A 113991-nucleotide genomic window follows, 5' to 3' on the forward strand; every position below is an offset into this window, starting at 1 on the left:
ACCCTGACGCGGGGTGGAGCAGCCCGGTAGCTCGTCAGGCTCATAACCTGAAGGTCACAGGTTCAAATCCTGTCCCCGCACCCAAGGTCTGATTGCTGTTGGTCACCCCGTCCGGAAGGCCGGGGTTTTTCTGTATCAACGTCGCAACTTATAGCGGCATTTTGGCAACGCTCGCCGCCTGAAGCGCGAATTTTTCTGGCCTCCAAAGGCATTCCGCCAACTTTCTCCGCTCAAAGCCCATAGCGCGCTCCGAGGTTTTGCGTCATGACTTCCCTTGGAAGGACGCGGGCCGACTATCAGCCCGTCGATTGAGGTGTTTGAGGATAATATGGCGAACGGTGTCGTTAAGTGGTTCAACCCGGCCAAGGGCTTTGGCTTCATTCAGCCCGAGGACGGCGGCCAGGACGTGTTCGTCCACATCGCCGCGGTTGAACGCTCGGGTCTGTCGGGCCTGAACGAGGGTGATCAAGTCGCGTACGAACTGGAAGAAGACCGCCGCTCGGGCAAGACCTCGGCGGGTCAGCTGCGCGTGACGGGCCATGGCGCTGTCCCCGCAGGCGGTGGCGCTGCTCGTGGCCCGCGCCCCCAGCGTAGCTTTGATGCTCCGCGCGGCGGCGGCGGCTTCTCGGCCGGCACCGGCGAGAGCGGCACGGGCGTCGTGAAGTGGTTCAACACGACCAAGGGCTTCGGTTTCATCCAGCCTGACAACGGCGGCGGCGATGTGTTCGTGCACATCTCGGCTGTTGAGCGCGCCGGTCTGCGCGGCCTGAACGAAGGCCAGCAAGTCGGCTACGAGCTCGAGCAAGACCGTCGCTCGGGCAAGACCTCGGCCGGCAACCTGCGCATCCTCTAAGACGCCAGGACCAGAGAAGGCCGCCCCGGAGGGACGGCCTTTTCAGAGAGCTTCGGAAGGCCCCGCTCGATGCTGACGTGTCGAGCGGGGCCTTTTGTCGTTTCGGAAGCTTCAGGCCGGCTCGTGCGTCGCGCGCTCCGAAACCGCCTGGTTCACCGCCAGGGCTGTCAGATTGACGATGCCGCGCGCCGTCACGCTAGGGATCAGCACGTGCAGCGGCTTGGACATTCCCAGCAGCACCGGGCCGACCAGCAGCGACTCCGTCGCCGCGCTGAGCAGGGTCAGGCCGATATTGGCCGCGTCCAGGGTGGGCATGACCAGCAGGTTCGCCGAGCCCTTCAGCGGGCTGTCGGCGACCAGACGATCACGCAGGTGCTGGCTGAGCGCGGCGTCGGCGTGCATCTCGCCGTCGACTTCCAGATCTGGCGCCTGTGCGCGAAGCAGGGCCAGGGCCTCGCGCATCTTGCGAGCCGTCGGCGAGTCACTCGCCCCGAATGAGGAATGCGACAGAAGCGCCGCCTTGGGCGTCAGGCCAAAGCGCCGGACAGCCTCGGCTGCGAGCTGGGTGCATTCAGCAATCTGCTCGGCGGTCGGGTCTACATTGACGTGGGTGTCGCAGAAGAACAGCGTGCCCTTGTCCAGGATCAGCGACGACATCGCATAGACCCGGCTGACATTGTCGCGGCGCGGGATGATCGGCAGGGCGTATTTCATGTGTTGCCACCAGTCGCCGCTGCCGCCCACCAGGGCGGCCTCGACATAGCCGGAGGCCAGCAGCATCGAAGCGGCGACCGTGCGACGGCCCGTGACCCGGCGCTCGGCCGCGATCGGCGGGACGCCTCGGCGGCCGACCAGGCGCTGGTAGTCGGCGATCAGCGGCGCGAACAGATCCTTGTCCGCCTGCGGATCAACGATCTCGACCTTGCCGGCCAGGCGCAGGCCCAGGTCCTCGATCTTGCCGGTGATGATCTCCCGCCGACCGACCAGAACCGGATGGGCGAGACCTTCGTCGACGACGGTCTGAACGGCGCGCAGCACGCGCTCGTCTTCGGCCTCGGCGTAGGCGACCTTCACGGGTTGCTTGCGGGCGCGCTCGAAAACGGGGCGCATTAGCTGGCCCGAGCGATAAACAAACAGCTCCAGCTCGGCCTGGTAGGCGTCGAAGTCGGCGATCGGCCGGGTGGCCACGCCGCTGTCCATCGCCGCCTTCGCCACGGCCGGGGCGATCTGCAGGATCAGGCGCGGGTCGAACGGCTTGGGGATGATGTACTGCGAGCCGAATACGGGCGCGGCGCCGCCATAGGCGCTGGCGACCACTTCGGAGGCCTCGGCGCGCGCCAGTTCGGCGATGGCCTCGACGGCGGCGACTTTCATCGCCTCGTTGATCTCACTGGCGCCGACGTCCAGCGCGCCGCGGAAGATGAAGGGGAAGCACAGGACGTTATTGACCTGGTTGGCGTAGTCGCTGCGGCCGGTGGCCATGATCGCGTCGGGACGGGTCTCATAGACCAGCTCTGGCAGGATCTCCGGCTCGGGATTGGCCATGGCCAGGATCAGCGGGTTGGGCGCCAATAGCGGCAGCCATTCGGGCTTGAAGACGCGCGGCGCCGACAGGCCTAGGAAGATGTCCGCCCCCGGCAGCACTTCGGGCAGGGTGCGGGCGTCGGTCTGGCGAGCGTAGCGGGCCATGTTGTCGGGCATGTCCGGCTCGCGGCCGGCGTGCACGACGCCCTTGATGTCCGTGAGGGTGACGTTCTCGACCGGAAGTCCCATCGACACCAGCAGGTCTACGCAGGCGAGGGCGGCTGCGCCGGCCCCGGAGGTCACCAGCTTGACGTCCTTCAGCTGCTTGCCCTGCACGAGCAGGGCGTTGCGAACAGCGGCGGCGCAGACGATGGCGGTGCCGTGCTGGTCGTCGTGGAAGACCGGGATGTTCATCCGCTCGCGCAGCTTGCGCTCGATGACGAAACACTCAGGGGCCTTGATGTCCTCGAGGTTGATCCCGCCGAAGGTGGGCTCCAGCGCCGCCACCACCTCGATGAAGCGGTCGGGGTCCTTGGCGTCGACCTCGATGTCGAACACGTCGATGCCGGCGAACTTCTTGAAGAGGACGGCCTTGCCTTCCATCACCGGCTTGGACGCCAGCGGGCCGATATCGCCGAGGCCGAGCACGGCGGTGCCGTTCGAGATCACGGCCACGAGGTTGCCGCGCGCGGTGTAGTCGCGCGCAAGCTCAGGGTTCTCGGCGATGGCGACGCACGGCGCCGCGACGCCGGGCGAATAGGCGAGGGCGAGGTCGCGTTGGGTGGCCATCCGCTTGGTGGCCTCGATCGCCAGTTTCCCGGGGCGCGGCAGGCGGTGATAGTCCAGAGCGGCTTTGCGGAAATCCTCGTCCATCGATCGTTCCTCTGGGCGGCCTGCGCGGCGCGGTTATCCTGCCTCGTCTGAGCGCGAAGCGTCACGAGCCTTGCTAGCGGTGTTGGCGCGGCAATTCCAACCCTTCGCCGCCCGATCTGTGTTTTTTCTTGGTAGCGGTACCAATCGCGCTCCGGCCTGGAGGCTGATTTCGGGTCACCTAAGTAATAAATCTATTATATAATGCCTCTGCTTCGGGCGCCCGCCGCCCCCAATCTTGGCGCTCCTCCTTCCAGAGCCGCCAAGCCGGGCAAGGCGCTGGACAGGGCGCCCGGAGCGACCGAGCATCGCTCGATCAGTCATTTTCAGAGGGCGACGCATGAGCGGGCTGACGACACATATCCTCGACCAGGCGTCCGGAAAGCCGGCGGCCGATGTCGCGGTGCGCGTGTCGCGGCGCGAAGGCGGCGAGGCGCATCGAATTGCGGATTTCCGCACCGACGCTGATGGGCGTGCGCGGCTTATCGCCGGCGAAGAGCTGGGGCTCGGCGGGTATCGCCTCGAGTTCGCGATTGGCGACTATTTCAAGGGCGCAGGGCTGCCGGTCAACGACCCGCCGTTCCTGGACATCGTCGTGATCGACTTTTCCGTGTCGAACCTTGAGCAGCACTGGCACGTACCGCTGCTGGTTTCGCCCTACGGCTATTCGACCTATCGAGGCAGCTGATGGGCGAGGTAATCCGTTTCCTGCTCGATGGTGAGGTTCAGGAGGTCCGAGGCGCGAACCCGACCACGACCCTGCTGGAGCACCTGCGTGGGCCGATGCGTCGCACGGGGGCCAAGGAAGGCTGCGCCGAGGGCGACTGCGGCTCTTGCACCGTTCTGGTCGGCGAGCCGGAAGGCGAGGGGACCGCGTGGCGCGCCGTCAACGCCTGCATCCAGTTCCTGCCCATGCTGCACGGCAAGGCGCTGATGACGGTCGAGAGCCTGGCCAGGGATCACGCGCCTCATCCCGTCCAGCAGGCCATGGTCGACCAGCATGGCTCGCAGTGCGGCTTCTGCACGCCGGGCATCGTCATGTCGTTGTACGGCCGAGCCGTGGGCGCCAAGGGCGCGGACGGCCCGGTGGGCGAGGTGCTGGCGGGGAACCTCTGCCGCTGCACCGGGTATGGCCCGATCATCGATGTGGCCAAGGGCGTGCAGGCCGAGACGCCGCCGGCGGTCGATCTGTCGGCGGTGCGTGACGAGGCCATGCTGACCCTGCGCTATGAGGACGAGATCCACGGCGTCATGCGTACTTGGCTGGCGCCGCGCACGGTCGAGCAACTGGCCAAGGCCTATGACGCCCATCCCGACGCGACGATCGTCGCCGGCGCCACCGACGTGGGGCTGTGGGTCACCAAGCAGCGGCGCGCGCTGCCGACCTTGATCAGCGTCGCCGAGGTCGCTGAGCTCAAGACGCTGGAGGAAACGGCCGACGGCCTGCGCATCGGCGCCGCCGTGCGCTATGTCGATGCGATCGAGGCGGTGGCGAAGCTCTATCCCGATCTCGGGGCCATGATGCGGCGCCTGGGCTCCACCCAGGTGCGCAACAGCGGCACGATCGGCGGCAACATCGCCAACGGCTCGCCGATCGGCGACATGCCGCCGGCCCTGATCGCGGCGGGCGCGCGCCTGATCCTGCGTCAGGGCGACGAACGCCGCGAGTTGGCGCTGGAGGACTTCTTCCTCGACTACGGCAAGCAGGACCGGCGGCCTGGCGAGTTCGTCGAGGCCGTCATCGCGCCGCGTCTGGAGGCGGGACGCCTGTTCAAGGTCTTCAAGCTGTCCAAGCGTTTCGACCAGGACATCTCGGCGGTCTGCGGCGCGTTCTCGCTGGCTGTCGAGGACGGCGTGGTGACCGACGCGCGCATCGCGTTCGGCGGCATGGCCGGCACGCCCAAGCGGGCCAAGGCCTGCGAGGCGGCCTTGATTGGCAGGCCGTGGGCGGAAGCGACCATCGAGGCGGCGATGGCCGGGCTCGACACCGACTACAAGCCGATGAGCGACATGCGCGCCTCGGCTGCCTATCGCGCCCTGGCGGCGCGGAACATGCTGCGCAAGGTGTTGCTTGAGACCCAGGGCGTCGAGGCCCGCGTGACGCCGGAGAGCGCCCATGGCTGACTCCGCCGGGACAGCGCCGATGACCAAGCCGCCGCAGGGCGTCCATGCCCCCTTGCCGCATGACAGCGCCGCTCGCCACGTGGCCGGCTCGGCAGTCTATATCGACGACATGCCCGAACCTGCGGGTCTGCTGCACGTGGCCTTCGGACTCAGCACCAAGGCGCACGCGAAGATCACGCGGATGGATCTGTCGGCCGTGCGCGCCGCACCGGGCGTGGTGCTGGTGATCAGCGCTGAGGACATCCCCGGCGAAAACGACGTCAGCCCTGTCATCCATGACGACCGACTGTTTGCTGACGGCGAGGTCTATTGTGTGGGCCAGAGCCTGTTCGCCGTAGCCGCCACCTCGCTGGCCGCCGCGCGCGCTGCGGCCGCCAAGGCCGTGGTCGATTACGAGGACCTGCCCGCCGCCATCGACATCGCCGCCGCCCGCGCCATGGACCTCAAGATCGAGGCCAGCCAGCGCATGGCGCGCGGCGACGCGGAAGGCGCGCTCGCGGCTTCTCCGCATCGGGTGCAAGGCCGGTTCGCGATCGGCGGCCAGGATCACTTCTACCTCGAAGGCCAGATCGCTCTGGCGACCCCGCGCGAGGACGGCGACGTTCACGTCTGGTCCTCCACCCAGCACCCCACCGAGGTGCAGCACCTGATCGCCCGCGTGCTGGGCAAGCCCGACCACTGCGTCACCGTCGAAGTGCGCCGCATGGGCGGAGGCTTTGGCGGCAAGGAGACGCAGGCCTCGCTGTTCGCCGCCGCCGCAGCCCTGGTGGCGGTCAAGACCGGCCGTCCGGCCAAGTGCCGCCCCGACCGCGACGAGGACATGGTCATGACCGGCAAGCGGCATGACTTCGAGGCGCTCTACGACGTCGGCTTTGATGATGAGGGCCGCCTGACCGGTCTGTCGCTGGCGCTGTCGTCGCGCTGCGGGGCAACGACCGATCTTTCGCCGGCGATCAACGACCGCGCGATGTTCCACGCCGACAACGCCTACTACCTGCCGGCGGTCGAGATCGTCTCGCACCGCTTTCGGACCCACACGGTCTCTAACACCGCCTTCCGAGGGTTTGGCGGGCCGCAGGGTATGATCGCGATCGAGCGGGTGATGGACGTCATCGCCGCCGCCACGGGGCTGGACCCGCTGGAGGTGCGTCGGCGCAACCTCTATGGCGGCGAGGGCCGAAACCTCACGCCCTATCACCAGGTGGTCGAGGACAATGTCGCGCCGCAGTTGATCGAGGAGCTGGCGGCCTCGTGCGACTACGCGGCCCGCCGTCGCGAGATCGAGGCGTTCAACAGGGGCAGCCCCGTGTTGAAGAAGGGCATCGCCCTGACGCCGGTGAAGTTCGGGATCTCGTTCACGACGACGCACCTGAACCAGGCCGGCGCCCTGATCCACCTCTATGCCGACGGCTCGATCATGCTGAACCACGGTGGGACCGAGATGGGGCAGGGGCTGAACACAAAGGTCGCCCAGATCGTCGCCCAGGCCTTCCAGGTCGATGTCTCGCGGGTGAAGATCACCTCAACCGTCACCGACAAGGTGCCCAACACCTCGGCCACCGCCGCCTCGTCGGGCGCGGACCTCAACGGCATGGCGGCCCTGAACGCGGCAGAGACGATCAAGGCGCGGCTGGTGGATTTCGCGGCCGCCAAGTGGGGCGTCACGCCGGACGCGGTCGCCTTCACGTCCGACGGCGTGCGGGTGGGCGGCCAGACCCTGGCGTTCGAGGCTTTCGTTCGCCAGGCCTATCTGGCGCGGATCTCGCTGTCGGCCACTGGCTTCTACGCTACGCCCAAGATCCACTATGACCGCGCCACCCATACGGGCCGGCCGTTCTACTACTTCGCCTATGGCGCGGCCTGCAGCGAGGTGTTGATCGACACCCTGACCGGCGAGATGAAGGTCACCCGGGCCGACATCCTGCACGACGTGGGCAAGTCGCTGAACCCGGCCCTGGACCTGGGCCAGATCGAGGGCGGCTTCATCCAGGGCATGGGTTGGCTGACGACCGAAGAGCTGGTGTTCGACGCCCAGGGGCGTCTGCGGACCCACGCGCCCTCGACCTACAAGATCCCGACCTGCGGCGACCGCCCGGCGCATCTGGACGTGCGGCTCTGGAAGGCCGGGCGCAATGTCGAGGCCACGGTCCACCGGTCCAAGGCCGTGGGCGAGCCGCCGCTGATGCTGGCGATCGCGGTGCACTCGGCGATCACCCAGGCGGTGGCCAGCGTCGGCGACGGTCGGGTGTTTCCGCATCTCGACGCGCCGGCGACGCCTGAGGCGATCTTGATGGCGTGCGAGGATGTGCGGAGGCGGGCTCATGTCTGAATCCCTCTTCCATAGGGAGAGGGAGGGGGCCGCCGCGAAGCGGTGGGAGGGTGAGGGGTCACGCCGTCATCCGCTGAAACCCCTCACCCCTACCCCTCTCCCTAAAGGAGAGGGATCATGAGCAACTGGGCCCGCGCCGCTCTGGCGCGCCTCGACGCCCGTGACGAGGCCGCCCTGGTCACGGTCCTCGCCACCGAGGGTTCTGCTCCGCGCGAGGCCGGAACCAAGATGGTCGTCTGGCGCGGCGGTCAGGCGGGCACCATCGGCGGCGGCAATCTGGAGTACCGCGTCGCCGACCAGGCGCGGCGCATGCTGGACGGCGGCCAGGCCCATTTCGCGATCCAGGACTATCCGCTGGGTCCGCTGCTGGCCCAGTGCTGCGGCGGTCGCGTTCGCCTGTTCCTCGAGCGCCTGAACGACAACAGCCGCGACTGGCTGACCGACGCGGCCAAGCGCATGGACGCGGCCCAGCCGTTCGAGGTCCGCACACGGTTCGAGCCGGGTCTCTTGACCAAGACCGTCGCCCCGATCCTGTCCACCGAGGGCGACGGGCCACTGGTGACCCTGGCCGGCGCGCCCGCCACCGCGCGCGGCGTTCGGCCGGAGCTGGGCGATGTGCTGGTCGAGCGCGCCGACGCGCCGCGCCCGCCGCTGCTGCTGTTTGGCGCTGGCCATGTGGGCCAAGCGATCGCCAAGGCGTTCGAGCCGCTGCCGTTCCGCCTTTCCTGGTACGACAGCCGTCCCGAGACCGCCGATATTCCCGGCGTCACCGTGCTGGAGCCCGCCGAACTGGCCGCCAAGGCGATGGGCGCGGGGGCGGACGCCTATGGCCTGGTCCTGACCCATGACCACGCGCTGGACTACGCCCTGGTCTCGGCCGGTCTGGCGGGCGGGGGCTTTGGCTATTTCGGCGTCATCGGTTCGAAGACCAAGCGCGCGCGGTTCATGAAACGGTTGCGCGACGATGGTTTCTCTGAGGCCGTGCTGACCCGCCTGACCTGTCCGATCGGCTTGCCGCACCTGAAGAGCAAGGCGCCCGAGGTGATCGCCGTGTCGGTCGCCGCCGACCTCCTGATGCGCCAGGAAGCGGCGCGCATTCGTAATGACGAGACCATCAGTGCAAGCGTTTAGGGCCTCGATCCTCCACCTGCTGGACGATCCCTCGAAGGAAGCCGAGGGGGCGGTCGCCTTCCACGAGGATGGCCTGCTGCTGGTCGAGGACGGCCGCGTGATCGGCTGCGGCGCCTATGCGGAGCTCGCCCCCTGGCTGGGCGGCGCCGAGCCTGAGGACCTGACCGGCCATCTGATCACGCCGGGGTTTGTCGATACCCATATCCACTTCCCGCAGGTCGACGTCATCGCCGCGCACGGCAAGCAACTGCTGGATTGGCTGGAGCAGCACACCTTCCCGGCCGAGGCGGCGTTCGCCGACCCCAAGCACGCCGCCGACACCGCCGCCTTCTTTCTGGATGAGCTGCTGCGCAACGGCACCACGACGGCCCTGGTGTTCGGCTCGGTGCACAAGGTGTCGGTCGACGCCCTGTTCGCCGAGGCCTATGACCGCAACATGCGGCTGATCGCGGGCAAGTCGCTGATGGACCGCAACGCGCCGGACGGCCTCACCGACACCGTCGAGAGCAGCCGCGCGGACATGCGGGCCCTGATCGCCGACTGGCACGGCAAGGGGCGCCTCGGCTACGCGGTGACGCCGCGCTTTGCGATCAGCTGCAGCGACGCCCAGCTGGCGATGGCCGGCGAGATCCTGGCCGAGCATCCCGACGTCTGGATGCAGACCCACCTCTCGGAGAACCTGCACGAGATCAAGGAGACCGCGCGCCTCTTCCCCAAGGCCAAGGACTATCTGGACGTCTATGACCGGTTTGGCCTGCTGCGGCAGCGCTCGGTCTTCGCCCACTGCGTCCACCTGAAGGGCGAGGCGTTCCGACGCCTGGCGGCCAAGGGCGGGGCGGTGGCCTTCTGTCCGACCTCGAACCTCTTCCTGGGCTCAGGCCTGTTTCCGCTGGAGGAGGCCTGTTCGCACGGCGTGAAGGTCGGCATGGGCACCGATGTCGGCGCCGGCACCACCTTCTCGATCCTCCATACGCTGGGCGAGGCCTACAAGGTCGGGCAGCTGCGCGGCGATGCGCTCGACCCGTTCCAGGCCCTGTACCTGGCCACCCTGGGCGGCGCGCGGGCGCTGGACCTCGACGACAAGATCGGCAACCTGGCGCCGGGCAAGGAAGCCGACTTCGTCGTGCTGGACCTGGCGGCGACGCCGCTGATCGCGCGGCGGTTGGCGGGGGCGAAGAGCCTAGCTGACAAGCTCTTTGCGCTGACCGTGCTGGGCGATGACCGCCTGGTGGCGCGGACGTATCTGGCGGGTGTGGAGCGGTGGCGGCGGGGGTAGAGCAATCCTCCCCCTAGCGGGGGAGGTGGTCGCGAAGCGACCGGAGGGGGAAGTTCTGTTGAACCGGCCTCTTCCCCCTCCGTCGTCTCTTCGAGCCGACAGCTCCCCCGCTGGGGGGAGGATTTTCAGTCACCCGTACTTCGCCCGCATCGTGTCCGCGTAAAGCCCCAGCAGCCGCGCGCCATCCACCGCCACGGTGGCGGCCTGGATCGGCTGGTCATCCCAGGCGCTAGGCCCGAAAAGTTCGCCTTCGGCCTTCTGGCAGGTCTGGCCAAGGGCGATCCCTTCGGTGACCACGCGCACCGAGCCCCGGCGCACGGTGAACAAAGTGGGGTCGATCACATAGGCCACCGCCGCAGCGTCATGGACGCAGCAGCCGACGATGCCGTCACGACCGCCATAGAAGGCCGCATAGGGCTTTGAGATGGCGTTCAGGAAACCGCAGGCGTCCGATCCGCCGGCCGCCAGGGCGTCCATATAGTCGGGCGACATCACGACCTGTGTCGTCACGTCCAGGCTGACGGCGGTCAGGTTCCAGGGGGCGGTGAAGACCTGGTCGGCGGCCTCCGGATCGTTCCAGATATTGGCCTCGGCCACGGGCGTGACATTGCCCGGCTTGCCGGCCACGCCGAACGCGCCGCCCATGATCACCACGGACTTCAGCAGGGTGGCGACCTCGGGATCGGCCTTCAGGGCCAAAGCCAGGTTGGTCAGCGGGCCGACGGCGCACAGCACCACCTCGCCCGGATACTGACGCGCCAGATCGATGATCGCCTGGTGAGCGGGCTTGGCTTCCGGCTGGGCCGGAACCAGGCCCGTCAGCTCCACATCGCCCAGGCCATTCTCGCCGTGGACGAAGGTGGGCGAGGGGTTGCGCGGACGCGTCAGCGGCTTGTCCGCGCCCTTGTAGATCGGCGCCGTCAGGCCAAAGCGATCCTTGAGGTACAGCGCATTGCGCGTGGTGGACTCGATATCGGCGTTGCCGAAGATGGTCGTCACCGCGATCAGGTCGAGGGCGGGGCTCGCCTCGATGAACAGCAGGGCCATCGCGTCGTCGATGCCGGGATCGGTGTCGAAGATGATCTTGGTCGGGGTCGTCATCGGGGGGCTCTAGCGCTTTTCTTGGGGAGAGGCGAGCCGTTGGTCGGCGCTCTCCTGCATCAGGGAGACGTGGGCCGAGGCGACCTTCCAGCCGTCGGCGGTGCGGATCCAGGTCTGGCTTTGGCGGCCGAGGCGGCCGGTGTCGTCGCGGCGGAACAGGACGTTGGCGATCGCGACGTCCGCGCTGAAGGTGGTGATTTCCGTGCGCAGGCGCGTGCGCGGCGGCGAGCCGCCGGTCCGGCCGACGCGGAAGGCGGCGATCTCGGCAAAGCCCCACAGGTTTTCCGCCACGCCCAGACGCACCGTGTGCGGCGAGGCCCAGAAGGCGCCGTCCAGCGCCTCGACGTCATTGGTCATCAAGGCGACTTCATAGGCGTCGACCAGGGCGGTGAGCTCGGCCAGCACGGCGGGATCGTTGATGATCATAGCGCCCCCGTCGGCGGGTGAGCGGCGACCACGCCCGCGCGTTGCAGGCGCAGCGCGGCGGCGAAGGCCAGATCCTCGCGCCAGGCCGGGGCGATGATCTGCACGCCGATCGGCAATCGGCCGGGACGGTTCACGGGCGCGGCCACCACCGGCAAGCCGACATAGCTGATCGGCTGGGTGAAGGCGCCCAGATTCTTGCGCACCGAGACGGGAACCCCGTCCATCTCCATCGTCGCCTGGCCGATCGGCGGGGCCGGGCAGACCGAGGCCGGCGCCAGCAGGATGTCGTAGTGCTGGAACGCCTCGCGAACCTCGTCGCGGAAGATCGTGCGGAACCGCCTGGCCGCCTCGGCCACGCCCTTGGGCAGCAGGGCGCCGGCCAGTAGGCGGTCACGGACGGCGGGGTCATAGTCCATGGCGCGCGTGGCCAGATCGTCGTGGTGCAACTCGCCGCCCTCGAACGCCGTCAGGCAGAAGGCGGCGGCGCGAGCGGCCTGAGCGCTTTGCAAGGTGACCTCGCCTCGCGCCTCCAGCGCCTCGGCGACGTATCCCAGCGCCGCCAGCACCTCGGGGAAGGCGCCTTGCTGGAACCAGCCGCCCAGCACGCCGACGCGGAGCGGCTCTTCAGCCAGGGCGTCTAGGCGGCCGGCCAGCGGCTCAGCCTCGCGGACGCAGATCGGATCGCCGGCCGGATCGGCGCCCTGCAGCACGTCATAGGCCAGGGCCAGATCCTCGACCGAGCGCGCGAAGGGGCCGACATGGTCCAGGCTCTCGACGAACGGAAAGACGCCCTGGCGCGACAGGCGGCCATAGGTGGGCTTGAGGCCAAACACCCCGCACAGGCCGGCGGGAATGCGGATCGAGCCGTTGGTGTCCGAGCCCAGGGTCAGTGGGACGAGGCCCGCCGCGACCGCCGCCGCCGAGCCGCCCGACGAGCCGCCGGCGATCCGCGTCGGATCGTGAGGATTGCGCACCGGGCCGTCGTGGGCGTTCTCGGTGACGAAGCCGTAGGCAAACTCGTCCATGTTCAAGGCACCGACCAGAACGGCGCCGGCGGCCGTCAGGCGCTGGACCAGGGTCGCGTCATGCGCGGGTGGCGGGGCGTCGCGGCGGATCTTCGATCCGGCCAGGGTGGGCAGGCCCTTGAGGTCGAACAGGTTCTTTACCGCGAAGGGCACGCCGGCCAGCGGTCCGACAGGACGTCCCGCCGCGAGATCGGCGTCGACCGCCTCGGCGGCGGCGAGCGCGCGCTCGGCGGTGACGGCGGTGAAGGCGTTGATGCCGCCATCCAGGCGCTGGGTGCGCGAAAGGGTGGCCTCGGTCACCGCGCGGGCGGTGACGCGGCCGGCGCGGACCTCGCCGGCGATCTCGACGACGCTGCAGAAGCTCACGGCTGGAACGTCTCCGGCGCCTCGCCGGCCGTCTCGCCCAGCGCCACGACGAAGAGGGCGGTCTGGCTCCTGAGCAGGACCAGGTTGTCGATCACGCCGGGCAGGGCGGGTGCGGGCGGTTCGACGCCTTGCTCGGCGGCGCGGCGCGGCGCCCAGGCGGCCATCTCGAAATCGTCGAGGGCCAGGAAGGCTGTCGTCTCCGCATCGAGCGCCATGGCGGACTCCATAAGTAAGAAAAAACTTCATACACCGGGGTTCGCCGGACGCGCCAGTCCCGCTTTCCCCGCAACCGCCATCCGCCCAAGGTCGCGTCACTTGCCCGTGGGATCGCTCGCCCAGGAAGCAGGTCACGGTCAAGCGCTGGGACTGGGTCGCTTAGCCTTCGGCCCAGTCGTCGGTTCGGCTCAGATGCTCTTGTAAGAAAGGGCTTACTTGATGGCGCATCACCGACTGGCTTCGACGCCCGACACCGTCCGCTTTGGCATGTTCGACGCGGCGTTCGATCCCGTGCTGGCAGTGAACAGCGGTGACAGCGTCACGGTCGAGTGCGTCTCTGGCGGCCCGGAGGTGATGCCGTCGGCCGGCTCGCCCTACGCCATCCCGCCGGCGCTGCAGGCGATCCACGACAGCGACCCGCCTCGCATCGGACCGCACATCCTCACCGGCCCCATCGCTATCGCCGGCGCCGAGCCTGGCGACCTGCTGGAGGTCCGGATCGAGGCGATCGAGCCGAACAACGACTGGGGCTATTGCGCCGTACGTCCGCTGGCCGGAACAATCCCCGAAGACTTCCCCGACCGCTACGTCAGCCACATCGCCGTCGACGCCCAGCGCGGGGTCTGCAAGCCCGATTGGGGCCCCGAACTGCCTCTGGCGCCGTTCTTCGGGACCATGGGCGTGGCGCCGCCCGCGAAGTACGGGCGCCTCTCCAGCCGCGAGCCGCGCGAGCACGGCGGGAATATGGACAACAAGGAACTGGTCGCCGGTTCGACCCTCTATCTGCCCGTCTGGGTTCCGGGCGCGAACTTCTCGGTCGGCGATGGCCATGGCCGCCAAGGGGACGGCGAGGTCTGCGTCAACGCGCTGGAGATGGGCCTGACGGGAACCTTCACCTTCGTGCTGCACAAGGCTGCTGACATCGCGCCCTTCGCCTGGCCGCGCGCCGAGACGCCCACCCACGACATCGTCATGGGCTTCAACGAGGATCTGGATCTGGCGATGAAACAGGCCCTGCGCAACATGATCGACTTCATCACCGCACGCTCTGCCCTGACCCGGGTGCAGGCCTATCAGTTCTGCTCGCTGGCCGTGGACTTCCGCGTCACCCAGACCGTCAACGGCGAAAAGGGCGTCCATGCGCTGCTCCAGAAGGGTTTGTTGTTTTAGGCGGCGCTCTTCCATGGCGCGTGGTGGTGGCTCGCGCCGATGTTGCAGGCCCGACCAAGGGACATGCTGGGGAAAAGGCGAAGGGCGTGTCGCTGAAAGCCTTATTTTATCGGGCTTTCGTGTCAAAGTGAGACATCTGGCGCGCTGCGACCTTGAGTTTATCGGTCGGGCGTCTTGTTTCTATTGGAGGTTTTGCGGCCCGCGACTTGCACTCGCTAGGTCACGCTGAGGTTGCAGTGTGATTTTGGGAGCGGGTGATGGATTTGCGCGGAACGCAGGGCGCTGACACCTTGGTGGGCGGCGCCGACAGCGACGTCATCTATGGCTTCGGAGGCAACGACACGCTGCGGGGCGGGGCGGGCGATGATGTGATCGCCGGCAACGAAGGCAATGACAGCCTGCAGGGCGGCGACGGCGACGACTATCTGCTGGGCGGTCCCGGCGCCGACACGATCGACGGCGGCGCGGGCGGTGACTGGGCGGCCTACGAGGACGCCACCGCCGGCGTGAAGGTCGATCTGAACCTCACCGGCGCGCAGAACACCGGCGGCGGCGGGACCGACCGCCTGATCAGCATCGAACACGTCTACGGCTCGGCCTTCAACGACACCCTGATCGGCAGCGCCGGCGACAACATGATGGTCGGCGGCGACGGAAATGACAGCCTCACGGGCGGCAAGGGCGACGACACCCTGTGGGGCTCGGCCGGAAACGACACGCTCGATGGCGGCGACGGCGACGACTATATGATCGGCGGCGCGGGCGACGACGTCATCAAGGGCGGCGCGGGCGTCGACTGGGCGTCCTACGAGGACGCGACGGCCGGCGTGTCGGTCGACCTGACCAAGACCACGGGCCAAAACACGGCGGGCGCGGGGACGGATACGCTGAGCGGCGTCGAACGGCTGTGGGGCAGCAAGTTCGCCGACGTCCTGACCGGCGACGCCCAGAGCAACTACCTCTGGGGCGATGCCGGCGACGACAAGCTGTACGGCGGCGCGGGCGATGACCACCTTTCGGGCGGTGCGGGGACGAACGTCATCGACGGCGGGGAGGGGTTCGACACGGTCGACTATGCATTCAGCGATGTGGGCATGTTCATCCAGCTGGATCGGAACACAGCGCGAAGCCGGTCGAGCGCGCAGACGACCGATGTCCTAACGTCGATTGAAGCGGTCATGGGGTCCGCACATGACGACGTCATCTATGGTGACGCCGCCGAAAACTACCTCTTCGGGGATTCTGGCGATGATACCCTGATCGCCAGCGGCGGCAACGACACCTTGGATGGCGGAGCCGGCGACGATCAGATCGTCGGCAGCTACGGAAGCAACAACGAGATCCTGATCGGAGGCGACGGCAACGATGAGATCATACTGCCGGGCGCCGGCATGGCGACCATGTATGGAGGCTCCGGCGACGATATCCTCGTCTTGGGAGGGTCGTTCAGCGAGCTTGTCATGCAAGGTGGCGCGGGCTCGGACACGATCAGGATCGCGAACGGCTACAACACCAACGGCCGCGGCACGGAGATCGACCTGTCGATCACTGGGCGCCAGGCGACGGGCTACGAGAACTATGTGACGCTCGATAGCGTCGAGAACGTCATTGGCACCTGGCTAAACGACAAGATCAAAGGCGACGCCGAGAACAACGTCTTAGACGGTTATACGGGCGATGACCTGATCGACGGGGGCGGGGGCGTCGACATTGCGTCGTATGACTCGGGTCTGTCTCCGGTTCGGGTCGATCTTTCCAAACAGGGCGTCGCTCAGGACACCATTGGCGCCGGTGTGGACACCTTGGTGAACATCGAGGGCGTCAAAGGTTCGGCCTACGGCGACATTCTGACGGGCGGCGTCGCCGATGAGACGTTTGAAGGCGGTCAGGGCGACGACATCATCGATGGCGGACAAGGCTCGGACACGGCGATCTATCGTGGCCTATCTACCAGCTACAACTGGACCAAGAACGCCAACGGAACCTGGAGCCTGCGCGGCGCTGAGGGCGTCGACACGCTGTTGAACATTGAGCGGCTGCAATTTGCCGACAAGACGGTGACGCTCTCGTCCTCAGCGACGACTGAAACCGTTGATGACGTCGCCAAGGCCAAGGTTGTCGCCAGTTCGGCAAGCGGCGACTTCCGAGACGCCGTCATCTCCGCCGACGGTCGGACGGTCTATGTTTCCGACAAGGACGGATACGTCAGCGCGATCAACCTGCAGACGGGCGAGCAGACCGCGCGGATCAAGGTCGGTACGGATCTTGGCGGCATCGACGTTTCGCGCGACGGCCAGTTCCTCGTGGCCGCCGAGCGAACGGTGACCAACGCATCCGGAGACCAGTGGGACTACACGGCCACCGCAACGGTTCATGTGCTGAACCTGAAGACGGGGGTGGTGACGGACTATACGACCACCGCGCGAGGCTATGATCGAGGCTTTGCCGATGCAGCCTTCATGGTGGGCAATACGATCGTCCTGACCCAGGACCTTGGCGGCAGCGGATGGACGCCCATCACCTCTTTCAATCCCTATATCGGCGTCTTCACGCGAGGAACCCAGAGCTACTATCAAAGCGGGACATTGACCACGAGCCACGACGGTTACCTCACCCTCGTGGGACCGGCGGGTCTCTCGGACGCCAGGCTGGCGATGCTGGACGTGACACCCAAGCAGATCGCTGAGCGGCAAGTTTATCCGGATAGTGTGAGCGGCGGTAACAATGGTGTCTTCGCCGTCTCCAACAACGGGCTGGCCGTTGCGCAGATGGTGGCTGGCGGCATCCGGATCTATGACAACAAGCTGGCCTATCAATTCAACCTGTCGGCTTCGCACCCTGAAATCGCCAACGTCTACGGCCTGGATTTCAGTTCGGACGGTAAGCATCTCTTCGTGGTCGATGGCTCGACCGATCGCATCTACCAATTCTCGACAACCACCTGGAGCGTTGAGCAGGTCTACGCGGTGGGCGCTGACGTCGATGTGACTGCGACGGACTACTACAGCAGCGCTTTCGGCAATCGGGTCACGATCAGTGACGACGGTGGTCGGATGGTCATCTTCAGCAACGGCCGCGTCATCTCGGTGAACATGCTGAACCTGAAGCCGGTCAGCGGTGGCGTCATCGACACGAGCGGCGCAGACAACTTGGTGGGCGGCGACCGCCAGGATCTCCTGAACGGCGGCGCAGGCGACGACGTTCTTAATGGCGGGAAGGGCAACGACAACCTCGTGGGCGGCGCGGGCTCTGATACCTTCAAGTTCCTCGCCGGCGACGGGCTTTTTGAATACCGGCTTCTGAGCGCCGACAAGGTCCTCGACTTCGCCATCGGCGACAAACTGGCGTTCTCTGGCGCGCCTGTTGTGGTCAAGGAGACCGATATCCTGCGTCTCGACGCTGTGGTGAGTTCGAACGGGACGATAGATGCGGCCGCTGCATTGACGATTGACGCGCTCAACGTTCAGCGATCCATCGGCTTGCGCCCGGAAAAATACCTCATCATCAGCGCCGGCTTCGACACCTACGTCGTCGCCGACACCGACAATGTCCTCGGCTACGACCAGGTCGTCTTGCTCAAGAACGTCGCTTCGTCCCTCGTGACCGCCGACATGTTCACGGGCGCCTGAACCCCCTTCCTGCAACCTCCAAATCGCCCCTACGTTGACGTCTTGTCGGCGTGGGGGCCGGCGGCCGCGTCGGGATGTCCGGCGCGGAGAGGGCTCTTTGAGGGAACCTGATGAAACCGCTCCTGCCGATCGTCGCGCTGCTGGCGCTGGCTGCCTGCTCGCCGCAACCCGCCGAGAAGACGGCTGAGGCGCCCGCCGCGCCGGCTGCGACCACACCCAAGCCACCCAAGGCCGATATCCCCGCCGGTGACTACACGCTGGACAAGACCCACGCCTCGCTGGTGTTCAAGGTCAGCCACCTGGGCTTTTCGAACTATACGGCCAGCTTCGCCGACTTCGACGTCAAGCTGCGGTTCGACCAAAACAACGCCGCCGCCAGTTCGCTGGAGGCGACGATCGATCCCACGTCGTTGACGCTGCCGGCGCCGCCGGCCGGCTTCCAGAAGGAACTGGTCGGGCCGCAATGGCTGGACGCCGCGCGCTATCCGGCCATCACCTTCAAGTCGACCAGGATCGAGACGACCGGGCCGGACACCGGCAAGGTCACCGGCGATCTGACCCTACATGGCGTAACCAAGCCGGTGACCCTGGATGTGACCTACAACGGCGGCTATGTCGGCCACCCGATGGACCCGAACGCGCGGATCGGCTTCTCGGCCAAGGGCGCCTTCAAGCGGTCGGACTTCGGGATCGCCTACGGGGTTCCGGCGCCGGGCACGACGATGGGCGTCGGCGACGAGGTCCAGGTCGAGATCGAGGCGGAGTTCAGCGGCCCGCCGCTCAAGGCGGCATCCGGCGGCTAGAGCATTTCACGACCTGACTGCGTCAGGCTGTGAGCTCTAATATTTTGTTTTTACGCATTTTTCTTCACGCGAACCGGAACCACTTCGCTCGAAAAATGCTCTAACGCTTGGACGCGCCTCGCGTCAGATAGCCTTCCAGCAGCGCCAGGGCGTGGTCCAGCCGCGCCCGGCGCCATTCGGGCGCGCTCATGTCGGTGTTCAGCGTCGCCGACAGCGAATAGCCGTTGGCCAGGTGGAAGCGGCTCATGGCCGCGATCGTCACATAGATCTGCACCGGGTCGAGATCGGGCCCGAACACGCCCTGGCGCTGGCCGCTCTCGATCAGCCCTTCGATCGTGCGGCGAAGGGGAAAGGCCGTCTCGGTGACCACCCGCGACTGGGCGGCGAACTTGCCATGCTGCAGGTTCTCGTTGCGCAGCAGGCCCTCGAAGCGCGGGTTCTTCTCGAAATAGTCGAAGGTGAAGCGCTGCAGCTCCAGAAAGCCGTCCAGCGGCTTGTCGAAGTCGATCTTCAGTTCGGCCTCGCGGGCCCGCAGGTCCATGTAGGCGCTTTCGAGGACGGCCATGTACAGGCCCTTCTTGTCCCCGAAGTAGTGGTACAGCATGCGGATGTTGCACTTGGCGGCCTTGACGATCCTCTCGATCCGGGCCCCGGCGAAGCCGGCTTGCGCGAACTCCTTGAGGGCGGCGGCGAGGATCGCCTTGCGGGTGCGCTCGGCGTTGCGCTTGCGCGGCGCGTCGTCTGCGGAGCCTGCTGCGGCGTCGGCTTGCGCGTCCAGGACGGCGTCGGTCACGGGATCTTGGCTCCCTGTTTGATCCAGGCGCCCAGCTGGGCGCGCTCCTCATCGGTCATGCCGGTCTCGTTGCCAAGGGGCATGCTGGTCGAGAGGACCGCGCGTTCGTTTATTTTTGGTGCGTAGGTCTGGATGTGCGCCGGCGTATCGAACACCGCGCCCAGGGGCGGAGCGGAGAAGGCGGCGTGGGTCGGCGCGGCGCTGTGGCAGGTCACGCAGTGTTTGTGGACAATGGCCTGGGCGGTGGTGAAGGGGACCTCGCCGCTGATCTCGACCTTGTCCTTAGGCTTTATCGAGGCGATGGCGGTGGCGCCGAAGATCAGCATGGCGCCGTAGAACAGGAATTCGTGCCGAATCTTGCCGAAGTGGCGCTGGATGAAGAAGTAGCGGATCGCGATCGCGCCGGCGCTGATCAGGGCCAGCAGCAGCCAGGCCTTCGGATGCCCCGAGACGGCCGGGTAGTGGTTGCTGATCATGATGAAGATGACCGGCAGGGTCATGTGGGTGTTGTGCACCGACCGCTGCTTGCCCATCGCCCCAAGGCGCGGGTCGACCGGCTGGCCGGCCAGCATGGCCGCGACGATCTTGCGCTGGTTGGGGATGATGACCAGGAACACGTTCCCGACCATGCAGGTGCCGATGATCGCGCCCACATGGATAAAGGCGCCGCGATCGGAGAACAGCTGGGTCAGCGCCCAGGTCGCGGCGGTCAGGATCGAAAACCACACCACGCCGAACAGCTTGCCGTTCTTTCCCAGCGGCGAGCGGCAGAGCGCCTCATAGGTGGCCAGGCCGCCGAAGATGAAGGCCAGGCCTATGCTGATCGCCTGAGCCTGCGTGAAGGCGTGCCTGGCCGGATCGATCAGATAGACCCCCGCCTGCCAGTAGTAGAGCACGATCAGCAGCGCAAAGCCCGACAGCCAGGTGGTATAGGCCTCCCACTTGAACCAGTGCAGGTGCTCGGGCATGTGCGCCGGCGCGTTCAGGTACTTCTGCGAGTGGTAGAAGCCGCCGCCGTGCACGGCCCACAACTCGCCCTTCACGCCGTCTTTCGGCGGATTGGGGTCGCGCAGATTGTTGTCCAGCCAGACGAAGTAGAACGACGCCCCGATCCAGGCCACGCCCGCGATCACGTGCAGCCACCGCAGCGCCATGCCGATCCAACCGGCGAAATCGTAGTCCATCAGTCAGTCACCGCGTCGAGCAGGCGAAGCTTCGAGATCAGGCCGATCTGGGTGATGGCCTCCGCGATCTCGGTCGCCTCGTCGTTGGAAAGGCGCGCGGCCATGGCCTCGAGGATCGAGGCCTTGTCGTTCAGGCGCACGCAGATGATGAAGGGAAAGCCGAACCGCGCGTTGTACGCGGCGTTCAACTCGTGGAAGCGCGCAAACTCGTCGGGCGTAAGCTTGTCCAGCCCCGCGCTGGCCTGTTCGGCGTTGCTCTCGGCGGTCAGCTGCTTGGCGATCGCCGCCTTGCCCGCAAGCTCCGGGTGGGCGCGGATCAGGGCCAGCTTGTCGGCGGTGGTCGCCGCGTCCAGCACGGCCATCATCGCCGCGTGCATCGCTTCGACGGATGCGAACGGGCGAGCGTCCCAGGCACGCTCGACGACCCAGGGCGAGAGCTCGAAGGCGAAGTGCAGGGCGGTGGCGAAGCCGGTCTGGTCCATGCTGTTCAGCCGAGCCAGGGTCAGGGGCGGAGCTGAATTCACGAGTTCACACCCCCAAATCCCGTCATCCCGCGCTTCATGCGCGGGACCCATCGATCCGTCGCAGGTGCGGGCGTGATCACGCTCACACGCGAGATCTGAACCATGGGTCCCGCGAACACGTCGCGGGATGACGGGCTTTGCTGGATGGGGATCATTTGGCGCTCCCCGCATACGGATGCTCGGCGATCCAGTGCCGCGCGATGTCGATGCGCCGAGCCACCCAGACCTTGTCGTGTTTGGTGACGTGTTCCAGGAATCGCCGCAGCGCCCCGATCCGCCCCGGCTTGCCGACGACGCGGCAGTGCAGGCCCACGCTCATCATCTTCGGTGCGATCTCGCCTTCCAGATAGAGGGCGTCGAAGGCGTCGCGCAGATAGGTGAAGAACTGCTCCCCGGTATTGAAGCCCTGGGCCGCCGTGAAGCGCATGTCGTTGGCTTCCAGCGTGTAGGGCACGATCAACTGCGCGCGGCCGTGCTGGTCGTCCCAGTAGGGCAGGTCGTCGGCATAGCTGTCGGCGTCGTAGACGAAGCCGCCCTCCTGAGCCACGAGCCGCGCGGTGTTGGGACTGGTGCGGCCCTGGTACCAGCCCAGCGGGCGCTCGCCGGTCAGGCGCGTCTGGATCTCGATGGCGCGCTGGATGTGCTCCAGCTCCTGCTCGGGCGTGAAGTGCTGGTAGTCGATCCAGCGATAGCCGTGGCTGGCGATCTCCCAGCCGGACTCCATCATCGCCTCGACGGCGTCGGGATGGCGCTCCATGGCCTGGGCGACGCCGAACACGGTCAGGGGCAGGTCAAACTCCTCGAACAGCCGCCGGATGCGCCAGAAGCCGGCGCGCGAGCCGTATTCGTAGAGGCTCTCCATCGACATGTGCCGCATGCCCTGGATGGGCTGGGCGCCGACCATTTCCGACAGGAAGAATTCGGAGACGGGATCGCCGTGCAGGATCGAACGCTCGGCGCCTTCCTCGTAGTTCAGGACGAACTGGACGGCGACCCGCGCGCCGCCCGGCCACCGCGCGTGCGGCGGATGCTCACCGTAACCGATGAGGTCGCGGGGGTAGGTCATCAAATCCTCCCCCCAGTGGGGGAGGTGGCGCGCAGCGCCGGAGGGGGAAGGGGCAGGGTCAGCAGGACTTCCCCCTCCGTCGGCTGCGCCGACACCTCCCCCGCTAGGGGGAGGATTTTGGATCGCGCCCTCATCCGTACACCTTCGCCGCCGCGTCCACCCCCGCGCCGGCCGGGGCGCTGAAGCCTTCCCAGCGCAGCACCGCCTCGAAGGCCGCCAGAGTCTGCAGGACCGCGTGCTTGCGGGCGTTCACGCCCATGGTCCCGATCCGCCAGATCTTGCCGGTCAGGGGTCCGAAGGCCGAGCCGATCTCGATCTCGAAGTCGGTGCGCATCCGCGCCTTCACGCGGTCGTAGTCGACGCCGTCCGGGACCCAGATGCCGGTGACGTTGGTCATCTTGTGGGCCTTGTCGCCATAGATCGACAGGCCCATGGCCTCCAGGCCCGCAGTCATGGCCGCGCCCGCTTGGCGGTGGCGCTCGAAGCGCGCCGGAAGTCCTTCCTCCAGCACCAGCCGCGCGCATTCGCGGGCGGCGAACAGCATCGGCGCGCATTCGGTGTGGTGGTTCAGGCGCTTGTCGGACCAGTAGTCCATGATCATCGCCAGATCGAAATAGTTCGAGGCGATGCGGCGGCCGTTCCCGGCCGCGCCGCCGGTTCCGGCCAGGCCCTTCTCGACATGACGGCGCGAGAAGATGTGCTCGGCGGCCTGGTCGCTGATGGTGATGGGAGCCGAGCCGGAGGGACCGCCCAGGCACTTTTGCAGGCCGGCCGTGACGATGTCGGCGCCCCAGGCGTCGACGGGGACGTCCATGCCCGACAGGGTGGCGGTGGCGTCGACATACATCAGCGCCCCGTGCGCGCGGCAGATCGCGCCGATCTCGTCCAGCGGCTGGGCCATGGTGGTCGAGGTGTCGCCATGGACACAGGCCACCAGCCGCGGCTTCACGCGCTTGACGGCGTCCTCGACCGCCTGCGGATCGACCACGGTTCCCCACGGCGCCTCGACGAAGGTGACCCTGGCGTCGCAGCGCTCGGCGATCTCGGCCAGCAGCAGGCCAAAGCGGCCGGCGTTGACCACCACGACGTCGTCGCCGGGCTGCAGCGTCGAGACCAGCGCCGCCTCGATTCCGGCCCGCGAGGTGCCGTCGATCGTGAAGGTCCAGCGGTTCTTGGTCTGGAAGACGCCCCGATAGAGGGCCATGACCTCGTTCATATAGCCAGTGAACTCGGGATCGAACTGGCCCAAGAGCTGCACCGACATGGCCCGCAGCACGCGCGGGTGCACGTTGATGGGGCCAGGGCCCATCAGCAGGCGGGCGGGGTGGTCGAGGTCCCCAATGGGGTTTGAATAGGTGTCGGTCATGATCTCAAGCGCCTGTCATCCCGGATGTCCCGAAGGGACGATCCGGGACCGCCGGATGCGCCGGCGATTGTTGCGGTCCCGGCTCTTCGCTGCGCTGCGGCCGGGATGACACGGTAGGGGAAAGCTTCTCCACGAACCCCAGCAACACCCGGGCCGCCAGGGCGCAGTCGGCCTCGGTGACGGCCTCGGCCGGGTTGTGGCTGATCCCGCCCTCGCAGCGGATGAACAGCATGGCGGTGGGGCAGAGGTCCGCCATCACCATGGCGTCGTGACCCGCGCCCGAGGGCAGGCGGCGGGCGGGCAGGCCAAGGTCGCTCAGCGCCTCTTCCAGCAGACCGATCAGTGACGGATCGCAGGGGCTCTCGGCCAGGGCCTGCATCAGTGTGACGGTCGCCGAAAGGCCTCGCGCGGCGGCGATGGCGTGGATCTCGGCGGTGATCGCTTCGACGGCGGCGTCGCGCGTGGCCGAGGTCTCGGCGCGGATGTCCATTGAGAACTCGACGGCGCCGGGAATGACGTTGAAGGCGCCGGGCAGGGCGGTCATGCGGCCGACCGTGCCGACCAGGCCGTCGGCTCCGGCGCGGCAGATCCGTTCCAGCGCCAGAATGGCTTCGGCGGCGGCGGGGCCGGGGTCCTTGCGCAGACCCATCGGCGTCGTGCCGGCATGGCCGGCCATGCCCGTGATCCGGACCATCAGGCGCTTCTGGGCGGCGATGGCGGTGACGACGCCCAGGGCTAGGCCCTCGGCCTCCAGCACCGGACCTTGCTCGATATGGGCTTCCAGGAAGGCCAGCACGTCTTCGGGGCGGCGGGCCGCTGAGGCGACGCCTTCCGGATCGCCGCCGAAGGCCGCCAGAGCCTCGGCCACCGACACCCCGTCGGCGTCGCGCATCTCCAGAGCGCTGGCGTCCAGGGTTCCGGCGATGGCGCGGCTGCAGCTCATCGAGGCGGGAAAGCGCGAGCCCTCCTCGTCGCCGAAGGCCACGACCTCGATCGCGAAGGGCAGTCGGCGGCCGGCGCGATCCAGGGCCTCGACCACGTCGATCCCCAGCATGATCCCCAGCGGCCCGTCATAGTGGCCGCCGTTGCGGACGCTGTCGATGTGCGAGCCGATGATCAGGGCTGGCGCTCCGGGCGCGTGACCCTCGTAGCGGCCGATCAGGTTGGCGGCGGCGTCGCGGCGGACGCTCATCCCGGCTTCGGACATCCAGCCGCCGAGCGCGTTCAGGGCGGCGGCATGGGCTAGGGTCAGAAAGCGCCGCGTAAGTTGGCCTGCGACCTCGCTGTACGGCGCCATCCCCAGCGCGTCGCACCGCGCCTTGGCTCTTGCTCCGATGTCGAAACCGTCCGCCACGTTCCCCTGCGCCCCCGCTTCGTCGCCAACCCTAGCAGGCTGCGCCTGCGGGTCCCGTGTCACAAGCCTTTGTCGGGCGAGTTCGCGGACGGCGCCCGTACGGGCGTCACGCCACGATCACGGGCGCCTCTTCATAAGTCATAATTTGCTTACTTAGGAAGGGCGCTCCGTGAAAACCGAGCGAGCGGGATCCGCCGCAAGCGCCAAGCGACTTCTCGGAAACGCCTCGGGGAGCTCGTCGCGAAGGAAGGCCATCATCTTTTCCCGGACTTCGCAACGCAGGTCGAAGGTGGTCGGCGCGTTGCGCGCGCTGACCAGGCAGCGGATCTCCATGACGTCGGGGCGGATATCGGTGACAGCCAGATTGACGACCTTACCGTCCCAGAGCGGGGAGGCGCGGGCGATTTCCTCCAGCTTCGTCCGTAGCCGATCGACAGGCGCGGCGGGGTCGACATACAGCATCGCCGTCCCGATCAACGCGGCGTTCTCCCGGGTCCAGTTCTGGAAGGGCGTCTGGATGAAATAGGTCAGCGGGAGGACGAGGCGTCGCCAATCCCAAAGACGGACGACGACGTATGTGGCGGTGATCTCCTCGATGTTTCCCCACTCCTTCTCGACGATGACGGCGTCGTCGATCCGGATGGGCTGGGTCACTGCGATCTGGATGCCTGCGATAAGGTTGGTCAGCAGCGGTTGGAGGGCCAGGCCGACGATCAGGCTCGCCGCGCCTCCGGCGGCCAGCAGGCTGACGCCCCATTGCTTGACGCCCGGCACGGTCATCAGGGCCAGGGCCAGAGTAAAGAGTCCGACCAGGATCGCCATCGCCCGCCGCAGGATCCGCACCTGGGTCACGTGCTTGCGCGCCAGAAGATTGTCTTCGACGTCCACCTTGAAGCCACGCAGGTAGAGCGCCGCGCCGATGTCCAGCGCGGTCATGGCGATCCAGCCGATCAGGAGAATGAAGAGGACAAGCAGCACGTGCCGTCCCGCGTCGGCCTGGCCGGCCGAGAGCGGCGCTGCTGAAACGGCCGGGCCCAATGCGGCGACGATCAGCGCCATCCGCGTCGGGCGACGGGTGCGCGCGATCAGAGCCTGCCAGAAGGCGTCGCGGCGAGAGAGGGTTCGGCGGACCAGCCTGACCGCAAGGGCATGCGTCGCCAACGCCGCGAAGAGCGCGAGAGCGATCACGCAAAAGCTTACAAGCCAGGGCGGGGCCCAAGCGAACCCGGTGACGAACGAGGAAAGCGCGGTGGAAAAGGCGTCCATGACCAGGGCGAACGCCTCGCCGGGGTCATGGCTCCCTCAACCGCGTCAGCGCGCGCCGAACCAGCGCGCCGCCGCATAGCCGGCGGACGCCGCGACGGTGGTGATGAATGTCCCCCAGGCCATGTCGACCAGGGTGATCGTCGTCGACCAGGTCTTCATGGTCGCCTGGTTGGTCAGGTCGTAGGTGGCGTAAGCGACGAGGCCGAAGACGGCGGCGTGGACCAAAAGGCGCTTCCAGCCGCCCTCGCGCAGCGCCGGCATCACCGCCAGGATGACGATGCCCGCCACATAGAGCAGGTAGAAAACGACGGCCGGCGGCATTGAAGGCTTTTCAGCCAGGAGTTCGCCGATCCGGGGCTGGTACAGCCGATTGACCATCTGGGCCAGCCAGATGATGTCGAGGACCAGCATCGCCAGAGCGGTCCCGACATAGGCGACGGCGAACTGGATCATTGGGCCGTCTCCAAGGGAACCGGGCGCATCCGATAGTGGCTGACGCCCCATTCCTCGCCGCCGCGATGGCCGAACAGGCCAGCAGTCGCCAGGAAGAACAGGCGCCAGCGGCGGCGCCAGACTGTAGCGTGCTTGCCGTAGACCTCGGCGAGGATCGGATCGATCGTGGCGCGGCGGGCGTCGAAGTTCTCGAGCCACTGACGGGCTGTGCGGGCGTAGTGTTCGCCGCTCCAGCGCCAGTCGCGTTCGACGGTGAAGAGATCAGGGAACTGTCGCGGCAGGTCGTGGCTGGGCATCACGCCGCCGCTGAAAAAGTACTGCGCGATCCAGTCGGCGGGATCGTCGATCTCGAAGCGATAGGGCGTGTTCTTGTGCGTGAAGACGTGCAGGAAGAGCAGACCGTCCGGCTTGAGCCAACCGCGCACCCGGGTCAGCAGGGCCCGCCAGTTGGACATGTGCTCGAACATCTCCACCGAGACCACGCGGTCGAAGCGCTGGTCGGTCTGGAAGTCGTTCATGTCCGCGGTGATCACCGTCAGGTTCGTCAGGCCCATCTGGGCCGCGCGGGCCTCGATGAAGGCGCGTTGCGAGGCCGAGTTCGACACTGAAGTGATGCTGGAGTTGGGGCACCGTGAAGCCATCCATAAGGACAGCGAGCCCCAGCCGCAGCCCAGCTCCAGGACCGATTGCCCGTCCAGGAGATCGGCGTGTTCGGCCGTTTCACGCAGCGCCGCAGCCTCGCCCTCGGCCAGGGTGGTCGCGCCCGGCGGATAGAGTCCGCTGGAGTACTTCAGGTTCGGGCCCAGCACCGCCTCGAAAAACGGTGCGGGAAGCTCGTAGTGCTGTTCGTTGGCGTTGGCGGTATGGGTCGCGATCGGTCGCGTCTCCATCTCCCGGGCGAAGGCCGACGTCGCGTCGGACGGCGCGTGTTGCAGGCGGCGGCGGGCGTCGCCCACCAGAAAGTCGATGGCGGCGCGCGACACGACGTCGGGCATCGGCGCGTCCTCGAAGGCGTGGATCGCGGTCTTCACCAGGCTCATGCGTCAATCTCCGGGAGGATCGCTGACAGTTACGCGCCAAGGCGCTGTTCGGATGCGTCCGACCGTCGCAAGCTTGCGTACCTCTCATCAGCGCCGCCTTGGCGCGCTGGGAGATTGTCTTGGTCAACCTCGTTCCCCGTCAGTCTGTGGCCGTCGTCGGCTCCGGCGTGTCCGGCCTCTCCGCCGCGTGGCTTCTGTCCCACCGGCATGACGTGACGCTGTACGAGGCGGACAACCGACTAGGCGGTCATGCCAACACCATCCTCGCCGAAGGTGTGGCCGTCGACACCGGCTTCATCGTCTACAACGAGCCGAACTATCCGAACCTGACGGCTCTGTTCCGGCATCTCGGCGTCGAGACGACCGAAACCGACATGTCGTTCGGCGTTTCGCTGGACGGCGGCGCCTTGGAATACTCCAGCACCAAGCTGCTGGCGCAGAAGCGCAACGCCGTGAACCCGCGCTTCATCAAGATGCTGCTGGACGTCGTGCGGTTCTATCGCGAGGGGCGGAACATCCCAGCGGATCTGGAGCGGGGCGGGCTGTGCCGGCTGGACGACTACCTGCGCCGCCAGGGGTTCGGCCGCGCGTTCCAGGAAGATCACCTGCTGCCGCAGGCCGCCGCAATCTGGTCGGCCTCTTTGCGCGACATCCGCGAGTTTCCGGCCGCCGCGCTCCTGCGGTTCTTCGACAATCACGGCCTGATGCTGCCGATCGACAAGCGGCCGATCTGGCGAACCGTCGTCGGCGGCTCGGCGCGCTATGTCGAGAAGCTGGCCGCCGGCGTGTCGGGACCGATCCTCACCGGGCGTCCGGTCAAGGCCATCCATCGCGGGCCGGACGGCGTCAAGATCGAGGACGCGACGGGTGAGACCCGGGCGTTCGATCACGTGGTGATCGGCGCGCACGCCGACCAGGCGCTGTCGATGCTGGCCTCGCCGAGCATCGAGGAACGCGAGCTGCTAGGCGCGTTCCGCTACAGCCGTAACCGCGCAGTGCTGCACAGCGATCCGGCCCTGATGCCCCGTCGCCGTCGCGCGTGGGCCAGCTGGAACCACGTCGGTCGTCGCGGCGAGGACGGCGAGGGCGGCGTCACCTACTGGATGAACATCCTCCAGCCCTTGGGGACCGAGCGTCCGTACTTCCTGTCGCTGAACCCGATGCAGGATCCGGCCGGCCTGATGCACGACCAGGTCTATGAACATCCGCTGTTCGATGGTCCGGCCATGCTGGCCCAGCGCCGCCTGTGGTCGCTGCAGGGGCGTCGGCGCACCTGGTTCTGCGGCGCCTATTTCGGCTCCGGCTTCCACGAGGACGGCCTGCAGGCCGGTCTCGCCGTCGCCGAGCAGCTGGGCGGGGTGCGTCGCCCGTGGCTCGTGCCCAACCCGTCCGGCCGTATCGTTCTGGAGACGGCAGAGCCCGCCGCTGATCGCGAGTTGGTTGCGTGATCTCCCGCTCGGGGCTTTATGCGGGCCATGTCGTTCACGACCGGACCCGCCCCAAGCGCCATCACCTGCGCTATGGCGTTTTCATGTTGTTGCTGGATCTCGACGAGATCGAGGCGCTGAACGCACGGCTTCGTCTTTTCTCGCGCCGAACCTGGAACCTGGTCGGATTTCACGATCGCGACCATCTCGACGACCCCCATGCGACGCTCAAGGAAGAGATCCTGGCGAAGCTCTCAGCGCAGGGCCTGGCGGAGGGTGTAACCAGCATCCGCGTCCTGACCATGCCGCGGATTATGGGCAAGGGGTTCAACCCGCTCACCGTATTCTTCTGTCACGATGCGCAGGATCGTCTTCTCGCCACGGTCCATGCCGTACGTAATACTTTCGGGCAGCGTCACGATTACATCATGTCCGCACGCCTGGGCCTCGACGGCTGGGTCGAGCAGGAGGCGGGCAAGGCGTTCTACGTCTCGCCGTTTCTGCCCATGAACCTGCGCTACGACTTCGAAACCAAACCGCCCGCCGACGCGGTCAGCGTGGGGGTCGACGTGCTGGACGAGACCGGCGTCATCTTGTCGGCCACCTTCGCCGGCGCGCGTCGAACGCTGACCGATGGCGCCATCCTGAAGGCCCTGGCCACCCACCCCTGGCAGGTCGCCGGCGTTCTGGTGGCGATCCACTGGGAAGCCCTCAAGATCATCCTCAAGGGCTTCCGCTACTATCCGCAGGACAAGGCCACGCGCGGTCTGCGACGACCCGCTGCGACCTGAGCCGCCTTCAGGCCATCCAGGCTTCGAGGTCCTTCAAAGCCCGCAGGCTCATCAGCCGCTTCTTGGCGCGGCCGCGCTCCTTCAGCGGAATCTTCTTGCCGTCTTCGTCGACCTTGGGCGCTTCCAGCGGTGGCAAGAGGCCGTAGTTGATGTTCATCGGCTGGAAGCTGCCAGGGCCAACACCCGCATCCAGATGGCCGCCGGTGATGTGCTCCACGAGGGCTCCCAGGGCAGTGGTCGGCGGCGGGGCGTCGATCGGCGCGCCCTTACGGTCGGCGGCGGCGAAGCGGCCGGTGAGCAGGCCCATGGCGGCGCTCTCGACATAGCCTTCGACGCCGGTGACCTGGCCCGCAAAGCGCAGGCGCGGCATCGCCTTCATTCGCAGCGACTTGTCCAGAAGCTTGGGCGAATTGATGAAGGTGTTGCGGTGCAGGCCGCCCAGGCGGGCGAACTGGGCGTTCTCCAGGCCCGGGATCATGCGGAAGGTCTCAGCTTGGACGCCGTGCTTCAGCTTGGTCTGGAAGCCCACCATGTTCCACAGCGTGCCCAGCGCGTTGTCCTGGCGCAGCTGGACGATGGCGTAGGATTTGACGGTCGGGTCGCGGGGATTGGTCAGGCCCACCGGCTTCATAGGACCATGGCGCAGGGTCTCGCGGCCGCGTTCGGCCATGACCTCGATCGGCAGACAGCCGTCGAAATAGGGAACGTTCTCCCACTCCTTGAACTCGGACTTGGGGCCGGCCAGCAGGGCGTCGATGAAGGCCTCGTACTGGTCCTTGTTCATTGGGCAGTTGATGTAGGCGGCCGCGTCCCCGCCGGGGCCTTCCTTGTCGTAGCGCGACTGACGCCAGGCGACGTCCATGTTGATGGACTCAAAGTGAATGATCGGCGCGATGGCGTCGAAGAAGCTGAGCTGGCCTTCGCCGGTCAGGTCCAGGATCGCCTGGGCGAGCGCCGGCGAGGTGAGCGGACCCGTGGCGACGACGACATTGTCCCACTCCGCCGGCGGCAGGCCGGCGATCTCCTCGCGGACGATCGTGACCAGCGGGTGCTGCGACAGGCGCTTAGTGACTTCGGCGGAGAAGCCGTCGCGGTCGACGGCCAGGGCGCCGCCGGCGGGCACCTGGTGCTGGTCGGCGCAAGCCATGATCAGGCTGTCCAGCTTGCGCATCTCGGCGTGTAGCAGGCCCACGGCGTTGAACTGCCAGTCGTCCGAGCGGAACGAGTTGGAGCAGACCATCTCGGCCAGGCCGTCGGTCTGGTGGGCGTCGGTGACGACTTTGCCGCTGGCGTCGTCCTTGCGCATCTCGTGCAGGATCACCGGCACACCGTTTTGGGCGATCTGCCAGGCGGCTTCGGAACCGGCGAGGCCTCCGCCAATGACGTGGACAGGTTGGTAGGTCGAGTTCGTGGTCATGGCGCGCCCTATACCCCCGGCTGTCGTTTGGCGAAACCTCGTGTAGGCTCACGATCCTGGGCCGGGCCCTGCGCGCCGGGCGAGCATGGGGAGGGGACATGGCGAGGTTTTCCGTGACCGAGGCGGCGACAGCCGGGTTTGGTGTCATTGGCCGCAAGCCTTTGGCGGTGGTCGGCTGGGCGCTCGCCTTGGCCGTCGGGATGATCATTCCCGCGATCCTGGGCTTCGTGGCGCTGGGGCCGCAGTTCCAGCAGATGATACAGATCGCGATGACCCAGAAGGAGGGCGCGCCCGACCCAGAGTTTATGCGTCAGATGATGCAGGCGCAGTCGGGCATGACGGCGGCCAATCTGCTGTTCTGGCTGTGGTCGTCCTTCATCAAGGCGGTGTTCTGCGCGGCGGTGTTCCGTGCGGTTCTCACCCCCAATTCGTCTTCGTGGGCCTATCTGCGGATCGGTTCACGCGAGATGTGGCTGACCCTGCTGCTGCTGGTCGAGCAGGTGCTGATCATGATTGTCGCCTTCGTCGTGGCTCTGGTCATCGCGGTCTTAGCGGCGGTGGCGGGCGTCAGCGGCGGCGAGAATGGCGCGATGGCGGCGGTCAGCACGGCCTTTGTCGGCGCTGCGGTCGCCGTGATTGTTCTGGTGTGGGTGGCTTTGCGCCTGTCGATGGCTGCGCCGATGACCTTCGTCGACAACCAGTTCCGACTCTTCGAGTCCTGGGCGCTCACCAAGGGCCAGGGCTGGCGCCTGCTGGGCGTGGCGCTGCTGGTCGTCGTGTTCGTGATCGGTGTCGAGATCCTGGTCGCCGCGGTGCTGCTGGGGACGGTCTTCGCGGCAGGCGGATCGCTGGCGGCGTTGCACGGCGACGGCGGCTTTGAGGCCTTCATGGCGCGGCCGCCGCTGGACATCCTGCGCGACGTGTGGCCCTGGGCCGCCGTCATCGGGATGGTCGCAGCCCTGTTCAGCGCGGTGGTTCAGGCGATTTTCTACGCGCCGTGGGCGGCCGTTCATCGGGCGCTGACCTCGGAGACCTGACGCGCCGTGTCGCGGGCGTTACGCTCTCGGCAAATCTAGGGCTCGCTGCGCGCCGCCATCGCCAGACGCGCGACGAGACCCTAGATTGTCAGGGAGAGCGGCGACTCGTCCGAGCCTGGACCGAACGCCGCGCCTGAGGGACGGACGGGATGACGGAAGGATCGGCGGGAGTCAGCGCGACCCTGCGGGCGGGCCTTTCTGATGTGGGCGGCGCGGTGCGCGACTGCTGGGGCGCGTTGGCCTTCGCAGCGATGCTCAGCCTCGCTGCGGGCTCGGCGCCGTCAGGGGCGAGGTTCGTGATCGCTCTGATCGCCGGGGTCGTCGCCCAGGGCGCCCTGTTTCGGCGCGCTTTCAGCCGCGCGGCGGGGCTGAAGGGGCTGCGCTGGGGGCGGGACGAGTGGCGCTTGCTGGCCGCCCAGCTGATGATCCTGGGCCTGTTCGCCCTGATCGGCTCCATCCTGCTGGTGATTGTCGGCGGCGTCGCGCTGGGCGTCGCGCGTACCGCCGCGCCAGACTTTGATCCCTCGACCGCGGACGCCTGGCGCGCGGCGTTCGCCCAGGCCGGGCCTGCGGGCCTGGTTGTAGCGATTGTACCGCTGGCCAGTCTGTTCGTCCTGATCTGGCTGGGCCTACGCCTGTCGCTGTCCGCTCCCGCCACGGTCGATCAGGCCGGCGTGCGGGTGCTCAGCGCCTTTCCCCTGACCCGTGGGCGGACTCACATCCTGCTGATCGTCGGCCTTGCCATATCGATCCCGGTCATCGTCCTCAGCGCCCTGCTCGGCTTGGCGCCAGGGCAGGGCGCGGCGGTGGCGTCGGTGATGGCCGTCTGCACCTATTTCTACGCGATGCCCGCCTGGACCGGCGCGCTCGCCCACTTCTATCGCCACCGTGCGGAACAGTAGGACGCCTGGATGTCTGTACGCCCCGTCGACGCCGCCCTTGAAGGTCTGCAGACCATGCGCCGCCGGCCGCTGACCGTGCTGGCCTGGGCGGGCTTTTCGCTCGTCATGCTGCCGATCCTCGGCCTCTTGGTGAAGATCGGGCTGGGCGAGGAGGGGCGCCAGGTCCTGGCCGGGCGTGGGTCCTCTGCCGATCCGCGTGAGCTGCTCGACCTCGTCATGAACCTGGGCGGAGTGATGGTGCTGCTGGTCGCCCTGGCCCTGCTGCTGGGGGCGGTGCTGCAGGCGGCGATCATCCGCTCGGTGCTTGAGCCCAGCAACGATCGCTTCGCCTACCTGCGGCTAGGCAAGGAAGAGATTCAGCTGCTGATCGTGTCGCTGATCACCTGGGCCACGGCGCTGCTGTGCACGATCATCCCGTCCGGCGTCGTGGTGCTGGGCTCATCGTTGCTGTCGGGCGCGGCGGCGGCGTGGTTCGCGTTCCTCGGCGCCCTGTCGGTGATCGGCTTCTCGCTGTGGGTGGCGGTGCGCCTGTCGCTGCTGGGGCCGCACGCCTTCTCACATCATCACATCGACATCCGTGCGGCCTGGATCCAGACCCACGGACAGTTCTGGCGGCTGCTGGGCATGTTGGTGCTGACGATCGTGATCTGGATCCTCGTCCCGCTGCTCGGCGCGGCCGTGGCCGGGGTGATCGGACAATCGCTCACGGCGGTGGTCAATCTGGGCGCCAGCGGCCTGGCGGCCAGCAGCTCGTGGCTGATCCTGACCCTGCTGGCCAATCTGCTGCTGGCCCCGATCTTCCTGACGCTGCAGACGGTGATCCTGGTCGCCGCCCCGGCCCGCGCTTTCGCCCAGCTGAACCAGGACGAGATCGACGCGGGCCTTCACGCCTAACTCACGCGGTCGCGCTGGGCCGGGCGGCCATCCGTTCGCGCCAGGCCAGGACGTGCTTGGCCTCGGCGGGTGTCGACAGGCCGGTGAAGTCGGCGAAGTCCAGCGTGGTCTGTCCGGTGATGTCGGCGATCGTGTAGGTGTCGCCGGTCAGGTAAGGGCGGCCGTCGGACAGTTCGCGGTCCAGCCAGAGTTGCGCCTTCTCGACCACTTCGCGGTTGGATTCGCCAAACTCGACGTTCTGCTTCAGCAGGCGCGCGGTCAGCGGATGGGCATGGCGCCAGAACATCCCGACCGGGACCATCAGGCGAAACTCCATCCGCCGGGTCCACATATCGACCTGGGCTTGCTCAAGCGCGCTAACGCCGAAGAGCGCCGGATCGGGGTGCAGCACCTCGAAATAGCGGCAGATGGCGATCGTCTCGCTGATCGTGGTCCCGTCGTCCAGCTCAAGCACTGGCACCTGCCCCAGACTGTTGCGCGCCAGGTGTTCGGGGCTGCGGTGTCCGCCTTCGCGCAGACCGATGCGGATCTCCGGAACCTCCAGACCCTTCTCCGCCAGAAAGATGCGCACCCGCCGCGGATTGGGCGCGGGCATGGCTTCGCCGTAGAGTTTCATCAGACCTCCCTCGGCCGCTTGCGATGGGCCGTTCAAACAAACGTTAGAGCTCGGCGTATCGGAAGCAAGCCAGTCAGTGTCGATTTCGCGTGGGACGCTCTGTTGAACCGCCGCGAACCTTGTTAGGCCTAGGGGTGAACCTGGGTCCCACCATTCCAAGAGTAAGTCATGGCGAAGTTCTCGGCCTCCGACGCGGCCTTTTCTGGTTTCCGCCTCGTGCGGGAGAACCTGAAGACGGTGGGCGTGTGGATCGCGGTGATGACCGTGGTGTCGATCATCGCCAACGCGCTGACGATCCATTTCTTTGGGGCGCAGATGGAAGCGGCGATGTCGCTGATGACCAACCCGGATGGACCCAGCCCCGACGAGATGACCAAGCTCGCCGACCAGATGACGCCCACGCTTCTGTGGACGCTGCCCTACAACCTGATCGTCCAAGGGGTCACGCTGGCGGCGCTCAACCGGCTGATCCAGCGCCGTGGCGACGACCGTTTTGCATACCTTCGGGTGGGCAAGGACGAGTTGCGCCAGATCGTGGTCTCGATCCTGACCGGCTTGCTGATGATGGCTTTGCTGTTCGGGGCGGCCCTGGTCGTGGGTCTGCTGGCGGCGGTCGGCGGCGGCCTCCTGAGCGCCCTCGTGATGCTCGGCGCCATCGTTGGGGCGATCTACCTGCTGGTCCGCTTGTCGCTGGCCAGCGCCATGACCTTCGACAAGGGCGAGATCGTCTTCTTCCGGTCCATGCAGGTCACCAAGGGGGCCTTCTGGTCGCTGCTCGGCGCCTATGTGGTCGCCGCCGTGATGAGCATGATCGTCTGGTTGCTGATCGTCATCATTGTCTACGCGGCGGTCGCGATCGTGACAGGCGATTTCTCGGCGGCCGGCAACGCGCTGCGCGCCGACACCACCTCGCTGAGCAGCTACTTCACGCCTTCGGGGATCGTGCAGCAGCTGTTCTCGGGTTTCATGGCGGTGCTGAGCGCCCTGATCATGCTGTCGCCGGCGCCGACCATCTACAAGGCGCTGCGTCAGGGCGAGGCCCCCGCCGAAAACGCCGGCGGCTGGTAGGCTCAAGCGTCACTCGGAACGATAAGCGCCCCGGAGATCGCTCTCCGGGGCGTTTTGTTTTAGACCCGCGCCCGCCGCCAGGACGGGCTGCTGAGCGTCAGGCGCGCTTGGCCTTCAGCGCCGCCACCCGCGCCTTGCGGCGTTCCTCGTGGCGGTCCAGCAGTTCCTTCAGATAACGACCGGTCCAGCTGGCCTCGACCTTGGCGACGTCCTGCGGCGAGCCCACCGCGACGATCTCGCCGCCGCCATCGCCGCCCTCTGGGCCGAAGTCCAGCAGCCAGTCAGCGGTCTTCACCACGTCGAGATTGTGCTCGATGACGACCACGGTGTTGCCCTGGTCGGCCAGTTCGTGCAGCACCTCAAGCAGCTTCTTGGTGTCCTCGAAATGCAGGCCGGTGGTCGGCTCGTCGAGGATGTAGAGCGTACGCCCCGTGGCGCGCTTGGACAGCTCCTTGGACAGCTTCACACGCTGGGCCTCGCCGCCCGACAGGGTCGTCGCCTGCTGGCCGACCTTGATGTAGCTGAGGCCGACGCGCTTGAGCGTCTCCATCTTGTCGCGGATCGGCGGCACGGCCTTGAAGAAGTCGGCGGCCTCCTCGACGGTCATGTCCAGCACGTCGGCGATCGTCTTGCCCTTGAACACCACGTCCAGGGTCTCGCGGTTGTAGCGCTTGCCCTTGCAGATATCGCAGGTGACGTAGACGTCGGGCAGGAAGTGCATCTCGATCTTGATGACGCCGTCGCCCTGGCAGGCCTCGCAGCGGCCGCCCTTGACGTTGAAGCTGAACCGGCCTGGGCCATAGCCGCGCGCCTTGCTCTCGGGCAGGCCGGCGAACCAGTCGCGGATCGGCCCGAAGGCGCCGGTATAGGTCGCCGGGTTCGAGCGCGGGGTGCGACCGATCGGGCTCTGGTCGATGTCGATGACCTTGTCGAAGTGCTCCAGGCCCTCAATGCGCTCGTGCGGGGCGGGGGCGTCGCTGGCGTTGTTCAGCCGGCGCGCGGCGGCCTTGTAGAGCGTCTCGATCGTGAAGGTCGACTTGCCGCCCCCCGACACGCCGGTGATGCAGGTGAAGGTGCCGACGGGGATCTCGGCCGTGACGCCCTTGAGGTTGTTGCCGGTGGCGCCGACGACGCGCAGCATCTTCTTCTTGCTGAACGGGCGGCGCTGTTCGGGCACCTCGATCTCGCGGGCGCCAGTCAGGTACTGGCCCGTCAGGCTCTTGGGATTGGCCATGATCTCGGCCGGCTTGCCCTGGGCGACGATCTCGCCGCCGTGGACGCCGGCGGCCGGACCCATGTCGATCACATAGTCGGCGGTGAGGATGGCTTCCTCGTCGTGCTCGACGACCAGCACCGAGTTGCCGAGGTCCCGCAGGCCCTGCAGCGAGGTCAGCAGGCGGGTGTTGTCGCGTTGGTGCAGACCGATCGACGGCTCGTCCAGCACGTAGAGCACACCCGTAAGGCCCGAGCCGATCTGGCTGGCCAGGCGGATACGTTGGCTCTCGCCGCCCGACAGCGTGCCAGAGCCGCGCGACATGTTCAGGTAGTCCAGGCCCACATCGACGAGGAACCGCAGGCGGTCGTTGATCTCCTTCAGGATCCGCCGGGCGATCTCCATCTGTTTGGCGGTCAGCTGGTCTTCCAGGCCGCTGAACCAGTCCCGGGCGGGCCGGATCGCCATCATCGAGACCTCGGCGATGTCCTTGCCGGACACCTTCACCGCCAGGGCCTCGGGCTTCAGGCGCTTGCCGTGGCAGGTTTCGCAGGGGGTGTCAGACTGGAAGCGGCCCAGCTCCTCGCGCACCCAGCTGGAGTCGGTTTCACGCCAGCGACGCTCGAGGTTCGGCAGCACGCCCTCGAAGGGCTTTTCGACCTCGTACTTCCGGGCGTTGTCGTCATAGACGAACTTGATCTTCTGGCCTTTCGAGCCGTTCAGCACGACGTCGCGGGCGTCTGCCGACAGCTTGTGCCACGGCTCGTCCATCGAGAAGCCGTAGTGCCGCGCCAGGGCTTGCAGGGTCTGGGTGTAGAGCGGCGAGGGGCCCTTGGCCCAAGGCGCCACCGCGCCGCCGTGCAGGGTGCGGTCCTTGTCAGGGATGACGAGGTCGGCGTCGAAGGCCAGCTTCGCGCCCAGGCCGTCGCAGACCGGGCAGGCGCCGGCCGGATTGTTGAACGAGAACAGGCGCGGTTCGATCTCGGCGATGGTGAAACCGCTGACCGGGCAGGCGAAGCGCTCCGAGAACAGAATCCGCTTGGGCTCGGTCTCGCCTTCCTCCAGCGTGGCGAACTCGGCCACGGCCAGGCCGTCGGCCAGGCGCAGGGCCTGTTCGATGGAGTCGGCGAGGCGCTGCTCCATGTCGGGCTTGGTCACCACGCGGTCCACGACCACGTCGATGTCGTGCTTGAACTTCTTGTCGAGGGCCGGGGCGTCCTCGATCGGGTAGTACTGCCCGTCGATCTTCAGGCGCTGGAAGCCGGCCTTCTGCCACTCGGCGATCTCTTTCTTGTACTCGCCCTTGCGGTCGCGAACGACGGGGGCCAGCAGGTAGAGCCGCGTGCCCTCGGGCAGGGCGGTGATCTTGTCGACCATCTGGCTGATGGTCTGACTCTCGATCGGCAGGCCGGTGGCGGGGGAGTAGGGGACCCCGACCCGTGCCCACAGCAGGCGCATGTAATCGTGGATCTCGGTCACCGTGCCGACGGTCGAGCGCGGGTTGCGGCTGGTGGTCTTCTGCTCGATCGAGATCGCCGGCGAGAGACCTTCGATCAGATCCACGTCCGGCTTGCTCATCAGCTCCAGGAACTGACGCGCATAGGCCGAGAGGCTCTCCACGTAACGGCGCTGGCCCTCCGCGTAGATCGTGTCGAAGGCCAGGGACGACTTGCCCGAGCCCGACAGGCCGGTCAGCACGACCAGCTCGCCGCGCGGGATGTCGACGCTAACGTCCTTGAGATTGTGCTCACGGGCGCCGCGAACGCGGATGAAGTTCAGTTGCTCAGCCATGATGTCCGGAACGTTGGACCGCGACATCGGTCGCGGCGCAGCGGCTATATGTAGGGCTCAGCGCGCGGATTAACACAAGAACAAGATGCGAACAAATGTCGCGCGCGCGCGCTGCGCCGCCTGCTGACAGATACTGTCAGCAGTGCGCGCTTGAACGGCGTTCGTTCGCAATCCCTAAACCCTGTTTGGAAGCGTCATCTTTAGGCTGAGCATGTTTCTTCGGTCACGCCCGGGCGAGATCCCGGCGTTGAGGGAAGAACGCTCATGGCCAAGAAGGCCGCCGAAAGCGGGAAGCAGGAAGCCAAGCATGACGCGTTCGACGCGCTGAAGGCTCCCAAGCCGCGCTCGATCGTCATCGACATGCTGGTGTTTGTCGGCGGGATCGGATCTCTGATCTATGTCCTGAACACCATGACGCCCAACTAGGCCACTAATCGCCGCGCTTGCCGAACGCTGTTCGCAAGCGTAGACACCGTGCCTTCCCATCCGATGGAGGCCCCCATGATCAGCAAGCCGGAAGACCGCTTCGTCCTTCCCGTTTCCCTGACCGTGGGCTCAAATGTCCTTCATCACCTTGGATTCCGTTTCCGCCGCCACGCCTGACGGCCGGCTTCTTTTCGAAAATCTGAACCTGACCATCGGGTCTGAGCGCATCGGTCTCGTTGGCCGTAACGGCGTGGGCAAGAGCACCTTGCTGGGGTTGATCGCCGGCGCGCGGGCGCCAAGATCCGGAACCATCGCCAAGACCGGCTCCGTCGGGGTCCTGGAACAGACGCCGGACCTTTCCAACCAGATCCGAGTGGTGGACCTGCTTGGCGTCGGCGCGGCCTGGGATCGCTTGTCGCGTATTGAACGTGGCGCGGCCGATGACGCCGATCTTTGCGACGCCGACTGGACCTTGCCAGCCAGGCTTGACCAGGCCTTGTCCGATGTCGGCCTGACGGGCCTGGACGTCGAGCGTCCGGCGCCGTCGCTTTCGGGCGGCCAGGCGACCCGCGTGGGCCTCGCGCGGCTGCTGCTCGCCGCGCCCGACGTTCTGCTTCTAGACGAGCCCACAAACAATCTCGACGCCGAGGCGCGCAGGGTGATTGCTCGACTGCTAGCCCGCTGGCGGGGCGGGGCGGTGGTCGTCAGCCACGATCGCGCCCTGCTGCGCGACATGGACCGGATCGTCGAGCTCTCATCGCTGGGCGCGCGGTCCTATGGCGGCGGCTATGACCTCTACGCGGAGCGCAAGGCGCTGGAGGTCGAGGCCGCCCAGCGCGATCTCGACCACGCCGAGCGCGAGGTGAGGCGCGTGGCTCGGGAGGTTCAGGTGGCCCGCGAGCGCAAGGCTCGTCGCGACGCCGCCGGTCGCCGCTTCGCTGACCGGGGCGGGACGCCGAAGATCCTGCTCGGCGCCATGGCGGAGCGGGCCGAGAACAGCGGGGGCAGGGAAGACAAGCTCGCCGAAAGGCTGGCTGCCCAGGCGCAGGCCGCCAAGGCGTCGGCCGAGGCGCACGTAGAGCGGGCCAGAGCGTTGGGTTTTGCGCTGCCAACCAGCGGTCTGTCCGAAGGGCGAACAGTCCTGGCGCTGGACGATGTCGCTTTCGCCTGGCCGGGCGGCGAGCCTGTCATCGACGCCTCTTCCTTGCGGATCACGGGTCCGGAGCGCGTGGCGCTGAGCGGTCCGAACGGCGCGGGCAAGACCACGCTCATCCGTTTGATCACCGGCGCGCTGCCGCCAACGCACGGCTCGGTGCGGCTGGGCGCGCCGTTCGCGCTGCTCGACCAGCGCGCCGCCCTGTTGCGGGACGACCAGACGATCCTGGAGAACTTCCAGCGCCTGAACCCGAGCGCGGGGCTCAATGAGGCGCATGCGAGCCTTGCGCGGTTCCTGTTTCGCAACACCGCAGCGTATCAGCCGGCGGGGACCTTGAGCGGCGGCGAACGTCTGCGAGCGGCCCTGGCCTGCGTGCTCTGCGCCGCGACCCCGCCCCAGTTGTTGATCCTGGACGAACCGACCAACCACCTGGACCTAGCCTCGATCGAGGCGATCGAAGCTGCGCTGTCGGCCTATGACGGCGCGCTGTTGGTCGTCAGCCATGACGAGGATTTCCTGGCGGCGATCGGCGTCGAGCGGCGGATCGCGCTCAAAAAGCGTGACGGCGCGGATGATGTTGGCTAAAGCTATGTGACCGGTAACATCGAGCGTGACTCGAAGATCCGCGGCACAGGGCGAGGACGATATGGACGGCGGTCGAGATCATCCGCTGAGGGTGGCGCTGAGCGAGCTGATGCATCTGAGGGCGCTGCCGCTGGACCGCGCGCCGGTCCGGCTGCGCCAATGGGTTTTCCTGGTGGACGCCGCTGATCGTGGCGCCGAAGCCGCCTTCGTCGGCTTGGTCGCGCCGGGCCAGGATCCAGCGCTCGGTCGGGTCCTGGTGGCCGACGAGGGGGGCGGCTGGCTCTGGGAGCGGCATCAGGAGTTCTCGACCTGGACGTGGTTCGCCTACGGGCCGCTGGGTGACTCGCTGGGGTTCGACGCTCAGCCGTCGGAGATCTTTTTTTGGCTCTATGGCGCGCCTGGCGAAGTTTTTCGCGGCGTCGAGATCTCGGTCTCCGCGCCGGGCGCGACTCCACCCGACGAGGCGGTGCTGGGGCGCCATATCGACCTGCATCGCTGCGTCTCGTGCGAGGTCTTCGACGGCGCGGCGCGGATCTGGAGCGACTTCCGCCTGCGCGAGGGCGGGACCGGTCGCATCCACGTCGCCAACCACGGCCTCGCCCATGACGAGGTGTCGCGGCTGGTCCAGACCCTGCTCGAGATCGGCAACTATCGAAAGCTGGCCCTGATCGGCTTCCCGCCGGCGCGCGAACTGCTGGCCTGGCTGGACGGGGCCGAGGCCCGGCTGGCGGCGATCACCAGCGGACTGGCGACGGGCGACGACAGTCAGGCGGTTCTGGATCAGCTCCTGGCGCTGTCGGCCGAGGTGGAGCTGCGGGCGGCGAAGAACCAGTTTCGGCGTGGCGCGACCGAGTCGTATCACCGGCTGACACTGGATCGCCTTGAAGCTCTGCGCGAGCGCCGGGCGCCCGGCCACTCGACCATGAGCGAGTTCATCGCCCGACGCCTGCTGCCGGCCATGCGCACCCGAGAGGCGGCCGATCGGCGGCTTGACGATCTCTCGCTGCGGATCGCGCGCAGCGGCGACCTTCTGCGCACCAAGCTCGGCCTGGTCCAGGACCGCCAGAACCAGGAAACCCTGCGCGGCATGGACGCCAGCCTGCAACTGCAGACCAAGCTGCAGGGGCTCGTCGAGGGGCTGTCGATCTTTGCGGTCGGCTACTATGTCCTGGGTCTGCTGGGCTATCTGCTCAAGCCCTGGCTCCACGGCTGGCCCGGCGGCGCCGAGCTTTTGTTGTCGGGCCTCGTTCCCTTGGTCCTGATCGTGGCCGCCGCCAGCCTGCATCGCCGCAAGAAGCGGTTGATCGGCGGGCGGGACTAGCTCTTAGTCCCGGGCTTGGACCTCGACGCCTTCATCCGCGAACGCCTGCCGCTGGAGCCCGCGCCCGGCGTTTCCGAGGTGCGGCTGCATTGCGCCGGACCGCGTAGCGGCCTGTCGCGGCTGGCCGAAGCCGACGCTGATTTCGGCTCGCCCTACTGGGCCCGACCTTGGGGCGGGGGACTGGTCTTGGCGCGGCATGTTCTGGACAAGCCCCAGACTGTGACGGGGCGGCGCGTGCTGGATCTGGGCGCGGGATCAGGACTGGTGGCGATCGCGGCGGCCCTGGCGGGCGCGGCGGACGTGATGGCGGTGGATGTCGATCCCTGCGCCGTCGCAGCGGCGCGGCTGAACGCCCAGGCCAATGGCGTCGCCGTTCGGTGCCTGCGGACCGATTTGCTGGAGGGCGAGCCGCCCGAGGTTGATCTCGTGTTGGTCGGGGATCTGTTCTACGCGCCGGACCTGGCGACCCGGACCGAGGCTTTCCTGCGCCGATGTCGCGCGGCCGGCCTTATGGTGCTGATCGGAGATCCCTGGCGCGCGCCACTGCCGATTAAGCGCTTGCGCGTGTTGGCGCGCCACGCTGTGACCGATTACGGCGATCCAAGCGGGGCGAGCCGCGAGGCCGCCGTCTTCGAACTGATCTAACTCAAGCCTTGCGATTCAGCGTGATCGCAGCGCCATGTTGCGGGCGGTCATTGACCATGCCGCCGGCGCCATAGGTGGTGGCCGGCGCCGCGCGTTGGCTGGCGACTTCCTGGGCGATCGCATGGACCAGGCCCTCTGTGACGATCTTGGCCGCTTCCACGGCGCGCGACTGACGGGCGAGGACCGCGTCAAAGGCCTCGGTCGCGCGCATTAGGCGCTGGCGAAGCTCCAGGCGCGCGCTCTCGACCAGGGCGACATTGGCCCGAACCCGCATCGACTCGTGACGATAGAGGTTGGCCAGCTTCGAGGTCTCCTCGACGTGCTGGGCCGCGTCATGCGGACGGTGGGTCTCGAACGCGACGGCCTGTTTGGCGATCAGGTCGGTCAGGCGCTCGGTCAGCAGGATCAACTGGTGGACGCGATCATCGGCGTCTACGGCGGCGATGGCCATGACTTACTCCTTCAGGCCCTGAAGCTTCAGCATTTCGCGCTGGATTGAGGAGGCAAGGCCGACGCCGCCGGCCTTGGCGATCTCTTTGGACATGGCGTCGGTCAGGATCGACTTGAACATCGCCTCGCCGTTGCCGCCGCCGAAGGGCGCGGAGGTTTTCACGCCCTCGAACATCTGCTGGGTCATCACCGACAGGAACGAGGCCTCGAAATTCTTGGCGGTCTCGGCGATGCGGGCGCGCTTGGCCTTCTCCTCGACCGACGTCACCAGTTGCTTGGCGGTGGTCGCGGCGGCGTCGATGCGTGGGGTGCTGGTCAGGGCGGATAGGACGGTCATCACATCACCTCGATATCGGCTTGCAGCGCGCCCGCAGCCTTCACAGCCTGCAGGATCGAGATCATGTCGCGCGGCGTGACGCCAAGCGCGTTGAGGCCGCCGATCAGGCTCTTCAGTGAGGGGGCGCCGCCGAGGGTGAGAAGCTTCTTGCCCTTCTCTTCCTCGACATTGACCGTCGATTGCGGAACCACGGCGGTCTGGCCCTGGCTGAAAGGGGCCGGCTGGCTGACGCCGGGGGTCTCTTGGACCGTGATCGTCAGGTTGCCCTGGGCGATGGCGACCTGGCTGATGCGCACGTCGTCGCCCATGACGATGACGCCGGCCACTTCGTCGATCACCACCTTGGCCGGACCGTCGGGCTCGACCGTCAGGTTCTCGATGTTGGTCATGAAGCTGATCATGTCCATGCCGGGGGGAGGGCGGGTGGCGATGATCGTGGGGTTCTGGGCCTGCGCGCAGCCGGGGAACTTGGCGTTGATGGCGTCGGCGATGCGGCGGGCGGTGGTGAAGTCCGGATTGCGCAGCGTCAGGCGCATGATGTCCATATTGACCATCTGGAAGCCGGTCTCGCGCTCGATGACGCCGCCGCCCGCGATGCGACCGGCCGTGGGCACGCCCTTGGTGACCGAGCTGCCCGAGGCGCCGCCGGCCGAGACCGAACCGGTCTGCACCGTGCCCTGCGCCACCGCGTAGGTCTGACCGTCCGCGCCCTGCAGGCTAGTGACCAGCAGGGTGCCGCCCAGCAGGCTCTTGGCGTCGCCGAGGGTCGAGACGGTGACGTCGACCTTGGATCCTGAGGCGGAGAACGGCGGCAGGTTGGCCGTGACCATGACTGCGGCGGTGTTCTTGGTGTTCAGGTTGTTGTCGCGGACATTGACGCCCTGCCGCTCGAGCATCGCCTCCAGGCTCTGCTTGGTCATCGGGGCGTTGCGCAGGCTATCGCCGGTGCCGTTGAGGCCAACGACGATGCCATAACCGATCAACTGGTTCTCGCGAACGCCCTCGAAGGCGACGATGTCCTTGATCCGCGACTTGGCCAGGGCGGGCGCGCCCACCAGGCAAGACGCGGCGACCAGGGCGGTCAGAACGGTGCGAAAGAATGAACGCGGCATGGCTGTCCCGTGGCGGGGAGACGTCCCCGCGCCGCCCCCTGCCAGAAGCGGGCCAGTTTCATGAACGTGTCCAATCCCTTGTGACTCAAGGGATTCTGCGATGGGCGGCCGTATAGCCGGCGCCTCGCGGCAGATTCTGCCCGGCATTAACCATACTTCAAGCGCCGGGGCTGATAGTGATTGGTGTGGCGAGGTCAGTGACTCGCGCGCGTGGCTTTTGGAGCTGTCGGATGAAGGTTTCCAGCACGGGGGGCGTCTCGGCGACCGGCGCGTCGCGGGCCAAGCCGGCCGGTGGATCGTCGGGTTTTTCCCTGCCTTCGGTTAACGCCGCCAGCGGTGCGGCCAGCACGGCCTCGGTCGGGGGGCTCACGGGCGTCGGATCGGTCGACGCGCTCCTCGCGCTGCAAGCGGCAGGCCCGGTCGGGGGTCCGCTGGAGCGCCGCAAGCGGGCGGTGCGCCGCGCCGACAATATCCTCGATATCCTGGGCGAAGTTCGCATCGCCCTGATCGACGGCGAGATCTCGCACGGCGCTCTGGATCGTCTGTCGCGCGCGATCCGCGAGCAGCGCGACGCCACCGACGACCCCCGCCTGGAGGGGGTTCTCAACGAGATCGAGACCCGCGCCGCCGTCGAGCTGGCCAAGCTGCAGGTCAGGGCCGGGTAGCATGGTTTGGTCGGAGATCCGAGCCGCACGATCTCCGCGCCGCGCTTGGTCCGCTCGCGCGTTTTGTCTGCATCATCGTCGCGCTTCCGGTCTCCGCGAGCGAAAGTGTTCCTCTGAACGCGCCGCTCACGCGAGGTTCATTGAACGCGGCTCACCTTTTGGTATAAGCACCCGGCCTTCGAGGGCTGAGTTCATTGGGGCGTGAGGCGTTAATGCAAACGGCCACAGTTCTAGTAGAGAAATCCGACTATCGTCCTTCCGAGGACGAGCCTTTTATGAACGACCGGCAGCTTGAGTATTTCAAGCAGAAGCTGCTGGCCTGGAAGGAAGAGATCCTCCGCGAATCTCGCGAGACGGTTTCCCATCTCCAGAAAGAAACCGAGAACCACGCCGATCTGGCCGATCGCGCGTCTTCGGAAACTGATCGAGCTCTTGAGCTTCGTACCCGTGATCGCCAACGCAAGCTGATCTCCAAGATCGACCAGGCCCTGCGCCGCGTCGAAGACGGCTCGTATGGCTATTGCGAGGAGACGGGCGAGCCGATCGGCCTGGCCCGACTGGAAGCTCGCCCGACGGCGACCATGAGCGTCGAGGCCCAGGAACGTCACGAGCGCCGCGAACGCGTCCACCGCGACGACTAAGCGCCGACTTGGCGCGCCCTCCGGGGCGACTGGTGTGTTTTGAAGCGGCCTTGGGCGGGGAGCCTGGGGCCGCTTTTGTTTTTCGACACCGCTCTTGCAAGCGCGTGCAGGTCGCCGGACAGTCCACGGCATGAAAAAGCTTTCGACATTCCGCTGGGCCGTTGCTGCGGCCCTTGTCGCCATCGGGTCTGCTTCCATGGCCCATGCCGCTGATCCGCCGGCGACCGAGCGTTGGTGGAGCCACGTCAAGGTTTTGGCCGACGACGGCATGGAAGGCCGCCTGGCCGGGACGCCCGGCTACGACCGCGCTGCGGCCTATGTCGCCGACCGCTTCGCCGCCCACGGCCTGAAACCCGCCGGGACGCAGGGCTACCTGCAATCGGTGGCGTTCGCCGTGCAGCGCGTCTTCCCGGATCGTTCCTCTGTCACCTTGACCACGGCCGGCGTGTCGACGCCGCTCGTTCTGGGGGACGATCTGGTGCTGACCGCCCGGATCGCCCAGCCGGCGAACCTTCCCGACGCGCCTCTGGTCTTCATCGGCTATGGGCTGCACATGCCGGAAGTCGGACACGATGACTTCGCTGGCGTCGATCTGCGCGGCAAGGTCGCCGTGGTGCTGAGTGGCGGCCCCTCGAACGTTTCAGCCTCGCTGCGCGCTCACGCCGCTCGGGAACGCTGGGAGCCGCTTGAGAAGGCTGGCGCCGTTGGCCTGATCTCCATCCAGAACCCCAAGCAGGTCGAGATTCCATGGGCGCGCTCCAAGCTCCGCGCGACCGAACCGGCCATGCGTCTTGCTGATCCGGCGCTGAACCCTGTGAAGGGAGAATTCTTCACCGCCGCCATGAACCCGGCCCAAGCCGGCAAGTTGTTTGCCGCGTCCGGGCGGACTCTGGAAGACCTGCTGGTCCTGGCTGACGCGGGCAAGGCGCTGCCCGGCTTTGCGCTGAACCAGAGCGTTAAGGCGACGGTGGCGCGGGAGACGACCTCGGCCGTATCGCCGAACGTCGTCGCCCTGCTGCCCGGCTCGGACCCCGTCCTGTCAAACGAGTATGTCGTCCTCACCGCACACCTCGACGGTCTGGGCGTGGGGGCCGCCATTGACGGCGACGCGATCAACAATGGGGCGATGGACAACGCCAGCGGCGTGGCTTCGCTGATTGAGCAGGCCGCCGCTCTGAAGACGGGGACGCCGCCTAAGCGCTCGATCCTGTTCGTCGCCGTGACAGCGGAGGAGCAGGGACTGCTGGGCTCGCAGTACTTCGCCGAGCGGCCGACCGTGACCAAGAGCGCCATCGTCGCCAACGTGAACATGGACATGTTCATGCCCTCGCGTCCGGCGACGAACATCATTGTGATGGGCGAAGAGGAGTCGACGCTGGGGCCCGTGGCGCGGCGCGCGGCCGCCAGCCAAGGCTTCACCGTGATGCCAGATCCTGCGCCGAACCAGCTCTCGTTCGTACGCTCGGATCAGTACAGCTTCATCCGGACCGGCGTACCGGCCCTGGCCGGTCGTCTGGCCCATCCGGTAGGCTCTCCCGAAGCGGCCGCTGACCGCCAATGGCGCGCCGAGCGCTATCATGGGCCGAAGGATGATCTTTCCCAGCCCTTCGATCTGCCGACGGCGGTACGTTTCAACGCCTATATGGCGACGCTGATCAGCGAGATCGCCAACACGCCCGAGCGCCCGCAATGGCTCCCGAACAGCTTTTTCCGGCGGTTTTCGACCGGAAAGTAGGCCCCGTCGCGCGCGGCTGACCGAGAATGGCCCCAGACCCCTGGGGCCATTTTCTTGTAACGCGCCGGCCCCCTCGGATTGGGAAGGCCGGCGCTCGTAAGCCTACTTCACCGGATTGCCGTCAGCGTCGATGTTCCGAGGCTCAAGGCCCATGGCCTTCAGCTTGGGTTCTACCGTGGCCCGATCACCGACCACGACCCAGACCAGTTCGTCGGGCTTGATCACCTTCTTGGCCGCAGCCGTGGCGGCGTCGAGCGTCACCGAGCGAACATAGTTCGAGTAGTTCTCCGGATAGCTGTCGGGCAGGTTGAAGTTGACCAGTTCAGAGATCGACCCGCCGACGCCAGCGGCGGTTTCCCATGAGCCGGGCAGAGACAGCGTCAGGCTGTTCTGGGCCTTTGCCAGTTCGGCGGCGGTGATCGGCTTGTCGCCGATGATCCCCAGCAGCTCCTTGCGGGCCTCGGCGAACGACTCGGCGGTCTTGTCGGTTTGGACAGGGGCGTAGGCCTGGAACAGGCGCGTGCCGCGGGCGGCGCGCACGAAGCTGCCGGCGCCGTAGGACCAGTGCTTGTCCTCGCGCAGGTTCATGTTCAGGCGTGAGACGAAGTCGCCGCCGAACAGGGTGTTCATGACGTCGATCGCGGCTTCATCGCTGGGATCACGAGCAGGGACCAGATTACCAACCATCAGCATCGACTGCTGGGCGCCTGGCTTGTCGATCAGATAGACCGCGCCCTTGCCCGGCGTGGCGGTGACCGGCGGCTTGGCCTTGGCCTGGGCGCCCGTCCAGCTCCCCAGCTGAGCCTCCAGCTTGGGCATGATCTGGTCCAGCGTGGTGTCGCCGACGATGATCAGGGTGGCGTCCTTCGGCTGCAGCCACGCCTTCTGGTAGGCGATCAGGTCGTCGCGCGTGATCGAGCCGACGCTGGCCTCGGTCGAGAGCACGCCATAGGGGCTGGATGGGCCATAGGCGAGCACCGGCAGGATCCGCGAAGCCATGGCGTTCGGACTCTGCTTGGCCTGCTGGATGCCGGCGATCGACAGGCGCTTGCGACGGGTCAGGTCCTCCGGCGTGTAGGCCGGGTTGCGCAGGATGTCCGCATAGAGCGCCAGGGCCGGATCAAGGGTGGTGGTCAGGGTGTTCAGCGAGACCGTCGAAGTATCGAGGCCGTTGCTGGTGCGCACCGACGCGCCCAGTTGGGCCAGCTCACGGCTCAGGGTGAGGTTGTCGCGTTGGGTGGTGCCCTCGGTCATCATGCCCACCGCCAGCGAGGAGACGCCGGCCTTGCCGGCGGTCTCGGCCGCCTGGCCGGCGTCGAACAACAGGCTCAGCTGGACCTGCGGCGTCTCATGACGCTCGGCCAGCACGACCTTCAGACCGTTCGAAAGGACGCCCCGGTGCAGCTTGACGAAGCTCGGCGGCTTCTGGGCGCCGACCTCAGGCATCGCCTTGCGGTCGGCGCCGACGGCGGCGGCCTTGTAGTTGGGGAAGGGGCTGACGGTCAGGGTGAAGTCCCCGTCGCTCAGCCACCTGCGGCCCGCCGCCACCAGATCAGAAGCCTTGGCCGCTTTCACGCGCTCCAGGCTGTGCTTATAGGCGCCGGCGTCTCCCAGATAGACTTGGTTCTGGGCCAGAATATCGGACTTGCCCCCAAACCCGCCGATCCGCTCGGCGCCGCGCACCACGTTAGCCAGGTTGTTTGTGCGGACCTTGGCCACTTCCTCAGGCGTGGGTCCATCGCGCAGCAGGCGCTGGAACTCTTCGTCAAAGGCCTTTTCGACGGCCGCTGGATCACCGCCCGGCTTCACGGTCAGGGTGACCAGGAACTGGCCGCCGATCTCGCTGGGGCTGACGCCGGCGCTGACGGCGGTCGCGGTCTGGTCGGTGAACACCAGGCGCTTGTAGAAGGCGCGAGGTCTTGTCCGAGACCAGCACTTCGCCCAGCAGGTCCAGATAGTCGGTGTCAGCCGCGCCGAAGCCCGGCGTGTTCCACACCTTGTAGATGCGGGTTTGCGGCACGCGGTCCTGCATCTCGGCGCGTTGCGAGCCGCTGCGCTTGGCGATCCATTCCTTCTGGCGCGTCACCGGCGGGCCCGATGGGATGTCGCCAAAGTACTTCTCGGCCTTGGCCTTGGCTTCCGCGACGGTGATGTCGCCGGCCAGGACCAGCGTCGCGTTCGCCGGGCCGTAGTAGTTCTTGAACCAGGTTTTCACGTCGTCGAGCGAGGCGGCGTCGAGATCGGCCATCGAGCCGATGACCGAATGGCCGTACGGGTGATCCTTGGGATAGGTGCTCTCGGTGATGATGTCCCAGACCTGACCGTAGGGCTGGTTCTCGCCCTGGCGCTTCTCGTTCTGGACGACGCCGCGCTGCTCATCCAGCTTGGCTTTATCGATGGCGTTGACCAGCCAGCCCATCCGGTCGCTTTCCAGCCACAGCACCTGGTCCAGGGCCGCCGTCGGCACGTTCTGGAAGTAGTTTGTACGGTCCTCGTTGGTGGTCCCGTTCATGTCGGTGGCGCCCAGCTTCTCCAGCGCCTTGAACCAGTCGTCGTTGAAGTGCTCCGAGCCGTTGAACATCAAATGTTCGAACAGGTGCGCGAAGCCGGTCTTGCCCACCGGCTCGTTCTTGGAGCCGACATGGTACCAGATGTTCACCGCGACGATCGGCGCCTTGTGGTCCTCGTGGACGATGACGGTCAGGCCGTTCGACAGCTTGAAGGTCGTGTGCGGGATGTCGATGCTTGGCAAGCTCGAGGGCATCGCGCCCGTCACCTTGGCCGCAGCCTTCGGCGGCGCGGCCTTGGCGGGGGCGGCGGCCAGCGCCGGCGAGGCGGCGACAAGGGCCGCGATGGCGGCGGACGCGAACAGCTTCTTCATGGTCATTCCAGCTTGGAGGGCGCTCCCCGATGAGCGGGCGCACCGTAGGTTGCGTTCTGGGGGGCTGGCAAGCATCCGGGGGCGCAGTTTGACCCTTGGGACTACCAGAGGGTTTTGGCCGCGCGATCCGGCCATCCGCGATCATAGGTCTCGCCGCCGATCTCGCCGCCCGTGGCGGCCGCAAGCATCGCGCCAGGCGTCGGAAGAGACCTTGGGTCCACCTGGCTTTCCATCGCCCAGAGCCCGGAGCGCACGATCGCGCGGGCGCATTGGAAGTAGGCTTCCTCGATGGTCACCACCGTCACGGTGCGCGGCGGCTTGCCGTCCACGGCGAAGCTGTCGAGCAGCGCCGGATCGGTGCTCAGCACCGCGCGGCCGTTGACTCGAAAGGTCGTGCCCGAGCCTGGGATCAGGAACAGCAGGGCCACACGCGGATCGCGGACGATGTTGCGCAAGCTGTCGAGACGGTTGTTTCCCCGCCGGTCCGGCAGCATCAGGGTACGCGGATCGGCGATCCGCACAAAGCCGGGCAGATCACCGCGCGGGCTGCAGTCCAGGCCTTCAGGGCCCACGGTCGCCAGGGCGACGAACGGCGAGGCCTGGATCAGAGCTGCGTAGTAAGGCGTGATATGGTCGGCGACCTTGACCGTCGAGGCCGGAAGGGGCGCCGGCTGATACAGGGCCTCGAGCGCCTCGACGGTGGTGATCTCGTGCATCGCATCCTCCCGTGGCCTCGCTTCTACGAGGCTCTGGCGGGCGCGACAACTCAGGCTGCGAAGGCGCGTGCGCAGGCCTCGGCCAGATGTCGTGGCGAAATCGGTTTGTCGACCACGGGCTTGAGGCCGTCGCGCACCTGGTCGGCGTTGCCGGTGACATAGACGACCGGGATATGACCCAGCTGCCGCTGAATGGCCTCAACCGCCTCGACGCCCGTGCCGCCCACGATACGATAGTCCGCAGTGATCAGGTCGGGCGGATTGGCCAGCGCAAGGGCCAGCGCGTCGCCGGGGCTGTCGGCGATATCAAAACTGGTGAAGCCCTGTTCCGCCAGGAGGGCCTCGACCTCGAACGCGACGAGGATTTCATCCTCGATGATCAACACGTGTCGGGCCTTCTCGTGCTCGGTCATCGCCGCAGCCTTCTCCGTCGTCCCAGGACCTATTTCAATGTCGTGTCGGGCTCATAGGCTAGTCGCTTTTTCGTGATCTGATGAGAAGCGGCCGTCTTTCGCGCCGCTTCGGCTGTCTCGGGCCGTAAAGCAGGGTATGGAGGGAAAAAACAAGCCTTAGCAGGAGCGCCCCTTGTCTTTGATCCTCACCGAAAAGCGTGGCCACATCGCCATCCTCACCTTGAATCGTCCTGACGCCATGAACGCGCTCGGTGCGCCGGGCGACGGCGATCAGGTGGCGGCGGCCTGCGAGGCGATCAACGACGACCAGGACATCCGCTGCGTGATCCTGACCGGCGCGGGCAAGGCCTTCTCGGCCGGCGGCGACGTCAAGGCGATGAAGGCCCGCGAAGGCGCGTTCGGCGGTAACGGCGTCAAGGTCCGCGACGGCTATCGCAAGAACATCCACCGCATCGTCCGCGCCATCTACGGCCTGGAGGTTCCCTCGATCGCGGCGGTCAATGGCGCAGCGATCGGCCTGGGCTGCGACGTGGCCTGCATGACCGACATCCGTATCGCCGCCGACACCGCGCGGTTCGGCGTCACCTTCCTGAAGCTGGGCCTGATCCCCGGCGACGGCGGCGCCTGGCTGATGCCCCGCACCATCGGCATGAGCCGCGCAGCCGAGCTTCTGTTCACCGGCGACGTCATCGACGCGGCCAAGGCCGCCGAGTGGGGCCTGATCAGCAAGGCCGTCCCGGCCGCCGACCTGATGGGCGAAGCCATGGCCCTGGCGGAACGGATCGCCCAGCAGCCGCCGCACGCCCTGCGCATGGCCAAGAGCCTGCTCAAGCACGGCCAGACCGCCAGCTATGACACCCTGATGGAGATGAGCGCGGCGGCCCAGGCCATCGCCCATCACACCGAGGACCACATGGAAGGCGTCGACGCGATCCTCGAAAAGCGCAGCCCTGTGTTCAAGGGCGCCTGAGGTCATGGGCAAGGAAGCGCGCGCCTGGGGGCAGCTCAGCGACGGGGAGAGCGAGGGCAAGCTCCTGTGGGAACCGCCCAAGCTGATCTTCCGGGGCGCCGTGCGCGGCATCTATCAGGGCCACGCCCTGAAGAACGTCCGCGCCGAGGGCGATGATTTGGTCCTGAGCGACGGCACGCGCTTCACCCTGGAGCCCGGCCAGGCCGCCAAGTGGGTCCACGCGATCCTCAATCCGCCGTCGCGCCTGGACAAGCTGGGCGTGAAGCCCGGCATGACCGTGGTGATCGACGGCGTCGAGGACGAGGCTTTCCTTGAAGAGCTCTCGACCCGCGTTGAGCCGGTCGAGGCCGACGAGGATATCGACATCCTGTTCCTGGCCGCCGAGGACCTGGCTGATCTGGACCGCATGGACGACTGGAAGGGCGCCCTGGCAGACAAGGGCGCGATCTGGGTCGTCTCGCGCAAGGGCAAGGGCGCGCCGCTGAAGGACACCGATATCCTCGGCGCGGCGCGCGGCCTGGGGTTCTCGGACACCAAGGTCTGCGGGTTCTCGAGCACGCACACGGCGCTGCGGTTCGTGAAGCGCAAGGGCGGGTGAGGGGCGGGGCCATTCGTTGGCCTGGCGCTGTTCTCCGCTCCGCTTTCAACCTGTTGGCCAGCTCAAACAGACCGACCTCCCCGGCGAACGCCGGGGCCCAGATTCATCCGAAACGGCTGGGTGATGCGACGTCATGCGGCGCTTGTCGGATAGCCGCTGGTGGGCTCGATCTGGATTCCCGCATTCGCCGGGAAGGTCGGGTTTCTGGGGGGGCGTTAGACTCTGCTCCCGACCCTAGTGAGACGTTTGAAAAATCCTCCCCCCAGAGGGGGAGGAGGCCGAAGGCCGGAGGGGGAAGTTCTGCTGAGCCGGCTTCTTCCCCCTCCGTCGGCTTCGCCGACACCTCCCCCCGCTAGGGGGAGGATTTGATCTGCCATCCACCCATAATTGCCCCCTCCGCGCCTTCGGCGCTCCTCCCCCGGAGGGGGAAGAAGGAAGCGCACCTTCTGCCCCCTATGGGGGCGGACGACCATGCGAAGCATGGTCCGGTGGGGGCCTGCGGCCTGTCCGACTTCCACCCTTCTCAGCCCTCCGGAATGTCCGCTTCCTATGTCCGCATCGGGCTCGCCGGTGACCCGCTTATTTACCGGCGGCCAAGAGCCTGTGCCGCGAGGCCGCCAGCAGCAGTCGCCGCCGCTCCGCCTCGCCGCGATAGAGAAAGTCGTGCGGCAGCCCCAGCCGGATACTGGCCTGGCAGGGCGGCGAGCTCTTGATCGCGATCCTTTCGGCCAGTCTCCCGCCCGTCTTCAGCGCGAGGCTTTCGGCCAGGCGGAGATCGTGCTCGCGCCCCAGCGCCAGCGTTCGCCGCACCGTCGGCGGCAGGAGCGAGACGGCGGCGCGGGCCAGGGCGCGGTGCAGCGGTTTGGGCACGGCCGGGGCGGCCCTGCCGGAGGCGATGGTCGCCAGAAACTCATCGACGATAGGATGCGGCTCGAAGCGCGGCGTAAGCGCCTGCAGCATCGCCATGAATTCGGCCTCCGAGCCTGGCGAGGTCGTCGCGCCGTAGAGACAGGCCACGGGGGCGGCCTCTGCGTAGAACCGGCTCTTCTCAGCCTCGGTCAGCGGTTCAACAAACCGGTCATAGGCGGTGACGAAGCCATAGACCGCCGTGGCGGCCACCCAGTTCAGAAGGTCAGGGTCCAGCGCGCGGTAGGCCTCGCCGCCCGGCGTTTCGCCCGACACGCGGGCGTGCATGTGCGTGACGCCCTGGATCACCCGCCGCGCCGCCGAGGCTGGGCCATAGACCCCGATCAGGGCGGCGGTCCCGGTGCGCATGGCGCGGCCGAGCGGATCGGTCTTGAAGTTGGAGTGATCCCACACCCCCGAGCGGATCCGCGGCTCGGCGAACTCCAGCAGCACCGCCGCCACGCCCCCGACCGCCAGGGCGATCGGGTTCTTGTAGACGCGCCAGTGCATTGAACCCGGATCCAGCAGGGCCGGCTCGCCAGGCGGACGGGCGTAGTCAATTTTCCAGCCGAGATACGAGGATGGGCGGGCCATCGGCGCTCCTTGCACCTCAATCTCGGCGCTTAGGCGGCGGGCCGCAACCTATCCCCTGGGGCCTCGGCGCCCCGATCAGGCCGGTTCCAGCACCTTCTCCGGCGCAGCCTTCGCGCTCGCGCCGGTCTTGCGGCCAAACTGCATGACGCCGTCCTCGACCTTGCCCATCCGCAGGGTCATCAGGTCCAACGCGTAGTTCTGATGCACCTTCCAGGGCTTGCGCGTCCCCTGCTTGGGGAACTGACCGATCGAGCGGGTGATGTAGCCCGACGAGAAGTCCAGCCACGGCGCGGCCTCGACCTCGCCGTCGAGGCGCGGCACGCAGTAGTCGGCGCCCGTGCGGTCCATGTGGTTGAGCAGGCGGCAGACATACTCGCTGGTCAGGTCAGCCTTCAGTGTCCAGCTGGCGTTGGTGTAGCCGAACACCGAGGCCAGGTTCGGCACGTCGCTGAACATCATGCCCTTGTAGCTCATCGACTGCGAAAGGTCGGCGACCTTGCCGTCGACCACGACCTCCATGCCGCTGAGCAACTGGAGTTGCAGGCCCGTGGCGGTGACAACGACATCGGCTTCGAGCGTCTTGCCGGACTTCAGCTGGATGCCAGTCTCGGTGAAGGTCTCGATGTGGTCGGTGACCACCGAGGCCGCGCCGCTCTTGAGCGCGTCGAACAGGTCGGCGTCCGGCACCAGGCAAAGGCGCTGATCCCAGGGATTGTAGCGCGGGGTGAAGTGGGTCTCGACGTCGTAGTCGGGGCCAAGGTGCTCGCGCACCATGGAGAGCAGGCGTTCCTTGGTCTTCTCCGGCTTCTTGCGCGCCAGGTTGAAGAACAGGAGCTGGAACAGCACGTTCTTCCAGCGCGTGATGCCATAGGCGGTCATGGCTGGCAGCTTGGAGCGCAGCCAATTGGCGATCCCGTCCTCGGCCGGGCGCGACACGACATAGGTCGGCGAGCGCTGCAGCATGGTGACGTGGGCGGCGGTCTTGGCCATCTCGGGCACCAGGGTCACGGCGGTGGCGCCGCTGCCGATCACCACGACCTTCTTGCCGCTATAGTCGAGGTCTTCGGGCCAGTGCTGCGGATGGACGATGCGACCCTTGAAGCGCTCGGTCCCGGCGAAGTCCGGCGTGTAGCCGGCCGAATAGCGGTAGTAGCCCGCGCACATGTGCAGGAAGCGGCAGGTGAAGGTCACGGGCTGGCCGTCGTGCTCGGCCTCAACGGTCCAGGTCGCCGTCTTCGTGGACCAGCTGGCGCGCTTGACCAGATGCTTGAAGCGGATGTGGCGGTCGATGTCGTGCTCGCGGGCGGTCTCGCGAACATAGTCGAGGATCGAGGGACCATCGGCGATGGCCTTGGCCGCCTTCCACGGCTTGAAGCTGTAGCCCAGCGTGTACATGTCGCTGTCGGAGCGGATGCCGGGATAGCGGAAGAGGTCCCAGGTGCCTCCGATCGCCTCGCGCCCTTCCAGGATCGCGTAGGTCTTGCCGGGGCAGTGCTTTTGCAGGTGGTACGCCGCGCCGATCCCTGACAGTCCCGCGCCCACGATCAGTACGTCGACATGCTGCATGGCCATTCGTTTCCCGCCCCCTTTGGCAAGCGCCGCGCGCTTGCGTGGTCCCAACGCGTGCGCCCGACGGTTGACCCGACGCGGCTTATGTGAACGCTGTTCACCAACAAACGACCGTTTTGACCGAACGTCAACCAGGACCCGTCGGCGGCGATGCGGGTTTTGATTGCATACGGAAGGGGCGGGGGCTTAAGCGGTGTTCCATGTCCCTTCGCGACTTTGGCCTTCTGGTGCTGATCTGCCTGATCTGGGCCGGCAGCAACATCATCTCCAAGCTGGTGGTCGCCCACTGGGGTGTGCCGCCGCTGTATTACGCCGCCGTGCGCTTCGCCCTGGTGGCGATCCTGACCCTGCCCTGGCTGCTGCCCGCGCCCCGCCCGACCTGGCGGATGGTGCTGGTGGGTCTTCTGATGGGCGGCGGCAACTTCGCCCTGCTGTTCATGGGGTTCCAGACCGCCTCGCCGTCGGCGGCCTCGGTTGTGATCCAGGTCGGCGTGCCGTTCACCACCCTGCTGTCGGTGCTGATCCTGGGCGAGAAGATTCGCTGGCGCCGGGGCTTGGGCATCGCCCTGACCCTGCTGGGCGCGGTGGTGGTGATGTGGAGCCCCAAGGGGATCGAGCTATCGGCCGGCCTCTGGCTGATCGTGGCGGCGGCCTTCACCGGCTCGCTGGGCGCGGTGATGATGAAGCAGATCGAGGGCGTGAAACCGCTACAGTTCCAGGCCTGGGTCGGCTTCTCCTCGCTCTGGCCGCTGGCGGCGATGAGCGCCGTCATGGAGCCGGGGCAGGTGGCGGCGGGCTTCCACGCCGGCTGGCCGTTTGTCGCGGCGGTGGTGTTCTCGGCGGTGGTGGTTTCGATCCTGGCCCATACGGCCTATTACGGCCTGATCCAGCGCTATGAGGCCAATCTGATCGCGCCGCTGACCCTGATGACGCCGCTCTTCACGATCGGCCTGGGCGTGGTGGTCACCCATGACCACTTCGATCTGCGGATGGGGATCGGCGCGGCCCTGGCGCTGCTGGGCGTTCTGATCATCGCGCTTCGGCGGAATCAGGTCATGCCCCTGCTGACGTCCCTGCGGAGCCGCCTGCAATGAGCCTGTCCCTGATCGAGGCCCCGTCGCCAAATTTCGACGCCCGCAAGGCCGTGCCCGACACGGTGATCCTGCACTATACCGGCATGGAGAGCGGCGAGGCGGCGATCGAGCGCCTGCGCGATCCCGAGGCCAAGGTCAGCGCGCACTATTGCGTCGAGGAGGACGGTCGGATCGTACGCCTCGTCCCCGAGGAACGCCGGGCCTGGCACGCCGGCGCGGCCTTCTGGAAGGGCGTCAAGGACATCAACTCGGCCTCCATCGGGATCGAGATCGTCAATCCCGGCCACGAGTTCGGCTATCGCCCGTTCCCCGAGGTCCAGATCGCTGCAGTGATCAACCTGCTGGCCGACATCCGCTCGCGCTGGATGATCCCCGACAGCCGCATCCTCGGCCACTCCGACGTCGCCCCGGCGCGCAAGATCGATCCGGGCGAGCTCTTCCCCTGGAAGCGCCTCGCCGAGAGCGGCCATGGCCTGTGGATCGAGCCTGCGCCATCGCCCGGCGCGCCGCTGGGGCAGGGCGAGGAGGGGGCGGGCGTCTTTGCGCTGCAGGCTGGTTTGACGCGCCTGGGCTTCGACTGCGCCCCGACGGGCAAGTACGACGAATGGACCGCCACCGTCGTCTCGGCCTTCCAGCGCCACTGGCTGCAGAGCCGCTTCGACGGGATCGCCGACGGCGAGACCCGGGCGCGCTTGGTAGGCCTGCTGCGGGCGGCGGCTGACTGATGCATCCGGCCAAGCCGTTTCATGTCGAGGATCGGGCGGTTCTGCTCGATTTCCTGCGGGCTCATGCGTTCGTGACGCTCGCCGCCAGCGTCGGCGGACGGCCCTTCGTGGCCCAGTCGCCGATCGTCATCCGCGAAGTGGAAGGCGAGATCGCCCTCGACTTCCACCTGTCGCGCGGCAACGTGCTGACGCCGCACCTGACCCAAGGCTTCCCGGCCATCGCGCTGGCGACCGGCCCCGACGCCTATGTCAGCCCCGACTGGTACGAGAGCCCCGACCAGGTGCCGACCTGGAACTATCTCTCCGTCGAGGCGGAGGGCTCGGTGGCGCCGCTGAATGAGGCCGAGCTGATCGCGCTGCTCGACGACCTGTCGGCCCAGGAAGAGGCCCGGCTTTCGCCGAAGACGCCCTGGACCCGCCACAAGATGAAGCCCGGCAAGTTCGACGCCCTGCTGCGCGGCATCCAGGGCGGGCGCCTGTTCGTCGAGCGCCTGGAGGGGACCTTCAAGCTCTCGCAGAACAAATCCGACGCCGACCGCTTGGGCGCGGCCAAGCGTCTGGGCGATCATCCGATCGCAGGGCTGATGCGCTCAATCTGAGCTTTCATCCCGGACAAGCGCGTAGCGCGCAGATCCGGGACCGCGGCAGACGCCGACGCTTCTCGCGGTCCCGGCTCTCCCCCCGGCTCGAGGCCGGGGTCCGGCCGGGATGACATATGAAAGTTGACCTCGCTGGCCAGCAAGGCCATTGAACCCCCGGACCAGATGGTCGGGCGGTCGCGTCGTCTTCGGACGCCGAGGAAAGTCCGGGCTCCACGGTGACAAGGCGGTGGGTAACGCCCACCGGGAGCGATCCCAGGGATAGCGCCACAGAAAGCAAACCGCCTCCCGTTCGCGGGCGGTAAGGGTGAAAGGGTGGGGTAAGAGCCCACCGCGGACCTGGTGACAGGGACGGCATGGCAAGCCCCGCCTGGAGCAAGACCGAATAGGGACCCCGCGCCGACCTCGCGTCGGATAGGCCGTCACTGGCTGAGAGGGTCCGGGTAGGTCGCGAGAGCCGTCCAGCAATGGCCGGCCTAGAGGAATGATCGTCGCCGTCTCGCTAGAGGCGGAACAGAACCCGGCTTACAGATCATCTGGTCCCCTCAAATCCTTCCCCCAAGCGGGGGAGGCGGTCGCGAAGCGACCGGAGGGGGAAGGGTTTGGCATGTCCGCTCGGCGCCCCTCTCCGCCACCTCTTCAACGTGGAGAGGGTTTTCCCCTCCCTCGCAATGGGCTCAAATGACACCGCGCGCCTCGCTCATTCGCGAGTTCTGTGTATGTTCTGTGTATTAACTTTCCGGCTCCGTGAACAACGGGTGCGACATCTTTGAAATTGCGATGAATTGCTCTGAGGTGTCATTGTATCCCAGTTCATCCCATGTTAACCCAATTCTCGTCGGAGCGAGGGTGGTGGCTCGCTGACCGGCTTGGGTCTGGCGGGGTTTAAGCTTCAGTGTTTCTCTCGACGTTCGAGAAACAGCTCGACAGCAAGCGGCGCATCGTCGTGCCGCAGGAATTCCGCGCGGCCGTCTCGGGTCCCTTTGACGGCATCTTCTGCTTCCCCTCGATCGAGGCCGACTGCCTGGAGGCGGGCGGCAAGGCGCTGTTTGATCGCTACCAGGCCGTGATCGAGGAGATGCCGTTCGGCGATCCCGTCCGCACAGCGCTGGAGACCAGCATCCTGGGCGGCATGGCCCGGCTGACCTTTGATACAGCTGGTCGCATTACGCTGCCCGACCATCTGTGCGACATGTTCGGCCTTACGGATTCGGTGGCCGTCGTCGGTATGGGTGAGCGTTTTCAGATCTGGTCGCGCGAGGCCTTCCAGGCCCATCGCGCCCAGCAGCGTGATCTGGCGCGCGAAGGTCTGGCGGCCCTGCGCGCCCAACAGCGCGCCGCAAAGTTCGGAGGCGCAGCGTGAGCGCCGCCCCGCACATCTCGGTCCTGCTCGGCGAGGTCGTCGAGGCGCTGGACGCCAAGCCCGGTGACGTCGTCGTCGACGGCACCTTCGGGGCCGGCGGCTACACCCGCGCAGTGCTGTCGACCGGCGCAAGCGTCGTGGCGTTTGACCGCGACCCGACCGTCCGCCAATTCGCCGAGGACTTGCCGGCCGACCGTTTCCGCCTGGTCCAGGCCCGCTTCTCCGAAATGTTCGACGAGCTAGGCGCGCAGAGCGTCGACGGGGTGATGCTGGATCTGGGCGTCTCATCGATGCAGCTGGACCAGGCCGAGCGCGGCTTTTCGTTCATGCGCGACGGCCCGCTGGACATGCGGATGGGCGATACCGGCCCCACCGCCGCTGACCTCGTCAATACGCTCGACCAGACCGAGCTGGCGCGCATTCTCTATGTCTATGGCGAGGAGCACGCCTCGCGCCGTATCGCCAGCTTCATCGTCCGCCGCCGCGAGGAAAAGCCGTTCGAGCGCACCCTGGACCTGGCCGAGGTGATCGAGCGCGCCGTCGGCGGCCGCAAGGGCGCCAAGGTCCATCCGGCCACGCGCTCGTTCCAGGGCCTGCGCATCGCGGTCAATGACGAGCTGGGCGAGCTGGAGGCGGGTCTCGCGGCCGCCGAGCGGGTGCTCAAACCCGGCGGACGGCTGGTGGTGGTGACCTTCCACTCGCTGGAGGACCGCATCGTCAAGGCGTTCCTGGCCGAGCGGGCCGGGCGCACGCCGGGCGGCTCGCGCCATGCGCCGCCGGTCCAGGCGGGCGCGGCGCCTAGCTTCCAGCTGATCTCCAACAAGGCCATCGCCCCGAGCGAGGCCGAGCTGGCCGTCAACCCGCGCGCCCGATCCTCGAAGCTGCGCGCAGCCGTCCGCACCGACGCTCCCGTATGGGGGGTCTCCGCATGACCGCCGTGGGCGTGTTCAACCGCCGGGTCCGGGGCTTCCGTGTCGTGGAGGTGGTGGGGCTGTGCATCCTGCTCAGCCTGGTCACCGGCGTCTATCTGGCCAAGACCTTCGCCGGCCGCGAGCGTCAGGAGATCGCCCGCATCGAGCAGGAGATCGAGGAGGAGGCCGCTCGTAAGCGATTGCTGGCCGCCGAGGTCGCGCACCTCGAACAGCCTCGCCGCATCGAGCAACTGGCGCAGATGATGCAGCTGAAGCCGATCGCGCCGGACCACGAGATCACCGAAGACGCCCTGATCGACGTTGCGCGCCGCCGCGAGTTGCCCAAGGCGCCGGTATCCGCCGCGCCGGTCACGCCTGAGACGCTGGCGGCCGACGGGCCGGAGGCCTTGCCGGACGATGCTGCAGTCCCGCCGCCGCCCGCCGTGCAAGGGGTTTTGCGATGAGCCTCTCGAACCTGGGTCCCGGCGGCGTTCAATCTCCGCTCTGGCGATGGGTGGTCGAGCGCGTCTGGCGGCTGGAGCATGCCTTCGAGCGCTCGCGCGCCGCCGCCCGGCCCGAGGACGACACCCGCATCCGGATTTTCCTGGTCATGGGCTTCTTCGGCCTGTGCTTTGTCGGGGTGAGCCTGGGCGCGGGCTGGTCGGCGCTCTTCTCGCGCGCGGGGCAGGGCAACGGCTACACCCTGGGCGTCGAGGGCGCTCGGGGCGACGTGGTTGATCGCAATGGCGCGCTGTTGGCCGTGGATCTGGCCCACTATGCGCTCTACGTCGATCCTCGCGAGGTGTGGGACGCCAAGGAGACCCGCGCGGCGCTCGGCAAGGCCTTGCCGCAAGTGCCCGCCAAACGTCTCGACAAGGCGGTTTTTGGCGATCACCGCGCCTTCGTCCTGGGCGGTCTGACGCCGGACGAGAAGGACGCCATCTTCAACCTGGGTCTGCCGGGCGTGTCGTTCGAGGAGCAGGAGCGGCGGATGTATCCGCTGGGCCCGACGGCGGCGCATCTGATCGGCTTTGTCGACAGCGGCGGCAAGGGCCTGGCCGGCGCCGAGCGCGCTCTGGATGATCCCATCCGCAAGGCCGCCGGCGGCCAAGGCGGGCCCACCCAGCTGTCGATCGACGTGCGCGTGCAGGCGGCGCTCGAGGACGAGCTGCGCAAGGCCGCCGAGGAATTCACGCCCAAGGGCGCTGTTGGCCTCGTGACCAATGTCCACACGGGCGAAATCCTAGGCATTGCCAGCTGGCCCGACTACGACGCCAACGAGGCGGGCGCGGCCACCAACGATCAGCGCCTCAACCGCGCCGCCGCCTCCGTCTATGAGATGGGGTCGACGTTCAAGGCTTTTACGGTGGCGATCGGTCTCGACACCGGAGTGGCCACGGCCGCTTCGACCTTTGACGCCCGTGAGCCCTACAAGCTGGGTTACCGCACGATCCACGATTATCACGCCACGCGGGCGGTGCTGAACCTCGTCGAGGTCTTCCAGCACTCGTCGAACATCGGCACGGCGATGCTGGCCGAGCGCGTGGGTGGCCAGCGCCTCAGCCAGTACTTCATCAATCTGGGCCTGACAAAGCCGGCCAAGGTCGAGCTGCAGGAGTCGGCGCGCCCCTTGACCCCTCGTAAGTGGGACCAGGACACCGTGGCCTCGACCTCGTTCGGTCACGGCATGAATATCTCGCCGCTGGCTCTGGCCCAGGCGATGAACGCGCTGCTGAATGGCGGCGAGATGCGCCCCCTGACGATCCGCAAGCTGCCGGCGGGCGTGCGCCCCGAAGGCAAGCGCGTGCTGTCGGAGCACACCTCGGCCGAGATGCTCAAGATCATGCGCGCCAATGTCATCCCCGGCGAAGGGGGGAGCGGCGGCAAGGCTGACGTGCCCGGGCTCTCGGTCGGCGGCAAGACCGGCACAGGCGAGAAGTACGACCCGGCGATCCGGCGCTACAACCACCAGCGTCAGGTCTCGTCGTTCGCCGCCACCTTCCCGACCGATGGCCCCTTGGAGGCCGACCGCTATTTCGTGCTGATCCTGCTGGACGAGCCTAAGGGCAACGCCAGGTCGTTCGGCTTCTCGACCGGCGGCTGGGTCGCCGCGCCGGCGGCGGGCCGGGTGATCGAACGCATCGCGCCGTTCCTCGGCGTCAAACGCAAGACCGAGCTGGTGACCATCGCCAGTTCGCCCAAGAACGCCGCGCCGGAGGCGGGCCTATGACCAGACGACTGTCAGACCTGTTCAACCGTCCCTTCCCCAGCGATCCGGTGATTGCAGGCGTCACCGCCGACAGCCGCAAGGTCACGACCGGCTGGCTGTTCGCCGCCCTACCGGGAACCAAGGTCGACGGCCGTGACTTCGCCGAAGGCGCAGTGGCCAAGGGCGCGGCGGCGATCCTGGCGCCCGAGGGCGGGCTCGAGGGGCTGGGTGTGCCGGTGGTCCGTTCGGAGGACGCGCGTCGCGCCTACGCCCTGGCCTCGGCGGCCTTCTGGGGTAGGCAGCCGGCCATGTGCGTGGCCGTCACCGGCACCAACGGCAAGACCTCCGTCGCTGGCTTCTGCCGCCAGATCTTCACCAAGCTGGGCCATAAGGCCGCTAGCATGGGCACCCTCGGGGTGGTGGTCAGTCAACCTGGCCAACCCGATCAGCAACTGACCCCGCCAGGCCTGACCACGCCGGACGCCGGCGATGTCGCCGAGATGATCGCGCGCCTGGCCGATATGGGCGTCACCCATCTGGCCCTGGAGGCCAGCTCACACGGCGTCGACCAGCGCCGCATCGACGGCGTCAAGCTGAGCGCCGCCGGGTTTACGAACTTCACCCAGGATCACCTCGACTATCACGGCTCGATGGAAGCCTATCGCGCCGCCAAGCTGCGCCTGTTCGACACCCTGACGCCCGCCGGCGCCATGGCGGTGCTGAACGCCGACAGCGAAGCGTTCCCGAACTTCGCCGCCGCCGCCGTCACCTCGGGCCAGAGCGTATTCTCTGTAGGCGAGGACGGGCAGGGGCTGCGCCTGCTGTCGCGGACGCCGACGCCGGCCGGTCAGGACCTGGTCGTCGAGGCCGACGGCGTGGTGCATCACCTCAAGCTGCCGCTGGCCGGCGCCTTCCAGGCTTCTAACGTGCTGGTCGCGGCCGGGCTCTGCATCGCCGCCGGCGAGGACAGCGCCAAGGTTCTGAAGGCCCTCGAAAGCCTCGAAGGCGCGGCCGGACGCCTGCAGCGCGTCGGGCGCGGCTCCAAGGGCGGCGAGGCCTATGTCGACTACGCCCATACCCCCGACGGCCTGCAGACCGTGCTCGAGGCGCTGCGTCCGCATACGGCCGGCAAGCTGATCGCCGTGTTCGGGGCCGGCGGTGACCGCGACCGGGGCAAGCGTCCTTTGATGGGTGCGATCGGCGCGAGGCTGGCCGACATCGCCATCGTCACGGACGATAATCCGCGCTCGGAGGATCCCGCTTCGATCCGCGCCGCCATCCTCGAAGCCGCGCCTGGCGCGCGCGAGATCGGCGATCGCCGCGCCGCGATCCGCGCCGCTGTCGCGCTGATGGCCGAGGGCGACGTGCTCGTCGTCGCGGGCAAGGGTCACGAGCAGGGCCAGATCGTCGCCGGCGTCGTGCACCCGTTCGACGACGTGGCCGAGACGCTGCAGGCGCTGGAGGGTGTCGATGCCTGACGCGCTCTGGACCGCAAAAGAGATCGCCCAAGCGGTCGGCGGCAAGGTGGCTGGCGATTTCAAGGCGTCCGGCGTTTCGATCGACACCCGTTCGGTGGAGCCGGGCGACCTCTTCGTGCCCCTGGTCGGGGCGCGCGACGGCCACGACTTCGTCCCGCAGGCCGTTGCGAACGGCGCGACGGGCGTGCTGGCGACCAAGGTCGTCGACGCCCCCGCCGTGATGGTCGAGGACACCTTCAAAGCGCTGGAGGCCCTGGGCGTCGCGGCGCGGGAGCGCGCGCCCCAGTGCAAGCGCGGCGCGGTGACGGGCTCGGTGGGCAAGACCAGCGTCACCCGCGCCATCGAAGCGGGCTTGCGGCTGGCGGGCAAGGCCCACGCCTCGGTGAAGAGCTACAACAACCACATCGGTGTGCCGCTGACCCTGGCGCGGATGCCGCGCGACACTGAGCGGGCGGTGTTCGAGGTCGGCATGAACCACGCCGACGAGATCGTCCCGCTGTCGGGTTTCGTCCAGCCGCACGCGGTGGCGATCACCACGGTGGGGCCGGTTCACATCGAGAATTTCCCCGATGGCGAGGCGGGGGTCGCGCGCGCCAAGGCCGAGATCTTCGCCGGACTGCAGCCGGGCGGCATCGCCGTTCTGAACGCCGACAACCGCTGGTTCGAATTCCTGAAGGGCGAGGCCGAAAAGGTCGGCGCGACCGTCTGGAGCTTCGGGTCTTCGCCGGACTGCACGGCCCAGTTGGTCTCTTTTTCCACCGACCTTCCCGGCGAATGCCGGGACCCAGATGACAAGGCGGCGAGCGCTCAAGATGGATCTGGGCCCCGGCCTTCGCCGGGGAAGTCGGTTGTCAAAGCTGTGATCAAGGGCGAACCCATCACGTTTTCCCTGCTCCAGACCGGCGTCCATTGGGGCCCCAACAGCCTGTGTGTGCTGCTGATGCTGGAGGCGCTGGACGTGCCGCGCGAGACCGCCCTGGCGGCGCTGGGGGCGTTCGCGCCCATTGAGGGCCGCGGCGCGGAGAAGACGATCCGCATCCCAGGCGGCGCCTTCACGCTGGTCGATGAGAGCTACAACGCCAATCCCGTCTCGATGCAGGCCGCGCTGAAGACGCTGGGGGCGCGCAAGGTCGCCGGCCGCCGAGTGATCGCCCTGACCGACATGCTCGAATTGGGCGAGGACAGCGCCCGGTTTCACGCCGAGCTTGCGGAGCCGATCGCCGCCGCCAACGTCGATGTCGTTTTTCTCGCGGGCGTCCACATGAAATCGCTGTGGGAGGCGCTTCCTCCGACTCGGCGGGGCGGCTACGCGGAGGTTACTGAAAAGTTAACGTCGGCGCTGGCGGGGGCCGTGCAGCCCGACGACGTGGTGATGGTGAAGGGGTCGAACGGCTCCAAGGCCGGCGTGCTCGCCGCCGCCTTGGCTGCTCTCGATCTTGGGGAACGGGGCTGATGCTGTACTTGCTGTACGAATGGCTGGCGCGCTCGCAAGAGCACTTTCCAGCCCTGAACCTGTTGAAGTACCTGACCTTCCGGTCGGGCATGGCGATGCTGACCGCCTATATCGTGGCGGTGGCCATGGGCTCGCGCTTCATCCGCTGGATGAAGGCCAAGCAGGGCAAGGGCCAGCCGATCCGCACCGACGGCATCGCACGTCACGTCACTGAAAAGGCCGGCACGCCCACCATGGGCGGTTTCATGATCCTGGCGGGCCTTTTCGTCGGCGCCCTGCTGTGGGCCGACCTGCGCAACGTCCATGTCTGGGTCGTGCTGTTGGTCACCGGCAGCTTTGGCGTGCTGGGCTTCATGGACGACTATGCCAAGGTCACCAAGCAGACTACGGCGGGCCTCTCCAGCGTCCAGAAGCTGATTGCTCAGTTCATCGTCGCGATCATCGCCACGGTGATCCTGATCGTCTTCGCGCCCAAGTCGCCGATGACGCCCAATCTCGAGACCAGCCTGGTCTTCCCGATCTTCAAGGCGCTGGTGATCAATCTGGGCTGGTTCTACGTGGCCTTCGCGGCGTTCACGATCGCGGGCTTCTCAAACGCGGTGAACCTGACCGACGGCCTGGACGGCCTGGCCATCGTACCGGTGATGTTCGCCGCCTCGACCTTCGGCCTGATCGCCTACCTCGTCGGCAACTACAAGTTCGCCGACTATTTGAACCTGCACTTCGCGCCGGGCGTCGGCGAGCTGGCGGTGCTGTGCGGCGCCATCATCGGCGGTGGGATGGGCTTCCTCTGGTATAACGCCCCGCCGGCCAAGATCTTCATGGGCGACACCGGTTCGCTGGCGCTGGGCGGCGCGCTGGGCGCGATCGCCGTCTGCGCCAAGCATGAGCTGGTTCTCGGCATCGTCGGCGGCCTGTTCGTGGCCGAGGCGCTGAGCGTGATGATCCAGGTCGCCTACTTCAAGAAGACCGGCAAGCGGGTCTTCCTGATGGCGCCGATCCACCACCATTTCGAGAAGCTGGGCTGGCCTGAGTCCACCGTCGTGATCCGCTTCTGGATCGTGTCGATGATCCTGGCCTTCATCGGCTTGGCCACGCTGAAGCTGCGGTAGGGAGTGGCGTACTGATGATCCCCGTCCGCGGTTTCGAGGACAAGACCGTCGCGGTGTTCGGCCTGGGCCGAACCGGCCTCACGGCGGCGCGCGCCTTGATCGCGGGGGGCGCCAAGGTCGCCCTGTGGGACGAGAAGTCGGCCAGCCGGGAGGCGGCCGCCGCCGAAGGCTTCCCGGTCGTCGACCTGCAAACCGCTGACTGGAGCCAGTTCGCCGCCCTGATGCTGTCGCCGGGCGTGCCGCTGACCCATCCCAAACCGCACTGGACCGTCGAGAAGGCGCGCGCCGCCGGGGTGGAGGTCCTGGGCGACGTCGAACTGTTCGCGCGCACTGTGAACGCCGCCCCGGCCCACAAGCGCCCCAAGATCATCGCCATCACCGGCACTAACGGCAAATCGACCACGACCGCCCTGATCGGTCACCTGTGCGCCTCGGCGGGCCGCGACACGCGGGTCGGCGGTAATATCGGCCTGGGTGTGCTGGGTCTCGAGGACATGCACGGCGGCGCGGTCTATGTCCTGGAGCTGTCGTCCTACCAACTGGACCTGACCTCCAGCCTCAAGCCCGACGCGGTGGTGTTGCTCAACATCTCGCCCGACCACCTGGACCGCCACGGCGGCATGGACGGTTATATCGCCGCCAAGCGCCGGATTTTCCTGAACCAGGGCAAGGGCGACACCGCGATCATCGGCGTCGATGACGCCTGGTGCCAGCAGATCTGCACCGAGATCACCGCCGCCAACCGCCGTACGATCTGGCCGATCAGCGCCGGCAAGGCGATGGGCCGGGGCGTCTATGCGCTGCAAGGCGTGCTCTATGACGCCACCGGTGAGCGTGTGGTCGAGGTCGCCGACATCCTGCGCGCCCGCAGCCTGCCGGGTCGTCACAACTGGCAGAACGCCGCAGCCGCCTACGCCGCCGCGCGCGCGATCGGCATCTCGATGCAGGACGCGGTCGACGGCCTAATGACCTTCCCCGGCCTGGCGCACCGGATGGAGACGGTCGGCAAAATCGGCAAGGTCCGCTTCGTCAACGACAGCAAGGCCACCAACGCCGACGCCGCGCGTCAGGCGATGTCCAGCTATCCGAAGTTCTACTGGATCGCCGGCGGCGTGGCCAAAGCTGGCGGCATCGACGACCTGAAGGATCTATTCCCGCGCATCGCCAAGGCTTATCTGATTGGCGAGGCGGCCGAGCCCTTCTCCTGGACGCTGGCCGGCAAGGCCGAATGCGTGCTGAGCAGCACGCTAGAGCGGGCCGTGCAGCAGGCCTACGCCGATGCGGCCGCCAGCGGGGAGGAGGCGATCGTCTTGCTGTCGCCCGCCTGCGCCTCATTCGACCAGTTCAGCGACTTCGAGGCCCGTGGTGAGGCGTTCCGCACCGCCGTGAACGGATTGGCGACGGGTGGCGGCAAGGCCGCCGTCGCCTAGGCGATGAGCGCGCCGGCCGAGGCCCCCGAACCGGCGTCCGCCAAGGCCGCTTCGCCTCCCTGGCGATCTGTTCTCCGTGTCGCGGCGATCGATCGCGCGAGTTTGCGCGACGCCGGGCGACAGGCCTTGCCCTGGCTGGCCTGGCTGCGCCGCCGGACGCGCTCTTCTGAACTCTGGGTCATTGCCGTAGCCACGGTTGTGGGCCTCGTGGCCGGCGCCTTGGCGGTGTCGCTCGGCGCGCTGGCGCACGGAACCCAGGTCTGGATCTTCAACTTCGACCCCAACGAGCGCCTTTCGGCCCAGACCCGGGTCGAGCCCTTGCGGTTGCTGGCTATCCCGTTGGGCGGGCTCATCCTGGGGCTGTTCACCGCCGCCATCCTGCGCTTTCGCCCCAACCACGCCGTTGACCCCGTCGAGGCCAACGCCCTGCACGGTGGGCGACTGTCTATCCGCGACAGCCTGTTCATCTGCGTGCAGACTCTGATCTCAAACGGCTCCGGTGCGTCCGTAGGGCTGGAGGCCGCCTACGCCCAAGCTGGCGGGGCGACTGCTTCCTGGGTGGGCCAGCGCCTGAATCTGCGCCGGGGAGACCTGCGGATTCTGGTCGGGGCCGGCGCCGGCGCGGCCATCGCCGCAGCGTTCGGAGCGCCGCTGACCGGCGCCTTCTATGCGTTCGAGATCGTTATCGGCGCCTACACGGTCGCCAACATCGCGCCGGTGGCTGCGGCGGCGCTGGCGGGGGTCCTTGTCGCCAAGGCGCTGGGCTCGACGCCTTACCTCCTAAAGACCTCCGTGGTCGCGATCTCCTCCCCCGCCGACTATGCGCTGTACGGCGTGTTGGGCCTGGTTGCGGCGATCTTCGGCGTGGCCTTGATGCGGGCCGTGGCGGTGGCGGATCGGTGGGCGGTCAAGGCGCCGCTCCCGCGCTGGTCCAAGCCCGCGATCGGCGGCGTCGCGCTGGCCGCTCTCGCCTTGGCGACGCCGCAGACGCTGTCCGGCGGCCATGGCGCGCTGCATCTGGATCTTAACAGCGACCTGCCGCTGAAGGTGCTGCTCGTGCTGATCCTGATGAAGGCCGTGGCCTCCATCGTGTCGCTGAGTTCGGGCTTCCGGGGCGGCCTGTTCTTCGCGGCCCTGTTCCTGGGCGCATTGATGGGACAGGCCTTCGCCCAAGTGGTGAACCTGACCGCAGGCACGGTGCATCTTGACCCGATCGCCGCCTCTCTGGTCGGCATGGGCGCTTTGGGCGTAGCGATCGTTGGCGGGCCCTTCACCATGTCGTTCCTGGTGCTGGAGGCCACAGGCGACTTCACGGTCACCGGGGCGACCCTGGCCGCCTCGCTGATCGCCAGCGCCGTGGTGCGCGAGACTTTTGGCTACTCGTTCTCGACCTGGCGCCTGCACCTGCGCGGCGAGACGATCCGCAGCGCCCATGACGTCAGCTGGATGCGCAACCTTACAGCCGGCAAGATGATGCGCCGGGACGTCAAGACCATAGCGGCGAGCACCAGCCTTGCGGAGTTTCGCCGCCGGTTCCCGCTGGGCTCGACCAAGCGCGCGGTGCTGACCGACGAAACGGGCCGCTACGCCGGCATCGTCGCCACCGCCGCCGTCTACGCCGAGCCGCCCGAGCGCGATGCGACGGTGGCGATGCTCGCGAGCCACGCGCGTGTGGCCCTGGCGCCGGAGCTGTCGATCAAGGCGATCATGACCGCCTTCGACGAAACCGGCGCCGACGAGCTGGCGGTGGTGGATGAAGGCGGCGAGGTGATCGGCCTGATCACCGAAGCCCACGTGACCCGCCGCTACGCCGAAGAGCTGGAAAAGGCCCGGCGCGAACTCACGGGCGAGGCGACCTGAGGCTACGCCAGCGGCATGAAGGCGTCGTTCTTGTCCAGGGCCGAGAGCGGAGAACGGATCGAGCAGCGAAACCCGTCGCTGCGGTAATCCAGGGCCACCTTGCCGCCGAGTTCATTGGGCAGGGCCATCTCGACGATCCTCGAACCGAATCCCCGCCGCTCGGGCGGCCGCACCGTCGGGCCGCCGCGCTCGGCCCACTCGATCAGCAACTGGTCGTCCGGATCGACCGACCAGTGGATGTCCACATGACCGTCCGGCGCCGACAACGCCCCATACTTGAGGGCGTTGATGGCCAGTTCGTGGAAGGCCAGGGCCATGACCACGGCGGGCTTTGGCGAGACCTTGAGATCATCGCCACTGATCGTCAGCTGCGCGGGGTAGGTGCGATACGGCGTCACTGAGCCGTCGACGATCTGGCGCAGGCTGGCGGCCGACCAATTCTGGTCTGTCAGCACGTTGTGCGTGGCGGCGATAGCCATCAGCCGCCCTTCCAGGGCTTCGCGAACCGAGGATTCAACGCCAGCGTTGCGCAAAGACTGGTTGGCGATCGACTGGACGGTGGCCAGGGTGTTCTTCACCCGGTGGTTCAGCTCGTTGACCAGCAGTTGCCGGTGGCTTTCGGCCAGGCGCTCGCCGGTCACGTCGCGGGACGTCGCCAGAACTCGAATGACGCGCCCGCGTTCGAGGATGGGCGAGACGGTGGTGTCCCACCAGCGAACCGATCCCTTTGCGGTGGGGCAGGCCGCGCGGAAAGCGACGGCGTTGCCGGCCATGGCGGCGTGAAGCGCCTGCTCAACGGTGTCGCGGCTCTCCGGTGGCCACATGTCCGGCCAGTAGCGGTACCGATTGCGGCCGTCGAAGTCCTCGATCTCGAGGAGCGACTTGCCTTGGGCGTTCATGTATTCGAGGTAACCGTCAGCGCTGATAACGCGAATGCAGTCGGGACTAGCCTCAACCACGCTGAGGAAATACGCCCCAGCGCCTTCCAGAACAGTCTTGTCCGATGTTTCGTCGGCCACGCCACGTCCCTGCCCGAGCGGTCAATGATCACGGCATGCGCGAAGAATACAAGCGCTGGTTTTGCGCCTTCGTGCTTTTTGGGACGCCCCGCTCAGTCGAACAGTTCTGCCAACTCCTCGAGCAGCGCCTCGCGCCAGCCTTCCAGATTGGCGACGCTTCGCGCACGGTCGAGAATGGCGCGCGCTTGCTCGACGTCGTCCGCGTCCGCCTCGTCGACGGTCTCCAGCGCCTGAAGCGCTTCGTGCGCCGCCTCGAAGCCGCCCGACGCCACAAGCTCCACCAACAGGGCGACGTGGTCGGAACAGTCGATGAAGCTCAGCGCGTGCACCAGCGGCGCGCGTTTGTCGGCGAGGTCCGGGCGCTGGATCAGCTTGACCAGCACGGCGTCAAGGCCCGGCGTTGCGGCTTGCGCCAGCCGTAGAGCCAAGGCGTTGCGCTGGTCCGCATCGGTGATGGTTTCCAGCAGGCGAAGGTCGTCGGAGGAGGCCATGGCTCCCTCATCCCGCGCTTTTCGCCGCATGTCCACGGGGTTAGATCGGTGAAGCAAGGTTTGATTAACCCTCCGATCCGACTCTCCGCTCATGGCCTCCAACGCGACACATGCCTTCGCCCGCACCGACCGCACCGCGATCGGCCTGTGGTGGTGGACGACGGATCGCTGGCTGCTGGGCGCCACCGCCTTGCTGGTCACCCTGGGCATGCTCTTGTCCTTCGCTTCAAGCCCCGCTGCGGCCCAGCGGATCGGCATCGACGACCAGTTCCACTTCGCCCTGCGCATGTGCTTCTTCGCCACGGCTTCGACAGTGCTGATGCTGATCGTGTCGATGTTGTCGCCCAAGGGCATCCGGCGGGCGGCGTTCTTTATCTACATCGGCGCGATCGCGGTGATGATCGCGCTGCCGTTCGTTGGCCACAACGCCAAGGGCGCGACGCGCTGGCTGCAATTTGGCGGCTTCACCCTGCAGCCGTCGGAGTTCATGAAGCCGGCGTTGATCGTGCTGGTCTCATGGATGTTCGCCGAGGGCCAGAAGGGCGAGGGCGTGCCCGGCGTCTCGATCGCCTTCCTGCTCTACTTCATCGCCGTGGCTCTGCTGTTAATCCAGCCGGACGTCGGCCAGACCGTACTGATCACCATCGCCTTTGGCGCGGCCTTCTGGATGGCCGGGGTGCCGATCTCATGGATCATGGGGCTGGGCGGCGTGGCGTTAGCGGGGCTGTGTTCGACCTACTTCCTCTTCGACCACGTCCATGCGCGGGTGCAGAAGTTCCTGAGCCCCGACCAGGCCGACACCCATCAGATCACGCGCGCCGCCGAGGCGATCCGCGCCGGGGGGCTGTTCGGCCGCGGGCCGGGTGAGGGGGTCATGAAGCGCCACGTGCCCGACCTGCACACCGACTTCATCTATTCGGTGGCGGCCGAGGAGTACGGCCTGATCTTCTCGTGGTCGCTGATCGGCCTCTTCGCCTTCGTCGTCGTGCGCGGTCTCTACAAGGCGATGAAGCTCAACGACCCGTTCGAACAGGTTGCGGCGGCCGGATTGTTCGTGCTGTTGGGCCAGCAGGCCCTTATCAATATCGCCGTGAACTTGAACATGATCCCAACCAAGGGCATGACGCTTCCGTTCATCAGTTACGGGGGCTCTTCCATGCTCGCGATGGGTTTGACGCTGGGCATGGCCCTGGCCTTGGTGCGCAAGCGCCCTGGCGCCTATGGCGCAAGCGGCGAGTTCGGCTTCGGTCGCGCGGACGCCTGATGAGCAAGCTGGCTGTTGTCGCCGCCGGGGGAACCGGCGGCCATATGTTCCCCGCCCAGGCCCTCGCCGAGGCGCTGTCCGCGCGCGGCTGGCGCGTGGTGCTGGCCACCGACGATCGCGGCGCGCTGTACGCCGACAAGTTCCCCGCCGAAGAGCGCCTGGCGCTGTCGGCTGCGACGGCCAAGTCCAACGACCCGTTGGGCATGATCAAGGCTGGCTTCACGGTCATGCAGGGGGTGCTGGAGGCCCGTGCGGCCTTCAAGCGGCTGGACCCGGCCGTCGTCGTGGGCTTCGGCGGTTATCCGGCCCTGCCGGCCCTGCTGGGCGCGCTGTCGCAAGGCCGTCCGACGGTTATTCACGAACAGAACGCGGTGCTGGGCCGCGTGAACCGCTTCCTGGCCCCAAGGGTCAATGAAGTCGCCTGCGCCTTCCCGACTCTTGAGAAGGCCGCGCCCGCCGTGAAGGCTCGCGCCCATGTGGTCGGCAATCCGGTGCGTCCGCCCGTGCGCGAGTTGTTCGACGTTCCCTATCTGGCGCCCGAGGTGCAACTGCGCTTGCTGGTCACCGGCGGCAGCCAGGGCGCGCGCCTGCTGTCCGAGCTGATCCCCGAGGCCGTGGCCAAGCTGCCCGAGGAGATGCGCGCGCGCCTCAAGGTGTTCCAGCAGGCCCGCGCCGAGAGCATGGAGCAGGCCCGCAAGACCTATCGCAACGCCATGGTCGACTGCGAGGTCGCGCCGTTCTTCCGCGACATGGCCGGCTATCTGCGTCAGTCGCACCTGGTCATCGGACGCTCGGGCGCCTCGACCTGCACCGAGCTGGCGGTGGCCGGCCGACCCTCGATCCTGGTGCCGCTGAAGATCGCCGCCGACGACCACCAGCGCTTCAACGCCCGCCTGCTGGAGGAGGCCGGCGGCGCGGCTGTGTGCCTGGAGGACGAACTAACCGTCGATGTGATGGCCGCCGCCCTGAAGGCCCTGCTGTCCAAGCCCGAACGCCTTGAGAAGATGGCCGCCGGCGCCCGAAGCGCGGCCAAGCCGAACGCGGCGGAGGAGCTGGCGGATCTCGTAGAGAAGACGGCGCGGTAAAGTATCCCGTCCTCTGGCTCTGTTTGCGGGTCAGCCCGATTGGCAGGTCGAGTTGGTCGGCATGGCAGCTCTCGCGAGCCTTACGGCTCCGCGCCCGTCTCGATCAGCGGGCGGCCGATCCGCACCGCCTCCTCAATGCCGCGCGCCACCGGGACCTGCGCATAGGGCTTCCAGCCGTCGCAGACCACCTTGGCGACCGCCTCTTCAGCGCTGCCGGCGGGCAGGGGCTGGGCCGGACGGAGCGCGCCGGTTACCGGACCCTCGCGGCCGCCCGCCCGCACGCTGCCAAAGCCCGCATGGGCGATGGTGCGGGCGTCGCAGTCGATGACCTCGTGCCGCCAGCCGCCCCAGAACTCTTCCGCGCCGGCCTTGAAGCCGCCTTCGGTGACCTGCAGCACGCGCAGCTTGGCGGTGCGGCCCGTCCACTGGACGCCGCCCATGTCGACGAACATGGCGAAGCGGCCCACATCGGCCAGGCGTAGCTCAAGCGGGGCGGGGGAGTCGGTTTGGGCGAGCGCCGGCGTTGTCCACACAACCAGCGCCAACAGGGCGTTTCGCGTCGCGCGCAAATGGTCTAATCGGCTTTTCATGATCCAGCGTCGACGCCCCGTACCCTTCGAACTCGGCCCCGTGCACTTTATCGGCATCGGCGGCATTGGCATGTCCGGCATCGCCGAGATCATGCTGCGTATCGGCTACACTGTTCAGGGCAGCGACGCCAAGGCCAGCGCCAATACCGAGCGGCTGGAAAAGCTGGGCGCGCGCATCTTCATCGGCCACGACGCCGCCCATGTCGAGGGCGCGTCGGCCATCGTCTATTCGACGGCCGTGAAGGCCGACAATCCCGAGATGGTCGCCGGTCGCGACAAGCGCCTGCCGCTGGTGCGCCGCGCCGAGATGCTGGCCGAGCTGATGCGTCTGCAGTTCTCGATCGCGGTGGGCGGCACGCACGGCAAGACCACCACCACCTCGATGGTCGCCACCCTGCTGGACGCCGGCGGTCTGGACCCCACGGTCGTCAACGGCGGCATCATCAACGCCTACGGCACCAACGCCAAGGTCGGCGAGGGCGACTGGATCGTCGTCGAGGCCGACGAAAGCGACGGCTCGTTCCTGCGCTTGAAGTCGACGGTCGCCATCGTCACCAATATCGACGCCGAACACCTGGACCACTGGGGCGATTTCGACGCGGTCAAGAAGGGCTTCCAGGACTTCATCCAGAACATCCCGTTCTACGGTTTCGCCGCCGTCTGCACCGACCATCCCGAAGTGCAGGCCCTGACCGCGCGGATCGAGAACCGGCGTCTGGTGACCTACGGCACCAACCCGCAGGCCGAGGTGCGGGTCTCCAACATCGCCATGGGGCCCGAGGGCGCGACGTTCGACATCGTCGTCTCGCCGCGTGACGGCGAGGTCGTCCGCTATGACGGCCTGAAGATGCCGATGGCCGGCCATCACAATGTGCTCAACGCCGCCGCCGCCGTGGCCGTGGCCCGCGAGCTGGGCGTCGACGCCGAAGCCATCGCGCGCGGCCTGGCCGGCTTTGGCGGGGTCAAGCGCCGCTTCACCACCACGGGTGTCGCAAACGGCATCCGCGTGGTCGACGACTACGGCCACCATCCGGTCGAGATCGCCGCCGTGCTGAAGGCCGCTCGCGCGGTGTCGACCGGCAAGGTCATCGCCGTGGTCCAGCCGCACCGCTACACGCGTCTGCGCGACCTGATGACCGAGTTCTCCAGCTGCTTCAATGACGCCGACACGGTGATCGTCGCCGACGTCTATACGGCCGGCGAGCAGCCGATTCCAGGCGTGGACCGGGACGCCCTGGTCGAGGGGCTCAAGAAGTTCGGCCACCGCCGGGCCCTGCCGCTGGAAAACCCGACGGCGCTGCCGCGCCTGATCGCCGCCGAGGCGACCAGTGGCGACTTGGTCGTCCTGCTGGGCGCCGGCGATATCACGACCTGGTCCTATGCCTTGCCGGGGCAGCTCGAGGCTTTGACCAAGTGAAGCTCCCCTCGGTCCCTCCCTTCTCCCCTTGCGGGAGAAGGTGGCCGCGCAGCGGCCGGATGAGGGGTCGTTTGGCGACGCCGAGAAACCCCTCATCCGTCAGCCTGAGGCTGACACCTTCTCCCGCAAGGGGAGAAGGGGAGACGTATTGATGACCTGGAAGACCCATCTCCCGACCGTTCGCGGCAAGCTGCTGATCGACGAGCCGTTGGCGCCGTTCACCTGGTTCCGGGTCGGCGGTCCGGCCGACGTCGTGTTCCTGCCCGCCGACGAGCAGGACCTGTCGGATTTCCTGAGGGCGCTCGATCCTAGCGTACCGGTCATGGCGATCGGCGTAGGCTCCAACCTGCTGGTCCGCGACGGCGGCGTCGAGGGCGTGATCATCCGCCTGGGCAAGGGCTTCAACACGGTCGAGGCGCTGGGCGACAATCTGATCAGGTCCGGCAGCGCCGTACCTGACGCCATCCTGGCCCGCAAGGCCGCCGAAGCCGGCATCGCAGGTCTGGAGTTCTATGTCGGCGTGCCCGGCACGGTCGGCGGCGCGGTGATCATGAACGCCGGCTGCTACGGCTCCGAGACCGTCAATGTGGTCAAGTCCGTGCGCGTGATGGACCGCGCCGGCGTCGTGCGCGAACTCAGCGTCGAGGACCTGCACTACACCTATCGCCATAGCGCCCTGCAGGACGGCGAGCCGCTGATCGTGCTGGACGCGATCTTCGAGGGGGCGCCGGACGAGCCCGAAGCGATCAAGGCCCGCATGGCTGAGATCACCGCCCGCCGCGAGACCACCCAGCCGATCCGCGAAAAGACCGGCGGCTCGACCTTCAAGAACCCGCCGGGTCACTCTTCCTGGAAGCTGGTCGACGAGGCCGGCTGGCGCGGCAAGCCGTTCGGCGGGGCGATGTTCTCGCCCCTGCACTGCAACTTCCTGATCAATACAGGCGAGGCGACGGCCGCCGACTTGGAAGGCCTCGGCGAGACCGTGCGCGCCGACGTCAAGGCCAAGACCGGCGTCCAGCTGGACTGGGAAATCAAGCGGATCGGCCGGGCGGGGTAGGGCGGCCAAATCCTCCCCCGAGAAACGGGGGAGGTGTCGGCGAAGCCGACGGAGGGGGCGAGCTGGAGGTTGGCCGAACTGGCCCCCTCCGGCCCTCTGGGCCACCTCCCCCGCATCGCGGGGAAGGATCTGACCCCCCTCAACCCCATTGCTGACTCCCCGTGGCGCGAACCGGTGTTATGACTCCCGCGCCTTTGGGGAGAATCCGTGCTCATGTTCCGTCGTCTGTTGATCGCTTCCGCTGCCTTCGCCCTTGTTTCCGGCGCGGCGCACGCCCAGGACCTCAAGACCGCCGAGGCGCTGCGCGACAAGGCCCTGCGCGACTATCTGGCCTGGGACATCACCGAGGACCTGACCACCAATATCGGCCCGCGTCTCGTGGGCTCGCCGGCCATGGCCAAGGCCAAGGACTGGGGCGTCGCCAAGTTCAAGGCGCTGGGCTTCACCAACATCAAGGTCGAGGAATTCGCCAAGCCGTCGTGGAGCCGAGGCGAGGAGAGCGCCGAGCTGGTCGCGCCCTACGCCATGAAGCTGGGCGCGGTGGGCCTTGGCCGCACCGTCTCGACGCCGGCTGGCGGGATCGAGGCCGAGGTCGCGCTGTTCAAGACCTTCGCCGACATGATGGCCGCGTCCGAAGGCGCGCTGAAGGGCAAGATCGTTGTGATCACCCAGCCGATGGTCCGCACCCAGAACGGCGCCGGCTATGGCGCGGCGGGCATCTCGCGCCGGGTGGGCCCGGTCGAGGCGGCCAAGCGCGGCGCGGTCGCCATGCTGATCCGCTCGATCTCGACCTCCGACTCGACCGTGCCGCACACCGGCGGCACGGCCAGCGGCGAGGGCGTGGTGACCATCCCGGCCGCTGCGATCGGCGTTCCGGAGGCCGAGCAGCTGGAGCGTCTGGCTGCGCGCAAGGTCCCGATGCGGGTCAAGCTGAAGCTGGAGTCGAGCGTCAACCCCAACAACGTCGCCTGGAACATCTCGGGCGACATCAAGGGCTCGGAAAAGCCGGACGAGGTGATCGTCATCGGCGGTCACCTCGACAGCTGGGACGTGGGCACCGGCGCGCTGGACGACGCCACCGGCATCGCCATCACCACGGCCGCGGCCAAGCTGATCGGCGACCTGCCCAGGCGCCCCAAGCGCACGATCCGCGTGGTCATGTGGGGCTCGGAAGAGAGCGGTGGTTCGTCGGAAGCCTATCTGGCTGCGCACAAGGACGCGCTGTCCAGCATGGTGCTGGCCGGCGAGAGCGATACGGGTGCTGACCGCATCTACAGCCTGCAGGTTCCGGCCGGCTCGCTGGACCATCCGGTGGTCAAGGCCGCCGCCAGCGTGCTGGCCCCGCTGAAGATCTATGTCGATCGCACCCCCGCCGCCGGGGCGGGCGCTGACATCAGTGGGATCGAGCGTGCCGGCGTGCCGGTCATCAACCTGAACCAGGACGCCAGCCGGTACTTCGACTACCACCACACCATGGACGACACGCTGGACAAGGTTCGCCCCGCCGAACTGGCCCAGAACGTCGCCGCTTGGACGTCGCTGGTCTATCTGGTGGCCGACAGCGACGTCGATTTCCGCGCGCTGAAGCCGGCGGCTCCGGCGGCGAAGTAACCTAAATCTGTCATCCCGGACGACCCGCAGGGGCGATCCGGGACCACGGCAAGCGCTTGCGTATGCCGTGGTCCCGGCTCTTCGCGCTCCGCACGACGGCCGGGATGACAACCAATATTGGCAGGCGCGCCCGGGCTGACTAGGAGTGGCTGAACGTCGCAGCCTTCCAAAGAGTCTCCCGGAAATGACCCAGCAGCCCCTGTCCGGCCGCCACATCGCCGTCCTGCTTGGCGGGCCCTCGTCGGAACGCAAGGTCAGTCTGGTGTCTGGCGCCGCCTGCGCCGACGCTCTGGAGCGGCTGGGCGCCAAGGTCTCGCGCATCGATCCGGGGCCGGACATCGCCCAGGTGCTGACGGCGACCAAGCCGGATCTGGTCTTCAACGCCCTGCATGGGGAGTGGGGCGAGGATGGCTGCGTCCAGGGCGTGCTGGAAACCCTCAAACTGCCTTACACCCATTCGGGCGTCCTCGCCTCGGCCCTGGCGATGGACAAGGCCAAGGCCAAGGCCGTGCTGGCTGCGGCAGGCGTGATCGTGCCGGGCGGCGGCCTCTTCAACCGACACGATGTCGCGCGCGACCATGTGTTGCAGCCGCCCTATGTCGTGAAGCCTAACGCCGAAGGCTCTTCGGTAGGGGTCTTCATCATCAAGGAAGGGGCCAATCGCCCGCCCGAAGAGGTCGGCGCGCCGTCCTGGACCTTTGGCGAAGAGGTGATGGTCGAGCCCTACATCCAGGGCATGGAGCTGGCGGTCGCCGTCCTGGGTGAGTCAAATGGTCCCAGGGCGCTGGCGGTGACCGATATCCGTGCATCCACAGGTTTTTACGACTACGAGGCCAAGTACTCCGAAGGGGGCTCAATCCACGTTCTGCCGGCCCCAATTCCCAATGCTGTAAGGGATCGCGCGATGCGGATGGCCGAGCTGGCGCATACCGCTCTTGGTTGCCGAGGGGTAACCCGGTCTGACTTCCGTTATGACGACATTAACGACCTTCTGGTCCTTCTAGAGGTCAACACGCAGCCCGGCATGACGCCGACCTCGCTCGCTCCCGAGCAGGCCGACCACGTCGGGATCCCGTTTGACCAGTTAGTTTTGTGGATCGTGGAGGACGCTTATGCCCGCTGTAGTGCGGGGGGGACCGCCTAAGCCTAGGCGACCCCGGGCCGAAGCGCCCGCAAGTCCGAGCAAAGGCAAGCCGGCGCCCCGGAAGGCGCAGCCGGCTGCGAAGTTGCATGCCGCGCGAGGCGTGGGCCTGTCGCCCACGGTGGCCCTCACCGTGGCGGGCGCGGCCTTGGGCCTTGGCCTTGTGGTGATGCTGGCGACCGGCCACCGCGCCGAGCGCATCGGTGCGGCCATGGTCCATGGTGTCGACAACAGCTTCGCCTCAGCCGGTTTCAAGCTGAGGACGGTTCACATCCGCGGCGCCTCGGCGACCGCTCAAGCCGACATCCTCAAGGCCTCGGGCCTCTATCTCGACCAACCGACCCTGGGGATGGACCTCGCCGACATTCGCACGCGTGTTCAGGGCGTGGGCTGGGTGAAGGACGCCAAGGTCGTGCGCATGCTCCCCGACACGGTGCTGATCGCCGTCGAGGAGCGCCCCGCGCTCGCGGTCTGGCAGAACAAGGGTCGCATGAAGGTCATCGACAGCGAGGGTCAGGTGATCACCGAGGCGGATCCGGCGCGATTCCCGCAGCTGCCGCTGGTGGTGGGGCAGGGCGCCGACCAGGCCGCCGGCTTGATCCTTCCGGCGGTCGCCTCGCGGCCGCGCCTGCGTGATCGGCTGGAAGCGATGGTTCGGGTGGACGATCGTCGCTGGGATCTGCGCCTGAAGGACGGCTCGCTGATCCAACTACCGGCGATCGATGAAGAATCCGCGCTGATTCAATTGGATCAGCTCGACCAACGGCAGCGAATCCTGGACATGGGTTTTGCGCGGATCGATCTGCGCGACCCCGAAATGGTGGCTGTGAGACCTCGCGACGCGGTGCTGCCCGGGCAGCCTGCGGCCGACGGGGCGTAAGTGACGTGATGGGCTGAGGTGGCAATAGCAATGTCGCGAATGGAGGATCGGAAACAGGCCCGTGAAGGCCTGAAGGCGACGCTCGTGCGCCAGCCCGCCATCGCGGCCGTCGATTTGGGCGCGTCGAAGGTGACGTGCTTCATCATGAAGGCCGACGGTATTCACCGGGACAACCGCACCCTGACCACGGCGGGCGTTGGCTATGTGCAGTCGCGCGGCGTGCGTGGCGGCGCGATAGTGAACCTGGACGAGGCCGCTCAGGCGATCGCCCAGGCCGTGGAGCGTGCTGAGACCGTAGCCGGAGTGCACGTGCAGGGCGTCAGCGTCTGCACCGCCGGCGGCCAGCTGGCCAGCCATCGCGTTCACACCCAGGTTTCGCTGGGCGCGCGTCCGATCGGCGACGGCGACCTGTCGCGCGCCATCGCCTCGGCCCTGGCCCAGGTCCGTATTCCCGGCCGCAAGCCGATCCATTTGCTGCCCATCGCCTGGTCGGTCGACGGCCAGCGCGGCATCCGCGACCCGCGCGCCATGTTCGGCCGCGCGCTGGGGCTGGAGCTCCTGGTCGTTTCGGTCAACGAGAACATCTTCCACACGTTGGCGCACTGCGTTGAGCGCGCCCACCTGTCGTTCGAGGGCATCGTCGCCGCGCCTTTCGCCTCGGCCCTGGCGGCTCTCGAAGAGGACGAGATGGATCTGGGCGCCGTCTGCATCGACATGGGCGGCGGTTCGACCTCGGTGGCCGTGTTCAACAACGGCGCCCTGTGCCACGTCGACAGCCTGGCCGTCGGCGGCGGGCACGTGACGCAGGATATCGCCCGCGGCCTGCAGACCTCGGTGGTCGGCGCCGAGCGCATCAAGACCCTGCACGGCAGCGCCATCGCCTCGGCCAACGAGGACCGCGAGATGATTGAGGCGCCGCCGCGCGGCGACGATCCGGGCGCGGGTCCGGTGATCGCGCCCCGCAGCCTGCTCAAGGGCATCATCCAGCCCCGCGTCGAGGAAACCCTGGAACTGCTGCGCGAGCGCCTGAAGGCCTCCGGCGCGCCGGTCGAGCCTGGCGCGGGCATCGTCCTGACCGGCGGCGCCAGCCAGCTGGCCGGCGTTCGCGAAGTGGCCGTGCGCGTCTTTGATCGTCCCGTCCGTCTGGGCCGTCCGCGCCGGGTGCCGCATCTGGCCGACGCCGCCTCGGGTCCCGCCTTCTGCGCCGCCGCCGGCGTCCTCCACCGCACGGCCTTCGGTCCGCGCGAGGCGGTGTCCTCCAAAGCCCTCGCCGGCGGGGGCATGGCCCGCAAGCGTCCCGTTGATCCCAACGCCAGCCCGATGGCCAAGGCGGCCGCCTGGCTGCGGGACAACCTCTAAGCCGCGACAAAACCGCGCGAAGTCTTAAAGCGTGAGTAACACTACAGTTTAACTTTCAGGGCCCGGTCGAGTTCATCGACCGGGCCTTTTGCTGGCTGAAAGCCGCTGTAGACGGAGGTTTCGCGCCTCAGCGGCGTTCGGTCGCACGAGCCTGTGAATCCCCGTAGAACCTTTGGTTCATTGAGGGATTCTGTTGATAGGCCACAATTTATCCAACGGCCCCGCTCGACCAGACCACGACTCAGATTATGCAGTTAACCGCCGATTAACGATGGTGGTTGTTCTGTTAACACGATCGTCGAGGCATCCCCGGCGATTGGGTGTCGCCGAGGTCTAATTTGACGATTTCGGCGTAAGGACGCGAGGGTCCCATGGCTATTTCTCTTTCCGCGCCGCGTACGACCGAGCTGAAGCCGCGCATCGTGGTTTTCGGCGTTGGCGGCGCTGGCGGCAACGCCGTGAACAACATGATCGAGGCGGGCCTCGAGGGTGTGGAGTTCGTGGTGGCCAACACTGACGCTCAGCAGCTTCAGTTCGCCAAGACGGACCGTCGTATCCAGTTGGGCGTGCAGATCACGCAAGGCCTGGGCGCCGGCGCGCACCCGGAAGTGGGCATGAGCGCGGCCGAGGAGAGCTTTCCGGAGATCGGCGAGCACCTCGACGGCGCGCACATGGTCTTCATCACCGCCGGCATGGGCGGGGGCACCGGCACCGGCGCGGCGCCGATCATCGCCAAGTGCGCCCGTGAGCGCGGCATCCTGACCGTCGGCGTGGTGACCAAGCCCTTCCACTTCGAAGGCCGTCACCGCATGCGTCTGGCCGACAGCGGCATTCAGGAGTTGCAGCGCTACGTCGACACCCTGATCGTCATTCCGAACCAGAACCTGTTCCGCGTCGCCAATGAGCGCACGACCTTCGCCGAAGCCTTCGGCATGGCCGACCAAGTCCTGCACTCGGGCGTTCGTTCGATCACCGACCTGATGGTCCTGCCGGGCCTGATCAACCTCGACTTCGCCGACGTCCGCACGGTCATGACCGAGATGGGCAAGGCGATGATGGGCACCGGCGAGGGCACCGGCGAAGATCGCGCCCTGATGGCCGCTCAGAACGCCATCGCCAACCCGCTGCTGGATGAAGTCTCGCTGAAGGGCGCCAAGGCCGTGCTGGTCAACGTGACCGGCGGCATGGACATGACCCTGCTGGAAGTCGATGAGGCCGCCAACGCGATCTCCGACCAGGTCGATCCGGAAGCCAACATCATCTTCGGCGCCGCCTTCGACCCGTCGCTGGAAGGCGTGATCCGCGTGTCGGTGGTCGCCACCGGCATGGACGGCGCCTCGATCGCCCAGATCGAGCCGAAGCCCGTTTCGCGGAACACCTCCGCCGCGCCGCTGATCGCCGAGACCTCGCGTCCCGCGCCGCAGCCCGAGCCGGCCCGTCCGACCGCTCGCTACGAAGCCGCCCGTCCGGTCGAACGTCCGGTCGCCTTCGCGCCCGAGCCGGCCCCGGAACCTGAGATCGTGATGTCGGCGCCGCAGCCTGAGCCGGAAGCTGAGCTCTATTACGACGAGCCGTCTGTAGCTGAAGAACCGCGTATCGCCGCGGCTCCGGCCCGGCCGGTGAGCCGCATCGTCGATCCGCTGGTCGATGACGGCGCCGAAGAGCCGCTGTTCCCCGAGAGCAACTACTACGAAGAGCGCCGTCCCCAGAAGCAGGGCGGGTTCTTCTCGATGTTCGGCGGCGGACGCCAGCGTTACGAGCAACAGGCCTCCGCGCCGCAGCCCCAGGCTCGCTCGGCCCAGAGCGCCCGCCCGCAGCTGCAGCCGATCGAGACGCCGCAGGCCGATGACGCCGAGGATCTGGAGATCCCGTCGTTCCTGCGCCGCTTGGCCAACTGAAAGACCGACAAGACCTGACGGGACGCCCCGGGATCGCTCCCGGGGCGTCTTGCTTTGGGCGCTCGCCTTGCGACTCTCCCCGGGGTTGGCCACAGTTTCCGCCGCGATCGCGAAGGGGATTTGAGTTCATGCGGAAGCTTCTATTCGGCCTGTCGGCCCTGGCCCTTGTCGCGACGAGCGCGTCGGCCCAGGATTCGGGTCCCGCAGCCCCCGTCCAGTACGACGTCGCCTTCCCCAACGCCGCCCATCATGAAGCCCGGATCACGGCGACCTTCCGCAAGGTCCCCAAGGGCGCGCTGAAGTTGCGGATGTCGCGGTCCTCGCCGGGGCGCTATGCGATCCATGAGTTCGCCAAGAACGTCTATCAGGTCACCGCCGTCGACGGCGCGGGCAAGCCGCTGCCCATCGAGCGCACCGATCCCTACGGTTGGGCGGTGTCCGGCCACGATGGCACGGTCAAGGTCACCTACACGCTCTACGCTGATCGCGGCGACGGCACCTATTCGCAGGTCGACAAGACCCACGCGCACCTGAACATGCCCGCGACCTTCCTGTGGGCGGTGGGCTATGACGACAAGCCGATCCGCGTCCGTTTCGAACGCGCCGATCCCAGCTGGAAGATCGCCACCCAGCTGCCCCCGGTGACCGGCCAACCCGACAGTTTCTGGGCGCCGAACCTGCAGTACTTCATGGACAGCCCCACCGAGCTCAGCGCCATGACAGTGCGTGAGTGGACGGTGACCGACAAGGGGCGCGACTACACGTTCCGGCTCGCCCTGCATGACCCGGGTACGCCCGAGGACGCCGACATCTTCGCCGCCAAGCTGAAGGCCATCGTGCCCGAGCACATCAAGGTTTTCGGCGAGCTGCCGAAGTTCGACCATGGCGAATACACCTTCATCGCCGACTACATGCCGCAGATCACGGGCGACGGCATGGAGCATCGCAACTCGACCTTCATCAGCCAGCCGCGGTCGCTGTTCCGGGGTAATTTCAGCCAATTGGGCACGGCCAGCCACGAGCTGTTCCACGCCTGGAACGTCGAGCGCATCCGCCCGGCCGAGCTGGAGCCATTCGATTTCACCAAGGCCAATCCGACGCCGTCGCTTTGGCTGGCCGAGGGCTTCACCCAGTACTACGGTCCGCTGCTGATCCGGCGAGCGGGACAGTCGTCAACGGACGAGTACCTCACCGGTCTGTCCAGCACGCTCAACGGCGTCGTCAACGGCCCGGGCCGGCTCTACGGTTCGCCGCAGGAGATGAGCCTGCGCGCGCCGTTCGTTGATGCGGCCGCCGCGCTGGATCCGGTCAACCCGAACATCTTCACCTCGTACTATCCGTACGGCGCGGTGATCGGCCTGGCTCTGGACCTGCAGCTGCGCGGGCGCGACAAGCCGCTCAGCCTCGATGATTTCATGAAGCAGATGTGGCGCGCCCATGGCGTGACCGAGAAGCCCTATACGCCGGCCGACATCCGCGCCGCCCTGGCCAAGACGACCGGCGACCAAGCGTTTGCGGATGCCTTCTTCAAGGCCAGTATCGAAGGCTCGGCCCTGCCGGACTTCGCGCCGCTGCTCGAGCGGGCCGGGCTCAAGCTTCGCCCGAAGGCCCCCAAGAAGGCTTGGCTGGGCGCCGCGCGCGTCAAGGTGAACGGCTCGGAGCTGCTGCTGGACGCGCCGCCCGTTCCGAACAGCCCGCTCTACGGCGCCGGGGTCGAGGTCGGCGACCGGATCGTCAGCATCGGCCGCTTCGTGTTCGTCAACGAGAGCGACTGGACCGATGCGCTCGACCGCCTGAAGCCGGGTGAGGCCACGACCGTGACCTTCTTCCAGCGCGGCCAGCTTCGCCAAGCCTCTCTGACCATCGCCGCCGACCCGACGCTGGAGATCGTGCGCTTCGAGAAGGCCGATCTCAAGCCGACCGAGGTGCAGCTGGCGTTCCGCAAGGCCTGGCTGGGCGCGGAGATCGAAGCGGCGAAGTAGGGCGCGCCGCGCGGGCCTGATTGGCGCTGTTACTGTGTAACATATCGCTTGCCGGTCGATGTGGAATTGGTCAATATGTTATAATATAACATATTGGATCTTCCCATGAGTGCTGCGCCCTCCCAGGCGGTCGCGAGGATCGACCTCCGCCTGCCGGTCACGGTCCTGTCGGGCTTTCTCGGCGCCGGCAAGACGACGCTGCTGAACCACGTCCTGGCCAATCGCGAGGGCAAGAAGGTCGCGGTGATCGTCAACGACATGAGCGAGGTGAACATCGACGCGGCCTTGGTCGCCGAGGGCGGCGCGGACCTGTCGCGCACCGACGAGGCCCTGGTCGAGATGTCCAACGGCTGCATCTGCTGCACGCTGCGCGAGGACCTGTTGAACGAGGTGCGCCGCCTGGCCGCCGAGCGCCGCTTCGACTATTTGCTGATCGAGTCGACGGGCGTTTCCGAGCCGATGCCGGTGGCCGCCACCTTTGACTTCCGCGACGAGGGCGAGCAGAGCCTGTCGGACGTGGCGCGGCTGGACACCATGGTCACGGTGGTCGACGCCTTCAACTTCCTGCGCGACTACAGCTCCCGGGACCGGCTGGCCGACCGTGGCGAGACGGCGGGGGAGGGCGATACGCGCACGGTCGTCGACCTGCTGGTCGAGCAGATCGAGTTCGCCGACGTCATCGTGCTGAACAAGGCCGATCTGGTCTCCGCCGATGAGCTGGGCCAGCTTGAGGCGATCATCGCCACGTTCAATCCGCAGGCGCGGATCGTCCGGTCCGAGCGCGGCGCCGTGGCCCTGGGCGACGTGCTCGACACCGGCCTCTTCGATCCCGTCCGGGCCGAAGGCGCGGCTGGCTGGCAGAAGGCGTTGATGGGCGAGGTCCTGCCGGAGACCGAGGAGTACGGCATCGGCCATTTCGTCTATCGCGCGTCCAAGCCCTTCCATCCGGAGAAGCTGAAAGCTTGGCTCGAAAGCGAGTGGCTCGGCGTCATCCGCTCCAAGGGCTTTGTCTGGCTGGCGACCCGGACGGATCTGGTCGGCGGCTGGAGCCAGGCCGGGGCGGTTACTCAGTTCGGACCGCACGGTCGCTGGTGGGCCACCGCGCCGCGCGATCAGTGGCCCGACGATCCGGCGTGGCGGGCGGCGATCGAGAAGGTCTGGAAGCCGGTCCATGGCGACCGTCGCCAGGAGATCGTGCTGATCGGCCAGAACATGGATCGCGAGGCCCTGACCAGGGGCTTCGACGCCTGCCTGCTGTCGGACCTTCAGTTCGGGTTTGGCCCCAAGGCCTGGGCCAAGCTGCCTGACCCGTTCGCGCCGTGGTGAAGACCGCGCCGCCGCTGGACGCCGACGGCGCGCTTCAGGAGCCGACACCCGAATGGGTCGCCGCGCGCTTCGGGGTCAGCCTCGAGGAAGCCGAATGGACGCTGGTCCTTTATCGGTTCTCGATCCTGTACCCCGAAGGTCCGGAGCCCGGTCGCTTCTTCTGTGAGCCGCTTTAGCCGTCGGTCTGGCTGAAAGCCGCCGACCGCGCCCGGGCGAGCCGGAATGCGCCGGTCGCGCCGAAATAGGCGCAGCCCGCCAGCAGGATGAGGGTGGTGACCACGCTGGCCTCGGGGCCGAAGGCGCCGCCCGTCAGCCACCAGGGCGCGCCGGCCCTGGGGGCTAGGTCGACGACGAGGCTCTGGACCGCGATCCGGCCGCCGCTGACTTCAAGGCCAAAGCCGACGCCCAACAGCCAGTTCCAGGCGGTGTGCCAGGCGCAGACGCCCCAGAGCGAGCCTTCCTTGATCGCGTAGAGACTGATCATCACGCCGAACAGGACGAGGTTGGCCAGGGCCAGGACCAGCTCCTTGGACGGCGAGATGTTGCCGCCGTGCATGATGGCGAACAGTGCGCTGTTGATGACGATGGCCAGGGGGAGGCCGTGGCGCGAGGCGACCAGCTGCATCAGCCAGCCCCGCATCAGGAGCTCCTCGGTGCCGCCCTGGATCACAAAGCCCGCAAAGAGCGCCAGGATGGGCAGGAACAGCATCGGCGCGGGCGCGGTCCACACGCCGAACCCTTCGATACGGTAGCCGCCGGTCGCCCAGATCAGGCCGATGACGCTGAGCAGGAAGCCGCACCCGACCAGCAGGCCCCGCGTGTATCGCCGAACAAACTCACCGTTGAGGCCCAGCACCCAGGGCGAGCGGCGCTCGAACAGCCAGACCCAGGCCAGCAGCAGCAACGCGGAAAAGCCAAAGCCGGCCAGCTGGATCGCCAGCGGCGACCACTGGCTTTCGAGATCGACCTGATGGAAGCCCATCGGCATCAGGACGCCGAGAACCGTGGCCAGCTGGCCCACGGCGAAGAAGACGATGATCAGCGGAATGGCCGCCGCGGTCCAGGTGCGGCGATGCTTGGGCGCTCTGGGCCCGTAGAGTTCGACGTTCTTCAAGCTGAGCCCCCGCTCGTTCGATATCCGCCGTGTGTCGTCGGCGCTTCGGCTGCGCTCGTGGCGCAGAATGGGGCGGGTGGAAACTTAATTATGGCTCATGAAGTGGTTTTCACCCATCCGATCAGGACGCCTGAGTCAGATGGCGAGCTCGATCTGGACGCGGGTCCGGTCGCCGGCCGTGACGCCGGCGCGCCGGCGAACCTGAGCTTTTAGAGGCAGAAGAAATCTTCCCGATCGCGTGTCGGGAAACACCGAGGTGTCCCAGGCCAGGCCCGCGATCTCGGCGCGCACTCGCAGGGAGCCAAAGCCGACTCGCGCGCCGCTCAAGGCGCGAAGGCCATCTGCGATCTCGGCGGGGAGGGTGACGAAGAACCAGCCGCCGGCGCCGCTGGAGCGCCAGATCTCGGCTTCGAAGTCGTAACGCATCTCATCCTTCCGCTGATCAGCGGAAGATGGAGGGCGGCGCGCCAGGAGCTGTCAGCATCCGGCGCGCCGCCGTCCGTTTAGTCGATCTTGACGAACGGCGTGCCGCCGCTGGTGACCTTGGGCATCTCGCCGTTCCACTTCTCGATGGCCAGTTGCTGCAGGACCTGCGGGTTGGCGCGCAGGGCCTCGCCCTTGATGCGGATGGCCTCGGCTTCACCGCGCGCCTTGGCGACGGCGGCGTTGGCCAGGGCGGTTTCCTTGGCTTCCAGCGCCTTGGCCGCCAGCGCTTCCTGCTCCAGCTGGGTCTTGGCCTGCATCTGCTGGATGATCGCCTGCGGGTAGCGGATCGAGCCGATCCAGTCGAGCTGGCTGATATTGACGCCGTGACGGGCCCATTTGCTAGCGACGCGGGCGTAGGCCTTCTGGATCACCATCTGACGGCCGCCGCTGTAGAGCGTCTCGACCCCGACCTTTTCGGCCTCGGCCGCGACGGCCGAGCGAACGTCATTGCGGATCGGGCCGTCCAGCAGTTGGTCGAACGACAGGCGGTAGGTCTGGTAGAGATTCGGCGCCGAGGCCGGATTAACCTGCAGCGTCACCGAGATATCCGCCGTCATCGGCAGGCCGGTGTTGTCCGAGAAGGTGATCTCCTCGTTCTCGTTGCCGCGCTCATCGGCTTCGCGGGTGTAGCCGTAGGTGCGCTGGATCACCGGGTACTGGATGATCCGCTCTCCGACGCCGCGCAGGTACCAGCGGGCGGGCAGGGGTTCGGGATCGACGCCGGCTGACGAACCCAGGGTACGGATCTTCACGCCGACATTGCCCGGCTCGACCGTCGAGCTCTGGGTGACAACGACGCAGGAGCTGAGCAGCAGCAGCATGACGCCGACACTGATGGCGACGGCCTGTTTACCCTTGCTCTGGAAGGGCGACTTGAAAGGCGGCTTGTTGCCGGAAGGGATGGCGAACGGGCTCTCGGGCATGCGGGGGTCCTCGCGCTGAAATTGCTGAGGATGGTAGACCGGGAAGCGCGGCCGCGCGCAAGCGGCGTCTCCCCCACAGGCTCGAAATCGGCTAGCTTGTCACGAAATGCCAATTTCATCCGGAAACCGGTCACGATGAAGCTGACGCGCGCCGATCGGAAGATTCTTCAGATCCTGCAGGAGGACGGCAAGATCTCGAACGTTGACCTGGCCGAACGGGTGGGTCTTTCACCCAGTCCGTGCCTGCGGCGGGTGAAGCAGCTTGAAGCCTCGGGCCTGATCCGTGGCTATGTGGCGCTGCTGGATCGCCGCAAGGCCAAGCTGGACGTGCTCGCCTATGTCGAGGTGCAAGTCGATCGCCACAGCGAGGAGGCGGCCGAGGCCTTCCAGCAGGCGGTCCTGCGCGAGCCGGAGGTCGTCGGCTGCTACGCCATGACGGGCGGCTACGATTATCTGCTGCGGGTGGTGGTGCCCAGCCTCGACGCCTATGCCGACTTCACCATGAAGCGCCTGTTGAAGATGCCTGCGGTCAAGGACGTGCGGTCCTCGTTCGTGCTGGACACCATCAAGGACCAAACCGCTCTGCCGCTGGATTATGTGGCCTGATCACTAAACGCCGGAATTGATCTGGATTATTGGCATATCGTGACCGTTGAGGCTTATCATCTGGTCATAATCGCCACGTTCTGCCCGAGCTTTCGCGATAAGCTGCCGCTCCTATCTCGTTGGAGCGCGGCCGCATGCTGGTTCTCGATCGCAAGCCCCTGACGCCCGCCTGGGCCTCGCCGATGCGCCAGGCGCTGGAGGGCGTGCAAGGCTACAAGGCCGGCATGACCCTGGCCGAGGCCGCCCGCCGCACCGGCCTGACCGCCTTCTCCAAGCTGGCCAGCAACGAGAATCTCCTGGGACCCAGCCCCAAGGTCGCCGAGGCGGTGATGGCCGCGATGGCCGAGCCGCACATCTATCCCGATCCGCACAGCGACGTGCTGCGCGCGGCGATCGGTGAACGCCTGGGCGTTTCGCCGGCGCGTCTGGTCATCTCGCCGGGATCGGAGGCGCTGATCGACTACGTGTTCCGGGCCGTGCTGCACCCGGGCGACTCGATCCTGCTGTCCAGCCCGACCTTCCCGACCTACGAGATCTTCGGCCGCTGCGCCGAGGCGCGGATCATCGACGTGCCCCGTCTTGCCAATTTCGACATGGACGTCCCGGCCGTCTGCGCCGCCGCCGCCCAGGGCCCCAAGCTGCTGGTCCTGTGCACGCCCAACAACCCGACGGGCAACGCCCTGAAGGCGGTGGACTTCCAGGCGATCCTGGCCGCCACCCCGCGCTCGACCGTCGTCTTCGTCGACGAAGCCTATCGCGAGTATCACGAGGCCTTCGACACCTTCGCCATGCTGGACGCCTGGGGCGGCCCGTGGGTCGCGGCGCGCACCTTCTCGAAGGCCTACGGCCTGGCCGGCCTACGCATGGGCTATGGCGTGGCGTCATCGGCGGAGCTGGTCGAGTATCTCGACCGCATTCGCCCGCCCTTCAACGTTACAGCCGTCAGCCAGGCCGCCGCCCTGGCCGCCTGGGAGGACCAGGACTACCTCAAGCGCACCGTCGCTCAGACCATCGCCGAGCGCGGCCGGGTCGAGGCGGTGCTGGACGACATGGGCGTCGAGCACACCGAAAGCCACGCCAATTTCGTGTTCCTGCGGACGCCGGCGGGTCCGGACGCCACCGCCGCGCATTTGTTGCACCAGGGGCTCATCATCCGGCCGACGCCCGTCGCCGGCGGCTGGGTCCGGATCACCATCGGCCGTCCGGCCGACAACGACGCCCTGATCGCCGCCCTGCCGGCGGCGCTTTCGCTCTAAGCACACGGAAACGCCCGCATGACCCTCGTCACCGACCAGAACCCCCTGGGCCTCGACGGCTTCGAGTTCGTCGAGTTCACCAGCCCCGATCCGGCGGCCATGAAGGCCCTTATCGAGCAGCTGGGCTTCGTCGCCGCCAGCAAGCATCCGACCAAGGCCGCGACCCGCTACAAGCAGGGCCGCGTGAACCTGATCGTCAATGAAGAGACGACCGGTCAGGTCGCCGACTTCCGCGCCGATCATGGTCCGTCGGCCAACGGCATGGCCTTCCGTGTCGAGAACGCCGAGCAAGCCTATGCCGACGCGATCAAGCGCGGCGCCAAGGCCGCCGACGCCTCGCGCTCGCTGCTGGGCGCGGACGCCAAGGTGCTGGAAGGGATCGGCGGGTCCTTGCTCTATCTCGTCGACCGCTATGGCGACGCGGGCACGATCTATGACGCCTGGGAGCAGGTTCCCGGCGCGGCCCTGGCCGAAGCCAAGAACAATGTCGGCCTCGACCTGCTCGACCACCTGACCCACAACGTCAAGCGTGGCCAGATGCGCACTTGGTCGACCTTCTACAATCAGATCTTCGGCTTCGAGGAGCAGAAGTACTTCGACATCAAGGGCCAGGCGACGGGCCTGTTCAGCCAGGCGATGATCGCGCCGGACAAGGCCATTCGCATCCCGCTGAACGAAAGCCAGGACGACAAGAGCCAGATCGAGGAGTTCATCCGCCAGTACAATGGCGAGGGCATCCAGCACCTGGCGATGACGACGGACAACATCTACGAGACCGTCGAGAAGCTGCGCGCCCGCGGCGTGAAGCTGCAGGACACGATCGAGACCTACTACGAGCTGGTCGACAAGCGCGTCCCCGGCCACGGCGAGGACCTTGAGCGACTGAAGAAGAACCGCATCCTGATCGACGGCAATGTCGGCGAGGAAGGCCTTCTGCTGCAGATCTTCACCGAGAACCTGTTCGGCCCGATCTTCTTCGAGATCATCCAGCGCAAGGGCAACGAAGGCTTCGGCAACGGCAACTTCCAGGCCCTGTTCGAGAGCATCGAGCTGGACCAGATCCGCCGTGGGGTGATTACGGTCGACGCGTAAGGCTCTGGCCATGGACGGCGCTTCAGCGCCGTCCCACTATTCCGATCTCCCCGGCGAACGCCGGGGCCCAGGTGAAGCCCACGAACCGCCCCGGATGAATCTGGGTCCCGGCATTCGCCGGGAAAGTCGGGGTGGGGGAGGACGCACGTGACCAGCACTGAAGCGCTCAACTACCAAACCGGCTTCGGCTCCTATTTCGAAACCGAGGCGCATCCCGGCGCTCTGCCGATCGGGCGCAACTCGCCGCAGAAGGTTCCGTTCGGCCTCTATGCCGAGCAGCTGTCGGGCTCGGCCTTCACCGCGCCGCGTCATGAGAACCGCCGCACGTGGCTCTATCGCCTGCGGCCCAGCGCCGGCCACGGGGCCTATCAGCCCTATGCGCAAGCCAACCTTGTTTCGGCCTTTCCGGGTCCCGCCACGCCCAATCGCCTGCGCTGGAGCCCGCTGGAGATCCCGGCCGCGCCGACCGACTTCGTCGACGGCCTGGTGAGTCTCGCTGGCAACGCCGACGCGGCGACGCTGGGGGGCATCGCCGCGCACGTCTATCTGGCCAATGTCTCGATGCAGAACCGGGTGTTCTACAACGCCGACGGCGAGATGCTGATCGTGCCGCAGATGGGCGTGCTGACCCTGGTCACCGAGATGGGCGTGCTGAAGGCCGGCCCCGGCCACATCGCGGTGATCCCGCGCGGCGTGCGCTTCCGGGTCGAGGTCGAAGGGCCCTCGCGCGGCTATGTCTGCGAGAACTATGGCGCGGCTTTCCGCCTGCCGGAGCTGGGGCCGATCGGCGCCAACGGCCTGGCCAACCCGCGCGATTTCGAAGCGCCGGTGGCGGCCTTCGAGGACGTCGATACGCCGACTGAAGTGGTCCAGAAGTTCCAAGGCGTATTGTGGTCCGCGACCTGGGCTCACAGCCCGCTGGACGTGGTGGCCTGGCACGGCAACCTGACGCCGTACCGCTATGACCTGTCGCGGTTCAACACGATCAATACGGTCAGCTACGACCACCCTGATCCGTCGATCTTCACGGTCCTGACCTCGCCCAGCGACACGCCCGGGACGGCCAACTGCGATTTCGTGATCTTCCCGCCGCGCTGGATGGTCGCTGAGGACACGTTCCGCCCGCCGTGGTTCCACCGCAACGTGATGAGCGAGTTCATGGGCCTGATCCACGGCGCCTATGACGCCAAGGAGGGCGGCTTCGTCCCCGGCGGCGCGTCCTTGCACAACTGCATGAGCGACCACGGCCCCGATGTCGCCAGCCACAGGAAGGCGACCGAAGCGGTCCTGGCCCCGCACAAGATCGACGGGACCATGGCCTTCATGTTCGAGAGCCGCTGGGTGTTCCGCCCGACCGCCCTGGCTTTGGAGTCCGCGGCGCTGCAGCCCGACTACGACGCCTGCTGGACCGGCTTTCCCAAGGCCCGTCTGTCCTGACCCAAATCCTACTTGCGATCTCCCGTAAGGACGCGCGCCTGCCCCGATCCGGCTTGCGCGCGGTCCGGCGATGTGGGGGGATGGCTGAAAATTCAAAGTCCCGGAGGAAAACCGAATGAAGCTCGCGTCTCTCAAGGGTGGTCGCGACGGCCGTCTGGTGGTGGTCTCCAACGACCTGGCCTGGTTCACCGACGCCGGGACGATCGCGCCGACCCTGCAGGCCGCGCTCGACAACTGGGAGCGCTGCGGGCCGATGCTGGCGGGCCTCGCCGAGAGCCTCGAGCACGGCGCGGTGCCCAAGGAGCGCTTCCACGAGCATGAGGCGCTGAGCCCGCTGCCGCGCGCCTATCAGTGGGTGGACGGCTCGGCCTATGTGAACCACGTCCAGCTGGTGCGCAAAGCGCGCGGCGCCGAGATGCCTGAGAGCTTCTGGACCGATCCTTTGATGTACCAGGGCGCGTCGGACGGCTTCCTGGCCCCGCGTGATCCGATCCCGCTGGCTGACGCCAGCTGGGGCTGTGACCTTGAGGGCGAGGTGGCGGTGATCGTCGATGACGTGCCGCTGGGCGCGACCCGCGAGGAGGCGCTGGCGGCCATTCGCCTCGTTATGCTCTGCAACGACGTCTCGCTGCGCAACCTGATCCCGGGCGAGCTGGCCAAGGGCTTCGGCTTCCTGCAATCCAAGCCCGCCAGCGCCTTTTCGCCGGTCGCGGTGTCGCCTGACGCCCTGGGCGACGCCTGGAAGGACGGCAAGCTGCACGGGGCGCTGCTGGTCGAGCTGGATGGCAAGGACTTCGGCCGCGCCGACGCCGGTGTCGACATGACCTTCGACTTCGGCACGCTGGTGGCCCACGCGGCCAAGACCCGCTCCTTGTGCGCCGGCACCATCGTCGGCTCGGGCACGGTCAGCAACCGCGACGCCGACGGCGGTCCCGGCAAGCCGATCAGCGAAGGCGGCCTTGGCTATTCGTGCCTGGCCGAGGTGCGCACCGTCGAGACCCTCCTGCACGGCGCGCCCAAGACGCCGTTCCTGCTGGGCGGCGACACGATCCGCATCGAGATGAAGGACGCCAAGGGCCACTCGATCTTCGGCGCCATCGAGCAGACGGTCGAACGGATTTGACGGACGAGACGGCGCCCGCCGCAGCTGGGCGGATCTGGGAGACTCGGGCCGGGATCAATCTTGGCCCCCTCGACCTGATCCCCGACGGCGGCGCGCGCAACTATGTGCTGCAGATCGGCGAGGCGCGGTTCCACGGCTTCGTCGTGCGCCGGGGCGAGGCGGTGTTCGGCTATGTCGACCGCTGCCCGCACGCCGGCCTGCCGCTGGCCCAGGAACTGGACCGCTATCTGACGCCGGACGGCGACTTGATCATGTGCTCGTGGCACGGGGCGGTGTTCACCGTGGAGGACGGCGCTTGTGTGGGCGGACCTTGCGCCGGCGCGCGACTCAAGCTCTGGCCGGTGGAGGTGAGGGACGGGCGGGTCGTGACGGGGTAGCGGGGGTGCTTCCCTGCGTCCTTCGAGGCTCGCCTTCGGCTCACACCTCAGGATGAGGAAATCCTTTGCTGAACGCCTCATCCTGAGGTGCGCGCTCTTGAGCGCGCCTCGAAGGACGTAGTGCGGTGAAGCTCGATCTCCCCGGCGAACGCCGGGGCCCAGGTTCATCCCGGTAGGCTGGGGATAATGCGACATCGCTCCGGACTGAGCGGATAGACGCCCATTCCAAAAGCCCTCGATGTCCGCTCTCGAAGGCGGCCGCTGGCTAACGCCATCCCCCGGACAAAAGAACGGCCGCCTTCCAGGAGAAGAAGGCGGCCGAGTCATTGGGAGGAAACGCCCGAAAGGGCTGAGTTCCATATAGCTGTTTGAATTCGGCTTGACAACGTTGTCACGAAAATAATTTCGCGGAACGGTGAAATCCGACGCGCGGCGGGCGCGGCTACTTCTTCTTGGCCGCCTGAACTTCGATCTCGACCAGCATGCCGTCGGCGACGAGGCCGGTGATCTGGCTGGTGATGCGGGCCGGCTTGTTCGGCTGGGCGGCGGTGCCGAAATAGGTGCGGTAGCCCTCCATCATGCCCATGAAGTCCATCTTGCCCTCCTTGGCCGGATCGCCGACCAGCAGGACGCGCATCATGACGACGTCGGCCATGGTGGCGCCCTGGCTCTTCAGAGCCGCTTCGATGCGGCCCAGCACGCCGAGCGTCTGGGTCTTCGTATCGCCAAAGCGGGCGACGCCGGTCGCCTTGTCGTCAATGACTGGCGGGGTCATACCCGAGACATAGATGGTGTCGTAGCCGGCTGGCACGGTGACGACGCTGGCGATGGCCGACTTGGGGTCGCCGCCACGGACGATGTCCTGGGCGTGGGCGGCGCCGGCGAGGGCGCAGGCGGCGATGGTGAGAGCAATCAGGCGTTTCATGGCGTCTTCCCTATGGTGAAGGCTGAAAGTCAGTGCGCTTGCAGGCCGCGCGGCTTGGGGGCGGCCTTGGCGGCGACGCGGGCGGCGGCGACATCGGCGGGCTTGATCACCGAGCCCTTGTTGCCCCAGGTCGTGCGGGCGTAGGTCAGGATCGCCGCGAGGTCGGCGTCATTGATGTCGTCCTTGAAGGCGGGCATGCCGGCGCGACCGTTGAGCACCGTGGTGATCAGCACCTTGGGCGGCCCCTGCACCAGGGGCGCGCCAGCCAAGGGCGGGAAGGCGCCCTTGACGCCCTTGCCCGAGACCTGATGACAGGCCGAGCAGTTGTCCATGTACAGGGACTTGCCGTCGGCGGACGCGATGGCTGGTGCGGCCAGACTTGTGGCGAGCGCCAGGGCGGCGAGGCGGTAAGCGAACGTCATGCGTATCCTCGAACGGTGAACTCTAGGCCTGCTGGACGCGGGCGTGGATCTTGGCGATCTGCTGCCAGGCCGACTCGATTGCGCCGGCTTGCCAGCCACCAAGGTAGCTGAGGTGCTCGCCGGCCAGGTAGAGGCGACCGTCGGGCTCGCAGAGAATGGGATAGGCCTCCTTGCGGCCGGTCTCGCCCCACTCGGCCCAGCCGCCCAGATTGTGTTCGGCGAGGTGCCAGCTGAAGGAGAAGGCGTTCTCGAAATTCTCGGCGTATTCGGGGAACACCTTCTGGCCGCCGGCCACGGCGAAGGCGGCGCGGTCGGCCGGACTTTTGGCGCTGATCCGCGCGGCTTCCCCGCCAAAGGCGTAGTAGCCCAGCAGAACGCCCTTTTGCCCTTGCCAGCCGTAGGAGGGCAGGGAGATCGAACCAATGCCCGCGAGGTCGGTGTAGATGTGACCGCCGTAGATCTGGTGCTTGTCTTCCCAGAAGCGGCTCTTCATCTGCAGGCCGATCTTGTTTACCGGCGCGTAAGCCACGCCCTCCATCGCCGCCTTGAACGGCGCCGAGGCGTCGAGATCGATCTGCTTGAGCACGCTGAGTGGGATGGTGCAGACGCAGTAGTCGGCGGTGACCTCGCCCAGCTTGCCGTCCGGTCCCTTGAACGCGACCGTCACGCCGGTGGGCGACTGCTTGATCTTCTGGACAACGGTCGAGTAGCGGATCATCGGCGCGACGCGCTTTTCGAACGCCTTTGCGATCTGGTCCATGCCGCCGATCGGCTGCAGCATGGTGCGCTGCTGCTCGTAGCCGGTGACCGAACTGAGCACCCGCCAGGCGTTGCTATCGAGCACGTCCTTGAAGGCGAAGGGCTCCAGCTCCTTGCCGGGACCGGGGTCCACGCCGGCGCCCGGATGTACCGAGAAGCCGCGCCCTTCGGTGCCCTTGTAGGTCAGGTCGCTCTTGGACAGGCGGCCTTCATTGACGAGGTAGGCGACGAAGCGCTCGCGATCGACGCCGCTCAAGGGCGCGTCCAAGGCCCCGGCGCTGGCGGCCTTGGCGACCAGCTCGGCGGTGTAGCCCCGGACGTCGGCGGCGATCTCGCCCTTGCGGACCGGCTTGCCGTTCAGCGGTCCCTTGCCCTTCTCGAAGTAGACGTAAGACGCGTCGTTGTCGTTGACGAAGCTCTCCAGCAGGACCCCGAAGCTCTTAGTGTAGTGCAGGGTCGAGCGGTGGTGGTACGGAATCCGCCAGGCGCCGTGGTTGATGTAGTGCCCGTCGTCGAACTCGCAGACCTGGGTGTTGCCCAGGAGGTCAGTGTGCTTGAAGCCCTTGCGCGCCGTCTGGCAGCGGCCGCCCGCGTAGTCGCGCGCCTCGAGGATCTGCACCTGATAGCCGGCCTTCGACATCTCGTAGGCGGCGGTCATGCCCGCCAAGCCTGCGCCCAGGATGATAACCTTGGTGTTCTTGGCGCCGCCGGTGAGCGCCGGTGGCAGCTCGGCGGCCGAGGCTTGCGAAAAGCCAAGGGCCTCCATGCCCGACAGCACCAGCGACATGCCGCCGACCGCGGCCAGGCTTTCAAAGAACCGCCGGCGCGTGAGTACGCTCGCCGCCGGTGACGCGTCAGATCCGCTCATTCAATCCCTGCCCTTGCTTTTGGCGGGCGTCGCCAAGGCGCGCCGCGCGGTTCCGGCCATCCCCAGCGTCGAAACCGTCACCATCTCGAAAGGCCCGGCTCCGCCGCGCAATCCGTTTTCCCTGATGGCCGGGACTGACATGTCAGACGCCTCGCCATTGGGCGCCTGAGGCGGATATTGTGCGATCACTGAGCGAGGCCGAACGATCGCGCCGACGCGGTCGAATCCTTGTTTTCCGCTTCGAAGAGCGCGAGGTGATGAAGGGCGATGACCGATGCTTGCTCCCAACTTCGCCTGCGCCTGGCGCGTCCCGACGATATGCCGGTCCTGTCGGCGCTAATGGATCGCGCGATCGGCGAGTTGCTCCAGGATTTCCTGCCCCCGGAAGGCGTGAGGGCGTCGTACGAGATCATGGGCCTGGACACCCAACTGATCGCCGATGGCACCTATTTCGTGGTCGAGGATGGGGACGCGATCGCCGGCTGCGGCGGCTGGAGCCGACGCGCCACCCTGTTCGGCGGCGATCACTCGGCGGGACGCGACGCGGCTTTGCTGGATCCGAAGATGGACGCGGCGCGGGTCCGGGCGATGTACACCCACCCCGACCACACCCGCAAAGGGGTGGGCCGGATCATTCTGGACGCCTGTGAGGCCGCCGCCCGCGCCGAAGGTTTCAGTCGCGTCGAGATGGCCGCGACCATGGGCGGCGTGCCGCTTTACCGGGCGTGCGGCTACCACGACATAGAGCCCTTCGAGGCTGTGACCTCGACGGGCTACCGCGTGCCGCTGATCCGGATGGGCAAGGGGCTTTAGCCTCCCGCAGAGATCCTGAAATGCAGAAGGGCCGGGGAATTCCCCGGCCCTTCGCATACTTGGTGTTCGGGTACGCCCTAGAACGTCGCCGAGACCTTGGCGTACCAGAAGCCGCCCTGCCAATCGACGATCGTGTCCGAGCGGTAGATGCGGCCGTTGGTGGCCGACTCGCCGGTCTTGTCCGGATCGGGATAGTTGGCGAATAGGTTCCGGGCGCCGATCGCGACCGAGTAGTTTTCGGTGGCCTGGTAGGACAGCTCCATGTCGAAGAACGTCTCCGGGTCCCACTTCTGGACGATCGGATTGCCGACGCTGAACATGTTCTTGTACGGGCCCCAGATGTTCAGGCGGCCAGTAGCCTTGAACTTGTCGATCTGGTGCGTCGCCGAGATCACCGACCGCCAGCGCGGCGCGGCGTTCTCGAAGTCATGCACGCCTTCGGCGTCGAAGAAGTTGGTCGAGAAGACCTTGTCGATCTTGAACTTGTTGTAGTTTCCGCTGACCGAGAGGTTGGTCGTCTGGCCGTTCTCCCAGGCCTTGCGATAGGTGGCCACGACGTCGACGCCGGTGGTCGTCGAGTCGAAGGCGTTCTGGAAGAACTGCACTTGGCCGATGGTGTCGGCGCCCGGGATGCTGGCCGAGATCAGGGCCGTGCGGATCGCCGGTGTCACGGTGATTGGCGTTGTCGCGTAGAACTGGTCCTTGATCTTGATGCTGTAGGCGTCGACCGTCAGCGACAGGCCCTCGAACGGCGTGGCGGTGAAGCCCACGGCGAAGTTGGTCGACTTCTCAGGCTTCAGCTCCTTCGCGCCTAGGTACTTGGCCACCGGGTTGGTCGCCGGGAAGAGACCCGAGGCGATGATCGCGCCGTTCTCCACGCGGGTCGACACGTTGGTGGTGAAGGCCTGGCCCGGGGTCGGGGCCCGGAAGCCGGTGCCCACCGAGCCGCGAAGGCCGAAGTTCGGGGTCACTTGGTACTGGGTCGCGGCCTTGCCGTTCCAGGTGCTGCCGAAGTCCGAGAAGTGCTCGCCGCGCACCGCGAAGTCGAGGAACCACTCCTCGGTCACGTTGCCGGAGGTCTCCAGATAGCCGGCGTAGGAGTCGCGGGTCAGCTTGCCGGAGTAGAGCGGCGTATTGCCCGGGAAGCCGTTCGAGCCGACCGCCAGCGCGTTGTAGACCGGGTCGATGCCGGCGAAGCCGTCGGCGTTGGTCGACAGGTAGTTGGCGCAGTTCAGGCCGGCGGTGGCCGGCAGGGCCAGGCCGGCGGCTGTCGGCGTGCGGGTGGTGGCGTTGCAGAATTTGAAGGGGTCGGGCACAGCCCAAGTACCGGCCGTATAAGACGGCACGTCGCCCGGCTCGATCTCGTAGCCTTCCTTGCGGTATTCGGCGCCGAAGTTGATCGTCACGGGCGTCTTGAAGCCGAGCCCCTCCCAGTCATAGGCGAAGTCGGCGTTCACGGCGGACTCGCTGGAGATCAGGGCGCCGTCATAGAACTTCTTCGGCGAGGCCGGACCCATCGACGGGTTGACGGTGTCCCAGAGCGAGTAGGCGATCTTGTCGTTGCCGTAGCGCGCCGACAGATCGTAGCTCAAGCCATAGCCCGTCAGGCCCTTGACGCCGCCCGCCAGGCTGTAGTCGGTCACGTCGCCGCCGAACATCGGCGTGAAGCCGGCCGGGAAGATCGAGCTGAACTGGAAGGTCGAGCCGTCCTGAAGGCGGATCGGCGTCGCATTCACGGCGTTGCTGACCGGCGGGCGGTAGTTGAAGTACTCGACCGCGCTGCTCTTGGAGTAGTTGCCGAAGGCGTAGACCGACAGCTTGTCGCTGAACTCGTAGCCGGCGTTGACCACGGCGCGGGTCGCCTCCGCGTCAGGCTGGCCCCACTTCTGGACGTAGTCGTTGATCAGCGCCTTGTAGGCCGGGTTCGAGGCGGCGTAGCTGGTGACGCAGAAGCCCGCCGACTGGTTCGGGATGCCGACGTTGCAGTACTGGCGGCCGCGGTTGACCTGGTTCTGGCTGGTGTACTCGACGGTGGTGTTGATGAAGCCGTTCTCGCCGATCGGCAGGCCGAGGTTGCCGGTGACCAGCACGTCTTCACCGTCGCCGAGATAGAACTGGCCATACTGAGCAGTCAGCGAGCCGCCGCTGGGGCTGTCCTTCAGCTGGAAGTCGATGACGCCGGCAATGGCGTCCGAGCCGTACTGCGCGCCGGCGCCGTCGCGCGTGACGACCACGTTCTTCAGGGCCGAGGCGGGGATCGTGGCCGCGTCGGGCGCCTGAGCGCCGGTGCCGCCGATCGTGACCAGCGCCGAACGATGGCGACGCTTGGAGTTGACCATGAACAGGGTCTTGTCGGTAGGCAGGCCGCGCAGGCTGGCGGGGCGAATGAAGGTGGCGCCGTCCGAAATCGGCTCACGAGCCAGGGTGTAGGACGGGACCAGCGTCTTCAGAATGTCGTTGGTGTCGGTGAAGGTCGAGGCCTTGATGTCGGCTTCGCCGAAGGAGTCGACCGGGACGGCGGAGTCCAGAACCGTGCGGGGCTTGCCGCGAGCGGTGACGACGACCGTTTCAAGTTCCGCCGCTTGGCTCGGCGTATCGGCCGCAGGCGTTGAAGCGGAAACCGTCTCTGCGCTGAACGCAGATTGGCAGTAACCAAAAGTAATAGATAGCGTGGAAATACCCGCCATTAGGACGGGTTTAAAACGCCGAGTCATAAGTAGCCCCCTCATTCTATTTATTGACGCATGACGATTCCCTTCTCCATGACGTTTCTCTCCCGACGATTATATTTTTTGACGCGGGTACTAAAAATATATCGACGCACTGTCGATCTATTCATGAGGTTTCAAGCTGGGGCGTTCGGCAATGGCGGCGCGTCACAAAAACGCCGAAGCCGCGCAAGGGCCCCTTGGGCGCCCCTTTGCGCGGCGTCTGTTCACGGATTTTAGGCAGATCGTCGCCGTGCTCACGGCGCGGAGGTGGCGATCCGGCGCCAATACGACGTCTGGTTCAGGCGCAAAGCCGTAGCGGTTCGGCCATTTCGTCGGTCTCTTCAGTCTCGAATAGATCGAAGGCGTCTTCCCAAAGGGTGAGACGCGACTCGCGCAGTTCGGCGTCGTCGGTGACGCGGACGATCTGATCTTCGCGATCGTTCCAGACGAGCCCGATGTCGGTGACGCGTTCAACGTCGCGGCCCAGCAGCAGAAACATGTCGGCCTTGGCCGCGCGTTCGTGGCTGATGCGGCGCAGGGTGCGGCCGCCGCCCAGCTCGCGGTGGATGTCGGCGAAGTCCAGCACCGCCGAGATCATGGCGGCGTTGACGGGAGCGACGGTCCAAGTCGGGCAGGCGAAGCGAGTCATCGGATGTCCTCGGGTTCTCCAGGGGCGATGATCGAAGAATGTCCGCGCATTGCGACAAAAACGGTCGTATGACGAGCGCCATGAGACACGAGAAAGCGACTCGCCTCCTGGACCTCGCCCGTATGTTGGCGGGGTCGGCCGAGGGGCTGACCCTGGACGAGATGGCCTCGGCCCTGGGGGTGGGCCGCCGCACCGCCGAGCGGATGCGTGACGCCGTCTGGGCGGCGTTCCCGCAGATGGAGGCCGTGGACGACCCGCCGACCAAGCGTTTCCGCATACCCTCGGGCTTGGACGGCGTCTTCCAGACCCCGACCGCCGAGGAGCTGGCGGCGCTGCGGGTGGCGGCCGACTCGCTGCGGGCTTCCGGGGCTGACGCCCGCGCCGCGTCGCTCTACGCCCTGGAGGCCAAGCTCTTGTCGGCGCTGCGCGGATCGGCCCGGCGCCGTGTGGCGCCAGACGTCGAGGCCCTGGTGCAAGCCGAAACCATCGCCGTTCACGCAGGACCCCGCCCGTTCGAGGATCAGGCCCTGCTGACGGCGATCCGCACGGCGATCAAGGGACTTCAGGCGCTGTCATTCCGCTATGAAGGGGGCTCCACGCCCGGGCGGACACGCGAGGTGACGCCGCTGGGCGTGCTGTTCGGACGTTCGAACTATCTGGTCGCGCTGGAAGGGAAGGGCGGCAAGCCGCGCTCGTGGCGTCTGGACCGGATGAGCAACCTCACGGTGCTCGACAAGCCCGCGCCGCCGCCGGAGGACTTCTCGCTGCAGGCCTTCGCCGACGAGAGCTTTGGCATCTATCACGACGAGATCCAGGATGTGGTGCTGCGCATCCACAAGAGCCGGGCCGAGGACGCCCTGCGCTGGCGTTTCCACGCCACGCAACAGGTCACGCCTGAGGCGGACGGCTCGGTGCTCGTCACCTTCCGGGCCGGCGGCATGCGCGAGCTGTCCTGGCACCTCTTTACCTGGGGGGACGCCGTCGAGATCATCGCGCCCCAGGTCCTCAAGGACATGATGGTCCAGGAACTGCGTGAGGCTGGCCGCGCGCATGGGGCGTGGTAGGAGCGGCGCATGAATTACCGCCACGCCTTCCACGCCGGAAACTTCGCCGACCTGCACAAACACGCGATCCTGCTGGCCATGCTCTCGGCTTTGCAGGCCGACAACGAGGCGCTGGCGGTGATCGACACCCACGCCGGGGCCGGGGGGTATGACCTCGCCGGCGAAATGGCGCGGCGTTCGGGCGAAGCCCAGGCTGGAATCTTCCGGCTGAAGGCGGCCGTCGACGCGCCGGGGGTGTTCCAGCCGTTATTGGACGCTGTCAGGCTCATGAACGGCGGCAAGCTCGGGGATCTCTATCCAGGCTCGCCGCGGCTGATCGCGCGCGCGCTGCGGAACGGAGACCGATATGTCGGCTGCGAGCTGCGCGACGACGATGCAGATCTTCTGCGCAAGACCTTGGCGCCTCAGCCCCACGCGCGGGCGCTTCAGGCCGACGGTTTCGACACTGCCGTCAAGAACGCCGGCCGGGGCGGGCGGGCCTTCATCGTCATCGACCCGCCGTTCGAGCGGCCCGACGACTACGATCGGATCGTGGCCACCGCCCGTGCAGTGCTGTCACGAACGGCGGACGCGGCCTTAGCGATCTGGCTGCCGATCAAGGACCTGGAGACCTTCGACGCGTTTCTGCGTGCGATGGAAACCGTCACGAACGACCTGTTAGTGGCGGAGCTTCGCCTTCGCCCCCTGACGGATCCCATGAAGATGAACGGCTGCGCGATGGTAATGATCGGCGCCCCGACCTCGGTGGACGCGGCGGCGGTTCAGGCCGGCGACTGGCTTGCGGCGCGCCTGGGCGAGCCTGGCGGCCGCTCGCGTGTCTGGCGGACCTGACGTGACGCCACCATCAGCGCCACGAGCGCCGACACTGGCCGAGGCCCTGCCGGTCTGGCTGAAGGTGGGCCTCCTGGGCTTTGGCGGCCCAGCGGGCCAGATTGCCCTGCTGCATCGCGAAGTGGTCGAGACCCGCAAGTGGGTCGCCGACGATGAGTTCGCGCGCGCGCTCAGCTTCTGCATGCTCCTGCCGGGACCAGAAGCGCAGCAACTGGCCACCTGGCTCGGTTGGCGACTGCACGGAATCCGGGGCGGTTTGGCGGCGGGTCTGCTGTTCGTCTTGCCGGGCCTCACGGTAATCCTTGGACTCTCAGCGCTTTATGTCGTCCACGGCCGCTCGGATTGGGCCGGACCCGTGCTGCTGGGCCTGAAGGCTGCGGTGGTGGCCCTGGTCGTCCAAGCCCTGGCGCGGATTGGACAACGCGCGCTGAAGGATCGCGCCGCGGTGGCTGTGGCGATCAGCGCCTTCGCCCTGATGGCGTTCACGGTCGTGCCGTTCCCACTCGTCGTCATAGCGGCGGGCGTCGTAGGCTGGGTCATTGGGGGGAGGGGAGCACAGGATCCTGCCCCCGCCGCACCGACGCGGAGCGGGGGCGCTCGCGTGGCCCTGGTCTGCCTGGCGGCGTGGCTGGCCCCGATCATCCTGGCTTGGACCATCGCGCCGGGCTCAACCCTGGCCTGGATGGGCCTGACCTTTGGCGGGCTGGCGGTGATTAGCTTCGGCGGCGCCTATGCGGCCCTGGCCTATCTGGGGCAGGCGGCGGCTAGTTTTGGCTGGCTGTCGGCGACTCAGATGCTCGATGGCCTTGGCCTGGCCGAGACCACGCCTGGCCCCCTGGTCCTGGTGTTTGTGTTCGTCGGCTTTGTCGGCGCCTTCCAGAGCGCTCCGCCCGACGCCGCCTGGGCTGTGGGCTTTCTGGGCGGACTGATGGCCGCGTGGGTGACCTTTGCACCATCCTTTCTATGGATCTTCGCGGGCGGTCCCCTGTTCGAACGCTGGGGGCGGCGTCCAAGGCCAGGGCGGGCCCTGGCCATGGTGTCGGCGGCGGCGGTGGGCGTGATCGGCCAGCTGGCGCTGTGGTTCGCAATCCATCTGCTGTTTCGCGGCGGATGGACGCTCGAGTTTGGCGTGGCGCGGGTCACGGTTCCGAACCTTGGCTCTCTGGACGTCGCTGCGTTGGGCCTGACCGGTCTGGCGCTGGCCCTGACCTTCGTGCTTCGCCTGCCGATGCTGGCCATGATCGTGGCGATGGTCGTCACTGCGGTGCTTTTGAAGGCGTTCGGACTCTATTGACGTAGCGGCAGTCTTTTTGCGCTTGCGAACAGGATTTCCGTGCTATGTTGCATTGCAACAAATCGCGGTTGCCCAGGAGCGCGCCATGGTTTCGCTTTTCACCTTTCTTCCCGACTACTCGGCAGACAAAGTCGAGCCTGAGACCGCGCCCCGCGTTGCGGTTGGTGCGGCGTCGCCGTTGTGGCTGATGTTCGGCGGCGCCGCCGCCGCAGGCGCCGCCTACTGGTGGTGGGCGTCGCGTTGGCGTGAAGCCGTGAACCTTGAGGCGCTGATGGCGCTGACCCCGGAGCCCGTGGCGCCGGCCTTGGAGGCCGAAGCCGCGCTGGACGCGCCGCGCGAACCGGTGATCGAGCCCGTTCTGGAGCCGGTCGCCGAGGCGGTGATTGACGCCGTTGAGGCGGTGATTGACGCCGTTGAGGCGGTGATGGACGCTGAGGAGACCGCCCTTACGCTCGGCGCGGAAGCCGTCGTGGAGGTCGTCGCCGACGTGGGCGAGGCGGCGGTCGAGGTGATCGCTGAGGCTCCGCCCGAAGCGGTGGTCGCGCCGGATGTCGTGGCTTACATCGTCGAAGACAGCGTCGACGACCTTACCCAATTGGTCGGGATCGGTCCCAAGCTTGCGGCATCGCTCGCCGAACTGGGCGTGACGCGCTTTAGCCAGATCGCCGCCTGGTCGCCCGACGAACTGGCTTCGATCGACCAGTTGCTGAACCTCAAGGGCCGCGCCGAGCGCGACGCCTGGATCGCTCAGGCCAAGCGCTTCGCGGCGGCGACGGACGCTTAGGCGCTTCCCGTCGCCAGGGAAGAGCTGAATTATCCGCTTTGAGCGTGTCTGGGGTCTGATCTGCTGCGGCTTCAGCCGGATGCGACGATGCGCGCCGCCGCCGCAGACGGCGGCGGCTTACGCTAAGGTCAGGGTCGTAGTTCGCCCATTTTCGCGCAAAAACTGAGTGGCGAATGTCACACATGCGCGGAAATGCGACGAAAGCGCGACGGCGAGATTGCGATCACGAAGCGAAGCAGCTTGGTTGGCGGATAAGCGGTGGGTCGCCGCGCCAAGGGGGCTTGGGGAAGGCGTGACCGCATATCCGTAATCTAAGGCAAGAATTCTCATGCTAACCCAACGCAGACACCTTCTGGCGTCGACGATCATTGCGGGCCTCGCGGTCGGCGTGGCCCTCCCGGCCATGGCTCAGACCGCCGAACCCGCCCAGGCGCCCGCGACCGAGGTCGAGGCCGTCGTCGTCACCGGCTCGCGCATCAAGCGCAACGAGTTCAACAGCCCCGATCCGGTGCAGGTGATCACGGCTGAGCAGGGCCGTCTGCAGGGTATCGGTTCGACCGGCGCGCTGCTGCAGTCGGCGACGATCGCGTCGGGTTCGCCGCAGGTCAACGCCGCCATCTCCAGCGCCTTCGTCACCGACGGCGGCCCCGGCGCCGAGACGATCTCGCTGCGCGGTCTGGGCGCCAACCGCACCCTGGTGCTGCTGAACGGTCGTCGCGCCGGTCCGGCTGGCGTGCGCGGCGGGGTCTCGGCCTTCGACCTGAACGTGCTGCCGATGGCGATCACCGATCGCATCGACGTGCTGAAAGACGGCGCTTCGTCGATCTACGGCTCGGACGCGGTCGCCGGCGTGGTGAACATCATCACCAAGCGCAACACCGACGGCGTCGACCTCGACATGTTCTACAGCCAGCCCCAGAAGCAGGGCGGCGAAGAGTTCCGCGCCAGCGCCGCTTGGGCCAAGAGCTTCGACCGCGGCTTCTTCAGCATGGCGTACGAGTACAACAAGCGCATGGAGCAGACGAAGGGCCAGCGTCCCTTCACCTCATGCGGTCGTCAGTACATCTTCGACGCTCAGGGCAAGCGCAAGGACACGATCGATCCGCGCACCGGCCAGATCCAGTGCCGCGACCTGCTGTATGATCAAATCTGGCTCTACGACTTCAACTTCGCCGGTCTCGACGGCAAGCTGCAGTACGACTACACCGGCAAGATCGCCGGCCTGATCCCGCGCTATCCGGCGGGCGAGCAAGCCAACTATCCGGGCATGCCGGCCGGCTTCTTCGTGGTCGGCCACAGCGGCGATCCGGCCAACCCGGACATGGGCGTGCTGGACTACAACAGCCCGTTCAACCTTGCCTCGTCGCTGACGCCGCGCGTCGAGCGTTCGACCGTGTTCGCCCAAGGCGCCTACGAGATCACCAACGGCATTGAAGCCTATGGCGAGATCCTGCTGAACCGCCGCGCGACCAAGACCAACGACTATCGTCAGTTCTGGTCGTACTTCTACACCGGCGACTATGATCCCTTCTCGGCCGGCTTCACCGGCGACTACATCCTGTCGCCCACCCCGGTCACGAACCGTAACAAGTCGGGCCAAAAGGTCGACTACCAGCGCTACGTTGGCGGCCTGCGCGGCGATTTCGGGAACATCAACTTCCTGAAGGGCTGGGACTGGGACATCTTCACTCAGTACAGCCACAACAAGGGCGTCTACACGCAGGACGTGATCCTGAAGGACGCCGTCGATATCGGCGCCTTCCGCACCGGATCGTGCGCGGGTCAGACCACGCCGATCAGCAAGAAGGCTTGCGTGGACGTCAGCTGGGTCACGCCGGACTTCCTGGCCGGCAAGTACACCGCCGCCGAAGAGGCCTTCCTGTTCGCCAACGAAGCCGGTGAGACCACCTACAAGCAGCTGGTGTTCGAAGGCTCGATGTCGGGCGACCTGTTCCGGCTGCCGGCCGGCCCGGTCGGCGCCGCGGTGGGCTTCCACTACCGCAAGGATTCGATCCACGACACGCCCGGACCGATCACCCTGGCCGGCAACGCCTGGGGCTCTTCGGGCGCGGGCGTCACCAAGGGCGACGATCTGGCGCGCGAAGTCTACGGCGAGCTGAGCATTCCGGTGCTGCGCGACGTATTCCTGGCTGAACGCGTCGACCTGTCGGTCTCGGGCCGTCACACGAAGATCAACTCGTACGGCGAGCAGGACACCTACAAGATCGGTCTGAACTGGCAGATCATCCCGTCGGTTCGTCTGCGCGCGACGCAGGGCACCTCGTTCCGCGCTCCCGCGCTGTTCGAGCTGTACAAGAACGCCGAGACCAGCTTCGCCAGCCAGCGCACGATCGATCCCTGCATCCGCTGGGCGACGAACCTGGCTCAGGGCCTGATCACCCAGAAGCTGGCCGACAACTGCCGCGCCGCCGGCGTGCCGGGCACCCATTCGGGCGCCGGCTCCTCGGCGACGATCAGCTCGTCGGGTGGCAAGGGCAACCTGGAGGCCGAAACCTCCAAGGCCGTCACCTATGGCGTGATCTGGTCGCCGAAGTTCGCCGACCTGCAAGTCGCGGTGGACTATTTCGACATCAAGATCGACGGCGAGATCCGTCGTCTGGGCGCGGCTAATATCGTCCGGGGCTGCTACACCTCGGACAACTTCCCGAACGACTCGCTCTGCAAGCTGTTCACCCGCAACGCGTCGAACCTGATCAACACGGTCACCAACAACTACATCAACATCGCCGAGCAGACGAACCGCGGCATCGACCTCACGGTCAGCTACGGTCAGCAGCTGCCCTGGGATGTGAAGATGAACGTCGACCTGCAGTCGACCTGGCAGTTGAAGGACACGATCGCGCTGTTCGCCGATACGGTTGAGGACAACAACGGCTTCGTCGGTGACCCCGACTGGACCGGTCGTCTGAACTTCCGCTTCACCAAGAACGACTGGACGGCCTTCTGGGGCATCAACATGATCGGCAAGGCGTCCGACGCCGAAACCGAAGCGACCAAGAACACGGCGGGCACGACCTTCTACAAGGTCCACACCGAGTTCACGGCCTACCACAACATGTCGCTTCAGAAGAAGTTTGACGGCTTCACCATCCTGGGTGGCGTCTCGAACGTCTTCAACGAAACCCCGCCCGCGGTTACGCTGGGTCAGGGCGAATACGACACGGTGGGCGGTTCGGTGTTCGCCTCGCAATACGACTACCTGGGTCGTCGGGTGTTCCTGAACATCTCGACCCACTTCTAGTCTTAGCCCAACGGGCTAACATGGCGGCGGCGATCCTCGGGTCGCCGCCGTCTTTGTTTCAAGGAACCTGTTCGCGTGAACGCCATCATCCGGGGCAAGCCCGACAATCTCGACGAGATCGGCCAGCGCTTTGAGCGCGCGCGGCTGACCCAGCCGGTGTTCCTCAACAGCGTCCCCAAGGCCGGCACGCACCTGATCCGCAACATCATGCGGATGTTCGTACATCCCGATCAGCACTGGCGACGCGAGTACATTCAGCACGCCCTGCTGTCGCGAAGCCGGGACGCATTCCTGGCCGACAGGCCGATGATCAGCTGGGGCCACATGCTGTTCTCGGACGAGTCGGCTGTGGCGCTGCGCGACACCCGCCACATCGTCCTGGTGCGCGACCCTTACGACTGGGTGCTGGCGCGGGCGCGCTTCTATCTGTCCGACGAGTTCCAGGGCAATCTGGAGCACATCAAGAACGGCGGCGCGGCGATCGAGGACGTCATCATGATGATGATCCTGGGCGCCCACGGCCGCGTGCCGGACCTCAAGGACGTCTTCAGCATGAACGCCGTCGCCTGGATGGGGTCGAGCGCGGTGATCGTGCGGTACGAGGACATCGTCGAGAGCCTCAAGGATCTTGGTTCCAAGCGCGCCGAGGCCTTTTTCCGCCAACTCCTCGCCGACTGCGGCCTGGACCTGCCCACCGACTGGCGCGAGCGGGTTGAGGCCGGCTCCGACCCCAAGGAAAGCCGCACCGCGCGCGAGAACCTCAAGGTCACGGTTGAGGTGCCCAAGGTTCTGTCCGACACCCACAAGCGGGTGGTGGACTTCCACGCGCCGGGTCTACGGGCGTTGTTGGGGTATCGGTAGGTCCGCCTCCTGGGATGCGGGTCAAATCCCGCGACCAATCGTCTCGCTTGGGCGATTAACCGGAATTCACCACGCGTGGGTACATCGCCTTAACCATCACAGACCATCCTGTGCTGGAATGGGACGAGAGGGGGCCGTATGGGCCAGCACGTGGAAACCCTGGTGATCGGGGCCGGTCCGGCCGGCCTGACGACCGCCTATACCCTGGCCAAGGCCGGGCGCGGCGTGACCGTGCTTGAGATGGACCCGACCTATGTGGGCGGCATCAGCCGGACTGTCGACTACAAGGGTTTCAAGTTCGACATCGGCGGCCATCGCTTCTTCTCCAAGAGCAAGGAGATCGTCGACCTCTGGAACGAGATCCTGCCTGACGACTTCATCGACCGGCCGCGCCTGTCGCGCATCTACTACCGCGAGAAGTTCTACGCCTATCCGCTGAAGGCCTTCGAGGCCCTGGCCAATCTGGGTGTCTGGACGGCCGCCAAGTGCATGACCTCGTTCGGCTGGGCCAAGCTGAACCCGATCGCCGCGCCGACCACCTTCCACCAGTGGGTGCGCAACCAGTTCGGCGAGAAGCTGTTCTCGATCTTCTTCAAGACCTACACCGAGAAGGTGTGGGGGATGAGCTGCGACGAGATCTCGGCCGACTGGGCCAGTCAGCGGATCAAGGGGCTGGACCTGGGCGCGGCGATCATCGACGGCGTCAAGCGCTCGCTCGGCCTGCGCGGCAAGGCCGCTGAGGGCGGACCAAAGACCTTGATCGAGAGCTTCCGTTATCCCCGCAAGGGCCCCGGCATGATGTGGGAGGCCTGCGCCGATAAGGTCATCGCCTTGGGCGGCGACGTCCGCATGGGCCGCAAGGTCGATGGCCTGCACTTCGACAAGATCGCCAAGATCTGGACCGTCGCAGTGACCTGCGCCGACGGTCGCAAGGAGATCTACACGGCCGACCACGTGGTATCATCCGCGCCGATCCGCGAGCTGATGCAGTCGATCAGCCCGACCCCGATCAGCGTCTTCCACGCCGGCGAGCTGATGTACCGCGACTTCATCACCGTGGTTCTGATCGGCAAGGCGCAGAAGGAGCTGCCAGACAACTGGATCTATATCCACGACCCGTCGGTGAAGGTCGGCCGCGTGCAGAACTTCCGCTCGTGGTCGCCCGAGATGATCCCGGACGGCGTCTCGACCTGCCTGGGGCTGGAGTATTTCTGTTTCGAAGGCGACGGCCTCTGGGTCACCTCGGATGAGGATCTGGTGGCCCAGGCCAAGCGGGAGATCGGCAAGATCGGCCTGATGGCGCCAGCGGACGTCTACGACGCCTGCGTGGTGCGCCAGCCCAAGGCCTATCCGGTGTACGACGACGCCTACGCCGAGCACGTCAAGATGGTCCGCCTGGACCTGAAGATGCACTTCCCGGGCCTGCACCTCGTGGGCCGCAACGGCATGCACAAGTACAACAACCAGGACCACGCCATGATGACCGGCCTGCTGACGGCCGAAAACATCATCGCCGGCGAGACCCTCCACGACGTCTGGGAGGTCAACGAGGACGCCGAGTACGGTGAGGCCGGCGTCTCGGGCGCCCGCGAGGCCCTGCGCAGCCAGCGCGCCGTGCCGACCAAGGTGGCCGCATGATCTTCACCTTGGCCGGACCGATCTGGCGCCTCCTGCCGGAGGGCTTTCGGGAGCTGATCCTTTACGGTCTTGTCAGCGCCGCAGCGCTGGCGGTGGACTGGGGAATTCTTGTTCTCCTGACCTGGATGGGCGTCGACTATCTTGTCGCCTCGGGACTTGGCTTCTGCGTCGGCATCGGCGTCGCCTACGCCCTCTCGATCCGGGTCGTGTTCGCCCACCGTCCGATCGCCGACCGCTGGCGTGAGTTTACGGGCTTTCTGGGCGTAGGACTGGCGGGTTTGCTGCTGACCCAAGGGCTGATGATCGTCTGGGTCGAGGCCTTCGGCATGGCGCCCGCTTCGGCCAAGGGGCCGACGGCCTGCCTGGTCTTCCTGTTCAATTTCACCGTCCGCCGGGCGCTGCTGTTCCGCGCGCCGCGCGCCGACATCGCCCGGTTGTGAGTCGGCTGCAGCGCTTCGCTGACAGCCGCTGGTTCGGCTGGCTGGCGGCGTTCGCCCTGTTGCTGCTCAGCCGCCCGTTTCAGGGCGTGCGCCACGATGGCCGTCTTTATGTCGCTGACGCGCTGGCCAAGCTGGAC

100 protein-coding genes, 1 tRNA gene, 1 other RNA gene and 4 pseudogenes (1 of these 106 only partly in view) are annotated in these 113991 nt (G+C 67.0%); 70 read left to right on the top strand and 36 right to left on the bottom strand.

Going from position 1 to position 113991, the window contains the following annotated elements:
* Window positions 1–7: 7 nt before the first annotated feature.
* The 3 genes and pseudogenes from J2X45_RS00005 (at window position 8) to J2X45_RS00015 (ending at window position 853) form a co-directional block, all read left to right on the top strand.
* Window positions 8–84, top strand: a tRNA-Met gene (locus J2X45_RS00005).
* 244 nt (window positions 85–328) lie between these two features.
* Window positions 329–532, top strand: a pseudogene (locus tag J2X45_RS00010) (cold-shock protein); the annotation flags it as partial.
* Window positions 533–658: 126 nt separating this feature from the next.
* Entirely contained in the window at window positions 659–853 is a 195-nt protein-coding gene (locus J2X45_RS00015; protein ID WP_035017693.1) for a cold-shock protein, read from the top strand.
* Between the two features lie 111 nt (window positions 854–964).
* Here J2X45_RS00015 and J2X45_RS00020 read toward each other — a convergent pair whose 3' ends face one another.
* Window positions 965–3250 carry an NADP-dependent malic enzyme gene (locus tag J2X45_RS00020; protein WP_310209530.1) on the bottom strand — a complete coding sequence of 762 codons (2286 nt, stop codon included), beginning with the start codon at window positions 3248–3250 and terminating at the stop codon, window positions 965–967.
* A gap of 337 nt (window positions 3251–3587) precedes the next feature.
* On the opposite strand from J2X45_RS00020, the gene uraH reads away from it, so the two are divergent.
* From uraH to guaD, 5 genes are all read left to right on the top strand, one after another.
* Complete coding sequence (gene uraH, locus J2X45_RS00025; protein WP_310209533.1) at window positions 3588–3935, top strand: hydroxyisourate hydrolase; 348 nt, start codon at window positions 3588–3590, stop codon at window positions 3933–3935.
* Window positions 3935–5371 carry a xanthine dehydrogenase small subunit gene (xdhA, locus tag J2X45_RS00030; protein WP_310209536.1) on the top strand — a complete coding sequence of 479 codons (1437 nt, stop codon included), beginning with the start codon at window positions 3935–3937 and terminating at the stop codon, window positions 5369–5371. Before uraH ends, xdhA begins: the two co-directional genes overlap by 1 nt.
* Window positions 5364–7700, top strand: a complete 2337-nt coding sequence (gene xdhB / locus J2X45_RS00035; protein WP_310209539.1) for a xanthine dehydrogenase molybdopterin binding subunit — start codon at window positions 5364–5366, stop codon at window positions 7698–7700. Before xdhA ends, xdhB begins: the two co-directional genes overlap by 8 nt.
* Before the next feature lie 114 nt (window positions 7701–7814).
* Window positions 7815–8831 carry a xanthine dehydrogenase accessory protein XdhC gene (gene xdhC, locus J2X45_RS00045; RefSeq protein ID WP_310212032.1) on the top strand — a complete coding sequence of 339 codons (1017 nt, stop codon included), beginning with the start codon at window positions 7815–7817 and terminating at the stop codon, window positions 8829–8831.
* Window positions 8818–10107 (top strand): guanine deaminase, encoded by a 1290-nt coding sequence (guaD, locus tag J2X45_RS00050; protein ID WP_310209542.1) that lies wholly within the window; start codon window positions 8818–8820, stop codon window positions 10105–10107. Before xdhC ends, guaD begins: the two co-directional genes overlap by 14 nt.
* Before the next feature lie 129 nt (window positions 10108–10236).
* On the opposite strand, the gene J2X45_RS00055 is transcribed toward guaD, so the two are convergent.
* The 4 genes from J2X45_RS00055 to J2X45_RS00070 are packed head-to-tail and all read right to left on the bottom strand — an operon-like array spanning window position 10237 to window position 13240.
* The gene (locus J2X45_RS00055; RefSeq protein WP_310209545.1) at window positions 10237–11208 is read right to left on the bottom strand and encodes a nucleoside hydrolase; all 972 of its coding nucleotides are present in this window, start codon (window positions 11206–11208) and stop codon (window positions 10237–10239) included.
* Between the two features lie 9 nt (window positions 11209–11217).
* Window positions 11218–11634: an oxalurate catabolism protein HpxZ gene (gene hpxZ, locus J2X45_RS00060; protein WP_310209548.1), complete on the bottom strand. Its 417-nt coding sequence runs from the start codon at window positions 11632–11634 to the stop codon at window positions 11218–11220.
* The gene (locus J2X45_RS00065; RefSeq protein WP_310209551.1) at window positions 11631–13025 is read right to left on the bottom strand and encodes an AtzE family amidohydrolase; all 1395 of its coding nucleotides are present in this window, start codon (window positions 13023–13025) and stop codon (window positions 11631–11633) included. Before J2X45_RS00065 ends, hpxZ begins: the two co-directional genes overlap by 4 nt.
* The gene (locus J2X45_RS00070) at window positions 13022–13240 is read right to left on the bottom strand and encodes a hypothetical protein (RefSeq protein ID WP_310209554.1); all 219 of its coding nucleotides are present in this window, start codon (window positions 13238–13240) and stop codon (window positions 13022–13024) included. The genes J2X45_RS00065 and J2X45_RS00070 overlap by 4 nt, the downstream gene beginning before the upstream one ends.
* Window positions 13241–13457: 217 nt before the next feature.
* Here J2X45_RS00070 and J2X45_RS00075 point away from each other — a divergent pair, with 217 nt between their 5' ends.
* The 3 genes from J2X45_RS00075 (at window position 13458) to J2X45_RS00085 (ending at window position 18843) form a co-directional block, all read left to right on the top strand.
* Window positions 13458–14411, top strand: coding sequence for an acetamidase/formamidase family protein (locus J2X45_RS00075; RefSeq protein WP_310209557.1), 954 nt, complete (start codon window positions 13458–13460; stop codon window positions 14409–14411).
* A gap of 257 nt (window positions 14412–14668) precedes the next feature.
* Window positions 14669–18040 carry a cytochrome D1 domain-containing protein gene (locus J2X45_RS00080; RefSeq protein ID WP_310209560.1) on the top strand — a complete coding sequence of 1124 codons (3372 nt, stop codon included), beginning with the start codon at window positions 14669–14671 and terminating at the stop codon, window positions 18038–18040.
* A 110-nt stretch (window positions 18041–18150) separates the two neighbouring features.
* Entirely contained in the window at window positions 18151–18843 is a 693-nt protein-coding gene (locus J2X45_RS00085; RefSeq protein WP_310209563.1) for a YceI family protein, read from the top strand.
* Window positions 18844–18943: 100 nt separating this feature from the next.
* On the opposite strand, the gene J2X45_RS00090 is transcribed toward J2X45_RS00085, so the two are convergent.
* The 9 genes and pseudogenes from J2X45_RS00090 to J2X45_RS00130 all read right to left on the bottom strand — a co-directional run bounded on the left by J2X45_RS00090 (window position 18944) and on the right by J2X45_RS00130 (window position 27889).
* Window positions 18944–19636 (bottom strand): TetR/AcrR family transcriptional regulator, encoded by a 693-nt coding sequence (locus J2X45_RS00090; protein ID WP_310209568.1) that lies wholly within the window; start codon window positions 19634–19636, stop codon window positions 18944–18946.
* Window positions 19633–20820: a urate hydroxylase PuuD gene (locus tag J2X45_RS00095; protein WP_310209570.1), complete on the bottom strand. Its 1188-nt coding sequence runs from the start codon at window positions 20818–20820 to the stop codon at window positions 19633–19635. Before J2X45_RS00095 ends, J2X45_RS00090 begins: the two co-directional genes overlap by 4 nt.
* Window positions 20820–21344, bottom strand: coding sequence for a 2-oxo-4-hydroxy-4-carboxy-5-ureidoimidazoline decarboxylase (gene uraD, locus J2X45_RS00100; protein WP_310209572.1), 525 nt, complete (start codon window positions 21342–21344; stop codon window positions 20820–20822). The genes J2X45_RS00095 and uraD overlap by 1 nt, the downstream gene beginning before the upstream one ends.
* Window positions 21345–21495: 151 nt before the next feature.
* Window positions 21496–22410 carry an allantoinase PuuE gene (gene puuE / locus J2X45_RS00105; protein ID WP_310209575.1) on the bottom strand — a complete coding sequence of 305 codons (915 nt, stop codon included), beginning with the start codon at window positions 22408–22410 and terminating at the stop codon, window positions 21496–21498.
* Between the two features lie 130 nt (window positions 22411–22540).
* Complete coding sequence (locus J2X45_RS00110; RefSeq protein ID WP_310209578.1) at window positions 22541–23776, bottom strand: alanine--glyoxylate aminotransferase family protein; 1236 nt, start codon at window positions 23774–23776, stop codon at window positions 22541–22543.
* Window positions 23777–23867: 91 nt separating this feature from the next.
* Window positions 23868–25130: pseudogene (locus tag J2X45_RS00115) on the bottom strand (allantoate amidohydrolase); the annotation flags it as partial.
* A gap of 153 nt (window positions 25131–25283) precedes the next feature.
* Window positions 25284–26396 (bottom strand): mechanosensitive ion channel domain-containing protein, encoded by a 1113-nt coding sequence (locus J2X45_RS00120; protein WP_310209581.1) that lies wholly within the window; start codon window positions 26394–26396, stop codon window positions 25284–25286.
* Window positions 26397–26441: 45 nt separating this feature from the next.
* A complete protein-coding gene (locus J2X45_RS00125) occupies window positions 26442–26849 on the bottom strand; it encodes a DUF2177 family protein (RefSeq protein WP_310209584.1) in 408 nt (135 codons plus the stop codon).
* Complete coding sequence (locus tag J2X45_RS00130; RefSeq protein WP_310209587.1) at window positions 26846–27889, bottom strand: cyclopropane-fatty-acyl-phospholipid synthase family protein; 1044 nt, start codon at window positions 27887–27889, stop codon at window positions 26846–26848. The genes J2X45_RS00125 and J2X45_RS00130 overlap by 4 nt, the downstream gene beginning before the upstream one ends.
* A 119-nt stretch (window positions 27890–28008) precedes the next feature.
* On the opposite strand from J2X45_RS00130, the gene J2X45_RS00135 reads away from it, so the two are divergent.
* Together J2X45_RS00135 and J2X45_RS00140 are read left to right on the top strand one after the other, a co-directional pair.
* The gene (locus J2X45_RS00135) at window positions 28009–29337 is read left to right on the top strand and encodes an NAD(P)/FAD-dependent oxidoreductase (protein WP_310209590.1); all 1329 of its coding nucleotides are present in this window, start codon (window positions 28009–28011) and stop codon (window positions 29335–29337) included.
* A complete protein-coding gene (locus tag J2X45_RS00140; RefSeq protein ID WP_310209593.1) occupies window positions 29334–30107 on the top strand; it encodes a DUF1365 domain-containing protein in 774 nt (257 codons plus the stop codon). Before J2X45_RS00135 ends, J2X45_RS00140 begins: the two co-directional genes overlap by 4 nt.
* A gap of 7 nt (window positions 30108–30114) precedes the next feature.
* On the opposite strand, the gene trmFO is transcribed toward J2X45_RS00140, so the two are convergent.
* Window positions 30115–31524, bottom strand: a complete 1410-nt coding sequence (trmFO, locus tag J2X45_RS00145) for a methylenetetrahydrofolate--tRNA-(uracil(54)-C(5))-methyltransferase (FADH(2)-oxidizing) TrmFO (RefSeq protein WP_310209597.1) — start codon at window positions 31522–31524, stop codon at window positions 30115–30117.
* A 98-nt stretch (window positions 31525–31622) separates the two neighbouring features.
* Here trmFO and J2X45_RS00150 point away from each other — a divergent pair, with 98 nt between their 5' ends.
* The 3 genes from J2X45_RS00150 to J2X45_RS00160 all read left to right on the top strand — a co-directional run bounded on the left by J2X45_RS00150 (window position 31623) and on the right by J2X45_RS00160 (window position 34357).
* Window positions 31623–32561, top strand: a complete 939-nt coding sequence (locus J2X45_RS00150) for a hypothetical protein (RefSeq protein WP_310209599.1) — start codon at window positions 31623–31625, stop codon at window positions 32559–32561.
* Between the two features lie 149 nt (window positions 32562–32710).
* A complete protein-coding gene (locus J2X45_RS00155; RefSeq protein ID WP_310209602.1) occupies window positions 32711–33463 on the top strand; it encodes a hypothetical protein in 753 nt (250 codons plus the stop codon).
* Window positions 33464–33472: 9 nt separating this feature from the next.
* Entirely contained in the window at window positions 33473–34357 is an 885-nt protein-coding gene (locus J2X45_RS00160) for a hypothetical protein (RefSeq protein WP_310209604.1), read from the top strand.
* A 1-nt stretch (window position 34358) separates the two neighbouring features.
* Here the strand turns inward: J2X45_RS00160 and J2X45_RS00165 are convergent, their stop codons facing one another.
* Window positions 34359–34973, bottom strand: coding sequence for a glutathione S-transferase (locus J2X45_RS00165; RefSeq protein ID WP_310209607.1), 615 nt, complete (start codon window positions 34971–34973; stop codon window positions 34359–34361).
* Window positions 34974–35141: 168 nt separating this feature from the next.
* On the opposite strand from J2X45_RS00165, the gene J2X45_RS00170 reads away from it, so the two are divergent.
* Entirely contained in the window at window positions 35142–36041 is a 900-nt protein-coding gene (locus J2X45_RS00170) for a hypothetical protein (RefSeq protein ID WP_310209612.1), read from the top strand.
* Window positions 36042–36138: 97 nt separating this feature from the next.
* Here the strand turns inward: J2X45_RS00170 and uvrA are convergent, their stop codons facing one another.
* On the bottom strand, window positions 36139–39045 hold the full coding sequence (gene uvrA / locus J2X45_RS00175; RefSeq protein ID WP_310209615.1) for an excinuclease ABC subunit UvrA: 2907 nt from the start codon (window positions 39043–39045) through the stop codon (window positions 36139–36141).
* 264 nt (window positions 39046–39309) lie between these two features.
* Between uvrA and J2X45_RS00180 the strand changes: the two genes are divergently transcribed.
* From J2X45_RS00180 to J2X45_RS00200, 5 genes are all read left to right on the top strand, one after another.
* The gene (locus tag J2X45_RS00180; protein ID WP_310209618.1) at window positions 39310–39471 is read left to right on the top strand and encodes a hypothetical protein; all 162 of its coding nucleotides are present in this window, start codon (window positions 39310–39312) and stop codon (window positions 39469–39471) included.
* A 63-nt stretch (window positions 39472–39534) separates the two neighbouring features.
* Window positions 39535–39648, top strand: a complete 114-nt coding sequence (locus J2X45_RS00185; RefSeq protein WP_310212036.1) for a hypothetical protein — start codon at window positions 39535–39537, stop codon at window positions 39646–39648.
* The gene (locus J2X45_RS00190) at window positions 39605–41212 is read left to right on the top strand and encodes an ABC-F family ATP-binding cassette domain-containing protein (RefSeq protein WP_310209621.1); all 1608 of its coding nucleotides are present in this window, start codon (window positions 39605–39607) and stop codon (window positions 41210–41212) included. Before J2X45_RS00185 ends, J2X45_RS00190 begins: the two co-directional genes overlap by 44 nt.
* 61 nt (window positions 41213–41273) lie before the next feature.
* Window positions 41274–42533: a DUF3422 family protein gene (locus tag J2X45_RS00195; protein WP_310209624.1), complete on the top strand. Its 1260-nt coding sequence runs from the start codon at window positions 41274–41276 to the stop codon at window positions 42531–42533.
* A gap of 15 nt (window positions 42534–42548) precedes the next feature.
* A complete protein-coding gene (locus tag J2X45_RS00200) occupies window positions 42549–43178 on the top strand; it encodes a 50S ribosomal protein L11 methyltransferase (RefSeq protein WP_310209627.1) in 630 nt (209 codons plus the stop codon).
* A 1-nt stretch (window position 43179) separates the two neighbouring features.
* Here the strand turns inward: J2X45_RS00200 and flbY are convergent, their stop codons facing one another.
* Genes flbY through J2X45_RS00215 form a run of 3 tightly spaced genes read right to left on the bottom strand, consistent with a single transcriptional unit; the run spans window position 43180 to window position 45077 of the window.
* Window positions 43180–43629, bottom strand: coding sequence for a flagellar basal body protein FlbY (gene flbY, locus J2X45_RS00205; protein ID WP_310209629.1), 450 nt, complete (start codon window positions 43627–43629; stop codon window positions 43180–43182).
* A 3-nt stretch (window positions 43630–43632) separates the two neighbouring features.
* On the bottom strand, window positions 43633–43965 hold the full coding sequence (locus J2X45_RS00210; protein WP_310209632.1) for a rod-binding protein: 333 nt from the start codon (window positions 43963–43965) through the stop codon (window positions 43633–43635).
* Entirely contained in the window at window positions 43965–45077 is a 1113-nt protein-coding gene (locus J2X45_RS00215) for a flagellar basal body P-ring protein FlgI (RefSeq protein ID WP_310209635.1), read from the bottom strand. The genes J2X45_RS00210 and J2X45_RS00215 overlap by 1 nt, the downstream gene beginning before the upstream one ends.
* A 230-nt stretch (window positions 45078–45307) precedes the next feature.
* Here J2X45_RS00215 and fliX point away from each other — a divergent pair, with 230 nt between their 5' ends.
* From fliX to J2X45_RS00230, 3 genes are all read left to right on the top strand, one after another.
* Window positions 45308–45742, top strand: coding sequence for a flagellar assembly regulator FliX (gene fliX / locus J2X45_RS00220; protein ID WP_310209637.1), 435 nt, complete (start codon window positions 45308–45310; stop codon window positions 45740–45742).
* A 212-nt stretch (window positions 45743–45954) separates the two neighbouring features.
* Window positions 45955–46383, top strand: a complete 429-nt coding sequence (dksA, locus tag J2X45_RS00225) for an RNA polymerase-binding protein DksA (RefSeq protein ID WP_010920436.1) — start codon at window positions 45955–45957, stop codon at window positions 46381–46383.
* A gap of 130 nt (window positions 46384–46513) precedes the next feature.
* On the top strand, window positions 46514–48118 hold the full coding sequence (locus J2X45_RS00230) for a M28 family metallopeptidase (protein WP_310209641.1): 1605 nt from the start codon (window positions 46514–46516) through the stop codon (window positions 48116–48118).
* A 102-nt stretch (window positions 48119–48220) separates the two neighbouring features.
* Here the strand turns inward: J2X45_RS00230 and J2X45_RS00235 are convergent.
* The 3 genes and pseudogenes from J2X45_RS00235 to J2X45_RS00245 all read right to left on the bottom strand — a co-directional run bounded on the left by J2X45_RS00235 (window position 48221) and on the right by J2X45_RS00245 (window position 52128).
* Window positions 48221–51074 (bottom strand): annotated as a pseudogene (locus tag J2X45_RS00235) (M16 family metallopeptidase).
* 26 nt (window positions 51075–51100) lie between these two features.
* Window positions 51101–51715, bottom strand: coding sequence for a pyridoxamine 5'-phosphate oxidase family protein (locus J2X45_RS00240; RefSeq protein ID WP_310209643.1), 615 nt, complete (start codon window positions 51713–51715; stop codon window positions 51101–51103).
* A 50-nt stretch (window positions 51716–51765) separates the two neighbouring features.
* A complete protein-coding gene (locus J2X45_RS00245) occupies window positions 51766–52128 on the bottom strand; it encodes a response regulator (RefSeq protein ID WP_096050685.1) in 363 nt (120 codons plus the stop codon).
* Between the two features lie 172 nt (window positions 52129–52300).
* On the opposite strand from J2X45_RS00245, the gene J2X45_RS00250 reads away from it, so the two are divergent.
* From J2X45_RS00250 to J2X45_RS20280, 3 genes and pseudogenes are all read left to right on the top strand, one after another.
* Window positions 52301–53098, top strand: a complete 798-nt coding sequence (locus J2X45_RS00250) for a crotonase/enoyl-CoA hydratase family protein (protein WP_310209647.1) — start codon at window positions 52301–52303, stop codon at window positions 53096–53098.
* Window positions 53099–53102: 4 nt separating this feature from the next.
* The gene (locus J2X45_RS00255; protein ID WP_310209650.1) at window positions 53103–53696 is read left to right on the top strand and encodes a DUF3052 domain-containing protein; all 594 of its coding nucleotides are present in this window, start codon (window positions 53103–53105) and stop codon (window positions 53694–53696) included.
* A gap of 251 nt (window positions 53697–53947) precedes the next feature.
* Window positions 53948–54025, top strand: a pseudogene (locus J2X45_RS20280) (peptidase); the annotation flags it as partial.
* Window positions 54026–54275: 250 nt separating this feature from the next.
* Here J2X45_RS20280 and J2X45_RS00260 read toward each other — a convergent pair.
* Window positions 54276–55196, bottom strand: coding sequence for an oxygenase MpaB family protein (locus J2X45_RS00260; protein ID WP_310209653.1), 921 nt, complete (start codon window positions 55194–55196; stop codon window positions 54276–54278).
* A 75-nt stretch (window positions 55197–55271) separates the two neighbouring features.
* Window positions 55272–56768, bottom strand: coding sequence for an NAD(P)/FAD-dependent oxidoreductase (locus J2X45_RS00265; protein WP_310209656.1), 1497 nt, complete (start codon window positions 56766–56768; stop codon window positions 55272–55274).
* 197 nt (window positions 56769–56965) lie between these two features.
* On the opposite strand from J2X45_RS00265, the gene J2X45_RS00270 reads away from it, so the two are divergent.
* The 13 genes from J2X45_RS00270 (at window position 56966) to J2X45_RS00330 (ending at window position 70999) form a co-directional block, all read left to right on the top strand.
* Window positions 56966–57859, top strand: coding sequence for a DMT family transporter (locus J2X45_RS00270; RefSeq protein WP_310209659.1), 894 nt, complete (start codon window positions 56966–56968; stop codon window positions 57857–57859).
* Window positions 57856–58584, top strand: a complete 729-nt coding sequence (locus J2X45_RS00275) for an N-acetylmuramoyl-L-alanine amidase (RefSeq protein WP_310209662.1) — start codon at window positions 57856–57858, stop codon at window positions 58582–58584. The genes J2X45_RS00270 and J2X45_RS00275 overlap by 4 nt, the downstream gene beginning before the upstream one ends.
* Window positions 58584–59183, top strand: a complete 600-nt coding sequence (locus J2X45_RS00280; protein WP_310209665.1) for an FMN-binding negative transcriptional regulator — start codon at window positions 58584–58586, stop codon at window positions 59181–59183. The genes J2X45_RS00275 and J2X45_RS00280 overlap by 1 nt, the downstream gene beginning before the upstream one ends.
* A gap of 161 nt (window positions 59184–59344) precedes the next feature.
* An RNA gene (rnpB, locus tag J2X45_RS00285) (RNase P RNA component class A) lies at window positions 59345–59727 on the top strand.
* Between the two features lie 351 nt (window positions 59728–60078).
* A complete protein-coding gene (locus tag J2X45_RS00290) occupies window positions 60079–60546 on the top strand; it encodes a division/cell wall cluster transcriptional repressor MraZ (protein ID WP_310209668.1) in 468 nt (155 codons plus the stop codon).
* Entirely contained in the window at window positions 60543–61478 is a 936-nt protein-coding gene (rsmH, locus tag J2X45_RS00295; protein WP_310209670.1) for a 16S rRNA (cytosine(1402)-N(4))-methyltransferase RsmH, read from the top strand. The genes J2X45_RS00290 and rsmH overlap by 4 nt, the downstream gene beginning before the upstream one ends.
* Complete coding sequence (locus J2X45_RS00300) at window positions 61475–61921, top strand: cell division protein (protein ID WP_310209673.1); 447 nt, start codon at window positions 61475–61477, stop codon at window positions 61919–61921. Before rsmH ends, J2X45_RS00300 begins: the two co-directional genes overlap by 4 nt.
* Window positions 61918–63687, top strand: coding sequence for a penicillin-binding protein 2 (locus J2X45_RS00305; protein WP_310209676.1), 1770 nt, complete (start codon window positions 61918–61920; stop codon window positions 63685–63687). Before J2X45_RS00300 ends, J2X45_RS00305 begins: the two co-directional genes overlap by 4 nt.
* Window positions 63684–65144 (top strand): UDP-N-acetylmuramoyl-L-alanyl-D-glutamate--2,6-diaminopimelate ligase, encoded by a 1461-nt coding sequence (locus J2X45_RS00310; protein WP_310209679.1) that lies wholly within the window; start codon window positions 63684–63686, stop codon window positions 65142–65144. The genes J2X45_RS00305 and J2X45_RS00310 overlap by 4 nt, the downstream gene beginning before the upstream one ends.
* Complete coding sequence (gene murF, locus J2X45_RS00315) at window positions 65137–66597, top strand: UDP-N-acetylmuramoyl-tripeptide--D-alanyl-D-alanine ligase (RefSeq protein ID WP_310209682.1); 1461 nt, start codon at window positions 65137–65139, stop codon at window positions 66595–66597. Before J2X45_RS00310 ends, murF begins: the two co-directional genes overlap by 8 nt.
* A complete protein-coding gene (gene mraY, locus J2X45_RS00320; protein ID WP_268068297.1) occupies window positions 66597–67709 on the top strand; it encodes a phospho-N-acetylmuramoyl-pentapeptide-transferase in 1113 nt (370 codons plus the stop codon). The genes murF and mraY overlap by 1 nt, the downstream gene beginning before the upstream one ends.
* 14 nt (window positions 67710–67723) lie before the next feature.
* Window positions 67724–69139, top strand: a complete 1416-nt coding sequence (gene murD, locus J2X45_RS00325; protein ID WP_310209687.1) for a UDP-N-acetylmuramoyl-L-alanine--D-glutamate ligase — start codon at window positions 67724–67726, stop codon at window positions 69137–69139.
* A gap of 3 nt (window positions 69140–69142) precedes the next feature.
* Window positions 69143–70999, top strand: a complete 1857-nt coding sequence (locus J2X45_RS00330) for a chloride channel protein (RefSeq protein ID WP_310209691.1) — start codon at window positions 69143–69145, stop codon at window positions 70997–70999.
* A gap of 2 nt (window positions 71000–71001) precedes the next feature.
* Here J2X45_RS00330 and J2X45_RS00335 read toward each other — a convergent pair whose 3' ends face one another.
* Window positions 71002–72018 (bottom strand): HWE histidine kinase domain-containing protein, encoded by a 1017-nt coding sequence (locus tag J2X45_RS00335; RefSeq protein WP_310209694.1) that lies wholly within the window; start codon window positions 72016–72018, stop codon window positions 71002–71004.
* A 92-nt stretch (window positions 72019–72110) separates the two neighbouring features.
* The gene (locus J2X45_RS00340; RefSeq protein ID WP_310209698.1) at window positions 72111–72509 is read right to left on the bottom strand and encodes a hypothetical protein; all 399 of its coding nucleotides are present in this window, start codon (window positions 72507–72509) and stop codon (window positions 72111–72113) included.
* 91 nt (window positions 72510–72600) lie between these two features.
* Here J2X45_RS00340 and ftsW point away from each other — a divergent pair, with 91 nt between their 5' ends.
* Both ftsW and murG read left to right on the top strand, forming a co-directional pair.
* The gene (gene ftsW / locus J2X45_RS00345; protein WP_310209700.1) at window positions 72601–73773 is read left to right on the top strand and encodes a putative lipid II flippase FtsW; all 1173 of its coding nucleotides are present in this window, start codon (window positions 72601–72603) and stop codon (window positions 73771–73773) included.
* Window positions 73773–74858 carry an undecaprenyldiphospho-muramoylpentapeptide beta-N-acetylglucosaminyltransferase gene (gene murG, locus J2X45_RS00350; RefSeq protein ID WP_310209703.1) on the top strand — a complete coding sequence of 362 codons (1086 nt, stop codon included), beginning with the start codon at window positions 73773–73775 and terminating at the stop codon, window positions 74856–74858. The genes ftsW and murG overlap by 1 nt, the downstream gene beginning before the upstream one ends.
* Before the next feature lie 80 nt (window positions 74859–74938).
* Here murG and J2X45_RS00355 read toward each other — a convergent pair whose 3' ends face one another.
* Window positions 74939–75448, bottom strand: a complete 510-nt coding sequence (locus tag J2X45_RS00355; protein WP_310209705.1) for a hypothetical protein — start codon at window positions 75446–75448, stop codon at window positions 74939–74941.
* Here J2X45_RS00355 and murC point away from each other — a divergent pair.
* From murC to J2X45_RS00410, 11 genes are all read left to right on the top strand, one after another.
* Window positions 75447–76865, top strand: coding sequence for a UDP-N-acetylmuramate--L-alanine ligase (murC, locus tag J2X45_RS00360; RefSeq protein WP_310209708.1), 1419 nt, complete (start codon window positions 75447–75449; stop codon window positions 76863–76865). The two genes, J2X45_RS00355 and murC, sit on opposite strands and share 2 nt — an antisense overlap.
* Window positions 76866–77016: 151 nt before the next feature.
* A complete protein-coding gene (gene murB / locus J2X45_RS00365) occupies window positions 77017–77922 on the top strand; it encodes a UDP-N-acetylmuramate dehydrogenase (RefSeq protein ID WP_310209712.1) in 906 nt (301 codons plus the stop codon).
* 207 nt (window positions 77923–78129) lie between these two features.
* Window positions 78130–79533, top strand: coding sequence for a M20/M25/M40 family metallo-hydrolase (locus J2X45_RS00370; protein WP_310209715.1), 1404 nt, complete (start codon window positions 78130–78132; stop codon window positions 79531–79533).
* A 184-nt stretch (window positions 79534–79717) separates the two neighbouring features.
* Window positions 79718–80677, top strand: a complete 960-nt coding sequence (locus J2X45_RS00375) for a D-alanine--D-alanine ligase (RefSeq protein ID WP_310209718.1) — start codon at window positions 79718–79720, stop codon at window positions 80675–80677.
* Window positions 80646–81554, top strand: a complete 909-nt coding sequence (ftsQ, locus tag J2X45_RS00380) for a cell division protein FtsQ (protein ID WP_310209721.1) — start codon at window positions 80646–80648, stop codon at window positions 81552–81554. The genes J2X45_RS00375 and ftsQ overlap by 32 nt, the downstream gene beginning before the upstream one ends.
* Before the next feature lie 30 nt (window positions 81555–81584).
* Window positions 81585–82913: a cell division protein FtsA gene (gene ftsA, locus J2X45_RS00385; protein ID WP_310209725.1), complete on the top strand. Its 1329-nt coding sequence runs from the start codon at window positions 81585–81587 to the stop codon at window positions 82911–82913.
* A gap of 271 nt (window positions 82914–83184) precedes the next feature.
* The gene (locus J2X45_RS00390; RefSeq protein ID WP_024265820.1) at window positions 83185–83250 is read left to right on the top strand and encodes a hypothetical protein; all 66 of its coding nucleotides are present in this window, start codon (window positions 83185–83187) and stop codon (window positions 83248–83250) included.
* A 34-nt stretch (window positions 83251–83284) separates the two neighbouring features.
* The gene (ftsZ, locus tag J2X45_RS00395; RefSeq protein ID WP_310209728.1) at window positions 83285–84811 is read left to right on the top strand and encodes a cell division protein FtsZ; all 1527 of its coding nucleotides are present in this window, start codon (window positions 83285–83287) and stop codon (window positions 84809–84811) included.
* Between the two features lie 128 nt (window positions 84812–84939).
* A complete protein-coding gene (locus J2X45_RS00400; protein ID WP_310209731.1) occupies window positions 84940–86793 on the top strand; it encodes a M61 family metallopeptidase in 1854 nt (617 codons plus the stop codon).
* Window positions 86794–86898: 105 nt separating this feature from the next.
* Window positions 86899–88119, top strand: coding sequence for a zinc metallochaperone GTPase ZigA (zigA, locus tag J2X45_RS00405; protein ID WP_310209734.1), 1221 nt, complete (start codon window positions 86899–86901; stop codon window positions 88117–88119).
* A complete protein-coding gene (locus tag J2X45_RS00410) occupies window positions 88116–88295 on the top strand; it encodes a hypothetical protein (protein WP_310209737.1) in 180 nt (59 codons plus the stop codon). Before zigA ends, J2X45_RS00410 begins: the two co-directional genes overlap by 4 nt.
* Here the strand turns inward: J2X45_RS00410 and J2X45_RS00415 are convergent.
* From J2X45_RS00415 to J2X45_RS00425, 3 genes are all read right to left on the bottom strand, one after another.
* On the bottom strand, window positions 88292–89233 hold the full coding sequence (locus tag J2X45_RS00415; protein WP_310209740.1) for a type II CAAX endopeptidase family protein: 942 nt from the start codon (window positions 89231–89233) through the stop codon (window positions 88292–88294). The genes J2X45_RS00410 and J2X45_RS00415 overlap by 4 nt on opposite strands.
* A gap of 135 nt (window positions 89234–89368) precedes the next feature.
* Window positions 89369–89659, bottom strand: a complete 291-nt coding sequence (locus J2X45_RS00420; RefSeq protein ID WP_310209743.1) for a DUF1905 domain-containing protein — start codon at window positions 89657–89659, stop codon at window positions 89369–89371.
* A gap of 77 nt (window positions 89660–89736) precedes the next feature.
* Window positions 89737–90642 carry an SPFH domain-containing protein gene (locus J2X45_RS00425; RefSeq protein ID WP_310209746.1) on the bottom strand — a complete coding sequence of 302 codons (906 nt, stop codon included), beginning with the start codon at window positions 90640–90642 and terminating at the stop codon, window positions 89737–89739.
* 135 nt (window positions 90643–90777) lie between these two features.
* Between J2X45_RS00425 and J2X45_RS00430 the strand changes: the two genes are divergently transcribed.
* The 6 genes from J2X45_RS00430 (at window position 90778) to J2X45_RS00455 (ending at window position 96533) form a co-directional block, all read left to right on the top strand.
* Window positions 90778–91248, top strand: coding sequence for an Lrp/AsnC family transcriptional regulator (locus J2X45_RS00430; protein ID WP_012640520.1), 471 nt, complete (start codon window positions 90778–90780; stop codon window positions 91246–91248).
* 119 nt (window positions 91249–91367) lie between these two features.
* Window positions 91368–92504, top strand: coding sequence for a histidinol-phosphate transaminase (gene hisC, locus J2X45_RS00435; RefSeq protein ID WP_310209751.1), 1137 nt, complete (start codon window positions 91368–91370; stop codon window positions 92502–92504).
* Between the two features lie 18 nt (window positions 92505–92522).
* Window positions 92523–93596, top strand: coding sequence for a 4-hydroxyphenylpyruvate dioxygenase (gene hppD / locus J2X45_RS00440; RefSeq protein ID WP_310209754.1), 1074 nt, complete (start codon window positions 92523–92525; stop codon window positions 93594–93596).
* Between the two features lie 147 nt (window positions 93597–93743).
* Window positions 93744–95033 (top strand): homogentisate 1,2-dioxygenase, encoded by a 1290-nt coding sequence (gene hmgA / locus J2X45_RS00445; RefSeq protein ID WP_310209757.1) that lies wholly within the window; start codon window positions 93744–93746, stop codon window positions 95031–95033.
* 115 nt (window positions 95034–95148) lie between these two features.
* A complete protein-coding gene (locus J2X45_RS00450; protein ID WP_310209760.1) occupies window positions 95149–96156 on the top strand; it encodes a fumarylacetoacetate hydrolase family protein in 1008 nt (335 codons plus the stop codon).
* Window positions 96153–96533, top strand: coding sequence for a Rieske (2Fe-2S) protein (locus J2X45_RS00455; protein ID WP_310209763.1), 381 nt, complete (start codon window positions 96153–96155; stop codon window positions 96531–96533). Before J2X45_RS00450 ends, J2X45_RS00455 begins: the two co-directional genes overlap by 4 nt.
* 442 nt (window positions 96534–96975) lie before the next feature.
* On the opposite strand, the gene J2X45_RS00460 is transcribed toward J2X45_RS00455, so the two are convergent.
* The 3 genes from J2X45_RS00460 to J2X45_RS00470 are packed head-to-tail and all read right to left on the bottom strand — an operon-like array spanning window position 96976 to window position 99507.
* On the bottom strand, window positions 96976–97458 hold the full coding sequence (locus tag J2X45_RS00460) for a RidA family protein (RefSeq protein ID WP_310209766.1): 483 nt from the start codon (window positions 97456–97458) through the stop codon (window positions 96976–96978).
* Window positions 97459–97487: 29 nt separating this feature from the next.
* Window positions 97488–97880 carry a cytochrome c gene (locus tag J2X45_RS00465; RefSeq protein WP_310209769.1) on the bottom strand — a complete coding sequence of 131 codons (393 nt, stop codon included), beginning with the start codon at window positions 97878–97880 and terminating at the stop codon, window positions 97488–97490.
* A gap of 22 nt (window positions 97881–97902) precedes the next feature.
* Complete coding sequence (locus J2X45_RS00470) at window positions 97903–99507, bottom strand: flavin monoamine oxidase family protein (protein ID WP_310209772.1); 1605 nt, start codon at window positions 99505–99507, stop codon at window positions 97903–97905.
* 267 nt (window positions 99508–99774) lie between these two features.
* On the opposite strand from J2X45_RS00470, the gene J2X45_RS00475 reads away from it, so the two are divergent.
* Window positions 99775–100320, top strand: coding sequence for a GNAT family N-acetyltransferase (locus tag J2X45_RS00475; protein WP_310209774.1), 546 nt, complete (start codon window positions 99775–99777; stop codon window positions 100318–100320).
* 77 nt (window positions 100321–100397) lie between these two features.
* Here the strand turns inward: J2X45_RS00475 and J2X45_RS00480 are convergent, their stop codons facing one another.
* Entirely contained in the window at window positions 100398–103049 is a 2652-nt protein-coding gene (locus J2X45_RS00480) for a TonB-dependent receptor domain-containing protein (RefSeq protein WP_310209777.1), read from the bottom strand.
* A 280-nt stretch (window positions 103050–103329) separates the two neighbouring features.
* Window positions 103330–103680 carry a hypothetical protein gene (locus J2X45_RS00485; RefSeq protein ID WP_310209780.1) on the bottom strand — a complete coding sequence of 117 codons (351 nt, stop codon included), beginning with the start codon at window positions 103678–103680 and terminating at the stop codon, window positions 103330–103332.
* 80 nt (window positions 103681–103760) lie between these two features.
* On the opposite strand from J2X45_RS00485, the gene J2X45_RS00490 reads away from it, so the two are divergent.
* The 9 genes from J2X45_RS00490 to J2X45_RS00530 form a co-directional block, all read left to right on the top strand.
* Window positions 103761–104744: a YafY family protein gene (locus J2X45_RS00490; RefSeq protein ID WP_310209783.1), complete on the top strand. Its 984-nt coding sequence runs from the start codon at window positions 103761–103763 to the stop codon at window positions 104742–104744.
* A gap of 9 nt (window positions 104745–104753) precedes the next feature.
* Complete coding sequence (gene rlmJ / locus J2X45_RS00495) at window positions 104754–105575, top strand: 23S rRNA (adenine(2030)-N(6))-methyltransferase RlmJ (protein WP_310209786.1); 822 nt, start codon at window positions 104754–104756, stop codon at window positions 105573–105575.
* A 1-nt stretch (window position 105576) separates the two neighbouring features.
* A complete protein-coding gene (chrA, locus tag J2X45_RS00500; protein WP_310212041.1) occupies window positions 105577–106869 on the top strand; it encodes a chromate efflux transporter in 1293 nt (430 codons plus the stop codon).
* 85 nt (window positions 106870–106954) lie between these two features.
* Entirely contained in the window at window positions 106955–107653 is a 699-nt protein-coding gene (gene phaH, locus J2X45_RS00505) for a phasin PhaH (protein ID WP_310209788.1), read from the top strand.
* A gap of 328 nt (window positions 107654–107981) precedes the next feature.
* Window positions 107982–110915 carry a TonB-dependent receptor domain-containing protein gene (locus J2X45_RS00510; protein WP_310209791.1) on the top strand — a complete coding sequence of 978 codons (2934 nt, stop codon included), beginning with the start codon at window positions 107982–107984 and terminating at the stop codon, window positions 110913–110915.
* A gap of 75 nt (window positions 110916–110990) precedes the next feature.
* Entirely contained in the window at window positions 110991–111776 is a 786-nt protein-coding gene (locus J2X45_RS00515; RefSeq protein ID WP_310209797.1) for a hypothetical protein, read from the top strand.
* Window positions 111777–111914: 138 nt separating this feature from the next.
* Window positions 111915–113414, top strand: a complete 1500-nt coding sequence (locus J2X45_RS00520; RefSeq protein ID WP_310209800.1) for an NAD(P)/FAD-dependent oxidoreductase — start codon at window positions 111915–111917, stop codon at window positions 113412–113414.
* On the top strand, window positions 113411–113854 hold the full coding sequence (locus J2X45_RS00525) for a GtrA family protein (protein ID WP_310209803.1): 444 nt from the start codon (window positions 113411–113413) through the stop codon (window positions 113852–113854). Before J2X45_RS00520 ends, J2X45_RS00525 begins: the two co-directional genes overlap by 4 nt.
* Window positions 113851–113991: the beginning of a hypothetical protein gene (locus J2X45_RS00530; protein WP_310209807.1), read on the top strand. The gene runs 1776 nt beyond the window's last position; the window shows 141 of its 1917 coding nt (coding positions 1–141); its start codon is at window positions 113851–113853; its stop codon lies beyond the right edge, outside the window. The genes J2X45_RS00525 and J2X45_RS00530 overlap by 4 nt, the downstream gene beginning before the upstream one ends.

The organism is Caulobacter sp. BE264 (assembly GCF_031457805.1).
Classification (GTDB): domain Bacteria; phylum Pseudomonadota; class Alphaproteobacteria; order Caulobacterales; family Caulobacteraceae; genus Caulobacter.

What these genes read in the sequence shown, in the direction of transcription:
- J2X45_RS00020 (WP_310209530.1), bottom strand. Translation starts at nt 3,250, where the DNA reads ATGGACGAGGATTTCCGCAAAGCCGCTCTGGACTATCACCGCCTGCCG.
- uraH (WP_310209533.1), top strand. Translation starts at nt 3,588, where the DNA reads ATGAGCGGGCTGACGACACATATCCTCGACCAGGCGTCCGGAAAGCCG.
- xdhA (WP_310209536.1), top strand. Translation starts at nt 3,935, where the DNA reads ATGGGCGAGGTAATCCGTTTCCTGCTCGATGGTGAGGTTCAGGAGGTC.
- xdhB (WP_310209539.1), top strand. Translation starts at nt 5,364, where the DNA reads ATGGCTGACTCCGCCGGGACAGCGCCGATGACCAAGCCGCCGCAGGGC.
- J2X45_RS00055 (WP_310209545.1), bottom strand. Translation starts at nt 11,208, where the DNA reads ATGACGACCCCGACCAAGATCATCTTCGACACCGATCCCGGCATCGAC.
- hpxZ (WP_310209548.1), bottom strand. Translation starts at nt 11,634, where the DNA reads ATGATCATCAACGATCCCGCCGTGCTGGCCGAGCTCACCGCCCTGGTC.
- J2X45_RS00070 (WP_310209554.1), bottom strand. Translation starts at nt 13,240, where the DNA reads ATGGCGCTCGATGCGGAGACGACAGCCTTCCTGGCCCTCGACGATTTC.
- J2X45_RS00080 (WP_310209560.1), top strand. Translation starts at nt 14,669, where the DNA reads ATGGATTTGCGCGGAACGCAGGGCGCTGACACCTTGGTGGGCGGCGCC.
- J2X45_RS00085 (WP_310209563.1), top strand. Translation starts at nt 18,151, where the DNA reads ATGAAACCGCTCCTGCCGATCGTCGCGCTGCTGGCGCTGGCTGCCTGC.
- J2X45_RS00095 (WP_310209570.1), bottom strand. Translation starts at nt 20,820, where the DNA reads ATGGACTACGATTTCGCCGGTTGGATCGGCATGGCGCTGCGGTGGCTG.
- puuE (WP_310209575.1), bottom strand. Translation starts at nt 22,410, where the DNA reads ATGACCTACCCCCGCGACCTCATCGGTTACGGTGAGCATCCGCCGCAC.
- J2X45_RS00110 (WP_310209578.1), bottom strand. Translation starts at nt 23,776, where the DNA reads ATGACCGACACCTATTCAAACCCCATTGGGGACCTCGACCACCCCGCC.
- J2X45_RS00120 (WP_310209581.1), bottom strand. Translation starts at nt 26,396, where the DNA reads ATGGACGCCTTTTCCACCGCGCTTTCCTCGTTCGTCACCGGGTTCGCT.
- J2X45_RS00125 (WP_310209584.1), bottom strand. Translation starts at nt 26,849, where the DNA reads ATGATCCAGTTCGCCGTCGCCTATGTCGGGACCGCTCTGGCGATGCTG.
- J2X45_RS00130 (WP_310209587.1), bottom strand. Translation starts at nt 27,889, where the DNA reads ATGAGCCTGGTGAAGACCGCGATCCACGCCTTCGAGGACGCGCCGATG.
- trmFO (WP_310209597.1), bottom strand. Translation starts at nt 31,524, where the DNA reads ATGACCACGAACTCGACCTACCAACCTGTCCACGTCATTGGCGGAGGC.
- J2X45_RS00150 (WP_310209599.1), top strand. Translation starts at nt 31,623, where the DNA reads ATGGCGAGGTTTTCCGTGACCGAGGCGGCGACAGCCGGGTTTGGTGTC.
- J2X45_RS00155 (WP_310209602.1), top strand. Translation starts at nt 32,711, where the DNA reads ATGACGGAAGGATCGGCGGGAGTCAGCGCGACCCTGCGGGCGGGCCTT.
- J2X45_RS00160 (WP_310209604.1), top strand. Translation starts at nt 33,473, where the DNA reads ATGTCTGTACGCCCCGTCGACGCCGCCCTTGAAGGTCTGCAGACCATG.
- J2X45_RS00165 (WP_310209607.1), bottom strand. Translation starts at nt 34,973, where the DNA reads ATGAAACTCTACGGCGAAGCCATGCCCGCGCCCAATCCGCGGCGGGTG.
- J2X45_RS00170 (WP_310209612.1), top strand. Translation starts at nt 35,142, where the DNA reads ATGGCGAAGTTCTCGGCCTCCGACGCGGCCTTTTCTGGTTTCCGCCTC.
- uvrA (WP_310209615.1), bottom strand. Translation starts at nt 39,045, where the DNA reads ATGGCTGAGCAACTGAACTTCATCCGCGTTCGCGGCGCCCGTGAGCAC.
- J2X45_RS00180 (WP_310209618.1), top strand. Translation starts at nt 39,310, where the DNA reads ATGGCCAAGAAGGCCGCCGAAAGCGGGAAGCAGGAAGCCAAGCATGAC.
- J2X45_RS00185 (WP_310212036.1), top strand. Translation starts at nt 39,535, where the DNA reads ATGGAGGCCCCCATGATCAGCAAGCCGGAAGACCGCTTCGTCCTTCCC.
- J2X45_RS00190 (WP_310209621.1), top strand. Translation starts at nt 39,605, where the DNA reads ATGTCCTTCATCACCTTGGATTCCGTTTCCGCCGCCACGCCTGACGGC.
- J2X45_RS00195 (WP_310209624.1), top strand. Translation starts at nt 41,274, where the DNA reads ATGGACGGCGGTCGAGATCATCCGCTGAGGGTGGCGCTGAGCGAGCTG.
- flbY (WP_310209629.1), bottom strand. Translation starts at nt 43,629, where the DNA reads ATGGCCATCGCCGCCGTAGACGCCGATGATCGCGTCCACCAGTTGATC.
- J2X45_RS00210 (WP_310209632.1), bottom strand. Translation starts at nt 43,965, where the DNA reads ATGACCGTCCTATCCGCCCTGACCAGCACCCCACGCATCGACGCCGCC.
- J2X45_RS00215 (WP_310209635.1), bottom strand. Translation starts at nt 45,077, where the DNA reads ATGCCGCGTTCATTCTTTCGCACCGTTCTGACCGCCCTGGTCGCCGCG.
- fliX (WP_310209637.1), top strand. Translation starts at nt 45,308, where the DNA reads ATGAAGGTTTCCAGCACGGGGGGCGTCTCGGCGACCGGCGCGTCGCGG.
- dksA (WP_010920436.1), top strand. Translation starts at nt 45,955, where the DNA reads ATGCAAACGGCCACAGTTCTAGTAGAGAAATCCGACTATCGTCCTTCC.
- J2X45_RS00230 (WP_310209641.1), top strand. Translation starts at nt 46,514, where the DNA reads ATGAAAAAGCTTTCGACATTCCGCTGGGCCGTTGCTGCGGCCCTTGTC.
- J2X45_RS00240 (WP_310209643.1), bottom strand. Translation starts at nt 51,715, where the DNA reads ATGCACGAGATCACCACCGTCGAGGCGCTCGAGGCCCTGTATCAGCCG.
- J2X45_RS00245 (WP_096050685.1), bottom strand. Translation starts at nt 52,128, where the DNA reads ATGACCGAGCACGAGAAGGCCCGACACGTGTTGATCATCGAGGATGAA.
- J2X45_RS00255 (WP_310209650.1), top strand. Translation starts at nt 53,103, where the DNA reads ATGGGCAAGGAAGCGCGCGCCTGGGGGCAGCTCAGCGACGGGGAGAGC.
- J2X45_RS00260 (WP_310209653.1), bottom strand. Translation starts at nt 55,196, where the DNA reads ATGGCCCGCCCATCCTCGTATCTCGGCTGGAAAATTGACTACGCCCGT.
- J2X45_RS00265 (WP_310209656.1), bottom strand. Translation starts at nt 56,768, where the DNA reads ATGGCCATGCAGCATGTCGACGTACTGATCGTGGGCGCGGGACTGTCA.
- J2X45_RS00270 (WP_310209659.1), top strand. Translation starts at nt 56,966, where the DNA reads ATGTCCCTTCGCGACTTTGGCCTTCTGGTGCTGATCTGCCTGATCTGG.
- J2X45_RS00275 (WP_310209662.1), top strand. Translation starts at nt 57,856, where the DNA reads ATGAGCCTGTCCCTGATCGAGGCCCCGTCGCCAAATTTCGACGCCCGC.
- J2X45_RS00280 (WP_310209665.1), top strand. Translation starts at nt 58,584, where the DNA reads ATGCATCCGGCCAAGCCGTTTCATGTCGAGGATCGGGCGGTTCTGCTC.
- J2X45_RS00300 (WP_310209673.1), top strand. Translation starts at nt 61,475, where the DNA reads ATGACCGCCGTGGGCGTGTTCAACCGCCGGGTCCGGGGCTTCCGTGTC.
- J2X45_RS00305 (WP_310209676.1), top strand. Translation starts at nt 61,918, where the DNA reads ATGAGCCTCTCGAACCTGGGTCCCGGCGGCGTTCAATCTCCGCTCTGG.
- J2X45_RS00310 (WP_310209679.1), top strand. Translation starts at nt 63,684, where the DNA reads ATGACCAGACGACTGTCAGACCTGTTCAACCGTCCCTTCCCCAGCGAT.
- murF (WP_310209682.1), top strand. Translation starts at nt 65,137, where the DNA reads ATGCCTGACGCGCTCTGGACCGCAAAAGAGATCGCCCAAGCGGTCGGC.
- mraY (WP_268068297.1), top strand. Translation starts at nt 66,597, where the DNA reads ATGCTGTACTTGCTGTACGAATGGCTGGCGCGCTCGCAAGAGCACTTT.
- murD (WP_310209687.1), top strand. Translation starts at nt 67,724, where the DNA reads ATGATCCCCGTCCGCGGTTTCGAGGACAAGACCGTCGCGGTGTTCGGC.
- J2X45_RS00330 (WP_310209691.1), top strand. Translation starts at nt 69,143, where the DNA reads ATGAGCGCGCCGGCCGAGGCCCCCGAACCGGCGTCCGCCAAGGCCGCT.
- J2X45_RS00340 (WP_310209698.1), bottom strand. Translation starts at nt 72,509, where the DNA reads ATGGCCTCCTCCGACGACCTTCGCCTGCTGGAAACCATCACCGATGCG.
- ftsW (WP_310209700.1), top strand. Translation starts at nt 72,601, where the DNA reads ATGGCCTCCAACGCGACACATGCCTTCGCCCGCACCGACCGCACCGCG.
- murG (WP_310209703.1), top strand. Translation starts at nt 73,773, where the DNA reads ATGAGCAAGCTGGCTGTTGTCGCCGCCGGGGGAACCGGCGGCCATATG.
- murC (WP_310209708.1), top strand. Translation starts at nt 75,447, where the DNA reads ATGATCCAGCGTCGACGCCCCGTACCCTTCGAACTCGGCCCCGTGCAC.
- J2X45_RS00355 (WP_310209705.1), bottom strand. Translation starts at nt 75,448, where the DNA reads ATGAAAAGCCGATTAGACCATTTGCGCGCGACGCGAAACGCCCTGTTG.
- murB (WP_310209712.1), top strand. Translation starts at nt 77,017, where the DNA reads ATGACCTGGAAGACCCATCTCCCGACCGTTCGCGGCAAGCTGCTGATC.
- J2X45_RS00375 (WP_310209718.1), top strand. Translation starts at nt 79,718, where the DNA reads ATGACCCAGCAGCCCCTGTCCGGCCGCCACATCGCCGTCCTGCTTGGC.
- ftsQ (WP_310209721.1), top strand. Translation starts at nt 80,646, where the DNA reads ATGCCCGCTGTAGTGCGGGGGGGACCGCCTAAGCCTAGGCGACCCCGG.
- ftsA (WP_310209725.1), top strand. Translation starts at nt 81,585, where the DNA reads ATGTCGCGAATGGAGGATCGGAAACAGGCCCGTGAAGGCCTGAAGGCG.
- ftsZ (WP_310209728.1), top strand. Translation starts at nt 83,285, where the DNA reads ATGGCTATTTCTCTTTCCGCGCCGCGTACGACCGAGCTGAAGCCGCGC.
- J2X45_RS00400 (WP_310209731.1), top strand. Translation starts at nt 84,940, where the DNA reads ATGCGGAAGCTTCTATTCGGCCTGTCGGCCCTGGCCCTTGTCGCGACG.
- zigA (WP_310209734.1), top strand. Translation starts at nt 86,899, where the DNA reads ATGAGTGCTGCGCCCTCCCAGGCGGTCGCGAGGATCGACCTCCGCCTG.
- J2X45_RS00420 (WP_310209743.1), bottom strand. Translation starts at nt 89,659, where the DNA reads ATGCGTTACGACTTCGAAGCCGAGATCTGGCGCTCCAGCGGCGCCGGC.
- J2X45_RS00425 (WP_310209746.1), bottom strand. Translation starts at nt 90,642, where the DNA reads ATGCCCGAGAGCCCGTTCGCCATCCCTTCCGGCAACAAGCCGCCTTTC.
- J2X45_RS00430 (WP_012640520.1), top strand. Translation starts at nt 90,778, where the DNA reads ATGAAGCTGACGCGCGCCGATCGGAAGATTCTTCAGATCCTGCAGGAG.
- hppD (WP_310209754.1), top strand. Translation starts at nt 92,523, where the DNA reads ATGACCCTCGTCACCGACCAGAACCCCCTGGGCCTCGACGGCTTCGAG.
- J2X45_RS00450 (WP_310209760.1), top strand. Translation starts at nt 95,149, where the DNA reads ATGAAGCTCGCGTCTCTCAAGGGTGGTCGCGACGGCCGTCTGGTGGTG.
- J2X45_RS00460 (WP_310209766.1), bottom strand. Translation starts at nt 97,458, where the DNA reads ATGAAACGCCTGATTGCTCTCACCATCGCCGCCTGCGCCCTCGCCGGC.
- J2X45_RS00465 (WP_310209769.1), bottom strand. Translation starts at nt 97,880, where the DNA reads ATGACGTTCGCTTACCGCCTCGCCGCCCTGGCGCTCGCCACAAGTCTG.
- J2X45_RS00470 (WP_310209772.1), bottom strand. Translation starts at nt 99,507, where the DNA reads ATGAGCGGATCTGACGCGTCACCGGCGGCGAGCGTACTCACGCGCCGG.
- J2X45_RS00475 (WP_310209774.1), top strand. Translation starts at nt 99,775, where the DNA reads ATGACCGATGCTTGCTCCCAACTTCGCCTGCGCCTGGCGCGTCCCGAC.
- J2X45_RS00480 (WP_310209777.1), bottom strand. Translation starts at nt 103,049, where the DNA reads ATGAGGGGGCTACTTATGACTCGGCGTTTTAAACCCGTCCTAATGGCG.
- J2X45_RS00485 (WP_310209780.1), bottom strand. Translation starts at nt 103,680, where the DNA reads ATGACTCGCTTCGCCTGCCCGACTTGGACCGTCGCTCCCGTCAACGCC.
- J2X45_RS00490 (WP_310209783.1), top strand. Translation starts at nt 103,761, where the DNA reads ATGAGACACGAGAAAGCGACTCGCCTCCTGGACCTCGCCCGTATGTTG.
- rlmJ (WP_310209786.1), top strand. Translation starts at nt 104,754, where the DNA reads ATGAATTACCGCCACGCCTTCCACGCCGGAAACTTCGCCGACCTGCAC.
- phaH (WP_310209788.1), top strand. Translation starts at nt 106,955, where the DNA reads ATGGTTTCGCTTTTCACCTTTCTTCCCGACTACTCGGCAGACAAAGTC.
- J2X45_RS00510 (WP_310209791.1), top strand. Translation starts at nt 107,982, where the DNA reads ATGCTAACCCAACGCAGACACCTTCTGGCGTCGACGATCATTGCGGGC.
- J2X45_RS00520 (WP_310209800.1), top strand. Translation starts at nt 111,915, where the DNA reads ATGGGCCAGCACGTGGAAACCCTGGTGATCGGGGCCGGTCCGGCCGGC.
- J2X45_RS00525 (WP_310209803.1), top strand. Translation starts at nt 113,411, where the DNA reads ATGATCTTCACCTTGGCCGGACCGATCTGGCGCCTCCTGCCGGAGGGC.